Source organism: Haloplanus vescus, assembly GCF_900107665.1.
Classification (GTDB): domain Archaea; phylum Halobacteriota; class Halobacteria; order Halobacteriales; family Haloferacaceae; genus Haloplanus; species Haloplanus vescus.
On sequence record NZ_FNQT01000002.1, the window covers coordinates 2,286 to 112,927 of the forward strand.

The 110,642-nt window shown below is 67.0% G+C and carries 119 protein-coding genes and 1 tRNA gene (1 of these 120 only partly in view); 39 read left to right on the plus strand and 81 right to left on the minus strand.

The annotated features are described in order from the left end of the window. Positions 1-236: 236 nt before the first annotated feature. Positions 237-527: a DUF8124 family protein gene (locus tag BLU18_RS07670; RefSeq protein ID WP_092633675.1), complete on the minus strand. Its 291-nt coding sequence runs from the start codon at positions 525-527 to the stop codon at positions 237-239. Between the two features lie 109 nt (positions 528-636). Here BLU18_RS07670 and BLU18_RS07675 point away from each other — a divergent pair, with 109 nt between their 5' ends. Next, the gene (locus BLU18_RS07675; RefSeq protein WP_092633677.1) at positions 637-1,827 is read left to right on the plus strand and encodes a redox-regulated ATPase YchF; all 1,191 of its coding nucleotides are present in this window, start codon (positions 637-639) and stop codon (positions 1,825-1,827) included. Here BLU18_RS07675 and BLU18_RS07680 read toward each other — a convergent pair. Then, on the minus strand, positions 1,824-2,330 hold the full coding sequence (locus BLU18_RS07680) for a CinA family protein (RefSeq protein WP_092633679.1): 507 nt from the start codon (positions 2,328-2,330) through the stop codon (positions 1,824-1,826). The two genes, BLU18_RS07675 and BLU18_RS07680, sit on opposite strands and share 4 nt — an antisense overlap. A gap of 89 nt (positions 2,331-2,419) precedes the next feature. On the opposite strand from BLU18_RS07680, the gene BLU18_RS07685 reads away from it, so the two are divergent. After that, positions 2,420-3,319, plus strand: coding sequence for an NAD(P)-dependent oxidoreductase (locus BLU18_RS07685; protein WP_092633681.1), 900 nt, complete (start codon positions 2,420-2,422; stop codon positions 3,317-3,319). Positions 3,320-3,352: 33 nt separating this feature from the next. Here the strand turns inward: BLU18_RS07685 and BLU18_RS07690 are convergent, their stop codons facing one another. Continuing rightward, entirely contained in the window at positions 3,353-3,784 is a 432-nt protein-coding gene (locus BLU18_RS07690; protein WP_092633683.1) for a VOC family protein, read from the minus strand. 83 nt (positions 3,785-3,867) lie between these two features. Between BLU18_RS07690 and BLU18_RS07695 the strand changes: the two genes are divergently transcribed. After that, entirely contained in the window at positions 3,868-5,556 is a 1,689-nt protein-coding gene (locus BLU18_RS07695) for an aldehyde ferredoxin oxidoreductase family protein (protein ID WP_092633685.1), read from the plus strand. A gap of 7 nt (positions 5,557-5,563) precedes the next feature. Here BLU18_RS07695 and BLU18_RS07700 read toward each other — a convergent pair whose 3' ends face one another. Continuing rightward, a complete protein-coding gene (locus BLU18_RS07700) occupies positions 5,564-5,905 on the minus strand; it encodes a cupin domain-containing protein (protein WP_092633688.1) in 342 nt (113 codons plus the stop codon). A gap of 82 nt (positions 5,906-5,987) precedes the next feature. Here BLU18_RS07700 and BLU18_RS07705 point away from each other — a divergent pair, with 82 nt between their 5' ends. The 4 genes from BLU18_RS07705 to BLU18_RS07720 all read left to right on the plus strand — a co-directional run bounded on the left by BLU18_RS07705 (position 5,988) and on the right by BLU18_RS07720 (position 9,988). After that, complete coding sequence (locus BLU18_RS07705; protein ID WP_092633690.1) at positions 5,988-6,890, plus strand: ABC transporter substrate-binding protein; 903 nt, start codon at positions 5,988-5,990, stop codon at positions 6,888-6,890. A 3-nt stretch (positions 6,891-6,893) separates the two neighbouring features. After that, positions 6,894-7,895, plus strand: a complete 1,002-nt coding sequence (locus BLU18_RS07710; RefSeq protein WP_218124077.1) for an ABC transporter substrate-binding protein — start codon at positions 6,894-6,896, stop codon at positions 7,893-7,895. A gap of 135 nt (positions 7,896-8,030) precedes the next feature. Further along, complete coding sequence (locus BLU18_RS07715; RefSeq protein WP_092634539.1) at positions 8,031-9,023, plus strand: ABC transporter substrate-binding protein; 993 nt, start codon at positions 8,031-8,033, stop codon at positions 9,021-9,023. Further along, on the plus strand, positions 9,020-9,988 hold the full coding sequence (locus BLU18_RS07720) for an ABC transporter substrate-binding protein (protein ID WP_092633692.1): 969 nt from the start codon (positions 9,020-9,022) through the stop codon (positions 9,986-9,988). The genes BLU18_RS07715 and BLU18_RS07720 overlap by 4 nt, the downstream gene beginning before the upstream one ends. Here BLU18_RS07720 and BLU18_RS07725 read toward each other — a convergent pair. Next, on the minus strand, positions 9,985-10,578 hold the full coding sequence (locus BLU18_RS07725; protein ID WP_218124078.1) for a hypothetical protein: 594 nt from the start codon (positions 10,576-10,578) through the stop codon (positions 9,985-9,987). The two genes, BLU18_RS07720 and BLU18_RS07725, sit on opposite strands and share 4 nt — an antisense overlap. A gap of 142 nt (positions 10,579-10,720) precedes the next feature. Here BLU18_RS07725 and fdhF point away from each other — a divergent pair, with 142 nt between their 5' ends. After that, a complete protein-coding gene (gene fdhF / locus BLU18_RS07730) occupies positions 10,721-12,850 on the plus strand; it encodes a formate dehydrogenase subunit alpha (RefSeq protein WP_092633694.1) in 2,130 nt (709 codons plus the stop codon). On the opposite strand, the gene BLU18_RS07735 is transcribed toward fdhF, so the two are convergent. From BLU18_RS07735 to BLU18_RS07755, 5 genes are all read right to left on the minus strand, one after another. Further along, positions 12,847-13,605, minus strand: coding sequence for a DUF8054 domain-containing protein (locus BLU18_RS07735; protein WP_092633696.1), 759 nt, complete (start codon positions 13,603-13,605; stop codon positions 12,847-12,849). The genes fdhF and BLU18_RS07735 overlap by 4 nt on opposite strands. 54 nt (positions 13,606-13,659) lie before the next feature. Then, the gene (locus BLU18_RS07740) at positions 13,660-14,280 is read right to left on the minus strand and encodes a PGF-CTERM sorting domain-containing protein (protein WP_092633698.1); all 621 of its coding nucleotides are present in this window, start codon (positions 14,278-14,280) and stop codon (positions 13,660-13,662) included. 118 nt (positions 14,281-14,398) lie between these two features. Then, complete coding sequence (locus BLU18_RS07745) at positions 14,399-16,126, minus strand: pyrroloquinoline quinone-dependent dehydrogenase (protein WP_092633700.1); 1,728 nt, start codon at positions 16,124-16,126, stop codon at positions 14,399-14,401. A gap of 3 nt (positions 16,127-16,129) precedes the next feature. Beyond that, a complete protein-coding gene (locus tag BLU18_RS07750; RefSeq protein ID WP_092633702.1) occupies positions 16,130-17,062 on the minus strand; it encodes a hypothetical protein in 933 nt (310 codons plus the stop codon). Positions 17,063-17,202: 140 nt separating this feature from the next. Further along, the gene (locus tag BLU18_RS07755) at positions 17,203-17,724 is read right to left on the minus strand and encodes a plastocyanin/azurin family copper-binding protein (protein ID WP_218124079.1); all 522 of its coding nucleotides are present in this window, start codon (positions 17,722-17,724) and stop codon (positions 17,203-17,205) included. Positions 17,725-17,867: 143 nt separating this feature from the next. Here BLU18_RS07755 and BLU18_RS07760 point away from each other — a divergent pair, with 143 nt between their 5' ends. Genes BLU18_RS07760 through BLU18_RS07770 form a run of 3 tightly spaced genes read left to right on the plus strand, consistent with a single transcriptional unit; the run spans position 17,868 to position 20,625 of the window. Continuing rightward, on the plus strand, positions 17,868-19,130 hold the full coding sequence (locus BLU18_RS07760; protein WP_092633705.1) for an ABC transporter substrate-binding protein: 1,263 nt from the start codon (positions 17,868-17,870) through the stop codon (positions 19,128-19,130). Further along, positions 19,127-19,879, plus strand: a complete 753-nt coding sequence (locus BLU18_RS07765; RefSeq protein WP_092633707.1) for an ABC transporter ATP-binding protein — start codon at positions 19,127-19,129, stop codon at positions 19,877-19,879. Before BLU18_RS07760 ends, BLU18_RS07765 begins: the two co-directional genes overlap by 4 nt. After that, a complete protein-coding gene (locus BLU18_RS07770) occupies positions 19,876-20,625 on the plus strand; it encodes an ABC transporter permease (RefSeq protein ID WP_092633709.1) in 750 nt (249 codons plus the stop codon). Before BLU18_RS07765 ends, BLU18_RS07770 begins: the two co-directional genes overlap by 4 nt. Here the strand turns inward: BLU18_RS07770 and BLU18_RS07775 are convergent, their stop codons facing one another. From BLU18_RS07775 to BLU18_RS07785, 3 genes are read right to left on the minus strand one after another with little or no spacing between them, the layout of a single operon-like run. Further along, entirely contained in the window at positions 20,626-21,426 is an 801-nt protein-coding gene (locus tag BLU18_RS07775; protein WP_092633711.1) for an ABC transporter permease, read from the minus strand. Beyond that, complete coding sequence (locus BLU18_RS07780) at positions 21,426-22,496, minus strand: ABC transporter substrate-binding protein (RefSeq protein ID WP_092633713.1); 1,071 nt, start codon at positions 22,494-22,496, stop codon at positions 21,426-21,428. The genes BLU18_RS07775 and BLU18_RS07780 overlap by 1 nt, the downstream gene beginning before the upstream one ends. 57 nt (positions 22,497-22,553) lie before the next feature. After that, positions 22,554-22,844 (minus strand): amphi-Trp domain-containing protein, encoded by a 291-nt coding sequence (locus tag BLU18_RS07785; RefSeq protein ID WP_092633715.1) that lies wholly within the window; start codon positions 22,842-22,844, stop codon positions 22,554-22,556. Positions 22,845-22,900: 56 nt separating this feature from the next. Here BLU18_RS07785 and BLU18_RS07790 point away from each other — a divergent pair, with 56 nt between their 5' ends. Continuing rightward, positions 22,901-23,182: an ArsR/SmtB family transcription factor gene (locus tag BLU18_RS07790; RefSeq protein WP_092633717.1), complete on the plus strand. Its 282-nt coding sequence runs from the start codon at positions 22,901-22,903 to the stop codon at positions 23,180-23,182. On the opposite strand, the gene BLU18_RS07795 is transcribed toward BLU18_RS07790, so the two are convergent. Next, on the minus strand, positions 23,179-24,330 hold the full coding sequence (locus BLU18_RS07795) for a sodium:calcium antiporter (RefSeq protein WP_092633719.1): 1,152 nt from the start codon (positions 24,328-24,330) through the stop codon (positions 23,179-23,181). The two genes, BLU18_RS07790 and BLU18_RS07795, sit on opposite strands and share 4 nt — an antisense overlap. A gap of 240 nt (positions 24,331-24,570) precedes the next feature. Between BLU18_RS07795 and BLU18_RS07800 the strand changes: the two genes are divergently transcribed. Continuing rightward, positions 24,571-25,827: a sodium:calcium antiporter gene (locus tag BLU18_RS07800; RefSeq protein WP_092633721.1), complete on the plus strand. Its 1,257-nt coding sequence runs from the start codon at positions 24,571-24,573 to the stop codon at positions 25,825-25,827. A gap of 1 nt (position 25,828) precedes the next feature. Here the strand turns inward: BLU18_RS07800 and BLU18_RS07805 are convergent, their stop codons facing one another. Beyond that, entirely contained in the window at positions 25,829-26,890 is a 1,062-nt protein-coding gene (locus BLU18_RS07805) for a sodium:calcium antiporter (RefSeq protein WP_092633723.1), read from the minus strand. Between the two features lie 53 nt (positions 26,891-26,943). Continuing rightward, positions 26,944-27,732: an SDR family oxidoreductase gene (locus BLU18_RS07810; protein WP_092633725.1), complete on the minus strand. Its 789-nt coding sequence runs from the start codon at positions 27,730-27,732 to the stop codon at positions 26,944-26,946. 137 nt (positions 27,733-27,869) lie between these two features. On the opposite strand from BLU18_RS07810, the gene BLU18_RS07815 reads away from it, so the two are divergent. Beyond that, a complete protein-coding gene (locus tag BLU18_RS07815) occupies positions 27,870-28,514 on the plus strand; it encodes a helix-turn-helix domain-containing protein (RefSeq protein WP_092633727.1) in 645 nt (214 codons plus the stop codon). 1 nt (position 28,515) lies between these two features. Here BLU18_RS07815 and BLU18_RS07820 read toward each other — a convergent pair whose 3' ends face one another. The 4 genes from BLU18_RS07820 to BLU18_RS07835 form a co-directional block, all read right to left on the minus strand. Beyond that, positions 28,516-28,854: a hypothetical protein gene (locus tag BLU18_RS07820; protein ID WP_092633729.1), complete on the minus strand. Its 339-nt coding sequence runs from the start codon at positions 28,852-28,854 to the stop codon at positions 28,516-28,518. After that, positions 28,851-29,993, minus strand: a complete 1,143-nt coding sequence (locus tag BLU18_RS07825; protein ID WP_092633731.1) for an aromatic ring-hydroxylating oxygenase subunit alpha — start codon at positions 29,991-29,993, stop codon at positions 28,851-28,853. The genes BLU18_RS07820 and BLU18_RS07825 overlap by 4 nt, the downstream gene beginning before the upstream one ends. 116 nt (positions 29,994-30,109) lie before the next feature. Next, positions 30,110-30,955, minus strand: coding sequence for a methylenetetrahydrofolate reductase (locus BLU18_RS07830; RefSeq protein ID WP_092633733.1), 846 nt, complete (start codon positions 30,953-30,955; stop codon positions 30,110-30,112). 24 nt (positions 30,956-30,979) lie between these two features. Continuing rightward, positions 30,980-32,335, minus strand: coding sequence for an aminomethyltransferase family protein (locus BLU18_RS07835; protein WP_092633735.1), 1,356 nt, complete (start codon positions 32,333-32,335; stop codon positions 30,980-30,982). 163 nt (positions 32,336-32,498) lie between these two features. On the opposite strand from BLU18_RS07835, the gene solA reads away from it, so the two are divergent. From solA to BLU18_RS07855, 4 genes are all read left to right on the plus strand, one after another. Further along, positions 32,499-33,641, plus strand: coding sequence for an N-methyl-L-tryptophan oxidase (solA, locus tag BLU18_RS07840; RefSeq protein ID WP_092633737.1), 1,143 nt, complete (start codon positions 32,499-32,501; stop codon positions 33,639-33,641). Between the two features lie 78 nt (positions 33,642-33,719). Then, entirely contained in the window at positions 33,720-36,275 is a 2,556-nt protein-coding gene (locus BLU18_RS07845; RefSeq protein WP_092633739.1) for a GcvT family protein, read from the plus strand. A 192-nt stretch (positions 36,276-36,467) separates the two neighbouring features. Next, a complete protein-coding gene (locus BLU18_RS07850) occupies positions 36,468-38,219 on the plus strand; it encodes a BCCT family transporter (RefSeq protein WP_092633741.1) in 1,752 nt (583 codons plus the stop codon). Between the two features lie 30 nt (positions 38,220-38,249). Then, positions 38,250-38,696: a hypothetical protein gene (locus BLU18_RS07855; protein WP_218124080.1), complete on the plus strand. Its 447-nt coding sequence runs from the start codon at positions 38,250-38,252 to the stop codon at positions 38,694-38,696. On the opposite strand, the gene BLU18_RS07860 is transcribed toward BLU18_RS07855, so the two are convergent. From BLU18_RS07860 to BLU18_RS07870, 3 genes are all read right to left on the minus strand, one after another. Continuing rightward, the gene (locus tag BLU18_RS07860) at positions 38,693-39,133 is read right to left on the minus strand and encodes a universal stress protein (protein WP_092633743.1); all 441 of its coding nucleotides are present in this window, start codon (positions 39,131-39,133) and stop codon (positions 38,693-38,695) included. The genes BLU18_RS07855 and BLU18_RS07860 overlap by 4 nt on opposite strands. A gap of 72 nt (positions 39,134-39,205) precedes the next feature. Continuing rightward, positions 39,206-40,237: a hypothetical protein gene (locus BLU18_RS07865; protein ID WP_092633745.1), complete on the minus strand. Its 1,032-nt coding sequence runs from the start codon at positions 40,235-40,237 to the stop codon at positions 39,206-39,208. A gap of 198 nt (positions 40,238-40,435) precedes the next feature. Further along, a complete protein-coding gene (locus BLU18_RS07870) occupies positions 40,436-40,630 on the minus strand; it encodes a cold-shock protein (RefSeq protein WP_049937282.1) in 195 nt (64 codons plus the stop codon). Positions 40,631-40,867: 237 nt separating this feature from the next. On the opposite strand from BLU18_RS07870, the gene BLU18_RS07875 reads away from it, so the two are divergent. Then, positions 40,868-41,593, plus strand: a complete 726-nt coding sequence (locus tag BLU18_RS07875) for a GIY-YIG domain-containing protein (protein WP_092633747.1) — start codon at positions 40,868-40,870, stop codon at positions 41,591-41,593. 9 nt (positions 41,594-41,602) lie between these two features. Here the strand turns inward: BLU18_RS07875 and BLU18_RS07880 are convergent, their stop codons facing one another. From BLU18_RS07880 to BLU18_RS07930, 11 genes are all read right to left on the minus strand, one after another. Further along, positions 41,603-43,393 (minus strand): putative sodium/potassium/calcium exchanger, encoded by a 1,791-nt coding sequence (locus tag BLU18_RS07880; protein ID WP_092633749.1) that lies wholly within the window; start codon positions 43,391-43,393, stop codon positions 41,603-41,605. Positions 43,394-43,464: 71 nt separating this feature from the next. Further along, a complete protein-coding gene (locus BLU18_RS07885) occupies positions 43,465-44,253 on the minus strand; it encodes a DNA methyltransferase (protein ID WP_092633751.1) in 789 nt (262 codons plus the stop codon). 72 nt (positions 44,254-44,325) lie between these two features. After that, positions 44,326-44,928: a hypothetical protein gene (locus BLU18_RS07890; protein WP_092633753.1), complete on the minus strand. Its 603-nt coding sequence runs from the start codon at positions 44,926-44,928 to the stop codon at positions 44,326-44,328. Between the two features lie 152 nt (positions 44,929-45,080). Further along, complete coding sequence (locus tag BLU18_RS07895) at positions 45,081-45,551, minus strand: PIN domain-containing protein (RefSeq protein ID WP_092633755.1); 471 nt, start codon at positions 45,549-45,551, stop codon at positions 45,081-45,083. Beyond that, positions 45,548-45,799, minus strand: coding sequence for a hypothetical protein (locus BLU18_RS07900; RefSeq protein WP_092633757.1), 252 nt, complete (start codon positions 45,797-45,799; stop codon positions 45,548-45,550). The genes BLU18_RS07895 and BLU18_RS07900 overlap by 4 nt, the downstream gene beginning before the upstream one ends. Before the next feature lie 241 nt (positions 45,800-46,040). Beyond that, the gene (locus BLU18_RS07905; protein ID WP_092633759.1) at positions 46,041-47,054 is read right to left on the minus strand and encodes a deoxyhypusine synthase; all 1,014 of its coding nucleotides are present in this window, start codon (positions 47,052-47,054) and stop codon (positions 46,041-46,043) included. Positions 47,055-47,104: 50 nt separating this feature from the next. After that, positions 47,105-47,863 carry a Nif3-like dinuclear metal center hexameric protein gene (locus BLU18_RS07910; protein ID WP_092633761.1) on the minus strand — a complete coding sequence of 253 codons (759 nt, stop codon included), beginning with the start codon at positions 47,861-47,863 and terminating at the stop codon, positions 47,105-47,107. Between the two features lie 31 nt (positions 47,864-47,894). Then, a complete protein-coding gene (gene speB, locus BLU18_RS07915) occupies positions 47,895-48,734 on the minus strand; it encodes an agmatinase (RefSeq protein ID WP_092633763.1) in 840 nt (279 codons plus the stop codon). Between the two features lie 6 nt (positions 48,735-48,740). Next, complete coding sequence (locus BLU18_RS07920; RefSeq protein WP_092633765.1) at positions 48,741-49,115, minus strand: translation initiation factor IF-5A; 375 nt, start codon at positions 49,113-49,115, stop codon at positions 48,741-48,743. A 54-nt stretch (positions 49,116-49,169) separates the two neighbouring features. Further along, positions 49,170-50,843, minus strand: a complete 1,674-nt coding sequence (locus BLU18_RS07925; RefSeq protein ID WP_092633767.1) for an ABC1 kinase family protein — start codon at positions 50,841-50,843, stop codon at positions 49,170-49,172. A 6-nt stretch (positions 50,844-50,849) separates the two neighbouring features. Continuing rightward, the gene (locus BLU18_RS07930; protein ID WP_092633769.1) at positions 50,850-51,206 is read right to left on the minus strand and encodes an Hsp20/alpha crystallin family protein; all 357 of its coding nucleotides are present in this window, start codon (positions 51,204-51,206) and stop codon (positions 50,850-50,852) included. A gap of 96 nt (positions 51,207-51,302) precedes the next feature. Between BLU18_RS07930 and BLU18_RS07935 the strand changes: the two genes are divergently transcribed. Further along, complete coding sequence (locus BLU18_RS07935; RefSeq protein WP_092633771.1) at positions 51,303-52,523, plus strand: molybdopterin molybdotransferase MoeA; 1,221 nt, start codon at positions 51,303-51,305, stop codon at positions 52,521-52,523. A gap of 25 nt (positions 52,524-52,548) precedes the next feature. Next, positions 52,549-54,435, plus strand: a complete 1,887-nt coding sequence (locus BLU18_RS07940) for a molybdopterin biosynthesis protein (protein WP_092633773.1) — start codon at positions 52,549-52,551, stop codon at positions 54,433-54,435. Between the two features lie 13 nt (positions 54,436-54,448). Here the strand turns inward: BLU18_RS07940 and BLU18_RS07945 are convergent, their stop codons facing one another. From BLU18_RS07945 to hemA, 4 genes are all read right to left on the minus strand, one after another. Beyond that, complete coding sequence (locus BLU18_RS07945) at positions 54,449-55,102, minus strand: HAD family hydrolase (RefSeq protein ID WP_092633775.1); 654 nt, start codon at positions 55,100-55,102, stop codon at positions 54,449-54,451. A 371-nt stretch (positions 55,103-55,473) separates the two neighbouring features. Next, positions 55,474-55,833, minus strand: a complete 360-nt coding sequence (gene lwrS, locus BLU18_RS07950) for an LWR-salt protein (RefSeq protein ID WP_092633777.1) — start codon at positions 55,831-55,833, stop codon at positions 55,474-55,476. Continuing rightward, the gene (locus tag BLU18_RS07955; protein ID WP_092633779.1) at positions 55,830-56,108 is read right to left on the minus strand and encodes a 4a-hydroxytetrahydrobiopterin dehydratase; all 279 of its coding nucleotides are present in this window, start codon (positions 56,106-56,108) and stop codon (positions 55,830-55,832) included. Before BLU18_RS07955 ends, lwrS begins: the two co-directional genes overlap by 4 nt. Positions 56,109-56,145: 37 nt before the next feature. Continuing rightward, the gene (hemA, locus tag BLU18_RS07960; RefSeq protein ID WP_092633781.1) at positions 56,146-57,477 is read right to left on the minus strand and encodes a glutamyl-tRNA reductase; all 1,332 of its coding nucleotides are present in this window, start codon (positions 57,475-57,477) and stop codon (positions 56,146-56,148) included. A 283-nt stretch (positions 57,478-57,760) separates the two neighbouring features. On the opposite strand from hemA, the gene BLU18_RS07965 reads away from it, so the two are divergent. Continuing rightward, on the plus strand, positions 57,761-58,480 hold the full coding sequence (locus BLU18_RS07965; protein WP_092633783.1) for a rhodanese-like domain-containing protein: 720 nt from the start codon (positions 57,761-57,763) through the stop codon (positions 58,478-58,480). Here BLU18_RS07965 and BLU18_RS07970 read toward each other — a convergent pair. Further along, positions 58,477-58,914: a DUF5778 family protein gene (locus BLU18_RS07970; RefSeq protein WP_092633785.1), complete on the minus strand. Its 438-nt coding sequence runs from the start codon at positions 58,912-58,914 to the stop codon at positions 58,477-58,479. The two genes, BLU18_RS07965 and BLU18_RS07970, sit on opposite strands and share 4 nt — an antisense overlap. A gap of 40 nt (positions 58,915-58,954) precedes the next feature. Beyond that, a complete protein-coding gene (locus BLU18_RS07975) occupies positions 58,955-59,368 on the minus strand; it encodes an Lrp/AsnC family transcriptional regulator (RefSeq protein ID WP_092633787.1) in 414 nt (137 codons plus the stop codon). Between the two features lie 97 nt (positions 59,369-59,465). On the opposite strand from BLU18_RS07975, the gene carA reads away from it, so the two are divergent. Then, the gene (gene carA, locus BLU18_RS07980) at positions 59,466-60,530 is read left to right on the plus strand and encodes a glutamine-hydrolyzing carbamoyl-phosphate synthase small subunit (protein WP_092633790.1); all 1,065 of its coding nucleotides are present in this window, start codon (positions 59,466-59,468) and stop codon (positions 60,528-60,530) included. Here the strand turns inward: carA and BLU18_RS07985 are convergent, their stop codons facing one another. Then, the gene (locus BLU18_RS07985; RefSeq protein WP_092633792.1) at positions 60,531-61,844 is read right to left on the minus strand and encodes an MFS transporter; all 1,314 of its coding nucleotides are present in this window, start codon (positions 61,842-61,844) and stop codon (positions 60,531-60,533) included. It lies immediately after the preceding gene. 95 nt (positions 61,845-61,939) lie between these two features. Between BLU18_RS07985 and BLU18_RS07990 the strand changes: the two genes are divergently transcribed. Next, entirely contained in the window at positions 61,940-62,824 is an 885-nt protein-coding gene (locus BLU18_RS07990) for a homoserine kinase (RefSeq protein ID WP_092633794.1), read from the plus strand. Positions 62,825-62,866: 42 nt separating this feature from the next. Beyond that, entirely contained in the window at positions 62,867-63,247 is a 381-nt protein-coding gene (locus BLU18_RS07995) for a hypothetical protein (RefSeq protein ID WP_092633796.1), read from the plus strand. A gap of 9 nt (positions 63,248-63,256) precedes the next feature. On the opposite strand, the gene pdxS is transcribed toward BLU18_RS07995, so the two are convergent. Further along, a complete protein-coding gene (gene pdxS, locus BLU18_RS08000) occupies positions 63,257-64,156 on the minus strand; it encodes a pyridoxal 5'-phosphate synthase lyase subunit PdxS (RefSeq protein ID WP_092633798.1) in 900 nt (299 codons plus the stop codon). A gap of 116 nt (positions 64,157-64,272) precedes the next feature. Here pdxS and BLU18_RS14850 point away from each other — a divergent pair, with 116 nt between their 5' ends. Both BLU18_RS14850 and BLU18_RS08010 read left to right on the plus strand, forming a co-directional pair. Beyond that, positions 64,273-64,437, plus strand: coding sequence for a hypothetical protein (locus tag BLU18_RS14850; RefSeq protein WP_176791209.1), 165 nt, complete (start codon positions 64,273-64,275; stop codon positions 64,435-64,437). A gap of 66 nt (positions 64,438-64,503) precedes the next feature. Then, positions 64,504-65,241: a DUF1405 domain-containing protein gene (locus tag BLU18_RS08010; RefSeq protein WP_092633802.1), complete on the plus strand. Its 738-nt coding sequence runs from the start codon at positions 64,504-64,506 to the stop codon at positions 65,239-65,241. Here BLU18_RS08010 and BLU18_RS08015 read toward each other — a convergent pair. Continuing rightward, positions 65,238-65,774, minus strand: a complete 537-nt coding sequence (locus BLU18_RS08015; RefSeq protein WP_092633804.1) for a hypothetical protein — start codon at positions 65,772-65,774, stop codon at positions 65,238-65,240. The two genes, BLU18_RS08010 and BLU18_RS08015, sit on opposite strands and share 4 nt — an antisense overlap. Before the next feature lie 261 nt (positions 65,775-66,035). On the opposite strand from BLU18_RS08015, the gene BLU18_RS08020 reads away from it, so the two are divergent. Then, positions 66,036-67,082 (plus strand): enolase-like domain-containing protein, encoded by a 1,047-nt coding sequence (locus BLU18_RS08020; RefSeq protein WP_092633806.1) that lies wholly within the window; start codon positions 66,036-66,038, stop codon positions 67,080-67,082. Here BLU18_RS08020 and BLU18_RS08025 read toward each other — a convergent pair. The 3 genes from BLU18_RS08025 to BLU18_RS15100 are packed head-to-tail and all read right to left on the minus strand — an operon-like array spanning position 67,079 to position 70,297. Further along, positions 67,079-67,990 carry an HFX_2341 family transcriptional regulator gene (locus tag BLU18_RS08025; protein ID WP_092633808.1) on the minus strand — a complete coding sequence of 304 codons (912 nt, stop codon included), beginning with the start codon at positions 67,988-67,990 and terminating at the stop codon, positions 67,079-67,081. The genes BLU18_RS08020 and BLU18_RS08025 overlap by 4 nt on opposite strands. 49 nt (positions 67,991-68,039) lie before the next feature. Next, entirely contained in the window at positions 68,040-68,852 is an 813-nt protein-coding gene (locus tag BLU18_RS08030; RefSeq protein WP_092633810.1) for an MOSC domain-containing protein, read from the minus strand. 41 nt (positions 68,853-68,893) lie between these two features. Continuing rightward, on the minus strand, positions 68,894-70,297 hold the full coding sequence (locus BLU18_RS15100; RefSeq protein WP_092633812.1) for a DUF6498-containing protein: 1,404 nt from the start codon (positions 70,295-70,297) through the stop codon (positions 68,894-68,896). Between the two features lie 167 nt (positions 70,298-70,464). Here BLU18_RS15100 and dnaG point away from each other — a divergent pair, with 167 nt between their 5' ends. After that, positions 70,465-71,799, plus strand: coding sequence for a DNA primase DnaG (dnaG, locus tag BLU18_RS08040; RefSeq protein ID WP_092633814.1), 1,335 nt, complete (start codon positions 70,465-70,467; stop codon positions 71,797-71,799). Here dnaG and BLU18_RS08045 read toward each other — a convergent pair. Then, a complete protein-coding gene (locus tag BLU18_RS08045; protein ID WP_092633816.1) occupies positions 71,796-72,209 on the minus strand; it encodes a GNAT family N-acetyltransferase in 414 nt (137 codons plus the stop codon). The genes dnaG and BLU18_RS08045 overlap by 4 nt on opposite strands. After that, positions 72,206-73,519, minus strand: coding sequence for a DUF92 domain-containing protein (locus BLU18_RS08050; RefSeq protein ID WP_092633818.1), 1,314 nt, complete (start codon positions 73,517-73,519; stop codon positions 72,206-72,208). The genes BLU18_RS08045 and BLU18_RS08050 overlap by 4 nt, the downstream gene beginning before the upstream one ends. Positions 73,520-73,626: 107 nt before the next feature. Between BLU18_RS08050 and BLU18_RS08055 the strand changes: the two genes are divergently transcribed. Beyond that, positions 73,627-74,235, plus strand: coding sequence for an undecaprenyl diphosphate synthase family protein (locus BLU18_RS08055; protein ID WP_092633820.1), 609 nt, complete (start codon positions 73,627-73,629; stop codon positions 74,233-74,235). Between the two features lie 4 nt (positions 74,236-74,239). Here BLU18_RS08055 and BLU18_RS08060 read toward each other — a convergent pair whose 3' ends face one another. From BLU18_RS08060 to uppS, 3 genes are all read right to left on the minus strand, one after another. Continuing rightward, positions 74,240-74,926 (minus strand): DUF4382 domain-containing protein, encoded by a 687-nt coding sequence (locus BLU18_RS08060; RefSeq protein WP_245697929.1) that lies wholly within the window; start codon positions 74,924-74,926, stop codon positions 74,240-74,242. A gap of 226 nt (positions 74,927-75,152) precedes the next feature. Further along, a complete protein-coding gene (locus BLU18_RS08065; protein ID WP_092633822.1) occupies positions 75,153-76,037 on the minus strand; it encodes a mechanosensitive ion channel family protein in 885 nt (294 codons plus the stop codon). A 44-nt stretch (positions 76,038-76,081) separates the two neighbouring features. Then, complete coding sequence (gene uppS, locus BLU18_RS08070) at positions 76,082-77,017, minus strand: polyprenyl diphosphate synthase (protein WP_092633824.1); 936 nt, start codon at positions 77,015-77,017, stop codon at positions 76,082-76,084. Positions 77,018-77,103: 86 nt separating this feature from the next. On the opposite strand from uppS, the gene cofH reads away from it, so the two are divergent. Both cofH and BLU18_RS08080 read left to right on the plus strand, forming a co-directional pair. Then, on the plus strand, positions 77,104-78,465 hold the full coding sequence (gene cofH, locus BLU18_RS08075; RefSeq protein ID WP_092633826.1) for a 7,8-didemethyl-8-hydroxy-5-deazariboflavin synthase subunit CofH: 1,362 nt from the start codon (positions 77,104-77,106) through the stop codon (positions 78,463-78,465). 6 nt (positions 78,466-78,471) lie between these two features. Further along, positions 78,472-79,026, plus strand: coding sequence for a hypothetical protein (locus tag BLU18_RS08080; RefSeq protein ID WP_092633828.1), 555 nt, complete (start codon positions 78,472-78,474; stop codon positions 79,024-79,026). On the opposite strand, the gene cofG is transcribed toward BLU18_RS08080, so the two are convergent. The 5 genes from cofG to BLU18_RS08105 form a co-directional block, all read right to left on the minus strand. Continuing rightward, on the minus strand, positions 79,021-80,145 hold the full coding sequence (cofG, locus tag BLU18_RS08085; protein ID WP_092633830.1) for a 7,8-didemethyl-8-hydroxy-5-deazariboflavin synthase subunit CofG: 1,125 nt from the start codon (positions 80,143-80,145) through the stop codon (positions 79,021-79,023). The two genes, BLU18_RS08080 and cofG, sit on opposite strands and share 6 nt — an antisense overlap. A gap of 42 nt (positions 80,146-80,187) precedes the next feature. Further along, entirely contained in the window at positions 80,188-80,799 is a 612-nt protein-coding gene (gene cofC, locus BLU18_RS08090) for a 2-phospho-L-lactate guanylyltransferase (RefSeq protein ID WP_092633832.1), read from the minus strand. Positions 80,800-80,802: 3 nt separating this feature from the next. Beyond that, the gene (locus BLU18_RS08095; protein WP_092633834.1) at positions 80,803-81,603 is read right to left on the minus strand and encodes a hypothetical protein; all 801 of its coding nucleotides are present in this window, start codon (positions 81,601-81,603) and stop codon (positions 80,803-80,805) included. Next, the gene (locus BLU18_RS08100) at positions 81,572-82,759 is read right to left on the minus strand and encodes a tubulin/FtsZ family protein (RefSeq protein WP_176791210.1); all 1,188 of its coding nucleotides are present in this window, start codon (positions 82,757-82,759) and stop codon (positions 81,572-81,574) included. The genes BLU18_RS08095 and BLU18_RS08100 overlap by 32 nt, the downstream gene beginning before the upstream one ends. A gap of 158 nt (positions 82,760-82,917) precedes the next feature. Then, entirely contained in the window at positions 82,918-83,805 is an 888-nt protein-coding gene (locus BLU18_RS08105) for a complex I NDUFA9 subunit family protein (protein ID WP_092633836.1), read from the minus strand. Between the two features lie 159 nt (positions 83,806-83,964). Between BLU18_RS08105 and tmk the strand changes: the two genes are divergently transcribed. Beyond that, a complete protein-coding gene (tmk, locus tag BLU18_RS08110; protein ID WP_092633838.1) occupies positions 83,965-84,546 on the plus strand; it encodes a dTMP kinase in 582 nt (193 codons plus the stop codon). Here the strand turns inward: tmk and BLU18_RS08115 are convergent. From BLU18_RS08115 to BLU18_RS08185, 16 genes are all read right to left on the minus strand, one after another. Beyond that, positions 84,543-84,860: a DUF7991 family protein gene (locus BLU18_RS08115; RefSeq protein WP_092633840.1), complete on the minus strand. Its 318-nt coding sequence runs from the start codon at positions 84,858-84,860 to the stop codon at positions 84,543-84,545. The two genes, tmk and BLU18_RS08115, sit on opposite strands and share 4 nt — an antisense overlap. 42 nt (positions 84,861-84,902) lie before the next feature. Continuing rightward, entirely contained in the window at positions 84,903-85,385 is a 483-nt protein-coding gene (locus BLU18_RS08120; protein ID WP_092633842.1) for a DUF5813 family protein, read from the minus strand. Between the two features lie 371 nt (positions 85,386-85,756). Further along, positions 85,757-85,841: transfer RNA gene (locus tag BLU18_RS08125), tRNA-Leu, on the minus strand. 120 nt (positions 85,842-85,961) lie between these two features. Then, positions 85,962-86,372, minus strand: a complete 411-nt coding sequence (locus BLU18_RS08130; RefSeq protein ID WP_092633844.1) for a hypothetical protein — start codon at positions 86,370-86,372, stop codon at positions 85,962-85,964. A gap of 59 nt (positions 86,373-86,431) precedes the next feature. Continuing rightward, a complete protein-coding gene (locus tag BLU18_RS08135; RefSeq protein WP_092633846.1) occupies positions 86,432-87,292 on the minus strand; it encodes an aminotransferase class IV in 861 nt (286 codons plus the stop codon). Then, positions 87,277-87,858 (minus strand): anthranilate synthase component II, encoded by a 582-nt coding sequence (locus BLU18_RS08140; protein WP_092633848.1) that lies wholly within the window; start codon positions 87,856-87,858, stop codon positions 87,277-87,279. The genes BLU18_RS08135 and BLU18_RS08140 overlap by 16 nt, the downstream gene beginning before the upstream one ends. Then, positions 87,855-89,315 (minus strand): aminodeoxychorismate synthase, component I, encoded by a 1,461-nt coding sequence (gene pabB / locus BLU18_RS08145; RefSeq protein ID WP_092633850.1) that lies wholly within the window; start codon positions 89,313-89,315, stop codon positions 87,855-87,857. The genes BLU18_RS08140 and pabB overlap by 4 nt, the downstream gene beginning before the upstream one ends. Before the next feature lie 33 nt (positions 89,316-89,348). Then, a complete protein-coding gene (locus BLU18_RS08150; RefSeq protein ID WP_092633852.1) occupies positions 89,349-89,894 on the minus strand; it encodes a peptidylprolyl isomerase in 546 nt (181 codons plus the stop codon). 47 nt (positions 89,895-89,941) lie between these two features. After that, the gene (locus tag BLU18_RS08155; RefSeq protein ID WP_092633854.1) at positions 89,942-90,913 is read right to left on the minus strand and encodes a DUF4350 domain-containing protein; all 972 of its coding nucleotides are present in this window, start codon (positions 90,911-90,913) and stop codon (positions 89,942-89,944) included. Next, positions 90,903-91,886, minus strand: a complete 984-nt coding sequence (locus tag BLU18_RS08160; RefSeq protein WP_092633856.1) for a S49 family peptidase — start codon at positions 91,884-91,886, stop codon at positions 90,903-90,905. Before BLU18_RS08160 ends, BLU18_RS08155 begins: the two co-directional genes overlap by 11 nt. A 40-nt stretch (positions 91,887-91,926) precedes the next feature. Next, entirely contained in the window at positions 91,927-92,694 is a 768-nt protein-coding gene (locus tag BLU18_RS08165; protein WP_092633858.1) for a CehA/McbA family metallohydrolase, read from the minus strand. Between the two features lie 55 nt (positions 92,695-92,749). Then, positions 92,750-92,872 carry a hypothetical protein gene (locus BLU18_RS15175; RefSeq protein ID WP_281241034.1) on the minus strand — a complete coding sequence of 41 codons (123 nt, stop codon included), beginning with the start codon at positions 92,870-92,872 and terminating at the stop codon, positions 92,750-92,752. A 41-nt stretch (positions 92,873-92,913) separates the two neighbouring features. Beyond that, positions 92,914-95,211 carry an efflux RND transporter permease subunit gene (locus tag BLU18_RS08170; RefSeq protein ID WP_092633860.1) on the minus strand — a complete coding sequence of 766 codons (2,298 nt, stop codon included), beginning with the start codon at positions 95,209-95,211 and terminating at the stop codon, positions 92,914-92,916. A 60-nt stretch (positions 95,212-95,271) separates the two neighbouring features. Continuing rightward, entirely contained in the window at positions 95,272-96,900 is a 1,629-nt protein-coding gene (locus BLU18_RS08175; protein WP_092633862.1) for a COG1361 S-layer family protein, read from the minus strand. Positions 96,901-97,027: 127 nt separating this feature from the next. Next, entirely contained in the window at positions 97,028-98,059 is a 1,032-nt protein-coding gene (locus tag BLU18_RS08180) for a lamin tail domain-containing protein (RefSeq protein WP_092633864.1), read from the minus strand. 55 nt (positions 98,060-98,114) lie between these two features. Further along, positions 98,115-98,696 carry a hypothetical protein gene (locus tag BLU18_RS08185; protein ID WP_092633866.1) on the minus strand — a complete coding sequence of 194 codons (582 nt, stop codon included), beginning with the start codon at positions 98,694-98,696 and terminating at the stop codon, positions 98,115-98,117. Between the two features lie 116 nt (positions 98,697-98,812). Here BLU18_RS08185 and BLU18_RS08190 point away from each other — a divergent pair, with 116 nt between their 5' ends. Together BLU18_RS08190 and msrB are read left to right on the plus strand one after the other, a co-directional pair. Next, positions 98,813-99,487 carry an HAD family hydrolase gene (locus tag BLU18_RS08190; RefSeq protein WP_092633868.1) on the plus strand — a complete coding sequence of 225 codons (675 nt, stop codon included), beginning with the start codon at positions 98,813-98,815 and terminating at the stop codon, positions 99,485-99,487. Between the two features lie 37 nt (positions 99,488-99,524). After that, positions 99,525-99,929 (plus strand): peptide-methionine (R)-S-oxide reductase MsrB, encoded by a 405-nt coding sequence (gene msrB / locus BLU18_RS08195; protein WP_092633870.1) that lies wholly within the window; start codon positions 99,525-99,527, stop codon positions 99,927-99,929. On the opposite strand, the gene BLU18_RS08200 is transcribed toward msrB, so the two are convergent. The 6 genes from BLU18_RS08200 to BLU18_RS08225 form a co-directional block, all read right to left on the minus strand. Continuing rightward, positions 99,926-100,351, minus strand: a complete 426-nt coding sequence (locus BLU18_RS08200; protein WP_092633872.1) for a universal stress protein — start codon at positions 100,349-100,351, stop codon at positions 99,926-99,928. The genes msrB and BLU18_RS08200 overlap by 4 nt on opposite strands. A 53-nt stretch (positions 100,352-100,404) precedes the next feature. Continuing rightward, positions 100,405-100,659 (minus strand): DUF7385 family protein, encoded by a 255-nt coding sequence (locus tag BLU18_RS08205; protein ID WP_092633874.1) that lies wholly within the window; start codon positions 100,657-100,659, stop codon positions 100,405-100,407. Positions 100,660-100,690: 31 nt separating this feature from the next. Beyond that, on the minus strand, positions 100,691-101,422 hold the full coding sequence (locus BLU18_RS08210) for a fumarylacetoacetate hydrolase family protein (protein WP_092633876.1): 732 nt from the start codon (positions 101,420-101,422) through the stop codon (positions 100,691-100,693). A 45-nt stretch (positions 101,423-101,467) separates the two neighbouring features. Next, on the minus strand, positions 101,468-102,082 hold the full coding sequence (locus BLU18_RS08215; RefSeq protein WP_092633878.1) for a translation initiation factor IF-2 subunit beta: 615 nt from the start codon (positions 102,080-102,082) through the stop codon (positions 101,468-101,470). Between the two features lie 129 nt (positions 102,083-102,211). Next, complete coding sequence (locus tag BLU18_RS08220) at positions 102,212-103,321, minus strand: LeuA family protein (RefSeq protein ID WP_092633880.1); 1,110 nt, start codon at positions 103,319-103,321, stop codon at positions 102,212-102,214. After that, positions 103,321-104,538, minus strand: a complete 1,218-nt coding sequence (locus BLU18_RS08225; RefSeq protein ID WP_092633882.1) for a CaiB/BaiF CoA transferase family protein — start codon at positions 104,536-104,538, stop codon at positions 103,321-103,323. The genes BLU18_RS08220 and BLU18_RS08225 overlap by 1 nt, the downstream gene beginning before the upstream one ends. 101 nt (positions 104,539-104,639) lie before the next feature. On the opposite strand from BLU18_RS08225, the gene BLU18_RS08230 reads away from it, so the two are divergent. After that, the gene (locus BLU18_RS08230; protein WP_092633884.1) at positions 104,640-105,812 is read left to right on the plus strand and encodes a UbiA family prenyltransferase; all 1,173 of its coding nucleotides are present in this window, start codon (positions 104,640-104,642) and stop codon (positions 105,810-105,812) included. Between the two features lie 16 nt (positions 105,813-105,828). Here the strand turns inward: BLU18_RS08230 and ilvD are convergent, their stop codons facing one another. Together ilvD and BLU18_RS08240 are read right to left on the minus strand one after the other, a co-directional pair. Next, positions 105,829-107,583 carry a dihydroxy-acid dehydratase gene (gene ilvD, locus BLU18_RS08235; protein ID WP_092633886.1) on the minus strand — a complete coding sequence of 585 codons (1,755 nt, stop codon included), beginning with the start codon at positions 107,581-107,583 and terminating at the stop codon, positions 105,829-105,831. A 66-nt stretch (positions 107,584-107,649) separates the two neighbouring features. Further along, on the minus strand, positions 107,650-108,204 hold the full coding sequence (locus BLU18_RS08240) for a MogA/MoaB family molybdenum cofactor biosynthesis protein (RefSeq protein WP_092633888.1): 555 nt from the start codon (positions 108,202-108,204) through the stop codon (positions 107,650-107,652). Between the two features lie 94 nt (positions 108,205-108,298). Here BLU18_RS08240 and BLU18_RS08245 point away from each other — a divergent pair, with 94 nt between their 5' ends. The 3 genes from BLU18_RS08245 (at position 108,299) to BLU18_RS08255 (ending at position 109,908) form a co-directional block, all read left to right on the plus strand. Further along, entirely contained in the window at positions 108,299-108,520 is a 222-nt protein-coding gene (locus tag BLU18_RS08245; protein WP_092633890.1) for a DUF7977 family protein, read from the plus strand. A gap of 109 nt (positions 108,521-108,629) precedes the next feature. Further along, positions 108,630-108,983: a DUF5802 family protein gene (locus BLU18_RS08250; RefSeq protein WP_092633892.1), complete on the plus strand. Its 354-nt coding sequence runs from the start codon at positions 108,630-108,632 to the stop codon at positions 108,981-108,983. A 40-nt stretch (positions 108,984-109,023) separates the two neighbouring features. Further along, entirely contained in the window at positions 109,024-109,908 is an 885-nt protein-coding gene (locus tag BLU18_RS08255; RefSeq protein ID WP_092633894.1) for a Vms1/Ankzf1 family peptidyl-tRNA hydrolase, read from the plus strand. Here BLU18_RS08255 and BLU18_RS08260 read toward each other — a convergent pair. After that, positions 109,900-110,642: the 3' end of an ArnT family glycosyltransferase gene (locus BLU18_RS08260; protein ID WP_092633896.1), read on the minus strand. Its footprint extends 1,333 nt past the window's final position; only the last 743 of its 2,076 coding nucleotides appear in the window; the start codon falls outside the window, past its right edge; it ends in the stop codon at positions 109,900-109,902. The two genes, BLU18_RS08255 and BLU18_RS08260, sit on opposite strands and share 9 nt — an antisense overlap.

Below are 110,642 nucleotides of genomic sequence, written 5' to 3' on the forward strand. Positions count from 1 at the left end.
TCGGACGACTCTGACGACTCGGACGACTCTGATGACTCCGACAGTTCGAGCGACGACAGCGACGACTCGGACAGTTCGGACGATGACGACGGCGGCAACAGCGCCGGCGGCAACGGCAACGCTGGCGGGAACGGTGGCGGCAACGGCAACGGTAACGGCCGCTAACTGAACCGGATTCTCTTTTCGCGGTGCTGGCGGTTTTGACGTGTATTTCGGCCCGCCGAGTGGCAACGCCGTTACGATTCCGGTGCGCTGAGCGTGTGGTCGACGACGGTGCCGTCGGGGCGGAGCGTCACCGTCCCGAGGTCGACGCGTTCGCCGGGGTCGGCAACCTCGGTGGCGGTGCGGAGCGTCGGGTCGCGGTCGAGGTGGCTCCAGACGGCCTCTTCGACCAGTCGCTGGAAGGCGTCGCGGTCACGCCAGTCCGCGTCGAGCGCTGAGGGTACGTGGACGAGGAATCGAGCGGCGTCGTCGTCGACGCCGATGCTCACGCCGAAGGTGTCGGCTGGCGCGTCGTCGTCGGTCATGGGCGGAGTCGGCACGCGAGGCGCATAAGCGAGGCGATTGCGAGTGGGTAACACAGACATACCGCGGCGGGATAGCGTCGTTTTTGCCCGCCGACAGCGGACGGGTAGTATGAGCTACTCCATCGGTCTGGTCGGCAAGCCCTCCGTGGGCAAGTCGACGTTCTTCAACGCGGCGACGATGAACGACGTTCCCGAGGGGGCGTATCCGTTCACGACCATCGACCCGAGCGTCGGCGAGGCGTACGTTCGCGTCGAGTGTGCGGCCCCGGAGTTCGACGAGACGTGTACGCCGAGCGTCGGCTACTGCGACGACGGGACCCGCTTCGTCCCCGCGAAACTCGTCGACGTGGCCGGGTTGATTCCGGGCGCTCACGAGGGGAAGGGCCTCGGCAACCAGTTCTTGAGCGACCTCAACGAGGCGGACGTGTTGGTCCACGTCGTCGACTTCTCGGGCAAGACCGACAGCAAGGGCGAACAGACCGAGGGTCACGACCCGCGCGACGACATCGACTTCCTCGAAGACGAACTCGACCAGTGGTATCTCGGCGTGCTGGAGAAGGGTATCGAGCGCTTCGAGACGAAGTACCACGGTGCGGACGCGAGCATTGAGTCCGACCTCGCCGAGCAGATGAGCGCCTTCCGGACGAACGAAGACGAGATCAAGCAGATCATCCTCGCGGAGGGACTCGACCTCGACCCCGAGACGTGGGACGAGGCCGACCGCGAGTCGCTCGCCCGCGAGATTCGCAAGCGAACGAAGCCGATGGTCATCGCCGCGAACAAGATAGACGACCCGGCGGCCAAGGAGAACTTCGAGGCCGTGACCGACGACCCCGACTACGACCACCTGACGTTCGTGCCGACGAGCGCGCACGCGGAGAAGGCCCTGAAGACGGCCGAAGAGGCGGGCCAAATCGAGTACACGCCCGGAGCCGACGACTTCGACATTGTCGCCGACGTGAGCGCCGAACAGGAGGCGGGTCTCGACCAGATTCGGTCGCTCCTCGACGACTTCGGCGGGACGGGCGTGCAGGCGTCGCTGGAGGCGGCGCTGTTCGACGCCCTCGACCTCATCGCGGTGTTCCCGGGGAGCGACGACGGGTCGACCTCGGAGAAGGGCTCGTTCCGCGATTGTTTCCTCTTGCCCGCGGGGTCGACGACGCAGGACTTTGCGAACCACATCCACACGGACCTTGGCGACGGGTTGCTCCACGGCATCGACTGCCGGTCCTCGCGCCAGATTGGCGGCGGCCACGAACTCGAGGACCGCGACGTCATTGAACTCGTGACGACGACTTAGTCCATCACGTCGTCGAGGGTGCGAAGCGCCCACCGGGCGCTCTCGGATTTGACCGTCGAGCGGTCGCCGTCGAAGACGCGGCGCTCCGCGCGGGCGAAGGAGTCGCCGCTCCCCCACGGGGCGGCGTAGGCGACGCCGACGAAGACGAGGCCGACTGGTTTCTCCTCGGTGCCGCCGCTTGGCCCGGCGATGCCCGTAGTGGCGACGCCCCACGTCGTCTCGGCGTCGTCGCGGACGCCGCGCGCCATCTCGCGGGCGACGGGCGCGGAGACGGCGCCGTGGTCGTCGAGCGATTCGCGACTGACACGGAGCGCGTCGAGTTTGGCGTCGTTCGAGTAGGTCACGATGCTCCGGTCGAAGTAGTCGCTGGACCCGGGCACGTCGGTGAGGAGGGAGCCGACGAGGCCGCCGGTGAGCGATTCGGCGACGGCGACTGTCTCGTCGCGTTCGCGGAGTCGGTCGCCGATTCGGCGCTCGATTCCGTCCTCGGTATCGGTGGACATGGAGCGGCGTTGTGGCGCCGCCCCCATCAAGGGTCCCCACGGTCTCTCCTTCCGTCCCATTTATGTCGGGTCGGTGGCGTGAAATGGGTATGGCAGACGAAACAATCGCTTTCGTCGGACTCGGAATTATGGGTGGACCGATGGCGAAGAACCTGCTGGATGCGGGCTACACCGTCGTCGGCCACAACCGCTCGCAGGGACCGGTCGACGAACACGTCGAAGCGGGTGGCGAGGCGGCCGAGACGCCGAAAGAGGCCGCCGAGCGGGCCGACGTGACCATCATGTGTCTGCCCGACCACGACGTGGTCGCCGAGGTAATGCGCAAGGACGACGGCGTCCTCGCCGGCCTGAGCGAGGGCGACGTGGTCATCGACAACTCCACCATCTCGCCCATGGTCACCGAGGAACTGGCCGAGGAGGTCCGAGAGCGCGGCGCCCACATGCTCGACGCCCCCATCAGCGGCGGCGAAGAGGGTGCCATTGAGGCGGAGCTCTCGATTATGGTCGGTGGCGACGAGGACGTGCTGGAACGCTGTCGCCCGATTCTCGACGTGATGGGCGAGACCGTCACCCACTGTGGCGACAACGGGGCCGGGCAGGTCACGAAGGCCTGTAACCAAATCGTCGTCGCGGGGACGATGCAGGCCGTTAGCGAGGCCCTCGTCTTCGCGTATCAGGCCGACGCCGACCTTGAGGCTGTCGTCGACGCCATCAGCGGCGGTGCCGCGGGCTGTTGGGCGCTCGACAACCGCGCGCCGAGCATGATTCAAGGCGACTTCGACCCCGGCTTCTTCGCCGACTACCAATACAAGGACCTGCGCATCGCGACCGACGCGGGCGAGGCCTACCAGTCGCCGATGCCCCAGACCGAACTCGTCCACGAGATGTACAAGTCGATGGTCGCCACCGGCCGTGGCAAGGACGACAACTCCGGCGTGATGCAGGTCATCGAGGACATGGCGGGTGTCGAAGCGCGCGTTGAGGACTGAGACTCGTCGACTGCAGACGAATCGGTCGACGCCTCACTCCACGTCGTCGTGGTCCATGAGGCGTCGCTCGCGGTCCGCCGGTGCGGGGTCGTAGGTCACGATTTCGAGGAGATTGCCGGAGGGATCGAGGAAGTAGAAGCCCTCGAACTCGCCCCAGTCGTAGGGGCCCTGTTTCGGGAACTGGCCCTCTAACTCGTCCATCAGCGACTGGTAGGTGTCGCGGTCGGTCTCGAACGCGATGTGGGCCTTGTCGAGTGGGTGAGCGGGGTCCTTCTCGTTCCACTTCTCGGCGCGGCCCGTCTCCATGAGGGTGACGACGGTGCCGGCGCCCGTCTCGAACATGACGTGTGCGCCCTTGAAGTCCTCCGGCGGGCGGAGGAGGTCCAGGTCGAGGACGTCTTCGTAGAACTCGTGTGCTTCGTGGAGGTCGTCCACGTCGATGTTGATGTGGTCGACGGCGTCCATGCCACTACTGGCGAGTGCCGACCGATATAGGTTTTCCCTACCCTGCGACGAATCTATGTGTCTTCCCCTCGTTCCTCGGAGCGATGCGACACGCACAGGGTCCCCTGCTCTCCATCGACGTCGGCGCGCGCGAATCGCGGGTCGAATCTATCGACGCGGCGCGCAAGGCGTTCGTCGGCGGACGTGGCCTCGGGACGCGACTGGCCTACGAGCGGATTCCGTTCGACGCCGACCCGTTCGGCGCCGAGAACCGCCTCGTGTTCACAGCGGGACCGCTCCAGACGGCGACGACGAGTTTCGCTGGCCGCCTCTCGTGTACGGGTCTTTCCCCACTGACCGACGGGTTGCTGTCCTCGAACGCCGGGGGCTTCCTCTCCGATAACTTCGTCGCGACGGGCTATTCGGCGGTCGAAATCGCGGGCGCGAGCGACGACCCCCTCGCTGTCCACGTCCGTGACGACGGCGTCACGTTCGAGTCCGTCCCCGAACTGGCCGGGGAGCCGGTTTCCGCGGTGTCGTCGTGGGTCCGCGAGCGACACGGCCTCGACGAGAGCCACGTCGCCTGCGTCGGCCCGGCGGGCGAGAATCGCGTTCGCTTCGCGGCCATCATGACCAGCGACCACCGGGCGTTCGCGCGCGGCGGCCTCGGCGCGGTACTCGGTTCGAAGGGGGTGAAGGTGCTGACCTTCGACGGCGACGCGACGCCCGGCCCGGACCTGGACGCCGCGGCGAGCGAGGTTGCGCGCGCGGTCCACCGCGACGCCGCCGAGAGCGACCACGTCATGAAATCGCAGGGGACCCCAAGTCTCACGGCGTTCGCGAACGAGGCGGACGCCCTCCCCACGCGCTATTTCTCCGAGCAGTCGTTCGAGGGGGCCGACGCCCTGAGCGGCGACGCTGTCGCCGAGAAAAAGCAGGGTCGGGGGACGTGCTCGCGGTGTGCCTTCGCCTGCAAACTCCCGACTGCCGACGAGGCGACGGGTATCGAGACGGAGGGTCCGGAGTTCGAGACGCTGATGGCCTTCGGCAGCAACGCGGGTGTCGACGACCTGCCCGCGGTGATGGAGGCAAACGACCGGTGTGACGAACTCGGTCTCGACACCATCTCGTGTGGCGACGTGGTGTCGGCGTATCTCGCCGCGGAGGACGCCTTCGGCGACGCCGACCTGGTCCACGACCTCATCGAGCGCATCGCCCACCGCGAGGGGGTCGGTGACCTGTTGGCGGAGGGTATCGCTCGCTGTCACGACGACCTCGGCGTCCCGGACTGGACGATGAAGGGGATGGAGTTCGCCGCCCACGACGGGCGCGCACTCGCGGGGCAGGCACTCGCCTTCGCCACCTCGAACCGCGGCGCCGACCACCTCTACGGCGGGATGTACGTCTACGAGTATCCGCTCGTCGACCGCGAGGACGCCCTCCCGGCCGATACGCTCGACGGCAAGGCGGCGGCGCTGGTCGACTCGGAGAACCACAACGCGGCGCTGGATTCGGCCATCGCCTGCCGGTTCTCGCGCGGGACGCTGACCGACGAGCGACTGCAGACGCTCTTGGACGCCAGTCCGGACGAGTTGGACGCACTCGGCGCTCGCATCGTCGACTTGGAGCGTGGCTTCAACAACCGCCGCGGGCGGGACCGCCGCGACGACGAAGCGCTCCCCTACGGCGTCGACGGGTTGGACGCGGCGCTGGACGCGTACTACGAACGGCGTGGGTGGCGAGCCGACGGGACGGTCTCAGAAGAGCGGTGTGGTCGACTCGTCGGTGGCTGAATCGGAATTAGGACTGTTTCCAGTCCGGGTCGGAGCGGGGCGGTGAGAGGACGCCGATACCGACTGCGGGTACGTCGCCGCGGTTCTCGGCACCGTGTAGTTCGCCGGCGGTAAACAGATACGAATCGCCCGGTTCGAGCGTTATCTCTTCGTCGTCTGTGATTGCCGTGAGCGTCCCCTGAATCATGTAGCCGATTTGCTCGTTATCGTGCCGATGGACGGGAAGGGTCGACCCGGGTTCGACTCGCCAGTGTTTCATCGAAGCGCGCTCGCCGGCCGCGAGGTCGGCGAGATACACGCCCGACGCGACTTCCTCGCTCTCTGCCCGCTCGTCGTTGATCCGCCTCATACAATCTGTCCCCACGTCCCCGATACCGAGGGTAATTAATAAAGGTTCCTGAGGAACTTTTATAATCAACCAGTCGTACCCAATGTGTATGTCTGGCACAGAGACGATCAGGGTGTTCCACCTGCCCTTCTCGTTCATGCTGCCCCAGCGTGTCGCTGCCGAACGTGGCTACTTCGCCGACGAAGGTCTGGACGTCGAGTTGATAGAGCGCGACCGGACCTGCGTGACGAACAAGTACATCCCCGCAGAGGAGACGCTTACCGATGACAACGACGTTGACCTCTACCCAATCTGCAAGTGGGAGAGTCTCAAGCGGACGTGGGAGTTCGACGACGGCCGCATCGTCGCCAAGGGGACCTTCGCCGACCAGCCCTACGCGGTGTTCGTTCGCCCCGACTCGGACATCGAAGAGCCGGCTGACCTCGCGAACGAACCCGTCGGCGTCAACCTGCGGACGGGACAGGAGTACACCGCGATTCGCGCTCTCGAAGAGCACATGGACCCCGACGAGGTGTCCATCGAGGGTCACGGGATGCCGACCGACCGACTGCAGGCGCTCCGCGACGGCGACGTCGAGGCCGTGACCCTGCTCGACCCGCACATCACCCTCGCCGAGCATCTCGGCTTCGAGAAGGTACTGGAGTTCGAGAACCACATGGGCGTCGTCGGCGCGGAAGCGCTCGAAGGCGAGACGCTCGACGCGTTCATGCGCGCGTATCGCCGCGCCGTCGAGACGATCAACGCCGACCCCGACGCCTACCGCGACCAGTATCTCGACATGCTCTGGAAAGACGAGACGGTCGCGCCCGACCTCTTCGAGGACATCGACACCGACGCCGTCCGCGAGGACATCGACGTGCCGGAGTACGAGGTGCCGGAACTCGCGGATCGCGAGGACCTCGACTACCACCTCGACTGGATGAAACAGCGCCAGTTGATCGACGACGACGCCGACATCGACGCCATCGTCTCGCCACTCCGCTGACCCGTGGACCGGGACCACATCGAGGTTCAGCAGGCCGCCTTCGACGAGTATCACGACGACCCGGGCGACCGGCCGGTGATGCGCGCCCGCTTCGAGCACAACGGCAGCCCTCGCTACCTGCTCTACACGATCAAGCGGTTCGGCCTCGACCACGACCACGGTTTCCACCTCGACGTCGAACTCGTCTCCGACGAGCTCGAGAGTGGGATGGAGACCATCAGGGACCGCCTCCACGAGGGCGACACCGACCTCGTCGACACCGACTACCTCTCGGTCGCGCGGGAACGCGCCGACGGGGCAGCAATCGTCGCCGTCCACCCCTACGGACGGACCGTCGGCGGTCTGGTCGCTCACGAGGACGGTGACATCGACGGCTTGGCGGACCTCTCGGGGAAGCGCATCGGGGTGACGCGCCGCCTCGACAAGAACTGGATACTGACGCGGGCGGCCTGCCGGGAGTTTCACGACTTCGACCCCGACGAGACGGCGACGCTCGTCGAGGCCGACTCTCGGGCGGACCTCACTCGACTGATTCGCGAGGGGGAGGTCGACGCCGGCTTCCAGTTCTGGCCGCTCGTGCCGGAGCTGACCCGCACCGGTCCCTTCGAGGAAGTGCTCTCGGTGTCGACGCTGGTCCAGCGACTCTCGGGGGCCGAGGAGAAGGTGCCAATCGCCACCTTCCTCACCGGGGAGTCGTATCTCGACGCGCATCCCGACGCAGTCAGCGGGTTCGCGGCGGCGGCGCGGGAGGCGACCGACCGCCTCCGGGCCGACGACGACCTCTGGACGGATATCGGCGACCACCTGATGCAGACCGACGACCCCGTCGTCGTCCGCGCGGTGCGTGACGGGTGGCGAGACATGGCCGTCCGCGACTGGGACTCGGAGCGCATCGACGCGATGCGTCGCCTGTTCGACCATCTGAAAACCGTCGCCGGCGCGGACGCCCTCGGCATCGAGGAGATTCCGGACGGGACGCTCCGTCCCGCCGCCACCGAATTATAAACCTTTCCGAGGAACTTTTATCAGGATTCGGTCGTACCCTGCGGGTATGTCGACCGTAACACGTTGTTGGGCGAGATTCGTCGCCCGCGCCGAATCGGAGTCGCCACGACGACCGTCCTACGCAGTCTCGCACCGATGAGTCAGGACCACGTCGACGTTCAGCAGGCGGCACTCGACGAGCACCACGAGGACCCGGGCGACTTGCCGGAGATGCGCGCCCGCTTCGAGCACAACGGCAGTCCGCGCTACCTGCTCTACACCATCAAGCGATTCGGCTTCGACCGTGACCACGGCTTCCACCTCGACGTCGAACTCGTCTCCGACGCGCTCGAAGACGGTATCGAGACGGTGGAGGAGCTGCTTCAGGAGGGCCACGCCGACCTCATCGACATCGACTACATCTCCATCGCCCGCGAGCGTGCGGGCGGGGCCGATATCGTCGCCTTCCACCCCTACGGGCGGACGGTCGGCGGCCTCGTCGCGCCCGAAGATAGCGACATCGACGGGCTAGAGGACCTCTCGGGCAAGCGCATCGGCGTCGTCCGCCGTCTCGACAAGAACTGGATTCTGACGCGGGCGGCCTGCCGGGAGTTTCACGACTTCGACCCCGACGAGACGGCGACGCCCGTCGAAGCCGGCTCGAAAGTCGAACTCACGCGGATGATTCGCGAGGGCGACGTCGACGCCGGCTTCCAGTTCTGGCAAATCATCCCCGAGATAACCGAGACGGGGCCCTACGAGAATGTCCTCCCCGTCTCGGAGTTGGTCCAGCGACTCTCGAAGACGGACAACAAACTCCCCATCGCCCCGTTCCTCACGAGCGGCGAGTATCTCGACGAGCAGACCGAGACGGTCCGGGCCTTCACCGACGCCTACCGCGACGCCGTCGACAAACTCGTCGAAGACGACGAAATCTGGGAGGAGATAAGCGAGGAGTTGATGTCCTATGACGACCCCGAGGTGATGCGCGCGGTGCGTGACGGGTGGCGCGACATGGTCGTCCGCGACTGGGACGAGGACAGCATCGACGGGATGTATCGCCTGTTCGACCATCTGAAAGCCGTCGCCGGTGCCGACGCACTCGGCGTCGAGGAGATTCCTGAAGGAACCTTCGAGGTGGACCCATGACCGACACCGTCACCTTCCAACTGAACTGGGAACCGAACGGCTTCCAAGCACCCTACTTCCTCGCGCGCCGCGAGGGCTTCTACGACGACGAGGGCCTCGACGTGGAGTTCGTCGAGGGTCACGGCTCTCCCTTCGCCGCCGAACAGACCGCCAAGGGGCGGAGCGACCTCGGCCTCTCTGGGGGGAGCGCCGTCCTCTCGGTCCGCAGTCAGGGCCTCGAACCGCTTGCCGTCGCCGCGATGAGTCAGAAGACGCCGGCGACTATCTACAGCCTTCGCGACGTCTTCGGTGAGGCCTTCACCGACCCCGAACAGCTTCGGGGCCGCACCGTCGCGCCGTCGGCGACCAAGACCCGCATCCTCACGCTCCAGTTGCTCGAAGAGCGGGGGATTCGCGACGAGGTCGAGGTGAAAGACGTACAGAAACACACCCACCACCGCGTCGAACACCAGTTGCTCGACGGCGACGTGGACGCCGCGGTGGGCGTCGTCACCAACGGGAAGGAACTCGAACGGGAACACGACCGGACGGCGGACGAACTCCTCATCGGGGACTACCTCGACGTCTACGGGATGACCGTCGTCACCAACCCCGACTTCGCGGCGTCGAATCCCGAGACGATTCGGTCGTTCCTGCGTGCGACCGCCCGCGGGTGGGAACTGGCGACGAACGACCCGGACCGCGCCGTCGACGCACTCATCGACCGCAACGCCCAGCTCGAACACAACCGCGAGGTCGAGCGAATGAAGTTCCTCGCGTCCGCCGAGGACCTCCAGTTCACGGAGTTCGTCCGCGAGGCGGGGTGGGGTCACTTCGATTCCCGTCGCTGGGAGAACCTCGGCGAGATGCTGGCGGAGACAGACCTCTTAGAGTCGCCGGTTGACCCCAACGAGGCGTGGACGAACGAGTACGTCGACGACTCCGACCCGGTCATCGCGAACTACGCCGAGCGAATCGGTCGCTAGGCGCCCAGTCGCCACAGCGCCCGGTACACCGTCCACACGTCGTGGTCGGTCCGGGTCGCAACGGCCTGTACTGCGTCGAGATAATTCTCGTAGTCGTCGCTCGTCACGTCGTCGGGGTACGCGCTGTCGAGTTCGCCCGCCTCGTTCAGCGCGGTCCACTCGCGTTCGCCGATAGCGACACACTCCTCGGGATGGGTGTACGCGAGAAACGCGGAGGCGATGGGCACGTCGACGCCGGTCAGGGCGGTCAGAGCGTCGATTCGTTCGTCGAGCGCCGTCGCGTCGGCGGCGTCCTGAATCGCGGCGACCATCGTCTCGTAGTCGTTGTCGAGGAATCGCTCCTCGGCGGCGCGTCGTTCGGCGTCGTCGACGCTGCCCCGGCGGTAGTACCACTGGACGACCCACTCGGCGTCGCGTCGGCCGATATCGCCGGTGGCGAACGCCGGCGGGAGCGTCTGGACGTGTTCTCGTTCGACGAGGTCGAACGGTTCGTTGTCTTCGTACGCGTCGGCCAGTTCGGCAACTCGGTCGGCGGTGAGGTCGGTCGCGGGCGAACCCCCACCGTCCGTTCGCGGCCTGTAACCCGTCATACGTACGCATTCGGGCGCCGATGCGTGAACGTTTCCTTGTGGGGTCAGTCACCGCAATCTCCGATGTAAGCCCTCGACGATGGGGTTTCGCACGGTACTCGATGACAACATTGATGGTTTACCATGTCGATTCTCACGTACGATGTCATCCGAATCCAGCGACGAATCGGACGGGCCAGTCAAGACTATCTGTCCGTACTGTGGGGTGGGGTGCGGTATCCAGATAACGAAGGACGACGAGGGCGAAGTCTCCTTCCGACCGTGGGGTGACGCCCCAGTCAACGAAGGGAGTATCTGTATCAAGGGCGGCGCGGCGACCCAGTCGGTCAATCACGAGGACCGGCTGACTGAGCCGCTCATCCGCGACGACGACGGCGAACTGCAGGAAGTCTCCTGGGACGAGGCGTACGAGTACGTCGTCGACAACATGGAACGCATCCGCGAGGAGCACAGCGCCCAGGGGATGGGCTTCTATGGCTGTTCGAAGGCCATGAACGAGGACAACTACCTCATCCAGAAGCTCGCCCGGCGCTACGGCACCAACAGCATCGACACCTGTACCCGGATGTGTCACTCCTCGACGGTGTACGCGCTCAAAAACAGCCTCGGCGAGGGCGCGATGACCAACAGCATGGAGGACCTCGAAGAGTCCGCGGACGTCTTCTGGATTCAGGGCGCTAACCCCGGCGAACAGCACCCCATCGCCAACAGCCAGTACTTCCGACAGGCCGTCCTCGAGGGTGCGACGGTCATTCAGGTCGACCCCCACGCCAACAAGACGACGCGGTCGTTCGAAATCGACGAGACCGACCGTCACATGCATCTCCAGCTCGAGCCGGGCACGGACATCCCGCTGCTCAACATCGTCCTCAAGACGATTCTGGAGAACGACTGGATCGACGAGGAGTTCATCGCCGAGCGCACCGAGGGCTTCGAGCACCTGAAAGAGACGCTCGAAGACTTCGACAAGGAGGAGGCCGCCGAGGAGTGTGGCGTCCCGCTCGAAGACATCGAACTCGCCGCCGAGAAGTACGCGATGGCGAACAACGCCGCTATCTTCACTGGCATGGGGATGAGCCAGCACACCTGCGGCGTCGACAACGTCCAGAACGAAATCAACCTCGCGCTCATCACGGGCAACCTTGGCCGTCCCGGCACGGGCGTCAACCCGCTCCGCGGGCAGAACAACGTGCAGGGCGCGTCCGACGTGGGCGCGATGCCGAACGTCCTCCCCGGCTACCGCGACGTGTCCGACCCCGAGGTTCGCGCAGACGTCGAGGAGGTCTGGGACTTCGAGATTCCGGAGACGCCCGGCCTGACGAACGTCGAAGTCTCTCACGAAATCGGCGACACCATCCACGGGCTCTACATCATGGGCGAGAACCCGGTGATGAGCGAACCCGACACCAACCAGGTCGAGAAGCGACTCGAAGAACTCGACTTCATGGTGGTGCAGGACATCTACGAGACGGAGACGGCCGAGTACGCCGACGTGATTCTGCCCGCAACGTCGTGGGCAGAGCGCGACGGCACCGTCGTCAACACCGACCGCCGCACCCAGCGGATGCGCGGCGTCGGCAAGGTCCACCCGAACACGAAACACGACCAGGAAATCCTGTGTGACATCGGCAACCGTCTGTTCGGCGACGGCACCTTCGACTTCGACGGTCCCGAAGAAGTGTTCGAGGAACTCCGACAGGTCGCGCCCATCTTCCACGGCATGACCTACGACCGCCTCGGCGAGGAGGGTGTCCACTGGCCCTGCTACGAGCCCGGCGACGAGGGTGACGACTACCTCTACGGCGACGGCTTCACGACCGAGAGCGGTCTCGGGCAGATAGAGGGCGTCAAACACCAGCCGCCCAAGGAGACGCCCGACGAGGATTACCCGCTCATCCTCACCACGGGTCGTATCATCGAACACTACAACACGGGCACGATGAGTCGGCGCTCCGCGACGCTCAACCGCGTCGAACCGGAGAACTTCGTCGACATCCATCCCAACGACGCCGAGACGTACGGCGTTGAGGACGGCGAGTACATCACGCTCAAATCTCGACGCGGCGAAATCGAGGTCGAGGCCCGCGTCACCGAGGATATCAAGGAAGGCACGGTGTGGACGACGCCGCACTTCCCCGAATCCGGTGGCAACCGCCTCACGAACGACGTGCTCGACGAGCGCGCGAAGATTCCGGAGTTCAAGGCCGCTGCGGCAGAAATCGAGGTCACGGTAGACACCGACGCCAACGCCGACGCGCCGGCTGACGACTAACCCAAGTCCTCGATCAACCGCACGTCACACTCGCTGCACGTCGCCATCAACACCCGCTCGGATTCGGTACAACACGTTTCGACGGTCTCTGTTTTGTCGCGAACGAGGTCACCATCACACAGCGGACAGTACCCCAGTAGCTTCCGCAGGTCCCGAAGCGTCGCCACCCGTTCGTCCGGGCCGAGCGACGCCCATGTCTCACCGCCACGCTCGTCGAGGATGGCCGCCGCCGCGGCATCGGCGAGCAGCGCCGACTCCGAGAGCCACTGTCTGAGGCCCCCGTCGACGACGTAGGCCACGTCGCCGGGGACGCTCGACGCCTCGTCGACGCCGAGCAGCGTCGCCACGTCGGCGTCCTCGACGCCTCGCTCTCGCATCGTCTCGATGCGGTCGTCCCACGCCGCCGCGAACGACCCGACGAGGCGCCCGCCCTCCGGCGTCGCGCGCACGGCCACACCCTCGACGGGCGTGAGCGTCTCGCGGAGTTCGAGCTCTTTGCCGAACAGTTCCAGGAGCCACGGCGGGAAATACCGCATCGTGAGTTCCGGCGTGCCCGGAACCAGGTAGCCACGGAAGTAGATGGCGCTGAGCGCGCCTGTGAAGACGAGGAGCCCACCGACAGGTCCGAGGCCAACTGTCACCACGCCGGCGGCAATGAGCGCGAGACAGACGTTCACGACCGTACACGGTAGACACCGGTTCTCGCCCGTATACTCCGGGCGACGCAGTCGGTCACCGACTGATTGGAGACGCATCGCTCCGCAGTTAGGAGTACACCTCGAAAAAAGCTGTGAGCGTTAGTCGACGACTTACTCGTCGCTGTCGCGCTTCAGGGCGCCGTAGGTCGCCGCACCGAGCGCGGTCACTGCTGCGCCGACGCCGAAGCCGGGGCCGCCCCCCGAGGTTTCGCCGCCTTCGCCGCCTTCGCCGCCTTCGCCGCCTTCGCCACCGCTCTCGGTGGGCGTCGCGGTGCCCATGTCGCCACCTTCGGTGGCCGTCGCGGTGCTCATGTCGCCGCCGGAGACGTTGAAGTCGCCGCCTTCGCCCATGTGCTCTTCACAGTGATACTGGGAGAGGTTCGCGGCGGCGTTGAACGTCGCCGTGCGACTGACGCCCGTCTGGAAGACGTACTCGCCACGGCGCAGGACGCCGTCCTCAGTCGCGATGACGAGGTTGTGGCGGGCCGTGCCGGCCTGCGTACTCTCGGGAATGAAACTCGTCGTCCATTCGATGGTATACCGGCTACCAGCTTCGACTTCCAGCGTCGGGTTGGTCGTCCCCTCGATGCTGGAGGGTGCTCGACCAACGAACCCGTCTTCCGTAAGTTCGAGTTCGAAGGTCTGTGCTTGTGCGGATGCCGATCCCGCGGCGCCGGCCAGTCCGGTCGTCGCTGCCGCAGCACCGATCAGGAATTGTCTTCGCGTCGCCATACTCGTTCCGTGTATCCCACATTAAATAAAATTAGGGGTACTCGGTTAGACAACACACCTCATATTAGGTGTACACACCGCTATTCGTCGATGCGAAAAAACGGAGAAATCGCGTGTGTTACTCGCTGAGACCGAAGACGGCGACGGTGGAGCCACGGCGACCGCCGTGGAGCCAACCGGACCCGCCGACCTGGACTGCGACGTACTGCTTGCCCTCGCCGGGGTCGTACCAGCTGGAGAGCGACGAGCAGATCGGTGCACCGAGCTGGAACTGCCAGAGGCGGTCACCCGTCTCGCCGTCGTAGGCGATCAGGTTCCCGTTCTGGGTGCCAGCGAAGGTGAGACCGCTCGCGGTCGTGATGGACCCGCCCCAGAGGTAGTCGCTGGTCTCGTCGGCCGAGATCCAGTCACGCCACTCGACGTCGCCCGAGACCGGGTCGACGGCGATGATGGCACTGAGGTTGCCGTTCCAGTTGGACGGCTCGCTGACGTCGGGCCAGTCGTTGAGGCCGCCGCCCCAGTAGGTCTGGCCGGCCTCGTACTGCGCCTCTTCCCAGAAGATTTCGTGCGGCGCGTTGTTCTGGTTGACGTAGACCAGGCCCGTCTCGGGGTTGTACGACGGGGGCTGCCAGTCGTTGCCACCGTGCGCACCGGGGACGAAGGAGACCCGACGGTCCTCGTCGACGTGCGGGACCATCTTCCACATGTTGATGTGTTGGGTCGTCTCGCCCGAGCGCTCGAGCAGCTGACCGTTGCTGGCGTCCATCGTGTAGACCCAGGCCGTCTTGCCGGGGCTGATGACGACGTCGCTCGTCTCGCCGTCACCCATGTCCATGTCGTTGACACGGATCTTGGGCGCCGAGGAGTCGTAGTCCCACACGTCGTGGGGGGACTCGCCGTAGTGCCACTGGATGGAGCCGTCTTCGGCGTCCAGGGTCAGCGTCCCGATGGTGTAGCGGTTCGGACCCGGACGGACGGTGCCGTCGAAGTCCGGACCGGGGTTCCCGACCGGCGCGTGGATCATGCCGCTCTCGGGGTCGAGCGTCGGCGTCATCCACACGGTACCGGCACCGTGTTCGTGAGAGTCGCCGGCCCACTCTTCGGACGGCGTGGTGTTCGTTCGCCAGATCTCTTCCCCGTTCGAGGGGTCGAGGGCTGCGACGAACCCGCTGACACCGTACTCGCCACCGGCGGAGCCGGTGATGACCTTGCCCTCGTGGACGATCGGTGCCCACGTAGCGGAGTAGCCGACTTCGTGGTCACCGGTCGAGGTGTACCACTCTTCTTCCCCGGTGTAGCGGTTGAGCGCCACGATACCGGAGTCGAGGGTGGTCATGTAGACCTTGTCGCCGTGAACAGCGAAGCCACGGTTGTTCGCGTCACAGCAGAGAAGCAGCCCCTGCGGGTTCGCGTACGTGTAACTCCAGAGGGTCTCACCAGTTCGGGCGTTGATAGCCTTCGCGTGGTTCGGCCCGTTCGTCTGGTACATGACCGGCGGATCGCCGGGCACGACGACCGGAACACCCTCCATACTGGAGGCGACGCCACTCTGGACCAGATATTCGAGTTCGAGGTCTTCGACGTTGTCCGGCGTGATGACGTCTGCGCTGGTGTGGCGCTGCTGCTGATAGTTACCGCCGTACATCAGCCAGCTGGTTTCGTCCTCGACTGCCGAGGCCTCACGCATCTCCTGCGTGACGTCTTTCTGCGGGATCTGGTCGATGTCGAACTGCTGCGTGATCGACTCCTCGGGGAGGTTGGTCAGCGTATAGCCGTCCTCGACCTCCACCATCTCGATGTTCTGTGCCGCTTCTACCGCTGCGTCGTGTTGGTGAATGCTAGCCATGCGTTACGCACCTCCCGTGCGTGGGGCGCGCATTTCGTCCGTGATGCGCATCACGTCATTCGTCAGGTCTTCCTGTCCGACGATCATCATCGCTGCGCCGGCAGACAGCGCAGCCGTCAGCTGCGCGTCGTTGAGTTCCTGAGAACCCGCGAGATCTTCGGCCGCGTTCGCGAGCAGGTGCAGGCCGGCGTACATCTGCTTGAGGTCGCCGTAGTTGTTGTCGAGGATCGTGTCCGTCATGAGTACCTCGTTCTGCCAGAGGTACGTGTCGAGGTAGTCCGTCCACAGCAGGACACCGGCCGACGCTCGCTGGTGGAGCGGGGCGATGTTTGCTGGGTCGAACCCTTCGACGCCGGCCGGGATGTTCTTCGTCGGCACCCACATGGCCAGGCGCTCCTTGTTGTTGACGACGTTGACGACCGTCGACGTCAGCTCTTCCTCGCTGTACCCGAGTTCGTTCAGCGCGGACGCGAGTGCGCCCGTGTTGATGAACTCGCGTGCCGTCGCACCGATGTGCTCGGGCGTGAACTCCGGCAGGTGCTCTTCCACGCTCTCGAAGAAGCCGACTTCCGTGAGATGCTCGTGGATAGCCCAGCCGGGCTCGGCGAGCTGTTGATACTCTGTGCTCTCCTCGGCCGGAACGCCCATCGCCCGCAGCTCGGGCAGACGCTCGATCTGGCCTTCGAGGGAGGCGAGCTCGCTACCGAGCAGACCTGCGTCGAGCGTGCCGACGAGGTCGCTGCGAATGGATTCGCCCATAGCGGCGAGTTCCCCCGCCGTTTCCCCTTCTATTTCGCCCCTGAGGTCGCTCAGGGTGAACTCGCTGCCTGCTGCCACTGCGCCGGTGAGCCCGACGACCTTGAGGAACTGTCGACGATCCTCTTGGCCGATCTGGGGCATTCCGTTTACATATTGCGACATGCCATACCACTCCATACGAACCGTAGTAATTGTCTATATTTAACTTTGTGATATATTTCACAATTGAGGCGCTTAATTAAACTTAGTTGTATAAGGATGTATCCAGACAACTAGCGTACAGGGGAGAACGGAGGCGTCTGAACGCCGTTTGCGAGTTATCGGACCGTGATACTAGCGACCATGCCCGACGACGCGTGCGGGACACAGACGTAGGTGTACTCGCCCGTTGTCTCGAAGGTGTGGCGATACGTCGAGCCAGCCTGATTGAGTGAGAGGTGGTTGATTTTGCTCCCAGAGATGTCGTAGCTCGCCCAGGGGTCGGCACCCTCGGGCAGTTCGACGTCCGAGTGTGCGTCGGGATGACCCGAGACGTTGTGACCGCCGGAGTCGAAGACGAATTCGACCGTGTCGCCCTGCGAGACTCGGAGGCTCGACGGCTCGAACTGGAGGCTGCCACCCGGACCGACCGTAACCGTCGCGTCCGCCTCTTCGGCCGGCGTCGACGTCGCCGTCGCCGTCGGCTCCGACGTTTCCGTGGCCGTTGCCGTCGCCGTCGCTTCGCCGCCGTTGTCACCGTTGCCGCCGCTACAACCCGCGAGACCAGCCAGAACAGCGCTACTCAGCGTGGCTGCAAACTTTCGCCGCGACAGGAACTTCTTCGACTGTTTTGAGACCATCGAGTCGAACCTTTGGTTTCGATATAATAAATGTGGTGAATTTGCGTCAGGCACTCCCACACACGCCCACTCGTGTACGTTTCAGAACAACATCTCCCCGAGGCGCACGCAGTTTATATATCCCCTGGCGTCAACGTACGGACGTGCGAGTTCGAGAGTTCCCCATCCTCGGTGACGAGGACGAGCCGATGATCGAGGCGTTCGCTACCGGCCTCGACCGCGAAGCGGCGCGCGTCCTCGCCTACCTGGTGGGCCGCGAGGAGTCCGAGCGATTCTCCGGCGAAGCGGCCTCTCGGTTGGCCGTCCGCGTCGGCGTAGACCTCGGCCGCGGTCGCGTCTCGGACGTGCTGGGAACCCTCACGGACCTGGAGCTGGTCACGGAGACGACCGTCGACAGCGAAGCCCCTGGCCGCCCCCCGAAGGGGTGGCGCGCCGACGCCGGCCGCGCCGACACCATCGCCCGCGTCCGCGCCGCCCACGCCGACGCTCTCCTCGAACAGGCGGCCACCGTCGCCTCGACGCTCGGCGACGACGTCGACACGACCCGCGAGACGACTGGAGCCGACGACGCGTCCGTCTCGGTCGGCCTGAACTGGGACCCGAACGGCCTCCACGCCCCCCTGTTCGCGGGGACGTACGACGCCGACGTGACGTTCACGGGCTGTCGGGGGTCACGGGCCGCGCTCTCTGCCGTCGCCGACGGCGACGTGGACGTCGGGCTGACGGGCGCTGCCACACTTCTACGCGCGCACGCGGATGGACACGATATCGTACCGCTCGCGCTATACTACCAGCGTGCGATGGTCGTCCTCTACACGACCCGGTCGGCCTTCGACGGCCCACTCCGAAGCGTCGAGGACGTCCGCGGCCGCCGTGTCGCCATGCCCGCGGGGTCTGAAACCGGCGCCCTCGGCCGTCTCTTCCTCGCTCAGGCCGGCGTCGTCGACGACGTGACCACCGTCCGGGCCGACGGCGAGGAACGCGCCGCGTTGCTCGACGGCGACGCCGACGTGGCGACCGGCGTCTTCACCGACCCCCTCGAACTGGAGGGGATGGGTCACGACGTGGACTCGGTGTTGCTGGCCGACCACTTTCCCGTCCCCGGGCCGGCCTTCGTCGTCCGCCGCGAGACGCTTCGGGACCGTCCCGACGCACTCCGGGGCTTCCTCGAAGGCGCGATGGACGGCTGGGCGACGGCACGGACCGACCCCGCCGCCGCCACACAGGCCGTCGCCGAAGCATGTGGGTCGCCGCTCGACGACGAGCGCCGCAAACTCGAACAGGCGCTCGACAGGTTCGCCGGCGGCGACGCCGTCGAGAAGAACGGTTGGGGGTGGCACTCCGCCGACACCTGGGAGCGTCTCCGCGTCGCCCTCGAACAGGCCGAAGCAATCGGTCGAACATGATTCACGTCGAGAACCTCTCGGTCACGTACGGTGACCTCCGCGCGCTCGACGACGTCTCGGTCGATATCGACGATGGCGAGTTCGTCACCGTCGTCGGTCCCTCCGGCTGTGGGAAGACCACCCTCCTCCGGACCATCGGGGGGCTGGAGACGCCGACGACCGGGTCGGTCAGCGTCGACGGCGACCCGCCGGCCGTCGCCCAGTCCGACGCCCGCCTCGGCTTCGTCTTCCAAGACCACACCCTCCTGCCCTGGAAGACGGCCGTCGAGAACGTGACTTTCCTCCGCCGGATGGCTGGCAAGGACCCGGACCCCGACGGCGCGCGCGACCTGTTGGCGACGACGGGTCTCGACGGCTTCGAGGACACTCGGCCCGCCGAACTCTCCGGCGGCATGAAACAGCGTGTCGCCATCGCCCGCGCCATCCACCTCGGTGCCGACGTGTTGCTCATGGACGAACCGTTCGGCGAACTCGACGAAATCACGCGCGACGAGATGGGCGTCGAAATCCTTCGCCTGTGGCGCGAGAACCGCAAGACCGTCGTGTTCGTCACCCACAGCGTCCCCGAGGCCGTCTTCCTCGGCGACCGCTGTCTCGTCGTCTCCGGCGCCTCGGCTGGCGGTGCGGGGCGAATCGTCGGCGAGTTCGACATCGACCTGCCGCGCCCCCGCGACGAGTCCGTCTTCGGAAGCGAGGCGTTCGGCACGCAGGTCACCCGCGTCCGGAGCGCGCTCCACGACGACGCATGACCGTCGCTCGACGCGCACCCAGCGTCGTCCTCCCACTCGCTGCCCTCGTCGTCGCCGTCGGCGTCTGGTGGGCGCTCACCGTCGCCCTCGCCATCCCCCCATTCCTCCTCCCCTCGCCGGCCGCCGTCGTCGCCCGCCTCGCCGGCAATCCCGACCTGTACCTGACGAACGCCGTCGCGACGCTCCGGAAGGTGCTCGTCGGCGGCGCGGCCGGTATCACCGCCGGCTTCACGCTCGCGCTCGTCGTCTGGGCGGTTCCGGTCCTCGAACGGGCCGTCTACCCCTACCTCGTCGCCCTGCGCGTCCTGCCGAAAATCGCCGTCGCGCCCATTTTCCTCATCTACTTCGGCGTCGGCTTCGACACCGCCGTCGTCTTCGTCGCGCTCATCGTCTTCTTCCCCATCGTCGTCGGCACCGCGGCGGGACTGGACCGGACGCCCGACTCACACCTTGACCTGCTTCAGTCGGTCGATGCCGGTGCGGTGCAGACGTTCCTCGCCGTGCGGCTACCCCACGCGCTCCCCGACGTCTTCGCAGGCGTGAAACAGTCCGTCACGCTCGCCGTCGTCGGCGCCGTCGTCGCCGAGTGGATTCTCGCGAACGACGGCCTCGGCTCGCTGATTCTCGCCGCGTCCGAGAACGTGCAGGTGGACGTGATGCTCGCCGCGCTGACCGTCCTCCTCGCCATCGGTCTCTGTCTCTACGGCGGCGTCGCGCTGTGTTACCGGCGCGTCGCGTGGCAGTAGTTACCAGTCAAGTCGGCGCTCCACCGCCGCCGGAAGCAGGTAGAACGCGAGGCCGAGGAGCGTGAGTACGCCGAGTGCGGCGAAGGTCTGACTCGTCTGGAGATACTCCGCGGTGTGAAACAAGTGATAGCCGATGCCCGCCTGCAGGGTGAGAAACTCCGCGACGACGGTGCCGACGACGGCCAGCGCCGCCGCGAGTTTCACGCCCGCGAACACGCTCGGTGCGGCGGCGGGGACGTGAATCCACAGGAAGGTCTGCACCGCACTGGCGTCGACCGATTCCGCGAGGTCCGTGTACTCCTCGGGAACCGCTCGGAGGCCGTCGACCGACGCGATGGCGACGGGGAAGACGGTCATCGTCGCGACGAGCGACGCCCGTGCGAGGATGCCGTCGCCAATCCAGAGGAAGACGAGCGGCGCGATGGCGATGAGCGGCGCGATGCGAAGTGCGATGAGATACGGGTGGACGACCGCTGCCACGGTCCGTGAGCCGACCATGGCGAACGCGAGCGAGAGGCCGACGACGATACCCGCCGCTAGCCCGAGCGCCGCCGTCGTCGCCGTCGTCGCCGCTGCGGCCAGCAGCGTCGCGTACGTGTCCATCCCCGCCGCGAGCACGTCGCCCGGTCCGGGGAGGACGACCGGCGGCACGCCCGTCGCGCGCACGAACCACGCCCACGCGACGACGACGGCGACGGCGACGACAGTCGGCGGCCAGAGTCGGCGAAGCGCCGCGCTCACGGCCCGACCGCTGGTCCCGGGCAGCGTCACCGCCGAGAGTCGCCGGTCGCTCGTGGCCATCAGACGGCGTCGCTGTACGAACCGATATACTGGTAGTCGGTATCGAGATACTCGTTCGTCCAGACGGTCGACGGGTCCACCTCGCCGCCGAGGGCGTCGGCGCTCGCGAGGGCGTCGTGGGTGACCTGCCACGGTTCGCTCCGACTCCACCCCCAGCCGTGTTCGGCGACGGCGTCGCCGGTCATGAACTCCGTAGCCATCCGCTCCCACTTCGCTCGCTGCTGATCCCGTGACTCCTCGAGGACGCCGTTGGCCTCGACGAGGAGGTCGGTCGCCTCGCCGGGGCGTTGCTGTGCCCACGCCGCCCCGCGGGCGGTGCCGCGGAGGAAGGCCCGCACCGCCGCTTCGTTCTCACTCGCCCACGACTGCTCGACGGCAAGGACGTGCCCGTAGGAGGGGACGCTGTCGCCGACGCGGATGCTGTCGACGGTGTAGCCCTGCGCCTCTGCGCTGATGGCGTCGCCGAAGACGCCGCCCGCGGCATCGATTTCACCCGAGAGGAGCTGTTGGACGGTGTCGTACCCCGTATCCACCAGTTCCACGTCCTCGCGGACGCCCGCCTCTTCGAGGAGTAGCGTCGTCAGCGTCCGGACCATCCCCGGCCCGGTGCCCACCGTCTTCCCCGCCAGCTGGTCGGCGCTCGTCAACTCCCCGCCGAAGGTGTCCCGCGTCGAGAACACCACCATCGGGCTCTTCTGCATCACGACGCCCACCGACTGCGGCGAGAGGTTGCGGCTGTTGACGTTCAGCACTTGGTCACCGCTCGTCACCGCGAAGTCGACGTTCCCGAGGCCGGCCTGCTTGGCCGAGAAGGTCGACCCCTCGCCCGTCTGGATGGACGAGAGCGTCAGCCCCTCTTCCTCGTAGAACCCGTTCGCCTTTGCCGCGAAGTAGGGCACGTGAAGCCCGCTCGGCTTCCAGTTGAGAAGGAGTGAAGAGTCGCCCGGAACCGCGGTGCCCGTCGTCGTCCCGGTGTCCGCCCCGCCCGTGCCGCCGAGACAGCCGGCCAGCCCGCTCGCGCCCACGCCGGCAGCGGCGAGAAACGCGCGTCGCGTCGCTGTTCGTCTCATACGCGGCTATCAGGACAGGATTAGTATAATAATTCCGGTGAAACGTTTATACGTCTCTCAGTTCACGCCGAGTTCGTCCTCCGAGGGCGACCACTCGAACTCCAGTTCGAGTTCGAGTTGGCGGTGGGTTTCGCCGACGAACTCCACCTCGACTTCGATGGGTTCGTCGAACTCGAAGGGAATCTCCCACTCGTCGGTCGAGATGGTCAGGCGGGGTTCGGACTCGATTTGGTCGGCGAGGTCACGGAGAAACGCCGCGGTCCCCTCTCGCGAGAGTCGCACCTCTCGCTCGAAGTAGCCGTCGGTGACGGTTCGTGGCCCGTCGTTCGCGTCGGGTAGGTCAGCCATACTTCGTCTATAGAGGAGAGAGGTAAAATAGTGTGCGCCCCTAGAGCCGGCAACCGATGTCTCTCTTCGACGTTCTCGGGAGCAAGGCGCGGCTCAAGATTATCCGCGAACTATCGAGCGAGCCGCGGTACGTCTCCGAGCTCGCGGACCGAGTCGGGATGGACGGCAAGACGGCAGTCCATCACCTCTCGACGCTGGAGGAGGCGGGCATCGTCGAGAGCTACCGGACCAGTCGGCGGAAGTACTACCGCCTGACAAAGCGCATCGAACTTCGAGCCTCGCCCGGCCCGGACCCCATGTTTCTACTCCACGCCGACGAGGTAGAGGAGACGGATTAACCCTCGACGGGAAGCGTCGCGAAGTAGCGAATGTTGATCGCGAGATAGAGGACGTACATCCCGAGCAACAGCGCCCCGTGTCGCCGGGTCACTTCGCCCCTGTGGAAGAGATAGCCCGCGATGCCGGCGAACACGAAGAGCGTCGGCAGGTGGAAGAAGACCGTCTCCCACCGGAAGTTGATGGTCCCCACGAGGCCGATGATGCCGACGTTCGCGGTGACGAAAAACAGGAGGCTCCCGATGACGCCCCCGACGGCGACGTCGTAGTAGCCCAGTCGGAGCGGTTCGACTATCAGGAGCAGGTCGTCGAGGGTGAGCAACACCGTCACCAGCGTGACGCCGATGAACGTGCCGGTGAGGTTCCACGTCGCCTGAATCCCCTCGACGCCTGTCGATGCGCCCTCGGCGCCGACGACGATGCCGCCGATACCGACCAACAGCATCGCCGGCCAGAACCACTTGAACTCGGTCAGCGTCTGGATTGGGCCGGGCACGTACGACGGCACGCTCGCTTCGCCCTGCCCGTCCGTCGTCGTGGCGATGTCTTTCACCTCGTCGGCCTCCATGAACGTCCGGTCCATCTGCCCCTCGCGACGGAGGATGTACGCGAAGATGAGGACGTAGGCGGCGATGAACAGAATCGACAGCGTCGGCGTCAGCGACCCCGACAGCAAGGGTGGAATCAGGAGTAAGGGCGACCCGACCATCAACACCAGATAGTCTCTGGGTACGTCGACGGTGAACGGAATCGCGATGGCGCCGAGTGCGAGTGTCATCCCGAAAATCGAGACGGAGTTCCCGATGGCGAGGCCAAAGGCGACGTTCTGCATCTCCGCGAACCCAGTAAAGAGGCCGAAGGCCACGTTGTCGAACTCCCACCCCGAGAAGATGACCGCGAGGACGAACGCCGAGACGCCGAACCGGAGCGCCGTCCGTATCAGCGCGTGAATCAGGAGTTCGATGCTCGCGAGGAGGATGAGCGACCCGAGGAGCAGCGTCGCCACCGCGGCCCACCCCGATACTTCGAGGAGTTCACCGCTCTCGCCGCCCTCTTCTTCCGCTTGCGCGGCGACGACCCCCGTCCCCACCGCCGACAACAGTAGTACAACTATCAACACGACGCCCAGACGACGGTTCGCAAATCGCATCGCCGGTCGTTACCGGTGGGGTCTGTTATATCTCCTCATCCGTGTAGGTTCGTACGTTGAATTATTATACATGGTGTAGTTCGGTACCGGAGAGTCCCATTCGGCGGCTTCTCTCTCCGGATTTCGGGTCCCGTTTGCATGTATCGTCGTTCACCGTACCCAGTTCGTGTGCGCTGGTTCGGCGTACGTCCGTACCCCAGAACGGAGGTATAAGCCCCCTGTTGCCAGACCTTTGGGCGAATGCCAGCACACGGTCGCACTCTCGTTACGGTCGCACTATTGCTGTCGCTGCTCGTTGCCTCGCCCGCGGCATCTGCCGTCGCAACCGACCTCGGCGCCGACGCCCCCGTCGGCACCGTCGCCGCCCAGTCGCCCGACGACGGTGGGAACGGAGCGGGCGCCGACGAGGGCGGCGAGGAAGAGGAAGGCGGCATCGAAGGCGCCATCTCCGGGTTCGTCGAGGCACAGGGGACCATCGGGGCTGTCATCGTCCTTCTCGGTGGGATTCTCCTTCTCACCGCCTGTACGGAGAAACTCATCAGTTACCTCGCGCGCGCATCGCTCAACACGCGGATGTCGCTGTTCGCGCTTGCCATCGTCTTCACCGGCTTCGAGTTCGACGATACGATTCTCGCGCTCGTCCTCTCCGGCGGCGGCCTCGAACAGGCCGCGCTCGGGTCGGCGCTCGGGACGGGCCTCGCTATCATTGGTGTGACGCTCGCCATCGCCGCCATCGTCAAGCCGTTCCCCGTGGACCTGCCGACCGACTACATCGTCATCTTCGGCCTCGCGCCGCTGATTCTGGTCCCCTTTGCCCTCATCGGGACACTCACCTTCGTCCACGGCGTCGTCCTGACCGCCTTCTTCCTTTTCGCCTTCGGCTACTTCATCGTCCGCGAACGCCAGCGCGACATCCCCGTCTTCCGGGATACGGAGCTCGGCAAAGAGCTGCAACCGGACGGCGGCGTCGCTCGACCCCACTCGCTCGACGAAATCCCCGAGGACCGGATTCTCGGTGACCTCGCCGACTCCGGGTTCGTCTGGATTGGCCTCTCCATCGTCGCCCTCGCGGGTATCGTCTTCGCCGCCATGCTGCTGGAGGGCGGGTCGGAAGTCGTCATCGAGGGGTTCGGAATCGGTGAAACCGTCTTCGGCGCCACCTTCCTCACCCTCATCCTGACCTTCGAGGACATCATGCTCACGCTCGAACCGGTCCGCCGCGGGTTCCCGGAAATCGGCGTCGGCAACGTCATCGGGAGCGTGCTGTTCTCCGTGACTGGCAACGTCGGCGTCGTCATGTTCCTCAGCGACGTGACCATCTCCTCGTCGGTGCTCACCTTCCACCTCCCCTTCATGATTCTCGTGACGGCGCTGGCCGCCTACTTCTTCTACACGAAGAACGTGCGGCGGTGGCACGGCGTCGTCCTCGGGGGCCTGTACGTCGCCTACTGGGTCATCTCGCTCGTCGTCCTCAGCGGGGTGCCAGTCGGGGAGTAGGTCACACCGCGTAGTTCGCCACCCAGTACGCCGCGTAGATGCCGAGGAGGAGGACGCCCGTGGGGCGCCCGACCTTCCCGCGGAAGAACGCGCCGGCGACGACGAGAAGCGAGACGAAGAAGAACGGCCAGTGGACGGTCATGACCGCGCCCGCCGTGTTCAACGGGTGGACGAGCGCGATGAGTCCCGCGTTGGCGCTGACGAAAAAGAGCATGCTCCCGACGACGTTGCCGACGCCGATGTGGGGGCGCCCCTGCCGGACGGGTTCGACCGTCAGGAACAGTTCCTCCAGCGACGCGATGAAGCTCATGACCGTCGCGCCGAAGGCCAGTCCCGTCACGCCGAGGAGCGCGAGCAAGTCTTCGGCCCCTGAGACAGCGAGTTCCGACCCGACCGTCATGCCCACCGTGGCGACGAGGGCGATGGCGAGAAACGCCGGCCCCTCGTAGCGTTCGGGGACGTGCTCTTCGACGAAGTCGTCGACGTCGATATCCAAATCGAGGTCGAGCAACCCTTCGTCCTCCTCCGCTTCCTCCGCTTTCTCACGCTCGCGCACCTCTTCTTCCATGATTTCGACCTCCTCGGCCGACAGGTAGCGCGTGTCCGTGTAGCGTTCGAGCGTGTAGATGATGGCGAGGTAGGGGATGAACGTCGCGGTGAGAATCGCCCCGTCGAACCGGGAGAGCGTGCCGTCGAGTGCGAGGCCGAAGAAGAGAAACGGAGCGAGAAGCGTGATGCCGAGGTAGTTCCGTGGCACCTCCGTCTCGAAGGGGACGAGGACGCCGGCGATGCCCACGGCGGCCCCGAGGATGAACAGGGCCTCACCGAAGACGGTGCCGAGCGCGAGGTCCGGTAACTCCCCGTACGCCGCCGCGATGCCGAGGATGACGTTCTCCAAGTCGGTGCCGGCGAGGACGACGGTGAGGAAGAATCCCGAGACGCCGAGGGCCAGTGCGCCCTCCGCCACCGCTTCGATGAACGTCTCCACGCTCACGATGACGATGGTGACGCCGACCAGGAACAACACGACCGAGACCAGCTCTCCGGACAGTCCGAGCACCATGCGAGTTGCAGGGAGGTACGAAGGACGTCACATAAAACCCCGCGGCACCCGGGCTACAGGTTCGAGGCGTGGTCGCCGCCGTCGACGGGGATGGCCGCGCCGTTGACGTAGCTCGCCCGTTCCGAGCAGAGGAACGCGACTACGTCGCCGAACTCCTCGGGTTGACCGATGCGCTCCTGTGGGTTGCCCGCGCTCCACTCCTCGACGCCCGTCTCGTAGTCGGGGTAGTCGCCGCGTTCGACGCCCTGTTCGACCAGTTCCTCGATGCGCGGCGTCTCGTGGGTGCCGGGCAGCACCGCGTTCGCGCGCACGTCGGGCGCGAGTTCCTCCGAGAGCGTCTTCTCCAAGCCGACGACGCTCATCCGAACCGAGTTCGAGAGGACGAGGCCGTCGATGGCCTCCTTGACGCTCCCCGAGGCGACGTTGACGATAGTGCCGCCGCCGTCTTGGAGGAGCGGCGCGGCCTCGCGAACCAGTCGCACCACGCTCATCACGAGGAGGTCGTACGCCTCGTACCAGTCCTCGTCGGTTGTGTCGAGGAAGGGACCGCTCGGCGGGCCACCGGCGCTCGTCACGAGGTGGTCGAGGCCGCCGAACTCCTCGACCGTTCGCTCGACCAGCGCCGTCACGTCGTCCGGGTCGGTGATGTCGCCCTGGACGCCGACCACGTCGCCCGTCGCCGTCTCGCGGATGTCGTCCACGGCGTCGGCGAGGCGGTCCGGGTCGCGGCCGTTGACGACGACGTTCGCCCCCTCTGCCGCGAGGGCGGCCGCCGACGCCTTCCCGAGGCCGCTACTGGAAGCCGACACGAGCGCTGCGTTGCCGTCGAGTCCGAGGTCCATACGCCGACGTGGCCGGTCGGTCCCCATAGTGTTTACTGGTCCCACCGGGCCGTCGCTCGAAACGATAAAGTCGGGGCATCTCGTGTGGTGCGTGTGCACACGCGAACGAACACTCTCCCACGTCTCGGAGGGTCGGCGTGAGCCTCGTCGCCGTCGCGGAACTCGCGCATCCCGACCTCGCGTTGACGCCGACGATTCGCGCCACCGACGCATCGATTCAGGTGGTCTCGCACACCGCCACTGACGCCGAGACGGGCATGTTCTTCTTTCTCGTCGAGTCGGACTCGTTCCCCGAGTTCGAGGCCGCGCTTGAGGCCGACCACACCGTCTCGGAGTCGTTGATCGTCGCCGAGGCGGAGACGACGCGTATCTATCGGCTCGGTCACTCCGACGGGACGAAACTCCTCTCGCCGACGGTGACGGAGATGGGCGGCCTGATGCTCGAAGCCGACAGCACGGCCGACGGCTGGTCCGTTCGGATGCAACTTCCCGACCGAAAGACGCTCAGTTCGCTCTGGGAGTACTGCGACGAGGAAGATATCGGGTTCGAGTTGGGTCACATCTACACGCTCGACGACTTCTCCATCGACGGCGTGGGACTCACCGACGCACAACGAGACGCGCTCGTTACGGCCTACGAGGCGGGATACTTCGAGGAGCCCCGCGACACATCGCTGGAAGAACTCGCCGGCGAACTGGATATCTCCCCGACGGCTGTCGGTGGCCGGATTCGCCGGGGGACCGCTCGACTCATCGAGCAGACGTTGCTCGACGACTCGTGAATCAGACCGCGGAGACGTAGTCGTCCTGTGGTTCCCAGAGCGCGCCGCGCATCCGGTGGTCGTGGACGGCGTCGAGCGTTTCGCCGACCGTCCAGCCCAACTCGCTCATCGCCGCGCTCAGTTCGCCGAGCGGGACGCCCTCCTCGGGGTCCGTGACGAGGCTCTCCACCACCGCGGGCACGTCGTCGCTCGCGACGCCGAGGGAGGGGGTCTGTTCCCATTCCACGTCGTGGCCCGTCACCGACTGGTGGCGCCGGTAGAAGCGGACGATTTCGTTCGGGTCCGTCGCTTCCCGACGCTCCTCACAGTCGACACAGGCCGCGACGAACGGTCCCGTCACGTCTCGTACGCCTCCTGCACGAGTCGGTGGAACCGGTGAAGGGTGTGCTCGTTGGGGCCGAGCTGTGCCTGTGCGAGCGCCCCGGAGCGAAGTCCGTCGTACTGTCGCTCGACGAGTTCGAAGTCCTCCTCTTGCAGCTGCCGGCTGGTGCGGACGAACTCCTCTTCGGCATCGCTCAGGTCGGGGTCCGCGAAGTAGTAGTCCGCGATGAGCTGGAAGCGCTCCTCGTCGATGGGGTCGATGATGTACGTCCCGTAACCGTCCGCGGTGCCGTACATGTTGACCGTGAAGTTGGGCCAGAAGTAGTGGAACTGCGCCTCGTGTTCGTCGTGGATGCGGAGTTCGTCCTCGATGTCCTCCTCGTGGGTGTAGTGGAGGACCCAGTGGTAGTCGTTGACTTCGAGTTCCGACTCGTTGAGCTGGATGCCCTTGATCCAGTCCTGGTGGTTCGCCTGACAGTGGTCACACTCGGAGTAGTTGCCCGCGAAGGTCTTCCAGTTGCACTCGACCTCCGAGACGTACCGGCGGGCGTGTTCGTACTCCTCGAGCGGAAGGGATTCGAGGCGCGTCTTCATCTTCCCCGCCTGTTCGTCGAGCGACAGCGACGGGTCGTCGTCGAAGTTGAGGAAGATGAGCGGGCCGATGTTGTCGGTCTGGACTTCGAGCAGGCCGTTCTCGTCCGGGTCGAGGCCGGACACTTCCTCGTCGTCGAGGTCGGGGTTGAGACTCGCCTCCTCGAAGCTCTTGGGCGTGCTTCGGAGACTGCCGTCCAGGTCGTACGTCCAGAGGTGGTACGGACACTGGATGCGCCCCATGTTTCCGGGGTCGGTCATCGGTGTGTCCTCGACCATCTTCGAGCCACGGTGGGCACAGACGTTGTAGAACACGCGGACCTCGCCCTCCTGGTCGCGGGCGACGATGACTTGCCGGTCGCCGATGGTTCGCGTGAAGTAGTCGCCCGCCTCGGGGATGCAGTTCTCGTGGCCGGCGTAGAGCCAGTAGTTCGCGAAGATTGTCTCTTTCTCCAACTCCCACACGTCGGGGTCGGTGAAGCAGTCTGCGGGCAGTGCGTTCGTCTCGTCCGTGATATCGGGGCTCACGGCCTGAGTCTCGTCGGCGCTGTTGGTCCACCGCGTCATGGGAACTCGTACCGCATGAGGGGGAATAAGCGTCGGTCCGTCTCATCTGCGGTGTTTAAATGGGTCCCTGCTAACGGCCGCCGCGAGGGCCGGGAGACGCCGCTTTGGACGACTCGCTACCGCTCACCGAGTCGGTCGCGCCGCCACGCTTCGGTGTCGCCGACCTGATTGAAGGTGTAGATGTGGAGGCCGCGAATCCCGTACTCGGGGTCGGTCGCGTAGGGGGCCAGTCCGTCGACGAGGCCGTCGGGCGTGTACTTCCCGCGCGACCCAACGAGTTGGCGCACGAATCCGAGCACGCCGCTCGTCTTCCGGAGGAAGCGCACCGAGTCGCCGACACCCACCTTCTGTGAGATATTCAGGAGGCGCTGGTACTTCATCACGCCCGGAATCCCGACTTCCACGGGGAGGTCGATGCCCCGGTCGCGCACCGTCTCTATCCACTCGGCTATCGCGTCTGGGTCGTAACAGAGCTGGGTCGTGAGATACGTCGCGTGGGGTGCCTTCCGCTCCATCGCCGCGGCCAGCGTGTCGTCCTCGAGGAACTCGTGGCCCTCGGGGTAGCCGGTGATGCCCACCTCCGCGAACTCGTGGCCGAGGTCGTCGAGCGCGGTGAGGAGGTCGTACGCCGACTCGAACTCGCCGAGCGGTTCCTCTCGGTCGCCGCCGGGCACGAAGATGTCGGCGATTCCCGCGTCCGCGAGGCGAGTCGCGACCTCGTCGAGGTGGTCTCGGTCGCGGACGTACCGCGCGGCCACGTGCGGAATCGGCTCGTAGCCGCGGGCCGCCGCCCGCTCGCTCCACTCGACCGTCGCGTCGAGGCCGAGCTGTGGCGAGGCCGTGACGGCGATTTCCGCGCCGTCGGGCAACTGTTCCATCTGCCCCTCGAAGCTGTCGAACGGCATCAGCTCGAAGCGTGGCTCGCGGAGCAGGCTCGTCGCATCGGCGTGGGTGAGGGTCATGTCGGACAATACCGCTCGCCCGAATTACTCCTTCCGGGCGTTCAGCTTCGCCTGTTCGCGCGCGCTCGGGTTTACCGACTCCTTGAACGGCACCTCCGCGACCGTCGCGTACGCGGGTTCGCCCGCTTCCTCGGCGTACTCGTCGGGAAGGTGGACCCGGAACTCCAGGTCGAGGTCCTGCTCGTAGATTTCGTCGTTGAGTAGAGCGTCGGACTCGGCCTGTAGTTTCTCCGCCGGCACGAACCCGAGGCCGATGTTCGTCTCGAGGTCCGGATTCCACCACGGCGAGGTCATGTAACCACACTCCTTCCCGGTGTCGGGGTCGGAGATTATCCAGAAGTCGGGGGCGTAGTCTCGAATCGGTTCGCCCGCAATCTTCAGGCCGACGAGTTTCAGGTTGAACGGGTACTCACCGTCCTCGACGAGCGCTTTCTGCCGTTCGAGTTCTTCCTTCCCGATGTAGTCACCGGGCTTGTCGTCCGGCACCTGATACCCGAGGTTCACCTGGAACGGCGAGGTTTCGTGGTCCATGTCTTGGCCCCACGAGAGGATGCCGGCGGCGATGCGGCGGTGGTGGCCCGGCGCAATCTGTCGCCCGCCGTGGTCCTTGACCGACGCCATGACGGGGTCCCAGACGCGTTCGGCGTTCTCGCTCGCGTCTTGCACGTAGATTTCGAAGCCCTTCTCGCCGGAGAAGCCGGTCTGACTCACCAGCACGTCACAGCCGTTGATCTCCGCGTCCAGCAGTCCGTAGTAGGGGATGTCGCTGACCTCCTCGCCGACGACGTCGACCAGCACGTCCTCGGAGCGCGGCCCCTGTATCTGCATCGGCGCCACGTCGATTTCGTCGATTTCCACGTCGAAGTCCATCCCGACGTTGACGCCCTGAAGCCACTGCATGAGCGTCGAGTCCGAGATGGAGAACCAGAACTCGTCCTCGGCGATTCGCAGGAGGATGGGGTCGTTCAGGATGCCGCCGTCCTCGTTGCAGAGGATGACGTACTTCCCGTGCATGGGTTCGATGCCAGTCGCGTCGCGGGTGATGACGTAGTCGGTGAGTGCCTCGGCATCCGGCCCCTTCACCCGAATCTGTCGCTCGACCGCGACATCCCACAGCGTGACGCTCTCGGTCAGCGCCTCGTACTCCTTCATCGCGCCGCCGTCTTCGGGTTCGACGAGTCCCCGCGGGTGGTAGATTCGGTTGTAGACGGTACAGCGCCACGCCCCCTCCTCGTTGAACGACTTGTGGAAGAACGGCGACTTCCGCACGCGCGTCGAGACGAGCATCTCGATGCCGGGGTCGCCGGTCTGTCGCAGATTCCGCGGGAGCGTTCGGTCCGACTGGTCGATTTCCGGGTGGTTGGGATGGTCGTTAACCATTGTCTATCAAATAGATGCCATGTCCCTATAAGGGTGGACCTCAGTTATCTCAGGCGTATAAGTGCGGGCGGACACTCGAACTCGAAAATCCGCGCGTGCGCGCCCGTACCGCCGGTTTGTGGCGGTCCCAAGCATCAATACCCTCCCCGTCAAACGGGGGGCTATGAGTCATCGTGACGAGCGACGCGATGTCATCGTCGTCGGCGTCGGTGGCATGGGCAGCGCAACCGCATATCACCTCGCCTCTCGCGGGGTAGACGTTCTGGGACTGGAGCGATTCGACATCCCGCACACGCAGGGGTCCTCACACGGCATCACGCGCATCATCCGACGCGCGTACTACGAACACCCCTCGTACATCCCCCTCATCGAACGGGCGTACGAGCTCTGGGACGACTTGGCCGAGGAGACGGGCCGTGAGGTCATCCACCGCACCGGCTCCATCGACGCCGGTCCGCAGGGCAACGTCGTCTTCGAGGGGTCGCGGCGCTCCTGCGAGGAACACGACATCCCCCACGAGGTGCTGACGGGCGCGGAACTCAACGAGCGATTCCCCGGCTACAACCTCCCCGACGACTACCGCGCGCTCTATCAGGAGGACGGCGGCTTCGTCGTCCCCGAACAGTCCATCGTCGGTCACACCGAGGCGGCACAGGCGGCGGGTGCCGAGATTCGCGCCCGCGAGGGCGTCCACGACTGGGCGCCGACGCCCGACGGCGGCGTTCGCGTCTGGACCGACACGGACACCTACGAGGCCGACCGCCTCGTCCTCGCCGCCGGGGCGTGGAACTACAAGCTCGCGGACGCCCTCGACGGCCTCGCCGTTCCCGAACGGCAGGTGCTCGCGTGGTTCCAACCCGAGACGCCCGAACTGTTCGAACCCGACTCCCTGCCGGTGTGGAACATCGCCGTCCCCGAGGGGCGGTTCTACGGCCTGCCCATCTACGACGTGCCGGGGTTCAAACTGGGCAAGTACCATCACCTCGGCGAGGCGGTCAACCCGGACAGCTACGACACCGACCCGCAACCGGCCGACGAAGTGCTCCTCCGTGATTTCACCGAGAAGTACTTCCCGAAGGCCGCCGGGCCGACGATGCGACTCGCCACCTGTATGTTCACCAACTCCCCGGACGAACACTTCATCCTCGACCAGCTGCCCGACCACCCACAGGTGGTCGTCGGCGCTGGGTTCTCGGGCCACGGCTTCAAGTTCGCGACGGTCATCGGCGAAGTGCTCGCCGACCTCGCCGCCGACGGCGAGACGGCCCATCCCATCGACATGTTCAGTCTCGACCGCTTCGAGTGAGCGTCTCGGCAGGGGGCGTTTAAACACCACAGGTGAGCAACCCCGGGGCTTTTGGATTGGTCAATGGGATACTACCCCATGAGTAGCGATAGCACGGTACCGTCGTCTGCGGCCACCGTCGTCGTCGGCGCCGGGGCCGTCGGATGTAGCGTCGCGTACCACCTCTCGGAGTTGGGCGCTGAGAATATCGTCGTCGTCGACCAGGGACCGCTCCCGGTCACGGGTGGGTCCTCGACGCACGCGCCGGGCATCATGTTCCAGACGTCGCCGTCGAAGCTGATGACGAAGACGGCCCACTACACGAGTCGGCTTCTCTCCGACGCCGGCGTCTACGACGAGGTGGGTGGCATCGAAGTCGCCCGCTCCGAGGAGCGGATGGACTTCCTCCAGCGACGGGTCGAACATGCGACGGCGTACGGCCTCCCCGACCCGCAACTCCTCTCGCCCGGCGAGGTGAGCGACCACTTGCCCTTGGTCGACGAAGACGAAATCCTCGGCGGCTACTACTCCCCGACCGACGGACGGGTCGACGGCGTCGCCGCGCTCCAGTGGTACATGGAGCAGTCCGACGCAGACTTCTACGGCCACACCACGGTGACGGACCTCGACGTCTCGGGCGGCGAGGTCACCGCCGTCGAGACAGACCGGGGCCGAATCGAGTGCGGGCGCTGCGTGCTCGCCACCAACAACTGGGGGTATCAGACCGGCCAGTTGGCGGGGCTCGACCTCCCAATCGCGCCCGTCCAGCACCAGTACGCGGTCACCGAACCCCTCGACGAGCTCGCCGACGAGGCGGTCGCCCCCCGCGTCGACACCGCCGACATGGAGATACCGGGCGACCGCAGCATCGCCGACGCCATGAGTCAGGCGCCGACTCGCCCGGTCGGCCGCGACCAAGACCACTCGCTCTACTTCCGCACTCACGGCGACGCCCTCGGACTCGGCTCGTACAACCACGAGGCGCTCCCTGTCGACCCCCGAAAGATGGGGGGCAACACCGACGAACGGCAGGCGTCGGTCCGGGAGTTCACGGCCGAACACTGGGAGCGGGCCACCCACCCCGACCGCGACACGTCACCGAAGCAGGCCTTCGAGGAACTCCTCCCCGTCACCAAGGACATCGACTTCGCGACCACCGAGAACGGCATCTTCGTGTTCACGCCCGACGGGATGCCGGTCCTCGGCGAACCCGAAGCCATCGACGACCTCTGGACCGGCCTCGCCATCTGGTGGACACACTCCGGCGGCTACGGGAAGATTCTCGCCGAGTGGATGGAGACGGGTGTCCCGAAACTCCCCTCGGGCCCTGTCGAAGTCGGCGGCATCCACGTCGACCGCTTCGAACCCCACGCCGGCAGCCCGGACTACTTCGTCGACCGCGGGTCGACGCGCTATCGGCAGGTGTACAGCATCGTCGAACCCGGATGGCAACCCGACGACCACCGCGCCCTCCGGCGGAGTCCGTTCTACCACCACCAGCAGGAGCTCGACGCCGAGTTCACCCAGTCCGGCGGCTGGGAGGTGCCGAAGTGGTACGATTCGAACGCCGACTTGGTCGACCGCTACGCCGACCAGATTCCCGAGCGAGAGGGGTGGCGGGGAATCAACCGCTCGCCCATCCAGGGGGCCGAACACCTCCACACCCGCGAGCACGTCTCGATGTACGACATGACCTCGTTCAGTTCCATCGTCGTCGAGGGAGCCGACGCCGCGGCCTTCCTCCAGCGGATGTGTACGAACGACGTCGACATTGACCCCGGCCGGGTGCGGTACTCCCTGCTCTGTAACGAGGGCGGAACCGCCCTCGGCGACGTGACTGTCGTCCGCCTCGACACCGACGAGTTCCTCGTGACGACCGGCGGCGGCAACTCGCCCGGCATCCACGGTGGCTGGCTGAAAGACCACGCCCCGGAGACGGTGTCGGTCACTATCGAGGAAGGGTCGCGAGCGACGGTCGGCCTCTGGGGGCCGAAATCTCGGCTCCTCCTCCAGCGCGTGACCGACGCCGACGTGTCCGCCGAGTCGTTCCCCTACTTCAGCGCGAAGCAAATCTACGTCGGCGACGTGCCCGTCCTTGCGCTCCGGGTGTCCTATGTCGGCGAACTTGGCTGGGAGCTGTGGGCGCCGTCGGAGTACGGCGGCCGCCTCTGGGAGACGCTCTGGGAGGCCGGCCAGGACCTCGACGTACGGCCAATGGGGAGTGGCGCCCTCGAATCCATGCGTCTCGAGAAGGGCTACCGGCTCTGGGGGACGGACCTCGACACCGACAGCGACCCCTTCGCCGCGGGACTGTCCTTCGCCGTCGACATGGACACCGACTTCGTCGGCAAGGACGCGCTGGCCGACATCCAGCGCGACGGCCCCGACAGCCGACTCGTCCCGATGACACTCGACGACGCCACGGACGCCGTCCTCGGCGGCCGGCCCGTTCTCGACGACGGGTCAGCGCTTGGCTACGTCGTCGCCGGTGACTACGGCTACAGCCTCGGCGAGTCCATCGCCTACGCTTACCTCCCCACCGACTACGCGGAGTCGGGGACCAGCGTCCAGATTCGTTGCGAGGGGACCACCTACGACGCCACGGTGCGCGACGAACCGCTCTTCGACCCGGGCCGCTCGAAGATCCTGCGATAAGCGACACAACCTTTATTTGACACAATGAAAAGTCACTATGTGACTCTATCCCATGGGGATAGGAACCGATACTCGTGGAGAGGAGTAATTCGCGCGGCCGCCGGCACGCGACTGCGAACCAACCGACGGACAGACACACGCACATGAGAGACCGACATCGACCTATCGGCGACTGTCGAACGGAGGTATGGGATGGCTGATTCAGACGAGCGACCGGGCGAGATGTCCGAGGGGCTGCAGGTGGAGTTGTTCCACCCCGAATCGGACCGCGAACCCGGGGATACGAACATCCAGGCGCTGGGGTTCGACATCCACCCCGTCGTCTTCCCGGTGGCGCTGGTGCTTATCGGGCTGTTCGTCCTCGTGACGCTCGCCCTCGGCGAGCAGGCGTCGTCGATGTACACCGCCCTGTTCAACTTCATCGGCGACAACTTCGGCTGGTTCTACCTCCTCGCGGTGAACCTGTTCATCGTCGTCCTCCTGTACTTCGCGTTCAGCAAGTACGGCAAAATCCGAATCGGCGGCGTCGAGGCCGAAAAGGAGTTCAGCGACTTCTCGTGGATGGCCATGCTGTTCAGCGCGGGCATGGGCATCGGCCTCATGTTCTTCAGCGTCTCCGAACCGCTGTACTACTTCCAGAACGTTCCGGGCTTCTGGGGCGCCCAGCCCGAAACCGGCGCCGCGGGGTCCGCGGCGATGGCTCAGACGTTCTTCCACTGGGGATTCCACCCGTGGGCCGTCTACGGCCTCGTCGGCCTCGGCCTCGCCTTCTTCTCGTTCAACCGCGGCCTGCCGCTGACCTTCCGGTCCATCTTCTGGCCGCTACTCGGTGACCGCATCTACGGCTGGCCCGGCCACATCATCGACCTCGTGACGGTCTTCGCGACGCTGTTCGGCCTCGCTACCTCGCTCGGCCTCGGCGTCAAACAGGTCAACACTGGCCTCTCGTACGTGGGTGGTGACATGCTCGGTGTCGCTTCCGTCCCCACTAACCCCTTCGTGCAGATACTGCTCATCGGGGGTATCACCCTCATCGCGACACTCTCCGTCGCCGCCGGCCTCGACGGCGGCGTCAAGCGCCTGAGCACCATCAACCTCTACTTGATGTTCGCGTTGCTCGGCTTCCTCCTGATCGCCGGCCCCACCGTGTTCATCCTCGGGACGTGGGTGGAGGGTCTCGGCGCGTATTTCAACAACATCCTCGCCCTCGGCTTCTTCCGTGGCACCCTCGCGCCCGGCGGCGGCACCGTCACCGCGTGGACCGTCTTCTACTGGGGCTGGTGGATAGCGTGGTCGCCCTTCGTCGGGATGTTCATCGCCCGTATCTCGAAGGGACGGACCGTCCGCGAGTTCGTCATGGGCGTGCTGGTGCTGCCGGCGCTGTTCTCCACCATCTGGCTCTCGACGTTCGGCGGGAGCGCCCTGTTCAACTCGCTGCAGGGTAACGGCGCCGCGCTCGCGACGTACAACGATGTCGGTCAGACCGTCGCCATGTTCGCCATGCTCGAACAGTTCCCGCTCGGGGCGCTCTCGGGTATCTTGGCGACGCTGCTCGTCGTCACCTTCTTCGTCACGTCCTCGGACTCGGGGTCGCTCGTCATCGACCACCTGACCTCCGGCGGGAAACACGACGTGCCGCGCGTCCAGCGAATCTTCTGGGCGCTCGTCGAGGGCCTCGTCGCGGCAATCCTGCTCTGGGGTGGCGGCCTGACCGCCCTCCAGACGGCCGCCATCACCACGGGACTACCCTTCGCCGCCATCCTCTGTCTGATGTGTTACACCGTCTACCTCGGCCTCAGCAACGAGTACGAAATCCTCGAATCTGAGGAGTTCGCCGAGTCCATTGAGGAGCTCTCCGACAACGAGAACGTCGACGTCGTCACCGCGGGCGACGAGATGGTGACCGACGTCAAGGAGAACGACGACCCGGCGAGCAGCGACTGACTTATGCTGATTCCAGCCTGAGTTTCGCGCGTGGGCGACGACTCACACGGCCTCGCGCGAGCGCTCGGGGTCGCGGGCGGCCGTCTGCTCGCGTCGCTCCGGTGGCTCGGCGAGCGTCTACTCGCACCGTTACGCACCAACGACGGCCCCAACGAGTTCCGCCTGTCGAGCGTGGAGACACACACGACGACCATCGACGGTGACACCGGGTGGGCCTACCGCCCGCCCGCGACGCTTCGGTGCCCCGAGTGCGGCGACGACGTGTTGCAGGCCGACGCCCGCGACGCCATCGACTGCCCCAGCTGTCGGGTCGACCTGCCGCCCGAGCGTTTCACCGAGCTCGAGGTACTCGCGCTCACCTGCCCAGTCTGTCGGTCAGGGATGCAGTACGGGCGGCGCCACCCGCAGTTCGGCGTCCCCGAGTGGGCCACCTGCCCGAACTGCCAGTACCACTGGGAGTTCAAACACGCCTACTAGTCGTTCATCTGCTGGCGGACGGTGATGACCGGCGACTCCGCGGTCCGGACCACCTTCTCAGCCGTGCTCCCGAGAATCGCGCGGAACTTCCCGCGGTACGCGCTCCCGAGGACGATGGCGCCCATATCGTGTTCCTTGGCGTAGTCGACGATTTCCTCGCCCGGTGACCCGGTTCGGACTGCCGTGGTACACTCGACGCCGGCGTCGTTCGCCATCTCACAGAGTTCGGTCGTGACCTCCTCACCGTACTCGTGGTAGCGTTCCCGCATCTCGTCCTCGTCGTCGCGGAGATACAGCGTCCGCGGCGCGCCCGGCAAGTCGATGACGTACAGCGCGTGGACCGTCGCGCCACACGTCGCCGCGAGGTCGATGCCGTGGTTCGCACCCTTCCTCGCCTCGTCGCTTCCGTCGAACGGAATCAGAATGGTATCGTACATCAGGTCGTCCCATCCTCGTCGTTCACCTGAGAACTGCAAATAAGTTGGGGCGAACGCGCCGTTTCGGGCGACTCACTCCGCCGACTCCGGGAACGACCAGTCGGCGAAGGGCGCGTTCACGACGGTGTCCTCTTCGAACGTGAGGTGGATGAACGGCTGGGTGTGACCGTTCGGCAGCTGATACGCCGTGTTCACCGCCTCGTGGACCGGGCCGTCCGCGCCGACCGTTATCGGCGGGACGATGACCTGCGTGTGGTGGGCCTGCCCGCTGAACGTCTCGTCCGGCGCGAGGGGCATCTCGGATTCGAGGGCTATCGTCTCGTCCGATTTCCGCATGTTGGCCACCGTCATCGCGTGAACGACCTTGTTCTCGTCGACGACGTCGCCCTCCACGACCACGTCACAGATACCCCAGAACGCCGCGTACGTGTACGTCCGCGGCAAGAGGGGTGACTCCGTCCCCGTCGTGCCGTGAATCCACGTGTCCGTGACGACGCCCCCGCCCGTCTCCCACGTCGGAATCGGCGGCTGAATCGTGTGCTTGACGTCGAGGCTGTAGCGGGCGCCGTTGGGGTCGGTGAACCGGATGTCGAAATCGACGCTGTCTGGTGACTCGCCGTACGACGCGGGCAGATCGTACGGGCGACGGTCACGGTAGCGGGCGTCGACCTCCCCCGAGACGCGAACCACGTTGTCGCTGAACGGCGTCGGGACCGCGGTCTGTGTGTACGCCTCTCCGTCGCCGGTCGTCTCTCTGGCCTCCGGCGGCAGGCCGACCAGAATCGGCAACTCCTCGAGTAACGTCGCCACCGGCCCGTCGTCCAGTAGGTCGAGGACCGGTGCGAGCGTCGCTTGGGGGTGTTCCGGGGTGCCGAAGACCATCTGCCCCAATCGTCGTTTCCCCGGGAGCGACCAGTGGACGACGCCCTCTCGTTGCCGAGCGATTACGTCTACCCCCGCGTCGCTCTCCGAGCGTCCCCCACCGTTTTGGGCGGCGACGCGACCACCGAGGCCGGCCGCGATGCCACTGGCACCGATGGCCTGCAGGACGCGCCGTCGGTCACACGCTGCGTCGATCGACTCCCGAACGTCGTTCGGAACCATGCTGATAGATTATGTTGTTTTTCCATTGAGCGTTGGCGCGAACATGTTCTCTGTTTGGACTATCGACGCAGGAGTCATCGACTCACGGCGCGAGCGCACCGCTATGGGAGTAAAACGCAGTATCCCTCGCGCCGGTCGCGAGGAGACACGAAAAACGTTGGTGGAGTCCATCGCCTGAAGGCGACGGGCAACGCCTAATTATACGCGAACGACGTTCGTCGCGCGCGGGCCCTTGGGGGCCTGTTCGATATCGAATTCGATTTCAGTGCCTTCCGTCAGATCCTCACCGCCAACGTCCTCCATGTGGAAGAAAACGTCGTCGTCAGCATCCTCAGTCTCGATGAAACCGTAGCCGCCAGTGTCGTTGAAGAAATCAACCTTACCGTTTGCCATTGCAATTACAGAGACACCGACCACACGGTTAAGGGTTGTGTATCCGTTTTCGCATCGGGAACTATAGAAAACGAACGTCTCGAATCGGTCGTATATAGAGTACATTCGTCAACTACAGCAGTTCTCTGCCTATTCACCGACTGTTCCGTCACTGAATCTCGGAACTTCCGACGATACTCGAATTCCACGTCTCTTTTCGAGCAGACGTTCTTTAGGCGTCGGCTGCGAGTCGCGGGCATGGCGCGTGCTGCGGACCTTGACCGCCTGTACGAACTGCTCGCCGACCTCGAACGACGCGTCGGGGGCACACGAAAGCTCAAGAACTGCACCGGATACATGGACTGGCCCGACCGCGGCGTCTACGTCTTCCTCGAACCCGGCGAGACGCGTGCCTCCGGCCAGCGTCGCGTCACGCGCGTCGGTACACACGCCGTCTCGGCGGGCAGTTCCACCTCGCTCTGGGACCGACTCAAACAGCACTACGGCACCGGAAATCGAAGCGCCGACCACCCACACGGCGGGAATCATCGCGGCTCGGTCTATCGCAAGCGCGTCGGCGAGGCGATAATCGAAAAGTACGGGCTCCACGACGACTACCCCGACTGGGGCGAGCGCTGGTCGACCATCGACCGCGACCGAACCGAGGTTCGCGACGAGGAGTACCCGCTCGAACGTCGCGTGAGCACCTACATCCGCGAGCAGCCGTTCCTCTGGGTCGCACTCGACGACGAACCGAGCCCGGACAGCGACCGCGCGTTCGTCGAGCGCAACGCCATCGCCCTGCTCAGCAACGTCGACTCCGCCACGCTCGACCCGCGTCCCGACGACTGGCTCGGCCACCACAGTCGAAGCCGACAGATTCGGGCGTCCGGCCTGTGGAACGTGGCCCATACCGAGGACGCGTACGACCCGCGCTTCTTGGACCGACTGGAGCGCGCTGTCGCCGAGACGGGGACGCGCTGACTCGGCGTCTTACTCCTCCTGCGAGGCGAGGCCCTGCTTGATTCCGCGAACGAGCGCCTCCAAATCGTCGGCGTCGGCGTCGATGTCGAGCGAGAGGGTGTGTGGCTGCGTCGCTGGCGGTGATTCGCCGCTGTTCCCCGATTCCTGTTGGACCACGCTCCGGGCTTCGGCCGCCGCCTCTCGTGCCTCCTCGGCCGCTTGTTTGGCCTCGGTCGCCGCGTCCGCGAGCGTTTCGACGAGTTCCCCCGTCGATTCTACGTCGTCGAGGCTCTCAGCGTCCAATTCCGCCGGCGTCGCCGACGCCGCGCCGGCCTCGTCGTCCGCCGTCTCATCCGTACCCGCTTCGTCCGCTGTGTCCGCGCTCGTCTCGTCTCCAGTCTCCTCGTCTTCCGCCTCGTCCGCAGTCTCGGCCTCTGCTTCGCCTGCTGTGTCCTTGCCGGCCTTGTCGGCTTCTTCAGTCTCCGATTCCTCCTCAGTCTCGGTCCCCTCGGTACGCTCGGTGTCGTCACCCTCGTCACCGACGGCAATCGTGATTCCGGGACCGGCATCGACGTCGATGTGGACGGTATCGCCCTCGCGACGCAGTTCGATGCCGTCGCCGTCGTCGCTCGTCTCCTCGACGCCGCCATCCGGTTCGAGATTGTCAGAGGCCTCGCCCGCCTGTCCGCCGGTTTCGAGGTCGACACCCTCCGGGAAGTCCACCCCTTGCAGGTCGACGTCGGGGTCGACTCGAATCTCGACGCCGGACTCCTCGTCGAATCCGATTTCGACCCCGGAGTCGTCGCCGAGGGAGATTTCCACCGCGTCCACGTCCTCCAACAGGTCCTGTGTCACGTCGGCCGCCGTCTGCTCGACTGCCTCACTGGTCTCGTCGGTCGCCTCGGATAGCGTCTCTTCCGCCCGGGCCGTGGAGTCGTCCGTCTCCTCGGCGCTCTCTCCGTCGCCTACCGCTCCCGTTTCGGCTATCGGTTCGGTCTCCGCTCGGTCGACGTATTCGGCGACGTCGTCGGCTGCCTCTGCGGCGTCGCTCGCGGTTTCCGCGGCCCGTTCGGCGGTCTCTGCGGCATCCGCGAGTTCGTCCGCGGCCTCCGTGACGACGGTTTCGGCCGTCCGTTCGGCGACCGCTTCGGCCGTCTCCGACGCGGCGGCCGTCGCGGCGTCGGCTGCCACCTCCTCGGCGACGTCTTCCGCGACCGTTCGAGCCGCGTCCTCGGCCGCTTCGCGTGCTACTTCCTCGACGGTCTGTTCGGGCGTCTCGCCGACTTCGGCCAATTCACTCTCACCGGCCGATTCGGTGTCACCCGACTCCGGCAGCCGGTATCGGTCCTCCTCGTCTCGGTCCAAGATTCCGGCCCACTCGTAGCAGTCGAGTAGCGTCGTGATGCCCGTCGTCACACGGCTGGCTTCGGGATTCTGCTCGGCCAATCCGGAGACGATTGCGGCGAGTTCCGATTCCGCCATCGGATTCCCGTCGAGCACGCCCCGAATTTCGTCGGTCAGGTCCCAGTCGTCGAGCATCTCGGCGGCCTCCGCCCGGGCGTCTGCCTCGTCGCCCTCTGCGAGCGCCGTCGCCAGTCGCTCGCCGGCCTCGGTCAGTCGGTGTTGCTGGCGATGGGGTTCGAGGACGCCTATCTCCTCGAGGAAGCGACTCTGTCGCCCCACGGCGTCGGAGACGCTCGTGACCTCCTCGACGGCCGAGGTGTATTCTGGCGACTCGTCGGCCCCCACTTCGGCCCACCCGGCGACGATTTCCTGGAGGGTATCCAGACTCACACCCTTCGGAACGTGGTGCCCAGTCATCGACCCCACGTTCGGCGACCGCTTCCAAAAAACGCCGACCTAGCGGCGACGCCGACCAATCCCGAGGTGACTCAGAATTCGCTCAGCGAGGTGTGGTTGGTGTTGTGCTCTGGGAACACGTCGTCTTCCAGGGCGTCCACCGTAGATTCGAACACCTCTTTCGCGTTCTCGTTCAGGTCTCCGAGGACCGCCTCGCGACCGAGGCCAGCCGCTCCGATGCCGACACTGCCCGACCCGGCCAGCGGGTCGAACACTTTGTCGCCCGGTTCGGAGAAGTGTTCGAGTAACACGCCGACCACTTCGAGCGGCAATCGCGTCGGATATTTCGGCATCTCCTTCAGATAGTTGCGTTTGATGTCCAGCAACGAGAGGTTCGCCTCTCCCTCTTGGCAGTGGTCGAACGAGCATTCGTTCGAGTAGGACCACTCGTCTCCTTTCACCATCCAGAACAGCTCGTAGATGTTGTGTGCGGGGCGTTTCTTGCAGTACGGCGCGAAGTTGTAGGCCCAGTACAGTTTCCCCTCCAGACGCCACGTGTCGTGGTCGAGGACTGTCTGGTGGAGGAGGTGACTGTTGTCCATCCCCGAGAAGACGATGGCCTGTCCCGTCTCGGTCGTGTTCCGCGCGAGGGTATCGAGCAGCTTGGTCGCTTTGTCGCAGTACTCGTCGGTGTCCCACTCGACGTAGCCGTCCACGACCCGCGACCGGTCGCGGTTGTAATTGCTGGCTTTGCCGTCGAATTCGAGGCCGAACGGCGGGTCCGAAATCGCGATGTCAGCGTCTACGTCCTCCCACTCTCCCATGTCCTGTAATTCGTAGACGAGGTCGCCGCGAGACTTCGCGGCGGGCACATCACTCATACTCTATCGAGACGAAATCAGGGGATAAATCTATTGTTGACCGCGACGAGCGACGCCGATTTTCTAACAGGTTCAGTCGTTCACCTCGGCGCCGATGGATTCGATGAGTCGCATCTGCATCTCCATCTTCCGCTCCTTGTAGTTGATCTCCCGTGTCTGTATCGCGCCGATATCGTCCGGACTGAACGCAATCTCGATTTCGTCGAAGTAGAAGTCGCCCTTCACTACGTCGGCGTCGAACTCGAGTTCCGATTTCGTCTCGTCGCTGAATATCGTCGGTTTCGAGATGACGCCCATCGCGTCCTGTTGCCCCAGGACGAAGAAGTCGGCCAACTCGTCGGGGTCGATTTCGTTTTTCTCGCCGAGGTTGTTGATCAGTCGCGGGTTGGGGTCGCGCGGGTCCCCGCGGACCTTCGTGTACAGCATATCCGTCTCGTATTTGAACTCGACGTCAACGCCCCGCTCCGTGTCGACGAAATCCCGTTTGACGTCGTCGACCCACTTCAGGCGGCCGTCGCTGTAGACCTCCAAGCACCGCTCGATGATGTCTGATTTGTCGAACCGGTCTTTCCGCCCGTTCAGTTGGTCGCCGACCGACGCGACCAGCGTCGCGTATCGCTGTCTATCGATTGCGTCTCGCAGCTCTGTCGCGTACTGTTCGGCGGTAATGGTCATGGAACCTATCCTCTGTGGTAACTTACCAATCTTACTGTCGGCCGTTCAGAAAGAGTGAGGCACGGGTGCGTGGAGAGCGATGTGTGGGCTGTTCGGTCTGGCCGAATTCTTCAGGCATGTGATTAGCGTGTCGATAGAATTCGCTCGTTCCGTTACTGCTCGTCCAACATCTGGATTCCGCGTTCCACCACTGCCTCGGTCACGAAGAGACTCGTCTCACGTTGGAGTGCTCGCATACGCGATGCCGCTTCGTCTCTGTCGAGCAATCCATGGCTGTAACTGAGTGCAATGACGCCGATAGAGCCGTGTACTTCGACATCTGTCTCCGATGCTGCCTTTCGGGCGGCGAGGTCGTCGCTTAGGAGGACGATTCCCCGCTCGTCTGCAATCGCAAGCGCAGCGCGTTCTCCAGCATCCAGTTCTTCCGCTTCGATTCGACTTTCGTCGGCTTCGACGAGTTCGTACGAGAGGTCGGCCAACCCGTCCGGGACACCACCGGCGTCGATTTCCTCGTAAACCGTCTCTGGAACGAGGAGCGTGTCAACTGCCGAGAGAAGTTCGAGTGAATCGATTTCGGCGAGGTGGATGAGCGGCCCCGCGTCCGAGACAGTCGCGAGCGTCACGCGTTCAGGCCCCAGTCCACGTCCTCCTCAACGACTGCCTGCTCTCGTTCTGCCCGCTCGACTTTCGTCCGACCGACACGTTCGATGGCCTCCTCGCGGCCGAGTTCGCCGTCGAGGTACCGTGCGAGAACGAGGTCTTCCCACAGGTCTTTGAGGCCGCGTTCGAGTGCACGCTCGAACACCTCGGACTCCGGAAGGCCGCGAGCCTCGGCGAGCTCTCGAATCCGGTCGGAAATTTCAGCGGCCATATGATGTGATTGCTCGCCAACGTTCATAAATCCGTGTCTGCTCCTCGGTGGACATCTGACCGGGGCCTATGTCTACTGTGGCCATAATCAGGCACCTCAGAGACGCCGTCTACCGTCAAAAGTGGCGGCCTCGGCACTCATAGGGCTCGTCACTGTCGGGAGCCACCCCGGCTCGGAGTGGTGCGCTCGTCATCGGCCACCCGACATTCCGGCCGCCGGCCTCAAACACGTTTCTGTCCGCTCATTCGAGTCGGTCGCGCGCCGCCGCCACGAGGAGGGGGAGCGTAATCGTCGCGTCACCGAGGACGGTGACGTTCTTCGCGGACTTCTCGAGTTTGCCCCACGACCGCGCTTCGTCGAGTGTCGCACCGGAGAGCCCGCCCGTCGATGCGGGGTCGGTCGTGAGTTGGACGCCGTAGTCGTACGCGTCGGGGACGGTGAGCATCGTCTGGAGGACGAAGTTCTTCGGGACGCCGCCGCCGACGACGGTGGCACCCGCCTTCTCGGCGTCGAACGCCACGTCCGTGATGTTCGTCAGGTCCCCGAGGGCGTCGAGCGTAAAGGCCGATACCTGCGAGTGCATCCACGCCTGAATCCCGAGGACGGAATCCTGAATCGCGGGCACGAACACGGGCACGTCGTGTTCGTAGGCCGCGGCGGCGATGCCCGCGTCCTCGTCAACGCCGTTCTCGTCGTTCGCGGCGAGGTTCGCCCGCCCCAGTTCGCGCGTGAACTCGCTGGTGGCGACGACGCCATCGAACTCGTCGAAGACGCGGTCGCGGAGGTGGTTCTCGAACAGGGTGAAGTGTTCCTGCGGGAGGTAGACGTTGTAGATGCGGTCGACGCCCTCGTCGCGCAGTTGCTCGTCGTGGTCGCGTTCGTGGCCGGAGTCGGCGGTCCGGCCGTGGTGGTGTTTCCCGCCGATGGCCTCGATGGAGTCGTGGGTGAGGTTCGCGCCCGTCGTCACCAGCGCGTCGATGTGGCCGTCCCGAATCAGGTCGGTCACGACTTTCCGCATCCCGCCGGGAACCATCGCGCCCGCGAGGCCGAAGAAGTTGGTCACGTCGTCTCGCTCCAGCATCTCGGTGTACACGTCGACAGCGCGGCTCATCTCCGCGGCGCCGATGCCGGCCTTGCCGTACTCGGTGGCGAGGTCACCGACGCTCATGCCCGCCCACACGTCGGCGTGGCCGAGCGGGTCCTCGTGAAACTCCTCGCGCGGGTGCGTGTCGGCCGCGTCCTCGTCGTCGGTCATTGGCCCGTGATGGGCGCTCCAGCGGTTTCAACGACGCGGTCCGGCGTCAATCAGAGTCCAGTCGGGTGGTCGATGTACGTCGTCTCCAGACCCCACTCCTCGGCGAGGTCGCCGAGCGCTCGAACGCCGAACGTCTCCGTCGCGTAGTGGCCGGCGAGGAAGACGTTCAGCCCCCGGTCCCGCGCCTCGTGATACGCCTGCTGTTTCCCCTCGCCCGTCACGAGGGCGTCCAGTCCCGCCTCGGCCGCTGCTTCTATCCAGTCGACGCCGCTTCCGGTGACGACGCCTACCTCTCGAATCTCCTCGGGACCGAACGGGAGCACCTGCGTCTCGGTGTCGAGCTCCCGGTCCAGTCGACTCGCCAGTCCGTCGGCGTCGTACGGTTCCGCCGCCACGCCCTGCGTTCCGATGACCTCTGGGCCGTACTCGCCGAACGGCGCCCGGTCGGTCAGGTCCAGTACGTCCGCGACGCCGGCGCCGTTGCCGAGTTCTTGGTGGCCGTCCAGTGGCAGGTGCGAGACGTACAGCGACACGTCGTTCGCGACCAGTGGTTCGATGCGGTCGTAATGCAGGCCGGTGAGGCGGTCGAACCCGCCCCACGCGAGGCCGTGGTGGACGACCAGCACGTCGGCGTCGCGGTCGACCGCTTCCTCGATGGTGGTCTCCGCGGCGTCGACGGCGAGGGCGACGCTGTCGACTTCCCCCGACCTGCGCCCCACCTGCAGGCCGTTCGCGCTCGCGTCCACGTCCGCGTAGTCGTCGGTGCGGAGTCGCTCGTCCAGTCGGTCGACGAACTCGCTGCGGTCCATACCTCCGCCTCGGCCGGCACGGGTTTGTAACCTAGGACTCGGCGGCGTGGGCGAAGACGGCGTCGCGGAGGAGTTTCGCCCCGAGTGTCGCCGCCTGTCCGTCGTCTCGGTCGTTGACTTCGACGATATCGGCGCCGTCGACGCGCGGCGCGACTGACCGCACTACGTCGCGCATCTCTCGGGCCGACAGGCCACCGGGTTCCATCGTCCCCGTTCCCGGTGCGACGCCGGGGTCTGCGGCGTCGATGTCGACGCTCAGATACGTCGTCGCGCTGGCGGGGTCGTTGACGGCAGCGGCGATGGCGTCGCGAACCGCCTCGGCTCCGTCTTCGGCGACAGCCTCGGGCGTGACGAGGGTCACGTCCTCTGCCGCCGCCCGCTCCCATTCGGCTTCGCTTCCAGCGCGCGCGCCGACCACGACGGCGTGGTCTGCTGTCTGTAGCGCTCGTCGGGTCACGCAGGCGTGACTCCACGGGTCGCCGTCGAACTCGGTCCGCAGGTCGAGGTGGGCGTCCAGACAGACGAACAGGTCGGGGTCGACGGCCCGCACGCCCGCGACGGTGACGGTGTGTTCTCCGCCGAGGAGGAGTGGGGTGGCGTCGTCGGCCCGAACGTCACGGAGGGTGCCGGCGAGGTAGTCGATATACTCGGCGGCGTCGCTCCAGGCGTGAACGTCGCCCGCATCGTGGACCGAGAGTGCGGAGAAGTGCTGGTCGGTTCGGTGGTCGTAATCCTCGAACGACCCGGCGAACTGCCGGATTCGGTCGGGACCGAACCGGGTCCCGGGTTGAAACGTCGTCGAGACATCGAGCGGTGCGCCGACGATGACGTAGTCCGCGGCGTCGCGGTCGACGGTCGCACCGGGAAACATGGCCGCTCAGACGATTTTCCGCTGGCCTTCGTACTCCAGATACTCGATTTCGTCGTCGGGCGAGAGGTCCGCGTCCTCCGGGACGCGCATCGTGAACGTCTCGAAGTTGTCGAGGTCCATAATCTGGGCGTCGTCACCAGAGACGGAGACGACCTGCCCGCCCTTCCGTTCGACGATAGGGACCCACACCTTCGCGTCGACCGGCTGGCTGAGCGAGCGCTTCCTGTCGTCGAAGACACCCTTGCCCTCGATTCGTGCCTTGGCGCTGCCGTGTTTCCCCGGCTTGGCCGTACTGTACGAATTGATTTTGCAGGGGACGTCTTCCATCATGACGTAGCTCCCCTCCTGCAGTTCCCGCACTTGCTTTTGCTCTCGCGCCATACCGTTCGATAACGGAAGGCGGTGTATAAACGGTTTGGAACGCCGTTGTGGCGACTATTCCTCGCGTCGCCGCCGCATCTCCTGCCGCGTGAACTGCGGTCGGGCTTTGACCCCTTTCTTCCGGCGGAGCGACCGATAGAGCAGGATTCCGACGGGAATCGTTACCGCGCCGGCGACGGCGGCCGCCTCCGGCGTCTCGTTGAACGAGTAGAGGATGGCCGTCGAGAGGATGCCCACCGCCACGAGGATGCTGTAGGCGATGCGCTTTGCCAACTGGTCGAGCACGTCGTGTTCGTCGTCGAGACGCACCTCGACGGTCAGGTCGTCGCGGTTGACTCGGTCCAGCGTCTCGTCGAGTTTCGGCGGGACGGTCACCAGCGACCGCGCCGTCTCCTCCAGTTGGTCACCTGCGGATTCGACCGCCTGCCGGACGCCCTCCTCCCGATACCCCTGCTCGGTGAGGTAGTCGGTGGCGACACTGATGAAGTCGAAGTCGGGGTCGAGCGTGATGCAGACGCCCTCGACCACCGTCGCCACTCGCAGGATGAGCGCGAAGTTCCGCGGCAGGCGCAGGGGGAACTCGTAGATGGTGTCCTCGACCTGTTGGATGACCTGCTGGACGCGGTACTGCTCTATGTCCTCGCCGCGAACGTCGGCGATGGCGAGCTCCATCACGTTGCCCATCACCTGCCGGTCGGCGTTCGGGCTGAGCGTCCCCATCTCGACCATCGCGTCGAGGATGCCGTCGATGTCCTGATTCGCCACCGCGACGTAGAACTCGACGATTTTGTCTTGGAAGAACGCGTCGACGCGCCCGCTCATCCCGAAGTCGTAGAAGATGATGGCGCCGTCCTCGTCCACCGAGAGGTTGCCCGGATGAGGGTCGGCGTGGAAGACGCCGTCCTCGATTATCATCTGGAGGTAAATTCGCTGGAGGCTCTCGGCGAGTTCGCTCCGGTCCAGTCCCTGTTCGTCCAGCGCGGTCACGTCGTTGATTTTCGTGCCCGCGAGATACTCCATCGCCAACACCCGCTCGCCGGACAGTTCGGGAATCGGGTCGGGGATGCGGATGCGGTCGTTGCCCTCGAAGTTCTCGCGAATCTCGCTGAGCATCCGCCGCTCGCGGTTGTAATCCATCTCTTCACGGATGGTGGTGTCGAACTCCTCGGCGAGATTCGACAGCGAGAAGCGCCGCGCCTCGTCGGTGAACCGGAGCAGGAGGGGGAGAAGCCACTTGAGCGCGCGCAGGTCGGATTCGACGAGGGCCTCCACGCCCGGTCGACGCACCTTGATGGCGATTTCCTCGCCTTCGTAGGTGGCGCGATACACTTGGCCGAGGCTCGCACCGCTGATGGCCTCTCGCTCGAAGTCGTCGAACACCTCGTCCACCGGGCCTACCTCGGCTTCGAGGACGGGCCTCGTCTCGTCCCACGGCGCCGGCGGCACGTCGTCTTGCAGACTGCTCAGCACGTCGATGTAGGACGGTGGGAGCACGTCCGGCCGCGTCGACAGCAGTTGCCCGAGTTTGATGAACGTCGGCCCGAGGGTGAGTAGCGAGGTGAGCAGGCGGTCCGCCCGCTCTCGCTGTGTCTCTGGCCCGACGGAGCGCGGCCCGCCGAACAGGAGGTACTTCCGTCGGTCGCGGGCGTACGTGACGATGAGCGGTAGGAACTGGTGGAGGACGCGAACGAACCGCCAGTACGCACGGAGGTTGACCAGCGTGACCACCCGGGCTTACGCGTCCTCGATGGGAACCGATTGCTCCGGTGCGGCCTCGTGTTTCGGCAGTCGGAGTTCGAGGACGCCCCGCTCCATCGACCCCTCCGCGCCTGCGCCCGTCGCGTCCGGCGGCAGGGGGAGTTCGGCGTCGAGGAACAGCGAGCGGTCCTCGCGGACGTAGTCGAACGACGCCGGGAGCGTCTTCTCGCGGCGCGCCTCGACGAAGAGCCGCCCCATCTCGACCCGCGCGTCGACCGTTGCTGCCGTCGCGCCGGGGAGGTCGATGACGAGCAAGTAGGCGTCGTCGCTCTCGAGCAAGTCCGCGAACACCGCCTCGGGCAAGTCTCGGAGCGCATCCCGCAGTGCTGACATGGGACGGGGTAAGGCGCGGGCATCGAAAAAGGCCGCGGTGTGTTCGACCCCCGTCGCCAGCTACGGGTTTTTGTATCCCCGAGCGCAAAGGCGGGTATGAGCCACGACGACCTCGAACACGCGGGCTTCAAGGACCGAACCCGGGTCGCCGAGGCCCTCGAGACGGTCCGCGAAGCCGTCTCGGGACACGACCGAACCGAGCGGGTCGCCCTCGGCCGTGCCGACGGCCGCACCCTCGCCGAACGCGTGGTCGCCCCTGCGCCCGTTCCGGGCTACGACCGCGCCGCGATGGACGGTTACGCCGTCCGCGCCGAGGATACCTTCGGCGCGACGGGCCGGTCCCCGACCGTCCTCCGCGAGAGCGAGGGCGGCGTCGCCCCCGGCGAAGCCGTCCGCGTCCACACCGGGAGCGACCTACCCGACGGCGCCGACGCCGTCGTCATGATAGAGGAAACGGAGCGCGTCGGCGACGACGTCGAGGTGTTCGACGCCGTCGCGGAGGGCGAGAACGTCGGCGAAGTCGGCGAAGACGTCGCCGAGGGCGCCGAACTCTACGAACCCGGCCACCGGATTCGCCCCTCCGACCTCGGCCTCCTGAAGTCCGTCGGCGTCGACCAGGTCACCGTCTACGAACCGCCGACCGTCGGCGTCGTCCCGACGGGCGAGGAACTCGTCCAGCGCGACCCCGGCCCCGGCGAGGTCATCGAGACGAACGGCCTCACCGTCTCCCGGATGGTCGACCGCTGGGGCGGCGTCGCCAGTTACCGCAACGTCGTCGACGACGACCCCAACGCCATCCGCGCGGCCATCGAGCGCGATTTGGCGAAAGACGTCGTCGTCACCACCGGCGGCTCCTCCGTCGGCGAACGCGACTACACCCCCGAAGTCGTCGACGAGTTGGGCGAGGTGCTCGTCCACGGCGTCGCCCTCAAGCCCGGGCACCCCGTCGCCCTCGGCGTCGTCGAGGACACGCCGGTCATCATGCTCCCCGGCTACCCCGTCGCCTGCATCATCAACGCCGTCCAGTTCCTCCGGCCGGTGCTGAAGCTCGCGGGCAACATGCCCGTCCCCTCGCATCCGACCGTCGAGGCGCGACTCGACCGCAAGATATCGAGCGAACCGGGAACGCGGACGTTCGCCCGCGTCCGCCTGCGCGAGGCGGACGGCGAACGCGTCGCCGAACCCACCCGCGCCAGCGGGTCGGGGGTCCTCTCCAGCGTCGCCCTCGCCGACGGCTGGGTCGTCGTCCCCGAGGGCCGCGAGGGGTACGACGCCGGCGAGACCGTCGCCGTCGAAAATTGGGAGTGGTCCGCGTGAGCGCGGCGTTCGGAGGTGGTCGCCGATGAGCGACCGCCGCGAGTTCCGTGACCTCGCCTCGCCCGCCGAGGCCCGCGAGGCCATCGACAGCCTCGACCTCTCGCCCGCCGACGAGACGGTCTCCCTCGACGAGGCGCGGGGGCGCGTCCTCGCCGGGCGAATCGACGCCGCCCTCGACGTGCCGGGGTTCGACCGCGCGAGCATGGACGGCTACGCCGTCCGCGCCCGCGACACCTTCGGCGCCGACGAGGCGGACCCCGCCGTCCTCGACCAGATTGGTGCCGTCCACGCCGGCGCCGAACCCGACGTGGAGGTCACCGAGGGGACCTGTGCCGAAATCTCGACCGGCGCGGTGATGCCCCCGGGCGCCGACGCCGTCGTGAAAGTCGAGCGCACCGACGAAGTCGACGCGGGCGTCGCCATCCGCACCTCCGTCGCCCCCGGCGACGCCGTGATGGTCGCGGGCGCGGACGTGGCCGCCGGGTCGCGTGCGCTCGGTCCCGGCACACTCCTCACGCCCCGCGAAATCGGCCTGCTGTCGGCGCTGGGCGTCGACGAGGTGCCCGTCCGCGGGCGCCCGACGGTCGGCATCGTCTCGACCGGCGACGAACTCGTCCGCCCGGGCGGCGACCTGAACAGTGACGCCGGCCAGATTTACGACGTGAACTCCTACACCATCGCCGCGGGCGTCGAGGAGGCGGGCGGCGAAGCCGTCCTCTACCCCCACGCCGGCGACGACTACGACGAGATGGAACGCCTCCTCGTCGAGGCCGCCGAGGAGTGTGACCTCGTCCTCTCCTCCGGGTCCACCTCCGCCAGCGCCGTCGACGTCATCTATCGCGTCATCGAGACCGAGGGCGACCTCCTCCTGCACGGCGTCTCCGTCAAACCCGGCAAGCCGATGCTCGTCGGCCGCCTCGACGACTCGGCGTACATCGGCCTGCCCGGCTACCCCGTCTCCGCGCTCACCATCTTCCAGACGTTCGTCGCACCCGCCATCCGCGAGGCTGCGGCGCTCCCGGAGCCACGGACCGCGACCGTCGAGGGCGAGATGGCCGTACAGGAACGCTACGGCGAGGGCCGCACCCGACTCATGCCCGTCGGCCTCGTTGACGACGCCGACGGCACCCGTCTCGTCTACCCCGTCGACAAGGGGAGCGGCGCGACGACGAGTCTGGTCGAAGCCGACGGCGTGGTCGAAGTCGACGCCGACACGGCCTACCTCGCCGCCGGAGAGCAGGTGACGGTCCAACTCTTCTCGCCCGACGTGCGCCCGCCTGCCCTCTTCGGCGTCGGCGAGGACGACCCCGCGCTCTCGCGCTTGCTCGATCACGTCTCCCAGCCCCGTTACCTCGACGTGGGGAGTCGTCAGGGTCGGCGGCGCCTCCGCGACGGCGTGCCCGACGTGGCCGTCGTCTCCGGCCCCTCGGACCGCGACCTCGATGCCGTCGAACTCGGCGGGTGGACCCGCGAGTGGGGCCTCGTCGTCCCGCCCGGCAACCCCGACGACGTGGACGGCCTCGCCGACCTCGTGGACCGCGACCTCCGGTTCGTCAATCGCGCCGTCGACGCCGGCCTGCGCGCCAGCCTCGACGCCGAACTCGAACGACTGGCCGACGAACGCGACACGGACCGCCGCGACCTGACCGACGCCATCGACGGCTACGACCTGACAGTCAAGGGCTTCGAGAGCCCCGCGCGCAAGGTGCTCGCCGGCGACGCCGCGGTCGGCCTCGGCCTCCGGGAGACGGCGGAGACGCTCGACTGTGGCTTCGTCCCTCTCGGCACCGAGTCCGTCACCGTCTTGGCCGACCCCGACCGGGCGGCCAAGCCCGGCGTCGAATCACTCCAGCAGGCGCTCGACACCCGTCTTGACGACGTGGTGGATTCGCTGTCGGGCTACGACGCCTGAGGGCCGCGGAGAATCAGTCGCTCGCGACGCGGGCCGCGCGTCGCAGTTCGTCGAACGATTGGACGCGATAGTCACCGAGCACGCAGCGACCGCGTCGCTGCGGGTCGTGGCGTTCGACGTGGATGCCGTCGAGGCCGGCGTTCCACGCCGCGCCGATGTCGTTCGGGCCGTCCCCCGCGAGGACGCCCGTGGCGTCGTCGCCGACGTTCAGGTCGGACATGGCCAGATACACCGGCGCGGGATCGGGCTTCCACCCGATGTCGTGGGTGCAGGAGACGACCGTGTCGAACCAGTCGCGGATGTCGAGTTGGTCGAGCACCGGGTCGACCAGATACTCCTGACAGTGCGTGACGAGGCCGACCGGTCGGTCGAGGTCGGCGACGAAGTCGGCGTCGTCGTGGAGGAAGGTTGCCTCGGCGCGTTCCGTCGGGTCTTCGGCCTCGTGGAGCGCCGCCCAGAACGCCTCGGGGTCGATGCCCCACTCGCGCAGCTGCGGCGTTCGCTCCCCCGACAGGCCGTGCCAGAGCACTTCGACCTCGCGCTCGGAGAAGGAGCGCCCCAACTGGTCTCCCACGCGGTCGAACACCGCATCGGCGTAGTCGGGGTCGACGTCCACCAGCGTCCCGTCGAGGTCGAACAGCCAGAAGTCGTAGGCGTGTGCGACCATTCACGCTCGAATACGCGCGGCCCAAACAAGTGTGTTCCGCCGCTACTACTGATACTGTTCAGAATCGCGCGATTTCGTCGGTGACACCTCGAAAGCCCCGCCGCGCTGGAGTCGGGGGGCTCGCTGCGCGCGCTCCCTGCGGTCGCGTGCTTACGTCGCCCGCCTTCCTCCAGCGCGGCGCCCCTTTCAGTCCCACCCACAGCGGCTGGCCAATCAAGCGGCGCGGGTGGGACTGAAAGGGGCCGGCGGTTCGGCGAACCCGGATGACGCAAGCACCGCAACGGAGTGAGGAGCGCAGCGAGGCCCGGGAGCCGAACCGTCGGGGGCTTTCGAGGTGGTCTCGGTTTCAATCTGCATATCTGAGCGTTATCCTACGATTCGACGCGAATCGAACTCCCGAGGTGGGCGTGCAACACCTGCTGGGGGGTGTCGTCGAAGGCGTCGCTCTCCGCGATGGCGTCCCGAAGCGCGTCGAGATACGCCTCGTCGGCGCGCAACTCGCTGAACGTCACGTCCCGAACGGGGACGCCGAGCCAGTCTTCGGCCAGCGACCGGAGATGTGCCTCGTCGCTCGCCTCGCCGCGCCAACACGCCGCCTCGAAGAAACGCCAGTCGTCGGTGTCCGGTTCGGCGGCGGGCTTTCGCACCACCGTCTCGAAGGTGTCGGGGTCGGCGGCGACGCCCGACGCGTCGAGTTCGAAGGTGACCCGGAAGACGTACGCGGCGTTCATGCGCGTTCGTCGTCGAACAGGTTGGCGAGGCGGATGTCCGTCTCGGTGATACCGCCCGCTTCGTGGCTCGTGAGTCGGACCTCCACCTCGTCGTAGCGGATGCGAATCTCGGGGTGGTGGAACTCCTCGTCGGCCACCTCGCCGACGTGGGTGGCGAAGGTGACGCCGTCAAGGTAGTCGTCGAAGGGGTAGACGCGGACGATTTCGTCGCCGTCGCGCTCCCACCCATCGGGGAGTTGGCGGTCGATTTCGTCGTCGTCAAGCGTGTCGGCCATGCCGGCACGTCGGCCGGCCGAAAAATAACGGTTGGGCCTACTCGTCGCCGACGCGGTCGACGGCGTGTGGGGGACGCTCGCCGTCCATCCCCTCTCGGGGGCGGTCGGCCGCCGGCGGCTGTGAGTCGTCGCCGAACTCGGGGTCGAACAGGTCGAGTGCGGTCTGAATCGTCGTCCAGTCGTCCTCGGCGGCGGCGTCGCGGAGGCTCTTCGTCGGCGCCGCGAGCAACTGTCCGACGAGGGCGTCGGCGAGGTCCTCGACCGTCTCGCGTTGCGCCTCGGTCACCTCGCCCTGTGCTTCGAGACGGGAGAGCGCGGTCCGCAGCTCGCGTTCCTTGACGAGCTCGGCGCTCTCGTACATCGTGCTGATGGCTTCGTCGGCCTGCTGGCGCTTGAACGAGTCGAGCAGGCGGTCGAGTTCGTCGTCGATCATCTCCTCGACGGCGGCCGCGGCCTCCCGGCGCTGTTCCCGCGTCTCGTCGGTGATGGCCTCCAGCGAGTCGATGTCGTAGGCGTCCACGTCGTCCAGACTGCTCACCGACGGCGCCACGTCTCGGGGCTGTGCGAGGTCGATGACCAGCGTCGACCCGGCGTCGTCGAGGTCGTCGCCATCGAGCACCGGGTCGGGGCTGTTCGTCGCGGTGACGAGGACGTCAGCCGTGGTGGCGGCGTCGGCCGTCGCGTCGAGCGGAACCGCGCTCGCGTCCGCGTCCACCTCGTCGGCGAGGCTGGTGGCCTTCGACACCGTCCGGTTGGCGATGACGAGCGTCGACACGCCCGCATCGTCGAACGCGCGGGCGGCAATGCGACCCATCTCGCCCGCGCCGACGACGAGCGCCGTCGCGCCCCGAAGCCGGCGCTGTCGGGCGGCGAGTTCGACCGCCGCGCTCCCGAGCGAGACGACGCCTTCGTTTATCTGTGTCTCCGTCCGCGCTCGCTCGCCCACGTGTAGCGCCTTCGTGATGGCGGGGTCGAGGACGGGGCCGATGCCGCCGGCGCCCCGCGCCGTCTCGAAGGCCGAGCGCAGTTGACCGATGATCTGGTCTTCGCCGAGGACGAGCGATTCCAGCCCTGCGGCGACGCGCATCAGGTGCCGGAGACTCGTCTCGTGGTCCATCTCGTGGACCGCGCCGTCGCGAAGGTCCGGCGCGAAGTCGTCGAGCGCCGCCCGGCCAGCGGCGGCCGATTCGGCGACGACGTACACTTCCGCACGGTTACAGGTTTGGAGGGCGAACGCCTCGTCGACGCCGTCTCGGGTCAGCAAATCGCGGACAGCCGTCTCCTCGTCGGCCGTCGTCGCCGACTCGATCTCGTCGACCGTCGCGCGCTGGTGAGCGACGGTCACGCCACGAATGACTCCCGTCGTCACAGTGAATCACTCCGAGACACGCCTATCATGTCGTCCGTTTCGGGTCCGGCTTTGCGCCCGTCCTACCTAAACTCTTCCAATGACGCCGCCACGGCGGCGTGTCGACGCTCTCGGGGCGTCTCGACGCCGCCCGCCCGTCCGACTGGCGAGCCTCACGGAACCGTTGCATGGACCCACCTCCACGGTGCGGACGCTTAAACGTCCCGTCGTCTCCCAGCGGGTGACAACCGGCCGACGACTGGCTGGCAGAAGTCTCATGCCGATTCGATACCTACCGCCGCTAATGACCCGCTCTCGACGTGCCGTCCTCGCGAGTACCGGCGTCGCGCTCGGTTCGCTCGCCGGTTGCCTCGGCGGCAGTAGTGGTAGCGCCTCCAATCTCGACGGCTACCAGACAATCAGCGTCGACGGACAGTCGGTACCGCTCGCGCCCCTCTCGGACGTTCACGCGTGGTACGAATCCGACCGGGCCCGCTTCGCCGACGCCCGCTCGCAGACGGCGTACGCCGAGTCACACATCGACGGGGCCGTCTGGAGTCCGGCCCGCAACGGCCAGTCGTCCGACGACCCCGTGGAGTCGTGGGACACCGACACGCTCATCGTCACCTACTGTGGCTGTCCGCATCACCTCTCGTCGATGCGGGCCGCGTCGCTCATCGACGCTGGCTACGAGAACGTCGTCGCCCTCGACGACGGCTTCTGGGCGTGGCAGGACGCCGGCTACCCCGTCGTCGGCGGCAACCCCGACTACGAACCGCCGCTTCGCGTCGTCGAGGGCCAGACCGACCCGGCCTTCGCGGGCGAGATGGCGTGGGCGCGTCACGACCCCTCCGGGCAGCGCGAAGTCACGCCCATCGCCGACGACGGGTCGTACGCCCTCAACGTCCGCTTCGCAGGCGTCGCCGACGAGGACCCGATTCGACTCACGACGCCCGCGTACGAACTGTCCGCACCGCTCGGCGAACTCGCTGCCGGCGTCGTCAGCGCGGCGGGCCGACTCTAAACTTCGCTCGCGGACATCTCGTCGTCCTCGTCGAGGACGACACTCGTCACGTCGTACCCTCGGTCGTTGATGTCCTCCACGAGGGCCTCTTGGTCGGCGTCGGCCTCGTAGTAGAACACGATGTCGAAGGTACCCTCGCGGAGGAGTTGCTGGCACTCCCAGACGAACTCGTCGCCGTCGAGGGTGCGACCCTGGAACTGGTTCGAGGAGAAGTTGGGGTCGTCGTTGCCGGCGTGGATGTACGTCTCGCCTTTCCCGGCGTGGGCGGCGATGACCTCGTTGAGTTCGACTGTCAGTTCCTGCATCTCAAGGTCCTCCTGCCCGGAGAGGTCGGTGTGGACGATGGCGCCCGCGAGGTCGATGTCGCCCGGTTCGAGGAGGGATTTCGTGCGTCGGTAGAGGTCGTCGTCGATAACGTCGGACTGACTGCTCATACTTCACATCCGGACGGCGGTGATTTACCGATGACGATTTTCAGCCCGTCTGCTCGTTGAGAATCAGTCGGGTCTTCGTGTTTTGCACCTCGTCTAAGTCCCGCGCTTTCGTGATGAGGTCGTTCACCGCGCCCGTGTCCGCGGCGTCGACGACCATGACGATGTCCGCCTCGCCCGAGACTTGCCACACGAAGTCGACTTCGTTCCACTCGGCCATCCGCCCCGACACGTCGGCGGTATCCACGTCGACGGCGACCGACACCTCGATCATCGCCTTCACGTTGCCGGTACGGGTGGCGACGGTGAATCGCTCGATGATGCCCTCGTCGACGAGGCGTTCGACCCGGTTGCGGACCGTCCCCTCGGAGGTCCCGACTTGGTCCGCAATCTCCGTGTAGGGCGTCCGCGAGTCTCGCCGGAGGATTCCCAGAATCCGCCGGTCCAGATCGTCCATACGGCCGGTACTGCTGGCAGTGACTTACCGATTACGAAATTCGTAACTCAACTACGAAAGGAAGGCTTAATGGCCGCGGCTCACTGTGTTTCTCGTAATGTCGGACGCCTACCTTGCCTTGGAGGACGGCCGCGTCGTCGAGGCGCGTGGCCGTGCTCCGGGTCGGACCCGCGGCGAACTGGTCTTTACGACCGCATACACTGGCTACGAGGAGAGTCTGACCGACCCCTCATACGAGGAGCAGGTCCTCACCTTCTCGTACCCCCTCATCGGCAACTACGGCGTCCGATCCGAGCGATTCGAATCCGACCGCGTCCACCCTCGCGCGGCCATCGCCCGCGAGTTCACCGAAGACGTCGTCGAGTGGCTGGACGAGGAGGGCATCCCCGCCATCGACCACCTCGACACGCGAGAACTCGTCACCTCCATCCGCGAGGAAGGGGCGATGAAGTGTGGCATCGCCGTCGGCCCGGACGCCACCCCCGAGGACGCCAAGGAAGAACTCGCCGCCTGCAAGGGCATGAGCGAACACGTCGACATCGGCGCGCAGGTGAGCGTCGACGAAGCCGAAGTCTACGAGGGTGGCTCGGCCGCGACGGTCGCACTCGTCGACTGCGGCGCCAAGGGCTCCATCATCGAGTCCCTGTGTGACCGCGACGCGACGGTGCACGTCCTGCCCTACGACGCGACGCCCGAGGACGTCGAAGCCGTCGACCCCGACGTGCTCTTCATCTCGAACGGCCCCGGCGACCCGAAGAACTTCGAGGCCGCCGAGTCGCTGGTCGACGCCTACCTCGGCGACCTGCCCATCGCCGGCATCTGTCTCGGCCAGCAGGTGGTCGCCAACGCCCTCGGTGGCTCCACCGAGAAGATGGCCTTCGGTCACCGCGGCGTCAACCAACCGGTCCGTGACTTAGACTCCGGGCGCGTCGTCATGACGACCCAGAACCACGGCTACACCGTAGGCGAACCCGGTGACCGCCTCGACGTGACGCAGGTGAACGTCAACGACGGCACCGCGGAGGGCCTCGCCAACGACGAACTCGACGTCATCACGCGCCAGTACCACCCCGAGGCCAACCCCGGTCCCCACGACTCGCTCGACTTCTTCGACGAGGTGCTCGACATGGCGCCGGACACCACCGTCGCCACGTCGGACTGATTACGCGCGGCCTTTCATCCGTTCGAGCAACAACCCGACGACTGGCAGGACGACCACGGCGCCGGCGACGAAGGGCGACCAGTACGCGAGCGCGTACAGCCCCGCCGCCACCGGCGGCCCGACGGTCCGGCCCAGACTCCCCGCGCCCTGCGTGACGCCGAAGGCGGTCCCCTGTTTGCTCGCGTCGGCACTCGACGACACCAGCGCCGCCAGCGACGGGTTCAGGAGGCCGTTCCCGACCGAGAGCACGGCGAGAATCCCGAGGAGCGTGACCAGCTCGGGAGTGAGCCACGCCGGGCCACTGACCGAGGGCAAGAAGCCACCCAGTGCCGGGGCGAAGGGGAGCGCCGCGAGGGCGACGGCGAGCAGTCCGGCGCCGACGACGGCGAGGCGCCCCGACCCGAACCGGTCGGCCAGTCGTCCCACGAGCAGTCCTTGATTGACCGCGCCGAGGACGCCCACGTACGTGAGCAAGAGCGCCGCGGCGGCGGCGTCGAAGCGATAGGCTGCGGCGTCGGCGACAAAGGGGATGAACATGACCTGAATCCCCGCGAACGCGACGGAGACGAGGAAAAAGGAGAGGACGAGGCCCCGGAGGTCGGGGTCGCGAAGCGCCGTGACGAAGTCGGAGACGAGCGACGACCGCTCGCCGCTCGTCCGCCGTCGTTCGGGTTCCTCCAGCGCGAACAGCGCGACGGCGAGGGCGACGAGACTCATCGCCGCCGCGCCGAACGCGGGGAGCGAAAAGGGCGTGGCGGGAATCGGGAGCGGCGCCGCCAGCCGAACCGCCGTGTCGCTCGCCAGCGCGCCGCCGATGGCCGGGCCGAAGATGAACCCGAGGCTGAACGAGGCGCCGACGAGGCCGAGCGCCGCGGCGCGTCGCTCTCGCGGCGTCACGTCCGCGACGTACGCCTGCGCCGCCGCGATGTTCCCGCCCATCGCGCCGGCAAGCGCTCGTGAGCAAAAGAGGACGGCGACGCCGGCGAGCGGTCCCGCCGCGTCGCCGACGGGGTCGCCGAGGCCGAAGACGGTCCACGCGACGGCGCTCCCGGCCAGCGAGAGCGTGATGACCGGGCGCCGCCCCCAGCGGTCCGAGGCGCGGCCGAGCGCGGGCGCCGCGAGGAACTGCGTGAGCGAGTACGTCGCGGCCAGCAGGCCGATGAACACGTCGCCGACGCCGAAGCTCCGGACGTAGTACGGGAGGATGGGGACGACGATGCCGAAGCCCACCAGATCGAGGAAGACGACGAACACGACGGTCCCGACGGCCCGGCGGGGGCGGTCGAGCTGTGCCGTCGCCCCGGCGATTGCCATACCCACACCGGCGCCGCCAGCGGGGTATAAGTTGGCCCGGTTCACCCGCCGAACCCTTCGGCAGGTTTTTGACCCGACTCGCGCAACTCCGGGGCATGGTTACGGTCAGGGCTCCGGCCACGAGTGCGAACCTCGGTAGCGGGTTCGACGTGTTCGGCGCGGCCCTCGGCCGACCGGCGGACGTCGTCCGCGTTGAGAAAGCCGACCGGACGACTATCGACGTGACGGGTTACGGGAGCGAGTTCATCCCCGAAGACCCGGACGCGAACACCGTCGGCGCGGTCGCCGAGGCGCTCGACGCCCCGGCACACATCCGGATCGACAAGGGGATTCGTCCCTCGTCCGGACTCGGGTCGTCCGGTGCCAGCGCCGCCGCTGCGGCGCTCGCACTCAACGAACTCTACGACCGAGGCCTCTCGCGACGCGACCTCGTCCCCATCGCCGGCAAGGGCGAGGCCACCGTCTCCGGCGAGGTCCACCTCGACAACGTCGCGCCCGCACTCCTCGGCGGCTTCACCGTCGCCACGGGGCGGGACGTGACCGTCGTCGACGCGGACATCCCCCTCGTGGCCTGTCTTCCCGAGATAGCAATCTCGACGCGCGACGCCCGCGACGTGGTGCCCGCGGGCGCTACGATGGACCAGTTGGTATACACCGTCGGCCGGGCCGCCACGCTGACGACCGGTATGTGTCGCGACGACCCGCGATTAGTGGGGAAGGGCATGCACGACCGCCTCGTCACGCCCGCCCGGGCCGACCTCATCTCCGGATACAACGAGGTTCGGGAGGCCGCCCTCGCCGCGGGCGCGACGGGCGTCACCGTCTCCGGTGCCGGGCCGGGCGTCCTCGCCGCCTGCTACCCCGACGACCGACACGACATCGCGTCGGCGATGGTCGGCGCCTTCTCCGAGGCGGGCGTCGACGCCAGAGCCTATCAGACGAAAATCGGACGCGGGGCGACGCTGTATCCCGACGACTAACTCGTCCCAAGACGTTTCTTTTCGCGCGGTGTGTCCCCGCCCGTGGATTCGAACAGCCTCCCGATGGTCCCCGACCTCCGGGTCGTCTCCAAGCCGGTTCGGTACCTCGTCTTGGGCGTCCTCGGTGCCGGCGTCCTCCTGTTCGCCGTGCTGGTGGTGCTCGGAACGCTGAGTACGCCGACGGTCACCGTGGAGGCCACCGTCGTCGATTCGGTCCCGGCCGACGCGACGGACGAGGACGTATCTTCGCTGTCCGACTTCCCCGCCGACAGCCCGATTCGGGCGGTCGTCGAGGATGCGCTCGAAAACGGTACCGCGTCGGCGACGGCGACGACGGCGGAGATTCGGGCCGCCGACGCTCCGGGAACGGAATGGTACGTCAGACACGACGGACGAGTCGTTCGGGTCGAAGTGAACGCCTGATTGCCGGCCTCAGACGCCGCGACCCTGCAGCTTCTCCTCGTCGGCCATGTCGGCGTTCGACTGGCCTTTCATCCCCTTGCCGACGTTCGTCGCGATATCGGCGAGGCGGTCGGGGTCGTCCCAGTTGTTGACCGCCTCGACGATGGCGGTGCCCATCGCTTCGGGGTTCTCGGCGCCGAAGATGCCCGACCCGACGAAGATGCCGTCACAGCCGTGGTGCATCATGAGCGCCGCGTCCGCGGGCGTCGCGATGCCGCCGGCGGCGAAGTTGACGACCGGCAGGCGACCCATCTCCGCCGTCTCGTGGACCAAGTCGCGGGGTGCGCCGTGCTCGCGGGCCCAGCGCTCGCGCTCCTCGTAGGCCATGCCCTCCAGCTGTCGGATAGCGCCTTTGATGGCGCGCTGGTGGGTGACGGCCTGGTTCACGTCGCCGGTGCCCGCTTCGCCTTTGGTGCGAATCATCGCCGCGCCCTCGTCGATGCGGCGGAGCGCCTCGCCGAGGTTGCGCGCGCCACAGACGAACGGCGCGGTGAAGTCGCGCTTGTCGATGTGGTAGTCGTCGTCGGCGGGCGTGAGTACCTCGCTCTCGTCTATCATGTCGGCGCCCGTCGCCTGCAGAATCTCGGCTTCCTTCTGGTGGCCGATGCGGGCCTTCCCCATGACGGGGATGGACACTTCCTCCAGAATCTCGGTGAGGGCCGCGGGGTCGGCCATCCGGGCGACGCCGCCTCGCTTGCGGATGTCCGCCGGGACGGCCTCCAGACTCATCACCGCGACGGCGCCGCAGTCCTCCGCGATGCGGGCCTGTTCCGCGTTGACGACGTCCATGATGACGCCGCCTTTCTGCATCCGCGCGAACCCTCGCTTCACCAGTTCCGTGCCGCGCCGCAACTCTTCGAGGTCGGTCATATGCCTCGTTACGAGGGGATACACTTAACGCCAGGCTTTCGGTGGATATTGCCGGTCATCGCACCCACAATAGGTCGGCCGGGACACTGATGGCCGTCGCGTCCCACCTTCGACCGATGAGCGACCGCGACCCGAGTTCGAAGAACCCGCTCTCGCCCTACTACCCGTCGGAGACGCCCAGTCTCCCCGGCGACGGACGGACGTGGTTCGCCCTCCTCGTCGCCGGGATGCTCCTCTTGGGTGTGGTCTATACGTTCCTCACGCTGTTCGTCACGCTGTGACCGGCGCTCGCCGACGCCACCCGGTGGACCGCCACCGATTTACCGGCCCGCTCCCTGCCCCCGACAATGAGCTCCGGGACGGAGTCACTCGCGGGTCGCGTCGCTTCCCTCTTCGACGGTGCCTCGCTCCCCGACCCCGACCCGCTTCCGCGGTGGCTGGCGCCGCTGCCCCGCGCCCTCGAGAACTTCGGGCTCTCGATTGCGTGGGTCATCGTCCTCGTCAACCTCGTCGGCACCGCCTTCGGCTTCTGGTACTACCGCTTCCAGTTCGTCGCCGAGCCCAGCGTCATCTTGCCGCTCGTCCCTGACAGTCCCGTCGCGACGCTGTTTATCGCGCTGTCGCTCGCGACGTGGAAACTGGGCCGCGAGAGCGAGACGCTGAACGCGCTGGCTTTCTTCGGCTGTTGGAAACTCGGGCTGTGGACGCCCTTCGTCCTCGTCGCGTTCGCGGACGGCTTCCTCGCCGCCAACTCCCTGCCCATGTACGCCTTCCTCCTCGGCAGCCACCTCATGATGGCCGTCGAGGCGTTTCTCATCCATCGCTACAGCGACTTCCCCGTCCACGCCGTCGCCGTCGCCGTCGCGTGGTACGGCCTGAACGACGTGGTAGACTACTTCGTCCCGCTGGTCGGGTCGCCTCACCACACGCTCTTGCCCGGCCAGCGCATCGTCGACGGGACGATAACCCACCTCTCGCCGACGCACGAAATCGCCGCCGCGGGCGCCGTCGTCCTGACGCTCACGGCTACCTTCCTGACGCTCGCGACGCGCGTGAAGAAGTTGGAAGCGACCGACCGGCGTTAGCCCGCCTGTCGGCGCTCGGTGAACGTAATCGTCTTTTCCTCGGACTGGACCGTCGTCTGGACGGTCACCCAGCCACCGGCGCTTTCGACGGCCACGGCGTCCGAGAGCGACAGTTCGACCCGCTTGGTCGTCGTGTGCGACTCACTCGCGTTGAGCGAGCCGACCCGTTCCTGTCCCTCCCAGACCACGTCGCCGTCGGTTCCGTTGCCGGCGAAGATGCGCGTGTAGACCGTTACGTCCGACGCGTCCGCGTCCCCGTCGTTCGTCAGCGTACTCGTCACGTCACGGCAGGTTCGCCCACACTCTTCCATCTGGTCGACGGTGAACGCGAAGGCCGGACTGGGCGCTGGCTGGGTCGTCGTCACGTTGTCGCCTCCCGTCCCGGCGGCCGTCTCCGTCGTCGTCTCAGTCGGGAAGGATTCGATGTCGTCTCCCGAACCGCTATCCGACGCGCCGCCGCCGAGGCCACCGAGACCCACCGCGGCGGCTGCGACGACGGCGACGACACCGAGCGCGATGACCCACTTCCGCATCGACGCTCACCTCCTCTCCTCGACTGCCGGGCCCCCGTCGATCCCTGTGCCTGTCGCCCGCGCTCCCGTCGCAACGAGTCTCGCCGCCCCTGTCCTGGCGACGAGCGTCGTTCCGTTCTCATTCATCTCGTCAAGGTCGTAGCTGTCCGGCCCCGTATAACTGTACGTCGCTGAACCGCACTTCCCGCGGACTAGTCCAGATTAAATCGGATTAACGGCAGCGCTCCCACAGCCTTTCACGCTGGAGCGCCTGATTCCGCCGTGACCCTCTACGACCACCTCGCGGACCTGCCACTCCGCGTCGAGAGCGAGACCCGAACTCGCCACGAGCGAGACACCTCCAGTGGGTTCACCCGTGCGACCACCGTCTTCGAGCTCCGCGGCGACGGGCACGTCGGGCGCGGCGAGGACGTCACCTACGACACGGAAGACCACGACGCACTCGCCGAGACGGGGTCGCTCGTCCCCACCGGCGAGTACACGTTCGACGAGTTCTCGACGGCGCTCGACGACGTGGACCTCTTTCCCACGGAAGACCCGGAACAGCCGTCTGCGCGCCATTACCGCCGCTGGGGGGTCGAGAGCGCGGCCCTTGATTTGGCGCTCCGACAGGCCGACACCGACTTCGCCACCGCGCTTGAGCGGGAGCGTGACCCCGTCCGGTTCGTCGTCAGCACCCGCCTCGGCGACCCGCCGACGACCGACCGCGTCGACGCGATTCTTGACGCCCAGCCCGACATCGGCCTCAAACTCGACCCCACGAGCGACTGGGACGACGACCTGGTGACTGCGCTCGCCGACACCGGCGCCGTTCGCCTCCTCGACCTGAAGGGCCACTACACCGGGACGACGGTCGACCAAGCACCCGACCCGGACCTCTACGAGCGCGTGATTCGGGGCTTCCCCGACGCCGTTATCGAAGACCCGGCGCTCACCGACGAGACGCGAACGGTGGTGGCGTCGGCGCGGGACCGCCTCTCGTGGGACGCGCCGATAACGAGCGTCGAGAGCGTCCGTGACCTGCCGTTCGAGCCACGGTGGCTCAACGTCAAACCCTCGCGCTTTGGCACCGTCGAGTCACTCCTCGACACTATCGAGTACGCGCAGGCGAACGACATCGCGTGTTACGGCGGCGGGCAGTTCGAACTTGACGTGGGCCGGGAACACATTCAGACGCTCGCGGCGACGTTCTACCCCGACGCGCCCAACGACGTGGCGCCCGGCGGCTACAATCTCCCCGACCTTCCCGCGGACCTGCCGGGGAGTCCGCTGGTTCCCGAGGCGTCGCCCCGCGGCCTCGACTTCTAGTCGTCGTCCTCGCGGTCGGCGTGGGCGCGCACCCACAGTTCGCCGATTCGCGACAGCTGCGTTCGGTAGGACTTGCCGTGCTCTTCCTGTTCGATGTAGCCTTTCCCGCCGGGACCGAGGCGGTCGACGTTGTAGATGACCTTCGACCGGAAGCTGTCGGTGTACTCCTCGCCGAGTTCGGCGGCGAGTGCCTCCGCGAGTTCGGAGACGGATTCGAACTCGCCGTGGTCGCCGAGTTCGAACAGAATCACTTCCTCGAAAGGTTTGACGTTCGAGAAGGAGGCGACCGGCAGTTCGACGATGTGGTCCTCGCCGATGCGCTTGGCGCCGATGGTGGTACCGCGCTCGTCGAACTCGTCGAGGAGTTCCGTCGTGCCCGTCAGTCGCTCCCGAATCGCGTCCTCGTCGACCGACTCGTCGTCGAGCAGGTCGGTCAGCAGGTCGCGGTTCGCCCGCAGTTCCTCGGCGAGCTCCGTCTCCAGGTATTTCTCGGGGGCGGTGTAGTAGGTGTGGATGCGGTCGCGGTCGGCCTGCCGTTCGAGCGTGATGGAGTGGGCGGCGGTGGCGAAGGCGAAACTCACGGGCCGGGGCATCGAACTCACGTTGACCCACACCTCGCCGTCCGGCGCGCCCGCGTCCAGTTCGTCGTTGATGAGGTCGTACGCGCGCTTGAACGCCGCGTCGTAGTCGTAGACGTCCTCGATGACGACCCGAGTCGTCTCGGCGCCGAGCAGGTTCTGAAAGTCCTGTTCCAGTTTGGCGGAGAGGTTCCGCGAGTACTCCACGTTGGCCTCGCTCCCGACCGCTCCCTCCAACAGGATGACGCGGTCCACGTCGAACTGGTCGCGAATCAGCGGCGCGATCAGCCGGTCGTAATCGAACCCGACCGGGACGATGTGGGTCTGCATACGTGGTAGTGAGCTGGCGCCGTTATATATCTCGCCAAGCAGGTCGGCGTCAGTCGCCGACCCGCACCTCGTCACCGACCGCAATCGACTGTTCTCGCGACGCCTCGGGCACCTGCGAGATGAGCATCAGGGTGTAGAAATGCGGGAAGGCGTCTTCGTCGGCCCACTCGGGGAAGGTCGCCTCCCGCCGCTCCACGAATCGCTCGCGGAACTCCGGCAGTGGGTCGCCCGTCTCCGGGTCGCGACTGGGGACCACACACCGCGCGCAGGGTTCGGCGCCCTCGAACCGAACGCCGTCGCCCACGACGAACGCAGGGGCGTCTTCGCCGACGAAGCGGTCCTCCCAGAACGCGGGGACGCCGCTCACCTCGACGTTGGCGCGGAGGCGACGCCGGGCGCTCTCGACGGTCATCTCGTCGAACCACGAGGCGACTGCCTCCAGCGTCGCGGTGCTGATGATGGAGGGACCGGCGTCGGGTCGGTCGACGAACGCCGGCGGTTCGCGGCGACGCAGGTCGACCGGGTCGCCGATGAACTCGCCGAACCACTCGCCCGCCGTCGCGCGGCCGTCATCGGTCGAGAGGTCGAAGGTCCGTTCATCGCCGTCGTCCGGGTCGACGGTCAGGACGTGCGTCGAGGGGTCGAAGTCGGTCCGCACGTCGTGCACGCGGTCGGTCTGCTTGCCGTTGTACGCGAGCGTCTGCATGTCCGATCCCGTCTCGATGCGACTGGCTTCGGGGTCACACAGGGCGTACGCTCGGTCGCCCGCGAGCGTGCCCGCGGCGCTCACCTGCGCGGAGTCGACATCGATTCCGTCGAACCCCTTGATGGGGTAACACCGCAGTCGGTCGATTTGCGCCATCGGCCTCACCTACAGCCGAGAGGCCCATAACGGTACGCGTCTCAGATTCGTGCCAACACGACCCACAGCAGGGCGACCACGGGGATGGCACCGAAAGGGCCGAGCACGACGACGATGCCGACCGCCGTCGACCGCTCGACCTGTGGCGCGAGGAACAGACCGGCGGGGACGGCGAGGAAGGCGAGCACCAAGAGTGAGGCGGCGGCGATGACCGTGGGGTCTCGCGCCGGTCGCGCCGTCTCCTCAACGGGGAGGTCGAGCGTCTCGGCGGCCGCCTCGGCGTCGCGAACGGGTCCGAGTTGTACGTCTCGCCCGTCGGCCGACGCCACGTCGGCGACGGTGAGCGTGTCGGTCCCGCGGAGTCGGTCGACGATGGCGTTTTTCACCGAGAACTCCGTCGTCGAATCGACCGGCACCACCCACTGCGGGGCGTCGAGGAGCGTGTCGTACGCCACCAGATTCTCGCCGCGTCGCTGGTACTCGATGGTTCCGTACCGGAGGTAAAACGAGCAGACGCGGCCGGCGACGACGGCGAGGAGTGGAACCAGTCCGAGGGCAATCCAGAGCGGGCGGCGCGTGAGGGCGGCGAATCCGGCGACGACGAGCGAACCCATGCCGAAGCGCGTCGCGAACCCGAACGCGACGGCCCAGACGCTCCCCAGCAGTACCGACCGCGCGTCGACGCCCACTCGCCCGCGGACGGGCGCGTCGGGCAGGTCGAGCTCCGGCGGTGGCTCGCTCGCGTCGGCCGTGAACCGCTCCCCGAGCTGGACGAGCGGTTCGCCGACGTGGTCGGCGTAGAAGCGATAGGCCGAGACGGCGGCTTTCACGAGGACGACGCCGACGAGGAGCGCGAGACTGCCCGCTCGACTGTCGGCGGCGAGGAGGCCGACCGAGAGGACGACGACGCCGAGTTGTATCGGCGTCTGGAGGAGCTCTTGGGCCGACACCGTCGCGTACTCCTCGTCCCCGACGTACTCGGTGACGAAGTCACGCACCTGCGAGACCAGTAACGCGCCGATGCCCGCGAGCAAGTCGAGCGAGAGCGCGATGTCCGGGCCGTCCGCACCCCAGTGGAGGAGCGTCAGCGGAAGCGCCGTCACGCTCCAGGCGCCGACAACGGAGAGCGCGAAGGGGACGTTCCGGGGGTAGAGCGGTGGCCAGTTTGGGTGGGGCCGCCAGCCACCGCGTTTCTCGCGGAGTTCGTGCAGGGGTTCGATCGACCCGGAAATCCCCGGCGAGCCACGCTCGGCGAACAGCGCCTTCACGGCCGCCATCACCATCGTCACGCACGCTTCGACCCAGTAGAGCACCAGCAGCGACGTGAGGTCCCACCCCCAGGCGACGACGCCGACGAGTGGGAGGAGGTTCGCGACGACGACCAGCGCCAGTCCGAGCGCGGCCGTCACCGGGAGCGACTCGGGACCAGTCGAAGGGCGACGCATAATCGCACGTTGGCGGCGGAACGGGCATGTATCTCCTGACTCGGCGCCGTCGCTGGCCAGTCGGAAGTACGACAGGTATTTCCCGGGTCACCAAAAATTATATAGGCGTACATGGGGCGACCCATGAACTCACCATCACCATCATCACCCCCACGAGGGGATTATCAATGGACGACACAGCCAAATACCTCATTCACGCATCGATTGCGGCCGACGGCGTCGTGGAGCGAAGCGACGTGGTCGGCGCCGTCTTCGGGCAGACAGAGGGCCTGCTCGGCGACGAACTCGACTTGCGCGACCTACAACAGTCCTCGAAAGTCGGTCGTATCGACGTTCAGATAGACAGCGAAAACGGCCAGTCCTTCGGCCGCATCACCATCGCGAGCAGCCTCGACAAGGTGGAGACGGCCATCCTCGCCGCCTCCCTGGAGACTATCGACCGCGTCGGCCCCTGTCAGGCCTCGGTCGAAGTGACGAACATCGAGGACGTGCGCGAGGCCAAGCGCCGGAAGGTCATCGACCGCGCGAAGGAACTGCTCGCGGGGTCGTTCGACGAGAGCGTCATGGACTCCTCGAAGATTCTGGAGGAGGTCCGCGAGAGCGTCCGCATCGAGGACATCACGGAGTACGAGGGCCTCCCCGCAGGCCCGCGCGTCGCCGACGCCGACGCCATCATCGTCGTCGAGGGCCGTGCCGACGTGCTCACCCTGCTTCAGTACGGCATCAAGAACGCCATCGCGGTGGAGGGGACGAACGTCCCCGACCCGATAGCCCACCTGAGCGAGGAGCGGACGGTCACGGCCTTCCTCGACGGCGACAGGGGCGGCGAACTCATCCTCCGCGAACTCTCACAGGTCGGCGACGTGGACTACGTCGTCTTCGCGCCCGAGAACCGGTCCGTCGAGGACTTGGAGCGCCACGAAGTCATGTCCGCCCTGCGGAACAAGACACCCTACGGCGACATCGTCGGCGAGGGTGACGACTCCGTCGCACCGCCCGAAGTCGGCACGTCCGACGACTCGCCCGCGTCTCACTCGCCCGTCCCCGTCGCCGAGACGGCGGCCGGGAGCACCACCGTCGAGACGGGCGTCGCGGAAGAGAACGGCGAACGCGCCGAAGGGCACGGCGAGCGTGCCGAGGAGAACGGCGAACGCGCCGAAGAGGCGTCGGCCACCGAGAGTGACGCCGCCGAGGCGTCGCCGTCGACCCTCCGCGAACACGTCCGCGCCGTCATCGACGCCGAGACGGGGACGGCCCGCCTCCTCGACGCCGACTACGAGGTGCTCGAGACGGTGCCCGCGGCCGACGCCTTCGACGCTATCGCGAACGCCGAGACGCCCCCCTACGCCCTCGTCGTCGACGGCGAGGTGAGCCAACGGATTCTCGACGTGGCAGCCCAGCGCGGCGTCGAGCAACTCGTCGCTCGTTCGACGGGTGAAGCGGTGAAAACGCCCGTCGACGTCCGCGTTCGGACGGCCGAGCAGTTCGTCGCCGCCGACTAGTCCCGCCGATACTGAATCGCCGCCCCGTTTTCGAAGAACTCCGGCAGGCGTTCGACTCGTTCGAACCCACACGCTCGGTACAGCGACTGCGCTGCCTCGTTGTCGGCCGCGACGGTGACGGTCAGGGAGTCGCCACCCTCTGCACACGCCTCCAAGAGTGCTCGCGCCCGCCCCTCGCGGCGATGGGCCGGCGCGACGACCAGTTCGGCGACGTACACCGTCTCGTCGCCGGGGACGGCGAGGGCGTAGCCGACGACGGCGCCGTCCGCAACCGAGACGAGCGCCGTTGCCGGCGTCGGCGCCCCCGTCTCGCCGAGCGCGCTCTCCAAGAGCGCCGGACTGGGTTCGGGGAGCAACGACTGTAGGTGAGTGAGTCGGTCAGCGTCTGCCGGCGTCGCCGGGCGAATCACAGGACGAGAACGGCGAGGACGGCGCTCGTGACGGCGCCCCCGAGCGTGCCGAGGAAGTTGACCGTCTGGTTACCGACGCGCCCGCCTTCGAGCGTCGCCCCGAGGACGCTGTCGACGGTCATGCCTGCGACGCCGCCGGCGACGACGGTAAGGGCCGCGAGCGCCGGCGCGTCGAACGTGAAGCCGATAACGGCGACGGCGGCGACGATGGCGGCGCCGACGACGCCGACGGCGTAGCCCTGCCACGTGACCCCGCCGTCGGTGCCGGGTTCGACGCGTTCGAGCGTCGTGATGAGTCGGGGCTCACCGAACAGGACGCCGATTTCGCTGGAGAGGGTGTCGCTCATGGCGGCGGCGAGCGATCCGGTGAACGCGAACTGGAAGAGTGCGGGGTCGAGTTGCATGTTACTGCTCGCGGCGAAGCCGATGACGGCCACGAGCGCCACCGCCGCGTTGCCGAGGACGTTCCCGCTCCCCCGGGCGCCCTCGTTGTCCTCGGCGACGCCGCGTTCGCTCTTCTCCTCGTAGCGGTACTTCGCGGAGAGGCCGCCGATGCCGAAGAAGGCGATGAGGATGGCGAACCAGCCGATACCACCGAAGACGATGGTGAGGAGGCCGAGCAAGACGCCGGTCACCATCCCCGGGACGGAGGCGGTGCCGGTCCGATAGGAGACGTAGCCGAGGGCGACGGTCACGGCGAGTGCGACGCCGACGTTGACGATGCCGGCGTCGACGCCGATGACGTCGAACAGCCAGAGCAAGAGCCCCGTCGAGAGCATCACGATGGGGTCGTCGCGTTCGTAGAGCATCGACCGCAAGAGTGCGGCGACGAGGGCGCCCGCGGCGGCGAGAAAGACCACCGACGCTGGCGTCGGCGTTCGACCCAGCGCCATCGCGACGAGCACTTGGCCGGCGGCTGCCGCGAGGAAGGCGACGGTACTGAAGCCGGCGACCGACCGTCCCGGGTCGCTCCACAGTCGCTCCACGGCGCGAGCGCCGACGTTCCCGTACGCGACGACGAGGACGGCGGCGACGAACACGCCCGTCGGCATCGACTCCCGGGGCGCCGTGGCGAGGATAGCGAGGCCGGTGGCGGCCAGAGAGAAGCCGGCGAGGCCGTTGAGCCGGCCGTCGCGGCGGTCCTGTGGCCGGGCGAAGAGGTCGAAGACCGGCCCCTCGTCGATGACGAACGCAGCGAGGAGCGCGACGATAGCGAAGGGGGCGGCGGCCGCCCGCCCGAGTTCGGGCGCAGCGAGCGCGAGCGTTCCGACCGCCGCGAACCCTCCTGCCCGTCGAAGGGTGGACGTCACACCGTGCGGTACCTCGGACGGCCACTTAACCCTCCCGACACGGGGCGCTGTCGCCCCGAAGTCGCCGAACCCGGTGTGCTTTTGCGCTGTGCCCTCCTGTTGCCCCCGTGGGCCTGTACGACCGCTATCTCGCGCTCAGGCAGCGCTTTCACCCCGGCGACCCGCCAGCACACGTCGCGCTCGTCCTCACGGAGCGGGACCTGTTGGAACAGGGGGCGTACGACCGCCTCGAACGCCTCCTCGGGTGGGTCTTCGACTACGGCGCCGAACGCGCCACCGTCTCCGTGAGCGTCCTCGACGAGTCCGTGGTGCCGACGCTGGAGCGCGAACTCCGCTCGCTCTCCGTACCTCGCCGCGTCGCCGTCCGCGCTCCGGACGACACCGACCCCGTCGACGCGCCCGTGCAGGTGAACGTCGGCCTCGGCGGCAAAGGCGAGTTCGCCGCCGCCGTCCGCTCGCTCGCTTCCGAAGTCGACGCCGGCGAACTCGACCCGAGCGACGTGGACGAGGCGGACGTGGAACGTCGGCTGGTCTTCCCCGACGAACCCGACCTGCTCATCAAGACCGGCGCCGAACGCCTCTCGGATTTCATGATTTGGCAGTCCGTCTACTCCGAACTCTACTTCATCGACGTGAACTGGCGGGACGTCCGCGAGCGCGACTACCTCCGGGCAGTGCTGGACTACCAGAACCGCCAGCGTCGCTTCGGGCGGTAGGCCGCTATTCGCTCGTCGCCGTCTCGTTCGCCGTCCCGGTGCTCGTCGCCTCTATCGACTCGTAACTCACCGTCGTCTCCTGTGCGACCGGTTTGAGGAGGTACGACCCGCTCTGCCCTCGCTTGACGGGCGTGAAGTCGGCGGTGAACTGCGTCCGCGTGTTCTCCCGAATGTCGAAGGACTGCTTGAACTGCAGGGGGGCGTTGCCCGGCGTGTCCACCGTCGCGTCGCCGCCGTCGGCGAGGGTTGCCTCGACGCCCGTCACGTCGAGCTGGAGGAAGGCGTACGTCCCCGTCTCAAGTTCCTGCTCGCCGATGAGCGCCGAGCGGTCGCCCTGCAGCTCCACGAGGTCGGCCTCCTGCGGGCTCTCCAACTCGTGGTACTGGCGCGCGTCGCTCTCGTCGGGAGTCTCGGTGCTCTCGGAGTCCGACTCCGTTTCCGTCGCCGTCGCGTCCGATTCCTCGTCGCTCTCCGGTTTCACCCAGTAGCCTGCGATAGTGACGACACAGGACTCGAAGTCGCCGATGTCGCCCGGTTGGTCGCTCACGCGCGTCGCGAGCGTGCCGGTCGCGGCTTCGGCGCCGCCCATACAGCCGGCCAGTCCCGCGACGCTCGCGGCGGCCGCCGCGCCAGTCGCTCGCAGGTAGTCACGTCGCGATGCCGTCGCCGATTCGTGGTCGTGTTCGTTCACGGCCTACCCGACAGGCCGGACAGACATAAACGGGCCACGCCGTTCCGGGCGAATTAACCCGAGTTCAGCCGGGTTTGCCCGTCGCTCGCGGTTCGTGCCGTTCACGCCGCATCCGGAGGGTGTTTAACGCCGAACGACTGCGTCTCCGGAGCGTACGCACCGTGCCCGCGCACCGCCGTCACATCGAGCTGCGGTCGGCAGGCTGGGCGGGTGGCGAGCGGTACCGTCAGTTCTCTCGGTCCACTTCGAGTCGGCCTTCGAGCTCCCGTTTCGACGCCGGGCTGATGGTGATGCCCGCGTCGTCAAGGCGGCGCTTGACCGCGCGGGCGTACGCCGACCGAATCCCGAAGACGTCCTGCCGTCGGGGGTCGCTGATCCAGAAGTGGACGCGGACGACGATGGCGTCGTCGCCGAAGTCGTCGACGTACGCCTTCGGCGTCGGCTCCCGTTCGATGGCCTCGACGGCCTCTGTCGCCGCCGTGAGGTGATCGAGCGCGTCGCTCACGTCGTCCTCGTAGGCGACGCCGACGTGTTCGACGACGCGCCGACGCCCCCGTCCGTAGGGTCGCGTGATGGACTGGCTCGTCAACACCGTGTTCGGTACCGTGACGAGTTCACCGTTCGGCGTCAGGACGCGCGTCACGCGGAGCGTGATGGACTGGACGGTCCCCTCGCCGTCCTCCCACTCGATGTAGTTGCCGACGTTGAACTCGGGGTCGACGACCAGCACCAGTCCGCTGACGATGGAGCCGATGACCGTCTGGCCAGCGACGCCGACGGCGAGCGTCCCCGCGGCGACGACGAGCGCGGAGTCACCGACGAACCCGCCGTAGCCAGCCGTCCCCGCCGCGACGAAGAAGGCGACGACGAGGACGAACAGGCGGACGTACCGCTCGACGGCCTCCTGAATCGTCGGGTTGTTTCGGTTGCGACGCTTGACGTACTCGCCGACGACCGGTTCGACCACGAACCAGCCGACGAACGTGACGGCGACGAAGCCGACGACGAACCACACGCCGCGCCGGACGACCGGCCAGTAGTCGGCGAGGCCCGCCGGGCCGGGGGTCGACGGCGGGACTTCCGTGGCCGTCTGGAGCAGAACGTCGAGCATACGCTCGCCGACGGGCGGGCTACACAAAGGTCCTCGGCGGGCGGTCAGTCCGCCGCGCCGTCGCGTTCCGTCTCCACGGGCACGCCGTCGACGAGTTCGTCCGCGCCGACGTGGGGGAGTTGCTCGCGCAGGCGCCCGACCACCTCACGGGTTTCGACGAGCGACGACCCCGCGACGGCCCGAATCAAGGCGACAGCACGCTCGCGGCGCGTGTGGCGCCACGACGCCTCACGCGCTTCGTAGGTGCGGATGGCGCGCAGGAAATCTATCTTCGAGAACTCGGGCCAGTAGGGCGCACAGAAGAAGACGGCGGCCTCGTTGCCGTTCGCGTGCCACGGCAGGAAGTTGCTCGTCCGCTCGTCGCCGCCAGTCCGAACGATGAGGTCCACGTCGCGGACGGGCCGGGCGTAGAGGCGACGCTCGATGGCCTCGACGGTCACGTCCTCTGGGTCGAGGTTCCCCTCGTCGACGGCGCGGAGCGTGTCGCGGGCGGCGCTCAGCAGCTCGGCCCGTCCCCCGTAGGCCAGCGCGACGTTCAGTCGGAACCGGTCGTATCCCTCGGTCCGTGACTCCGCGTGCGCGACAGCGTCGCGGACGCGTTCGGGTAGGCGCTCGATATCGCCCAGCGCGCGGATGCACACCTCGTTCTCGTGAATCTGGTCGTGGTCGGCGAACTCCCGGAGCTTCGACTCGATGAGGTCGAAGAGGTGTTCGCGCTCCGCTCGCGGGCGCTCGAAGTTCTCCGTCGAGAAGGCATAGAGCGTGAGTTCCTCGACGCCGAGGTCCTGACACCACCGAAGCACCTGCTCGGTGGTCTGGGCGCCCTCGCGGTAGCCGTCGGTGGTGCCGTCGCCGCGCTCGCGGGCGTAGCGCCGGTTGCCGTCTTGGATGACGGCGACGTGGCTCGGGCCGTCGTCGATGTTACGACGGAGCAGACGCTCGTAGGCGCGTCGCCCCAGTCGCCGGACCCGACTTCGCATACCTGTCCCGTCGGTATCGACCGATATGGGTCTTTTGACACGGGTGACGACAACCCCTATTAGTCTCGGGCGTCTGGGCTCTTTCGATGAGCGACCCGCCCGACGCGGGCTTCGAATTCGAGCACGTTCCGGAGACCGACCAATCCTTCGAGAACGCGCTCGCGAAAGCCCGGAACGGCCACCGCCTCACCGTCGACGACGGGGTCGAACTCCTGACGACCGGAACCGACCGGGACGGCATCGACCCCGTCCGCAAGGAGCGAGTGCTGGAGGCGGCGGACTACCGACGCGCCGACGTCGTCGGCGACGACGTGACCTTCGTCGCCAACCTCAACAACAACGTCACGACGGCGTGTGACACGGGCTGTAAGTTCTGTAACTTCAAGGACCGCGCGTCGGCGTTCGAAGTCGACGCGCCGGACGACCACGGCGGGTTCACCAAGACGCCCGCGGAGTCGCGCCGGCGCGTCGCCGCGGCCGTCGACCGCGGCATCTCCGAGGTGTGTTCGGTCAGCGGCCTCCACCCCGCTTTCGCCCTCGACGCGGAGCACCGGGAACTGCTGGAGGCCGTCGACGACCCCAGCCGCGTGAACTACCGCCCGCCGTCGGCCTACACCACCTCGCCGGGCACCTACGCCGAGCAGATTCGGGCCATGTCCGTCGACGGCGTCCACGTCCACTCGATGACGCCCGAGGAGGCCTACCACGCCCGCCGCGGCACCGACTGGTCCTACGAGACGGTGTATCGCCGCCTGCGCGACGCCGGCCTCGACAGCGCACCCGGCACCGCCGCCGAGATTCTCGTCGACGAGGTGCGCGAGGTCATCTGTCCGGCCAAGATGGATACCGGCGAATGGCTCGACGCGATGGAGGGGGCGATGGCCGCCGGCCTCCCCGTCACCGCGACCATCATGTACGGCCACGTCGAGAACGAGATGCACCGCGCGATGCACCTGAAGCGAGTCCGTGACCTTCAGGACCGGACCGGCGGCATCACGGAGTTCGTCCCCCTCTCCTTCGTCCACCAGCAGACGCCACTCTACGAGCAGGGACTGGTGTCCGGCGGCGCGAGCGACGCCGAAGACGAACTCATGATCGCCGTCTCGCGACTCTTCCTCGACAACATCGAGAACGTCCAGACCTCGTGGGTGAAGTTCGGCGACGAGAAGTCGCTGAAGACGCTTTCCTGTGGCGCCAACGACTTCATGGGGACGCTCTTCTCCGAGGAGATAACCAAACGCGCCGGCGGCGACTACGGCGAGTTCCGGTCGGTCGCCGACTACGTCGACATGGTGACCGCCATCGGCCGCCGGCCGGTCGAGCGCTCGACGGACTACGAGCGGCGTCGACCTCTCTCGGCCGACGACGCGCCGTACGGCCCCGCTCTCGGCCCGCGCGCCGACGGGACGCCGATGCTCGCGGACGCGACGCCCACGGCGGACGACTGATTGACCATGATGGCGACGACGCACGCGGCGGTCGGCCTCCTCCTCGCCGTACCGCTGACCGTCGTCGCCCCCGAGTTGGCCCCCGTCGCCGCCCTCGCCGGCATCGCGGGCGGCGTCTTTCCCGACCTGGACGTACTGGCTGGCGTCCACCGCAAGACGCTCCACTTCCCCGACTACTACTGGGTGGCCGCGCTCCCCGCACTCGGCCTCGCCGCGGCCGTCCCCGGCCCCGCGACTGTCGCCGCCGCGTGGTTCTTCCTCGCGGCCGCCGTCCACTCCGTGAGCGACGTTCTCGGCGCGGGCCTCGAACCTCGGCCGTGGGAGCGCACCTCTGTCGAAGCCGTCTACCTCCACTCCCGACGCCGGTGGCTCCGGCCCCGGTACTGGGTGCGCTACGACGGCGCACCCGAGGACTTCCTGCTTACGCTGGTCTGTTTCGCACCGGGACTGACCCACTTCGGGCCCACGGTTCGCCGCGTCGCCGTGGCGTTCGTCGTCACTGCCGGCGGATACACCCTCGTCCGGAAGCGCCTGCCCGACATCGAGGAGCGGTGGCTATAGCCGGGGCGGCCCGCCCACGAACCGGTCCAGCTCCGCCATCGCGTCGACGATTGGCTGACTGAGCCACGACCCACTCGCTGGGTCCACGCCGTCGCGGCGGAATCTGGGTGGTAGGTAGCGTTCGTGCGTCGGCAGGCGTTCGCGCAACGGCACGCCCGCCTCGGCGGCCACGTCCCGCAGTTCGTCGAGCGCGGGCCACGCGTACTCGGGATTGATGTAGTCGTCCGTCACCGGCGACACGCCGCCCAAGTCGTCGACGCCGCAGTCAAGTAACTCCCGCGTCGGCGAGAGGTTCGGCGGCACTTGGACCGACACCTCGGCGGGGAGCGCGGCCCGTGCCATCGCCACCGTCTCGCGCATCGTCTCGACGCTCGGTCGCTCGAAGTCCGAGCGCTCGTTCGGGACGACGTTCTGGACGATGACCTCTTGAACGTGGTCGTAGCGCTCGTGGAGTTCGCGGATGGCGAGCAGACTCTCGGCGCGGTCACGCCGCGTCTCGCCGATGCCGACGAGAATCCCCGTCGTGAACGGGACGCCCGCCTCGCCGGCGGCGCGAAGCGTCCCCAGTCGGCGCTCCGGCGTCTTCTGCCGGTTCCCCGCGTGGGCGTCCACGTTCGCCGTCGTCTCTATCATCACGCCCATGCTGGCGTTGACCTCGGCGAGTCGCGCTATCTCCGATTGGCGCAGGTCGCCGGGGTTGCTGTGGGGGAGCAACCCCTCCTCCAGCGCCATCTCGCAGGCGTCGACGAGGTAGTCGAGGACGGTGTCGTATCCCCACTCGTCGAGTTGGTCGTGGACCTGCGTGTAGCGTTCGTCGGGCGCGTCGCCGAAGGTAAAGAGTGCCTCCGTACAGCCCGCGTCGGCGCCGTGGCGGAGCTGTTCGCGCACCGATTCGGGCGGCATCAGCGTCGCCTCGCCGGGCACGTCGTAAAAGGAGCAGTACGTGCAGGTGTAGCGGCAGGCGGTCGTCAGCGGGAGGAAGACGTTCCGCGCGAAGGTGAGTTCGGGCGCCGAATCCACGTCGGAAGGCGTCGTCCCGAGGAGAGCGTCGACGGCGTCGTCGTCGACGAGCGTCGACGGCGCGACGCGTTCGTCGTCCGTCTCCGGGGCCCGAGACATGGGCTCTGCTCGGCGCCCGACGGGCAAAAAACCGCCGTGTCGTCACTCGCGTCGCACGCCGACGCGGCCGCCGTCGGCGTCGAGTTCGAACCCCGCCTCGCGGAGCCACGACGCCGCTTCCCCCTCGCCGTGGAGAAGTACCTCGACCAAGTCCGCAGGCACGTCCACGTCGGTCGCCAGTCGCATCGAGTCGACGACCGACACCGACGCCCCGATGTCGCGGGCGTGCGCCCGGTGGTCGCGGTAGGAGACGCCGTGGAAGTCGACGCGAAACTCGGGGTGGTCGACGACGAGGGCGTTCGTCCCGCCGCCCCGTCCCGGAGCGATGGCGATGTCTGCCTCGCTCGCGGCGTCGGTGAGGCGGTCGATGGCCGTCGGCGTCACGAGTGCGAGGTCCGCGACGACGATTCCCACTCGCTCGTCGCCGAGGCGGGCGTTCACGGCCTGCGAGAGCGGCCGCTCGTCGACGGTCACGGGCGCGTCGACCGACACCGGCGCCGTCGCGAGCACTTCGGCGTCGTGGCCGGCGTCGCGGAGGGCGGTACACACGTCACGGAGCATCGCTCGCGAAAAGGTGCGGCGTTCGTCGGCATCGAGCACCCCGTCGAGTCGGGTCTTCGGGGTCGTCGACTCGAAGGGGACGAGCGTCCGCATCCGCTAGCTGAGCGGGTCGTCCGGGCCCTGTTGGGAGCGCCAGTAGAGGACGCCTCCCACGACGAGCGCAAGGACGACGAGCGCGACGACGCCGTAGATGAGCAGTTGCTGGGTCTGCTGGGACTGCTGGGCCTGCTCGGCCTGACTCGCCGCTCGGGTGGCAAGGTTGGTCGCCACGTCGAAGCTGCCGTCGTTGTACGCCGTGATGGCGTCCTCGTAGTTGGCCTGCGCGTCGCTCGGGTTCGCGCCGCTCTGTCGGGCTTCATCGAGTTCCGTGCCCGCTCGGTCGATAGCCTGTCGCGCCGACGCGCTCTGCTCGGTGTAGTGGGTGGCGTCCCATGTGTCGATGGTGTCGCTCGCGCCGCCCGACTGCCCGCGAGTGAGCTCCAGCAGTTGGAACTCCTGGGCCGGGTCGTAGCTGTACGAGTCGACTTCGGGGACCGTCCCGGTGACGCGAACCTCGACTTCCGAGGTGCCGCTACTGGCCTGGATGTCGACGTTCGAGAACGATTGGCCCGTCGGCTCGATGAGGTCGACCTGCGACCCGGTCTGGTCGTAGAACACGATGGTCCACGACACGTCGGTCAACTCCGTCGAGCCGGCGAGTTGCCACTGTTCGCTCTGGGGGTTGCGGTACAGTTCGTCGAGTGTGACTGATGCCGATACTTGCGTGCCGACCTGGGCTTCCTCGGGCACGTCCTCGCCAGTGACGTTGATGGCCGCCGCGGGGACCGTTGCGGCGAGCAACACGACGACTAGGGCGAGGACGACCTTAGAAGAGTGATTCGAGTTCGTCCTCGTCATCTTCGACTAAGTTCTGGAGATTGGATTCGCTCTCTTCGCGGATTTCGTTGATGTTGTCCTGTGCTTCGATGGCGACCTGTTGGAGCTCCTTGATGCGCGGCACGTTCGTGACGCCCGAGAGGAGGATGGCCGAGGCGACGAAGTCACTGCTGTTGAGGGGGTAGTCGCCCCCGCGGACCTCCATGCTCCCGGTCTGCTCTTCGAGCCACTTCCGCCCGCGCTCGATGCCTTTCCGATTCAGGTAGGCCGAGGGGCCGGCCATCACGAGGAGGGCGCGCTCCGTGCCGTCGATTTCACAGGGGAGGGTGAGTCGCCCCAGCGCCGCCTTGCGGACGAGGCTGGTGATGCGGTTCGTCGTGTTCGCAGAGTCGAGCTGGTCTTCGATGGATTCGTCGCTGCCCGTGAACCGCGAGAGCAGGCCGCCCGACTCCTGCTTGCGTTCGACCGACTCGCGGGCGTAGCCGACCGTCGAGACGCCGCCGCCGGAGAGGGTGTTGATGATTTCCGAACTGTCGACGACGGATTCGGCCACCTCTTGGCCCTCTCGGACCTCGCCCGCACCGAAGAGGATGCCGAATCGCTTGACGATTTCCTCGTTGATCTCGTCGTAACCACTCTGGACGGACTCGCCCGTCTGTCGCCACGCGTCGTTGTCGAACACGAGGAGGTTGTCGACTTCGTTGACGAGCGTCTGGAAGGAGCGGGCGGCGTTGAGCGTGTAGATGCCACCTTCGTCGCTCCCGGGCAGGATGCCGAGTCCGTAGACTGGCTCCGTGTAGATGCGCTTGAGGTGTTTCGCGAGGACGGGCGCGCCGCCACTCCCGGTACCGCCGCCGAGGCCGGCGACGATGAGGAAGGCGTCGACTTCGTGGACGGGGATGCCGTCGATGGCGCCTTGCACCTCGCCGATGTCCTCCTCGGCGACTTCCGCGCCGAGTTCGTTGTCCGCCCCGACGCCGTGTCCTTTCACGCGAGACTGGCCGATGAGCACTCGCTGGTCCTGCGGGATGTGTTCGAGGCCCATCAGGTCGGCTTTGGCCGTGTTGACGGCGACTGCCGCGCGGACGATTTCACTTCCCGTCCGCTGATCGTATTCCAGGAACTTGTCGACGATTTTGCCCCCGGCCTGCCCGAACCCGATCATGGCCAGTTTCATAGTTTCAGACCCCGCTTCATTGGGAAGAACCCAGGCGCAAAACGACCATAAACCTTGTGGGCGCGTGAGAGTTCAGTCCCCGATTTCGGCGCCAAAATCGCCCGACAGCGACGTGATTAAAATAGTGACAACTGTGTCTGACGGGCGTCTGCCGTCCGTCAGCGTTCGCCGAGGTACGCACCGAGCGTCTGGAGGGACGACTCCTCGACGCCGAACGCGTCGACGTCGTTGTGGGTGGTGGTGTTGTCGAACTGGAGCGACCGGTACTGGTCGGCACCCATCGGCGCGCCGGGAAGCGATCCGAGCACCGAGAGCCCCACCTTCGCCAGCGGCATCGGGACCGGAAGCACCGTCATCGGCCGTCCTTCGCTCCCGTGGACGATGCGCGCCACCTCCGCGAGCGTCAGTTTCTCCGGCCCGCCGAGTTCGTAGACGCCGCCGTCGTAGGCGTCGTCCTCCGTCGCCGTCGCGAGTATCGGCGCCAAGTCACCGATCCAGATTGGCTGGAAGCGCGTCTTCCCGCCGCCCGGAAGCGGCGTCAGATACGGCGGGGCGAGCTTCTTCGTGAACGAGACGAACTCGCCGCCCTCGCCGAAGATGACTGACGGGCGGAAGATGACGTGGCGCAGCGAGGACGATTGGACGATTTCCTCGGCCTCGCCCTTCGCGCGGATGTACGCCGTATTGCCGTCGGGGTCCGCGCCGAGCGCGCTCATCTGGACGATTTTCTCGACGCCCGTCTCCTCGGCGGCCTGCACCACGTTCTCGGTCCCCTGTCGGTGGATTCGGTCGTGCATCTCGTCGCCGCCCGACGGCTTGAACAGCGGTGACAGCGCGACTAGATTGACGACCACGTCCTGCCCGCGCATCGGTTCGACGAGCGAGTCGTAGGCCGTCACGTCGCCCATGGCCTTCTCAACGCCACCCGGAAGGTCGCCCTCACTCGGCCGTCGCGAGAGCGCCGTCACCGAGTGGCCTCGCGATTTCAGTTCACGGCACAGGTGTCCGCCGACGAATCCGCTCCCGCCGGTCACCAGAATCTTCATAGGCTATACATTTCCGCGAATCGACCTAAAGGTAACGCGCTGTGAAGGGTTCACACGACTGCCAGAATCCGTTCGCGCCCGTTCGCCGGGCGTGTCACTACGCTGAGACCACCGACGGTGGACCCCGACAGTTAACCCCTCGCCTCGGCAACCCCCGATATGCTCCTTACGCTGGAGGGACTCGACGGGAGCGGGAAGACGACGGCTTGGCGGGCGCTCCGCGACCGCTACCCGTCGGCCGTGTTCACCCGCGAACCGACCGACTCGTGGTACGGCGACGCCGTCTATCGCTCCATCGACGACGACAACGCCGACCCGCTGGCCGAACTGTTCCTCTACACTGCCGACCACGCAGACCACCTCTCGCGTGTCGTCCGCCCCGCGCTCGACGAAGGGTCGCTCGTCGTCTCGGACCGCTACTCGGACTCCCGAATCGCGTATCAGGCGGCCACGCTCGCGGACTCCCCCCTCGCGGACCCCTTCGAGTACGTTCGTGACCTCCACGCACCGTTCTCTCGGTCGCCGGATGCGACGCTGTTTTTCGACGTCGACCCCGAGACGGCCGCCGAGCGGAGTGGCGAGACCAACAAGTTCGAACGCGCCGACTACCTCCGGGACGTGCGCGCACAGTACGAACGTCTCATCGACGCCGACCCGGAACGGTTCGTGCGAATCGACGCCACCCAGACCCGAGAGACCGTCCTCGACGACGTGTTCGCGGCCGTCGACCGCCTGCGCTAGTCCGTCGTCTCCGGCAGTTCGTACTCCTCTGGCGGGGTGACGTACAACACGTCGATGCTCACCCCGAGCGCCATCGGGAGTCCGATCATCAGGCCGAGGACGGCGGCCGTGCTCCCGAGGTCGATGCCCACGCCGAGGCTGAACGTCGTGATGGTCGTCACGACGAGGACGACCGGCACGATGAACGCGGTGTACAGCGCGCTCCCCCACTGCGTGTGGAGTTTGAGGCGGAAAAACCGCGTCAGCACCGCTGCGAGAACCGTGTTCGCCCCGAACACGACGGCCATCAGGCCGACGTCCAGAATCGTCGCCATAATTGGGGAAGGCACTCCACCGGCTTTTCGGTGTCGGCTCGACTACTGTCCGGCCCGTTTCGCCTGGTCGAGCAGGCCCGCCACCGGGTCGACGTACTCGTATCCGGGAACAATGCCTTGGACGTACGTCCCCTCGACGTAGTTGATTATCGCCGCCGCGTCCTCGACGCCGCGTTGCTCGTTGATGTCCGTGTACGCGTATTCGACGACCAGCTCGCCGTCTCGTTGCTCTACCGCGGGGTCGAAGTCGTGGTCACCGCGCACGACGCCACCCACGTCGGCGACGCGCAGCTCGAACGTCTCGGCCCACCCCTCCGCGACGGCGTCACCCACGTCGCCGTCGACGGCCGCCGACAGCGTCGGTACCCGGACCGTCACGGCGAAGTCGATGCGGCCGTCGGCGTCGGACGCCTCGGCCGTCGCCTCGAAAGTGGTCGTGGTCGACGCGAATCGAGCTTCGTCTATCTCTTCGAACGAGTCGTGCCTGCGGAACGTGCGGGCGGCTCTGCCGACTGTTTCGCTCATACCAGTACGAGGTGGCGCGCGGCCAAAAGTCCCTCGCGTCGGTCGACCATGCTTGTGGCTCCCTATCGTTCTGCCGGCTGCGGCAGCCTTAAGTCCCTCCCACCGATTGTTTCAGGTGACGCTTCGTCTGGAGGGCCGAAGCGTCAGCGGGGACCAATTCAGGGCGGCAAGCGAACGTACGGGCCTTTTTTGTCCGTACGCTCGCTTTTCGCTTTGTCAGTACGACTCCGAGTGATTTCTGTATAGAACTGATTCGGTTCGATACCGGGGGATTCGAACCACAGTCGGACGTGCTCGCTGACGCTGCGCGCGCCCTCCCTGGTTCAAATCCTCACCGCGTTCGTTCGGCGCGCTCTGGCGCCTCACTCACATGCGAGGGAGGGGATTCGAACCCCCGAACTCCTTCGAGAGCGGGTCTTAAGCCCGCCGCCTTTGGCCTGGCTCGGCCACCCTCGCTCGACTGCCCGTTTCCCACACCGCCGCAAGTGGCTTTCGGTCCGCAGAACTCGTGGTGGCCGTCCAAGCAATTCCCCACTCGGCGTGCCAACTCTCCTTATCGACTTCCAGTCGACAGTCTCACGCCTCGTCGGCCGTCTCGAACTCCACCGATGCACCCAGAATCTCCGCGAGCGATGTCACCGTCGCCTGCAATTCCTCGATTTCTCGTGCCTGTCGGTCCAGTCGCTCTTCCACGTCGTCGACGGCCCCCTCCAGCTGTGCCAACTCCGCGTCGAGCTCGTCGGGCACCGACGCCGATACCTCCTCGACGGCCTCGCGCAGGTCCGTCGCCGCCGACGCCGACGCCAATCCGTGCTCGTCGGGGTTCGCCAGCATCTGCCGGTGCGAGAGAATCGCCTCCGAGACGCTTTCGCTGCCGTCCGGGAGCGCAATCGTCAGCGGTCCGGCGTCGTCGATGGCGCTCGTCTCGTCGGCCGATTCGGTCGGTCCGTCTGCGTCGGGGCGGCGTTCAGCGGGGTTGATCTTCATACGCGTGTCATGATACTACGCAATGATAAAGTGTCGTCAGACGCGCGTCAGCGCCCGACTCACGCCTCGTAATGGCTCTCGACCCGTTGGTCGAACGCCGTCGTGAGTCGGTCCGTAATCGGCCCGCCGCCGACGGGAACGTCGTCGAGTGTTGCCACCGGTCGCACCTCCCACGTCGTGTTCGTCAGGAACGCCTCGTCGGCGGTCCGAAGCGCCTCGATGTCGTACGTCCCCGTTTCGACTGGAATCCCGCACTCGGCCGCGAGTTCAAGGACGACGGCCCGCGTCACGCCCGGGAGAATCGGCCCGGCGAGCGACGGTGTCTGGAGGATGCCGTCGTCGACGAGGAAGACGTTGCTCGTCGCCCCCTCCGCGACGGCGCCGTCGACGTCCCGGACGAGTGCTTCGTCGGCGTCGGTCCCGCGCAGGTCGAGTCGAGCCAGAATCCCGTCGAGGTAGTTGTGTGTCTTGGCGTCCGCTGGCATCGATGCCTCCGGAATTCGCCGGCGCTCGACGGTTTGGACGGTGGCGGGGGCGTCCCACACCGATTCGCCTCCGACACCGCTTCGCGGCAGCGATTTGACGATGACGACGATAGATGGGTCTACCTCCTCGGTCGGCGTCAGTTTCCCCGGCTGGACGCCTCGCGTCACCGACGCGCGGATATACGCGTCTGCGAGGCCGTTCGCGTCCAGCGTCGCCGCGATTCGCTCGCGCAAATCCGCGGGGACGGCTCCGGCCATCCCCAGCGTCTCGCAGGTGGCTTCGAGTCGGTCACGGTGGGCCGCCCACTCGAAGATGTCGCCGCCGTAGGCCCGACACGTCTCGAAGGCGGCGTCGCCGTACAGGAAGCCGCGGTCCTCGACGCTGACCGTGGCCTCGCTCGCGTCGACCAGACTGTCGTTCACGTGGTACTGCATTGCTTCAGGAAGTTACGGATGAGTTGTTTTCCGCCGTCGGTCAGGATGCTCTCGGGATGGAACTGGACGCCGATGTGCGGTCGCTCTCGGTGGCGGACGCCCATCACAATTTTGCGGTCGTCGTCCGTCCACGCCGTCTCCACCAAACTGTCGGGCACGTCACCGCGCTCGACCGCCAGCGAGTGATAGCGCCCCACCTCGAATCGCTCGGGCAGTCCGGCGAACACGCCTTGGCCGTCGTGCCGAATCGTGGACCGCTTGCCGTGGACAACCTCGGGCGCGTGACCGACCGTCGCGCCGTGGACCGCACACAGCGCCTGATGGCCGAGACAGACGCCCAGCGTCGGATACTCGCGCTCGGCGAAGACTGGCATCGACACGCCCGCGTTCTCGGGCGTGCCCGGCCCCGGCGAGACGACGACCCCGTCCGGGTCGAGTGCGTCGATGCCCGTGAGGTCGATGTCGTCGTTCCGACGGACGAGCACCTCCTCCGCCGCCTCGCCGACGTACTGGACGAGGTTGTACGCGAAGGAGTCGTAGTTGTCGACGACGAGCACTCGGGTCACTCCCCGGACACCTCCATCTCTTGGTCGCCGTCGAGCGCGGTGTCGACGGCGGTGACGAGCGCTCGCGCCTTGGCCAGCGTTTCGTCGTACTCCCGGTCGGGGTCCGAGTCGTGGACGACGCCGCCGCCCGCTCGGAGGTGGTATTCGTCGCCGTGGCGCACGAGCGTCCGGATGATGATGTTCAGCGTCGCTCGCCCGTCGAAGCCGATGATGGCCATGCTCCCTGTGTAGGGGCCGCGGCGGCGGGTTTCGACTTCGTCGATTATCTCCATCGTCCGGGGTTTGGGTGCGCCGGTAATCGTCCCGCCGGGGAACACCGCGCCGATGGCGTCGGCGAGGTCGTACCCCTCGGCCAGCTCTCCGGTCACGTCCGACACGAGATGGAACACCTCGGAGTAGCGGTCGATACGGCGGTACTCGTCGACCGTGACCGACCCGTACTCGCTCACCTTCCCGAGGTCGTTGCGTTCGAGGTCGACCAGCATGGCGTGTTCCGCGCGCTCTTTCTCGTCGTTCTGCAAGTCGGCTTCGAGGCGTTGGTCCTCGGCGTCGTCCGCGCCTCTGGGGCGCGTCCCAGCAATCGGCTCCGTCCGCAGGAAGTCGCCGTCGCGTTCGAGGAGGAGTTCCGGACTCGCGCTCACCAAATCGATGCCGGGGAACTCAAGCAGGCCGGAGTAGGGCGCCGGATTCACCGTCCGGAGTGCGGCGAAAACCTCGACCGGATGGACCGCCGCCGGCGCAGTCAGGCGATGCGAGATGTTCGCCTGAAACGTGTCGCCGTCGCGGATGTACTCCTGTACCTGACGCACCCGGTCACTGTACGCCGCCCGGTCGCACGAACTCTCGAAACTCACCGGGCCGGTGACGGGCGGGTCGCCGACCGACGGGTCACCGGTCGTCGCGGCGTCGACGAGGGCACGCGCCCGTTCGACGCCTCGCTCGTACGCCGTCTCCGGGTCGTCGCCGACCCGCGGCGTCGCGACGGCGCGGAGCGTCGACTCGCCCGCCCGCCACGCCACGAGACACGTGTAACGGGCGAGTTGGAGTCGTGGAAGTCCCCGGTCGTCGACGGTCGTTGCGGGCAGAGACTCGATTTCTCTCACCGTGTCGTACGACAGCCAGCCGAAGAAGCCGCCGGGGTACGGTATCTCGCAGTCGCCGCGCGCCAGCGACTCGCTCGCCAGCAGGTCTCGTATCGTGTCGAGGACGCCGGGTGACTGACTGCTCGCGCCAACCTCGTGAACCGCGTCGGGGTCGACGCCGAAGTACCCCCAGCCGGGCTGGCCGCCGCCAGTTTCGAGAAAGACCGACGGCGAACCGTTTCGGGCGCGTCGATAGGCGTCGAACGGCTCTGCCTCGAAGGACACGACGACCGGGACGCGCGTCTCCGGCGACGCGTCGGCGGCCGCTGCCCGAAACGCATCGAGCGACGTCTCGACCGTCGACCTGCGGCTCACGCCTGCCCTCCGACGTTGAACTCCGCTCCCGTCTCAGCGGTCCACATCGACGGATTCGAGCCGCGCGTCGTCGAGCGGCTGGTCGTCTGTATCCGTCTTCACCGTCCCGAGTTCCTCGACGACGTCCATGCCGTCGATGACTTCGCCGAAGACGGCGTGACTGTCGTCGAGATGGGGCTGTGCGTCCAGCGTAATGAAAAACTGCGACCCGTTGGTGTCGGGGCCGCGGTTGGCCATCGAGAGCATGCCTGCCTTGTCGTGGCGAAGGTCGGGGTGGAACTCGTCGTCGAAGGTGTAGCCGGGACCACCGCGCCCGGTGCCCGTCGGGTCGCCGCCCTGAATCATGAAGTCGTGGATGATGCGGTGGAAGGGGATGTCGGCGTAGAGCGCGTCGCCGCGCGTCTCGCCCGAGTCGGGGTCCTCCCACGTCGTCGTCTCGGGCGCGGGGTCGTCGTTCGCTGCCGGGTCGTGCTCGGCGAGGTTGATGAAGTTCTCGACCGTCGTCGGCGCGCGGTCCGCGAACAGTTCGACCGTGATGTCGCCGTGTGTCGTATGCAGCGTCGCAGTCGGATTGCTCATACCACTATCTGGCGGTCCGATGGGATAACGTTGCTGTCCCGTGTCGGTCAGGCGGTCGTCGTCTCGTTTGCCGCGTCGTCGGTCGCCTCGTCCGGACCAGTCGTCGCTCCGCTCGGCCCTTGGTAGTCGCCCTCGATCATGAACTCGGCCACGTAGGCGACCAGCTCCTCGTTGTCGGCGACACGGTAGCGACTGCTACTCATGAACGTCTTGTCGCCGAGCAACAGGGCGTTGCCGCGTCGCACCGCCACGCCGTACTCGTCGGTCACCTCGTCGCTTCCCGACTTGTGCGTGTTGGGCGCACTCCGCACGAGGACCGTCCCGCCGCGGGCGCTGACTGCCGCCGCGGTGTACATCGCGGCTTGATCGACGCCCTCCACGTCGCCCGCGCTGGTCTGGTGGACGAGGACGTGCTTGAACGTCCCGTCGGCGTGCTCTTGGTTGTAGAGATACTGCGAGTCGACGCTCATCCGATAGCTGGACGCCAGCGTCGTGAGTCGGCTCTCTTGGGCTTGGACGCTGGTGCCGCCGAGCGTCGCGGCGACTGTCGTCCGCGTGGGTTCGCCGACCATCACCAGTCGACCACCGTTGCCGGTGAACTGCCGCACGTCTTGTACGTCACCCGGCAGGAACTCGGTCCCGGGGTCGATGACGAGGAAGGCGTCCGCGCCGTCGAGGTGGGTCGCCAGGTCGCCTTGCGTGTAGAACTCGACTTCGTATCCGGACCGAACCAGCGCGTCCACGAGCGGTTCGATGTCCGCTCGCGAGAACCGGTTCGAGTGGGCCCTGTCGATGACGACGGTTCCCGTGCCGTCGGCCGCGGGGTCGGGGTTCGGCTCGATTGTCCCAGTCGCGTCGATGGGGTCCGGCGCCACGTCGTCCGGGTTGTACTCCGGATTCTGTAGCGACTCACCGTCGTCGTCGTTCTGTAACAGCATCGGTGCGCCGGTCACCACCGCGACGACGACGGCGGCCGTCACGGCGAGGACGACGACCCGCTTCCCGAGTTCACGCCACATGGGTCCCTCCAGTGACCGCGACCCTCGCAGGCGACGTGCTCGCTCCTGTCGAGTCGTTCGCCGCCACGCTCGAGTCGTTGGTGGCCGGTTCGACGTACGTCGCGGGCACCATCAGGAACACCGGCCCGGACGGTGACTCGCCGTAGAGGTACGAGGCGGATACCATCGTCTTGTTCGGCGCCGTCGAGGCGACGTAGTTCGACCGCGAGAGGAAGCGGGCGGTGCCGTCCGGGCGCATGACGCGCACGTCGTAGCTGTCGAGGCCCGCCTCGCTCGCCGCGTGTTCGACGGCGGCCTGTCGCCCCCCGATGGAGTCGGCCATGCCGTTCTGGACGGCCTGCGTACCGCTGTAGATGCGCGCCTGTTCGAGCTCCGACCGCGAGAGCGACAGTTCGTCGCCGCGCTGTTCGAACACGGCGCCGACGAAGGCGTTGCCAAGCGATTCGAGGATGTAGTTGAACTCGCGGTCGTCACCCCCGGTCAGTTTGTTCGGTCCGGTCGTGGCGACGAGGTCCGTCGGCTCCAGCTCTTGGGGCGTCGTCGCGAGGACGCCGACGCTGCCGATGGTCGACGCCGGCTTGGCGTAGATGTGGTCGCTCGGTGCGATGGTGTAGTACGCCCCCGACGCCGCCGAGGCGTCGACGCTGGTGACGAGTGGCATCTCGTTCGTGGTCCGCTTGGTCTGGAGATACAACTCCTCGCTGGCGGCGGCGCCACCACCCCCGCTGTTTACGAGCAACACGACTGCTTTCACGTCCGGGTCGGCGCGGGCCTGTTGGAGCATCGACGACACGCCCGCGGCGGTCGAGCCGTCGATAGTCCCCGACACGGGGACGACTGCGACTGTCCCCTCGGTGGAGGTGGCGTCCCACGCAACGGGGGCGACTGCGAGGCCGACCACGAGACCGATGACGACGAACAGCACGTACGACCGTGCGATTCGCGCCAGGAGGGCTCGGATTCTGCTCGCCATGCTCCTCTGTTAGCATACCACTACAAAAAACGTCGGCCGCCTATCGAGACGCGAGCTGGGTCAGCAATCGCGCCCCCCGGAGCACGCCGGCCCGCGCTGCCGACCGCCCCTTGAACGCCCCGACCTTCGCGTAGTACCCACTCTTGCGCGCCGTCCCGATGGCGTAGTGGTGCGCCGACGTGGCGATGGGTTGACTGCGCCCGCGCATCCGCGTCGCGCCCGACCGCATCGCGTCGAGGACGCTCTCCCCGTCGATGTCTTCGCGCGCGCCGTCGACGACGAGCTCCGTGAACGCGCGCCCGACGTGTGGCACCGAGTGGGCGTCGCTGGCGGCGACCCCCGGGTAGCCGTGCTCCTCGGCGAAGCGCCGCGCGCGTCGATTCCGAAACCCCGTGAACAGCCACGAGTTGAACACCTCGACCGCGTCACAGTCGGTGAGGTGACGCCGCGGGACGCCGTGGCGACTCCGCTGGAACGGATGGGGGACCACCGCGACGCCGCCGTGGTCGCGCACCCACGCCACCGTCTCCTCCAGCGGTGCACGCCGCGGTGGCATCTCCCGGACGCCGATGGCGAGCAAGTGGCCGACAGCCGTCGACACCTCGACGCCCGGAATCCCGACGAGGCCGTACTCCGGCGCGAGGTCCGCCGCCCGGAGCGACTCGTGAATCACGTCGTGGTCAGTGACGACGATGCCGTCGAGCCCAATCTCTGCCGCCTGCTCCAACAGGAGTTCGACGGGGTCGTGGCCGTCGTAGGAGGCGTCGGAGTGGACGTGCGGGTCGATACGGAGCGTCGTCTGGCTCACGGGCGTAATTTGTGCGGTACGCGCATAAGCCTCGTGGCGCGGTGTGAGTGCGTTGTCACGTGGTCGTCTGCGTTCGCGTGCGCTGCTCCTCCGCGTCGCTGGTCGCTTCGTCGACGACGGCCCGCACCGTCGGCACCAGCGTCGTGCCATCCGCCGAGTCGACAGGTGCGGTTGGCATGGCGAGTGCCGCCTCGGCCGGCAAAACGGTGGCCGTTTCCGCTAGGCGGCCTCGCCCTGTACCGGCTCGTCGAAGAACGCCGTCACCCGGTCGGACGCCTCGTCGAGGACGATGAGCGTCGGCGGGAGCGTCGCGAGCGACGCCACCAGCGTCAGGAAGATGACGCCGACGGTCAGGTAGCCGAAGTCCGCGAGGATGGGGAACGGCGAGAGTGTCAGCGCCGAGAACCCGAACACGGTGGTCATCCCCGAGACGGAGATGGCCTTGCCGACGCGGGTCGCCGCCGTCTCGACGGCGTCGAGCTTGCTCACACCGGCCTGCTTTTTCTCCTCGTAGTAGCGCTCCATCACGATGATGGTGTACTCGGCGCCGATACCGACGGTCATCGCACCGAGTGACGCCCCCAGCGGCGAGACGGGGATATTGAGCGCCGCCATGTAGAGGTTCTGCCACCCGATGACGAACAGCATCGGCACCAGCGGCGCCGTCGCCTTCACCAGGTTCCGGTAGTACGCCAGTAGCAGGGCGAAGACGAACAGGACGCCGAGCCCCGTCGTCACGTTCCGGCTCTCGATCTGGTCGACGACGGAGGGCGTTGAGATGACGGCCGACCCGGTCAGCGTGGCGTCGACACCCGAGGGCGGCTTACTGAACTCGATGGCGTTCCGGACGTTCGAGATGAACGACAGCGTCTGTCCGGTCGACATGTCTTGCGCCCCGATAACCGTGATGTGGGCGTAGCCATCGTTGTAATACTGCTGTCGCTCCTGTTCCGGCACGTCATCGAGGACCCGCTGGACGCCGCCCTTGGTCTCGGGAATCTCACCGCCGTTGTGCTCCGCGACGAGCGTCGCTGGCGAGTCGACACCCTGAATCAGGGGGGCGTCACTCGCAACCCGTTCGAACCGCTGCATCCAGTCCAACACCGCTGGCTGTTTGAGTCCGCTTCCGGTGACCAACACGTCGTACTGGACGGCCGACCCGCCTCCGGTCACGGACCGGAACTGCTGGAGGTCGACGTACGCCGGGAGGTCCTGCGGCACGAACTCTTCGGTGTCGGCCATCGTATCGAGGCTCTGGCCGGCTTGGAACCCTGCCCCCGTCAGAATGAGGGCGACGAGCAGCACGATTCCCGGGTTGGAGGCGAGCGTCCGCGACCCCTGTCCGAGCGCGCGGCCGACCGCCCCGATTCGCTCGTCGTCGCTGTCGTCCTCGACGTGGGCATCGACATCAGCATCGTCCGACGGGTCGGGATTCTCCTGGTCGACTTCGTGGCGCCCGAGCTCGCCGAATCCCCGCCGCCGGAACCGCGCGTATATCGTCAGGATGGGAAGCAGGACGATGACGCCGGCGAGGAAGGTCAACATTACGCCGAAGATGGACGTCTGGGCGAACCAGACGAACGCGGGCGACCCGATGGTCGAAATCCACGTCGCGCCGAAGCCGAGCGCGGCGGCGAGCATCGCGATGAACACCGGCGGGCCGATGCCGGACAGCGCCCGTGGCAGTGCGGTCCGCGGTGGTGCCCGCTCCAGTTCCTCCTCGTAGCGCTCGTGGAACTGCACCGAGTAGTCGATGCCCAAGCCGATGAGGATGGGGAAGACCGAACTCGTCAGCGTCGAGTTCGGCACCCCCGCGTAGCCGATGGCGCCGAACGTGTAGATGACGCCGGTGAACACCGCCACGATGGGGAGGAGCCGCAGCCGCACCCCTCGGAAGAGGAAGAAGAGCGCGACGATCATCAGCCCCACCGCGAGCCCGAGCAACTGGTTCGTGCTCTGGCCGATGAGCTCCGACAGTTGCGCGGAGAAGGCGGCCGACCCGGTGATGATGACGTTGACGCCCGCGGGGAAGCGCGCCCACTCCTTGGCGTCCAGCGCCTGCGTGTAGATGGGTCGCTCCTCGGGTTGGGTGAGTCCGGGTTCGAACACCACCTGAATGAACGTCACGTCGGGCGAGCCGACGACGCGTTCGATTTTCGACTGCGAGTTGGGGATGCGCCCGTACTCGGCCCGTACCGGGTCGGCCGGGCTGTTGACGTAGGCGACGTCGTCGACAGTCGACATCCGGTCGTCGAATCTGGCGACCGCTCTGAGCGTCGACGGGTCGGTCGTCTCCCCGCGGAGTAACACGGAGATAGAACCGCGGTCGAACGCGTCGTTGAACGTGTTGAGCGTCGGATTCTCCGCCGTGAATGCCTGGTCGCCCGTGACGCTCGTAATCTGGGCGGCGCCACCCAGCGCGGCGAACAGCAGGACGAGCGCTATCAGTAGCGTCGCGAACGGATGCGCCTGAATCTCGTGTCCCGCCGAGCGGAACAACCGTCTGAGGACGCCCACGTCAGTTCACCTCCCGCTCTCGGTCCTCGGTCGGCCGCTCCGTGCGCCTCGCTCGGTCGCTCATCGCCGACGGTACCAGACGCCGCCACCGATCACGAGGAGCAGGACCACCGCGATGACGATGGGCACGACCGGCGGCCCGCTCTCGGATTCGTTCACCGGGACGCCGATGGACATGCCGTCCGTGAACTTGGTGTCACCGTCGGCTTCGTCGTACCGGACCTCGATGGACGAGGAGTATTCCTTCGGGAGGGCGTCACTCGTCGCGCTGATGCGGAAGGTGGCTGTCTGCGTCTCTCCCGGCTCCATCTCGCCGAGGAAGGCCCCGTCGTCGGAGGACGACACCGGGTCGCTCGTGAACAGCTGGGCGTTGACCGCGGAGACGGGGTCGTCGCCCGTGTATTCAATCTGTGCGCTGAGCTGTGCCGTCCCGCCCGGCGTCACTGTCGTCGAGACGTTCCTGACCTCGAACCGGTCGCGTTCGGGTTCGATCACCGCCGTCTTTCGAATCGGGTTCGACGCCGTCAGCACGTCGCCGTCGGCGTTCTCGTATTCCACGACGAAGTTGAAGGAGTTCGCACCGGGTTCGGCCTCACTCGGGATGGATGCCGTGAACGACACGTCGGCGGACTCGCCGCCCTCGAGCGTCCCCACCGCGGTTTCACCGTTCGTCGGCGTCACTGTCCCGTGGTCTTGCATGCGGACGACGACGTTCCGTGCGGGAGCCTCTCCCGTGTTCACGACCTGCCCTGTGATGGTCGCCTCCGACTCGTCGACGCGGAAGTTCGACGTGCTGAGGCCCTCCATGGCGAACGTTCGCTCGGGCTGGACCCGCACGCCTGTCGTCAGCGTCTCGGACTGCTGTGCGATGTCGTTCTCGTCGCGGTAGGAGACGACGGCGTTGACGGGGTAGGTCCCCGGCGAGACGTCGTTGCTCGACCCGACCTGCACCGAGACGCGGTGCGTCTCACCCGGCTCGAGCGACTCCACGAACACGCCCGTATCGCCCGACGGATTCGACGGCGTCCCGAAGAACACGCCCGGCGACCCAGAGGACAGTTGCACCGACGCGTTCCGGGCGGTCTGTGACCCGCTGTTCTCGATAGTGAACGCGAGCGACCCCGTGTCACCGGCGTACAGTCGGTTCGTGCCCTCGGAGACGATGTCGAACTGCGCCTGCCGGTCGATGCGAATCGTCAGGTCGGTCGTCTTGGTTCGCTCGGTCCAGACGTACTCGATTTCGGCCGGTCCGGACGGCGTCTCGTCGTAGAGAATCGCGCGAGCGTGTCGGTACGTTACCTCGACCGGGATGGTGTACGTCCCCGGTTCGGCGTCACCGATTTCGAGATTGAAGTCGAAGCGAGCGCTTCCACCGGGACCGATGCTCCCCGTCGTGACGGTCCCCGTCTTCACGTCGATGGGGGCGTTAATCTGCCCCTCCTTGACGTCCATTCGGACGCTTCGGGCGGTCTGCACCTGGTCCTCGAAGCGCCCGATTCCCCCGTCGTCGATGTCGCCGTCGTTGGTCGCGACGACGCTCAGCGTCGCCCGTTGATTCGGCTGGAACGTGTTGTCGGCGACGCTGTACTGAATCTCTGGATTTCCTGTCACGACACTCGATGCCATCGCGGGGACCACTGGTGCGAGTAGCAGTAGTCCGACGACTGCTAAAATCGTTAGCCGCTTCATGGTCGTTCCTGCGTTCCGTCAGCCATAACGATGACGATTAGACGAAATACACAGAAACAGAGTTAAACTGGAAGAACGTTGTAAATCGAGAGGCAGACCCTGAGCGGAGACTAACGAGCGCTTTGGGTCAGTACGACACCCGGACCGTTCGGTCGGTATCACCGTCGACGAGTTTCAACGTCTCGTGGTCGTTATCGAGGACCGGTGACGAGGCCCCCCAGTACACCGTGCCCTCGGTGTTTCGTCCCGACCCCATTCGCAGGACGATTTCCTCGCCCGGTCGGAGCGTCTGTCCGTCGAAGAAGAAGTGCATCTCGTCGTCGCCGACGATGAGATACCAGTCCGAGAGGTCGACGGTTCGACTGCCGGCGTTCTCGATGACCACGTACTCGTCGTTGAGTGACGCCGCGTCGTCGCCCGGCGGATTCGGATGGATTGCGTCGATACGGACGTTCGAGGCGTTCGCCTCGCGAAGCGGCCGCGAGGGTTCGACGACCGAACAGGACCAGACTCCGATGTGGGCGCTCCGGGCGCTCCGCTCTGCGTCAGCGTAGGTCCGGGTCGTCGCTCGGGCGTTCCCGCGTTCGACCAGTCGCCGGTTGACCGACCGCCCGTCGGCGACGAGGACGGCGCCGTCCTCGCCCGTCCGGACCGACACCGACTCGTCGACCAGCTGTGCTCGGGTGTCGAGTAGCGCCCGTCGGCCCTCACGGGCGAGACACGCCCGGCCTCGACTCCCGGTCACCACGCCGTCGAAGAGGGCCGGGTCGGCCCCGCCAGCGCTCGGCACGTCGACTCCGGCGAGTCGGACCGTCCGCGTCTCGCCGTCCATCCGGTACGTGACCCGTCCGCCGTCGCCGACGCCGACGACTGTCGCGTTCGTCCCGTTCGACACCTCGTGACTCGCCGTCGGCGCTTCGGCCTGTTCCGCCGCCAGTCGCTCGGGCGTCGCCTCGTCGCTCGCCGCTGACACCGTTCGTTCGACATCTGCCGGCGAGTCGCTGGGCGCCACCTGCGCCGCCACCCCGCCCGTGACCAGCGCCGCCGCAACGACGACGAGCGCGACTCGACGGTCCAGGGCGTCGAATCGGACGACAGCGTAGGCGCTGGCGGCGAGTACGAGTGCGACGACGAGCGCGAGTGAAGCGAGCGAGAGCATCGTGTGCCGCGTTGCTCACGCTGGGTGTGCGAGCGACTTAGTTATTCGCCTGCCGTCACAGGAATCGGATTCGGCGGACCGTGAGTTCGAGGCTGAAACGCTCGGGGTCGGTCGACTCCTGTGCCTGGCCGTCGCGCTCGAATCGGACCGTACCGCGGACGCGTTCCGTCTCGTCGGCGGGCAGTCCGTCGCGCCCGTCATCGTCGTCATCGTCGTCGCTGTCGAACCAGAACCGGGGGTAGCTCGTCGCGACGATTCGCGAGTAATCCTCGTGTTCGTACCGGACGCGAAGCCGGAATTCGACGTCGCTGATGGTCCGACCGCTCGTGTTCTCGACGTCGAATCGGTAGACGATAGTCGCGAACTTCTCCAGCTGACTCAGTTCGAACACGAACGCCCGATTTTCGACCTCGATGTTCTCGCTCGGTACCCGAAGCGGCCGTTCGGTGGGCGTGGCTCGCGGCGTTTCGGTGCGCCGAGTCGTCGGCCTCGCCGTCGCCGTCGCGGTGGGTGTCCCGGTCCCACGGGTCGGCGTCGCCGTCTCCTCGATGAACAGTCCGCTACAGCCAGCAAGCGACGCCAGCGCTCCAACTCCGACGCCGAGGAGTGCTCGGCGCGCGACACGGTCCTCGCCCATCGACCCGGACATGGACTGGCGACGGGATTAAACCTCGCCCTTCGTGTGTCATCCGCTGTCAAATCCGGCTGTCGCTCGCGCGAACGCTTTTGCACTCTCGACACGAACCGTCGCCCATGACCTACGAGGCGGTCCTGTTCGACAACGACGGCGTCCTCGTCGAACCGGTCGGCCGGTCGGTGCTCCGGCGCGCGACGTGGGAGGCCTTCGACGCACTCGGCGTCTCTGACCCGGACCCGGACGACGTCGACCGCCTCTCCATCGGCGTGACGCCCGACGTACTCGCCGACGTGTGTGACGACTACGGCCTCGCCCCCGAACGCTTCTGGCGCGCCCGCGACTACCACTCCTCGCACGCTCAGCGGGCCGAACTCCGCGCCGGCCGGGCCGCCCTCTACGACGACTTCGACGCCGTCCGCGACATCGACGCCCCGCGCGGCATCGTCAGTTCGAACCAGCAAGACACCGTCGAGTTCATGCACGACTTCTTCGCGACGCGCGACCTCTTCCAGACCGCCTACGGGCGGACGCCGACGCTCCAGAGTCTCGCCCGGAAGAAGCCCGACCCCCACTATCTCCACCGCGCCCTCGCCGACCTCGACGTCGAATCTGCGCTCTTCGTCGGCGACAGCGAATCTGACCTGCTGGCCGCCCGGAACGCCGGTCTCGACGCCGCGTTCATCCGACGCCCCCACCGCGAGTCCTACGACCCCTCGGTCACGCCGACGTACGAACTCGACGGCCTGGCCGACCTCCTCGCCCTCGACCGCGTGCCCGTCCGCGGGCGGTAGCCCCCGAGGCTAAATCGCTCCAGTTCCTACCCCGGGTATGAGCGACGACCAGCGAACGCTCGCGGACCTGTCCGAGGACGAGTGGCGCGACCGACTCTCCGAGGACGAGTACAACATCCTTCGCGAGCGCGGCACCGAACCGAAGTTCAGCGGTGACCTCCTCGACGAATCGCGAGACGGCACCTTCGTCTGTGCCGGCTGTGGCGCCGAACTCTTCGACGCCGACACGAAGTTCGGCTCCGGGACGGGGTGGCCGAGCTTCTACGACGCCCGCGAGGACGCCGTCGAGTTCGAGACGGACACGCGCCACGGGATGACGAGAACGGAGGTTAACTGCGCCGCCTGCGGCGGCCATCTCGGGCACGTCTTCGAGGACGGCCCCGACCCGACCGGCGAGCGCTACTGCATCAACTCCGTCGCGCTCGATTTCGACCCAGACTAGGTGATGTTGACCGTCAGCACCGGCACGTCAGACATGGTCACGACCTTCTGCGAGACGCTCCCGAGCATGTTTCGCTCGTACTCGGCGCCGTGAGTTCCCATGACGACGAGGTCGATGCCCGCTTCGCCGATGTAGTCGAGCACTTCGTCGGCGGGGTTGCCTTTCCGGATGGCGGTGCGGACGGTGACGCCCTCGCGTTCGAGGCGGCTGGCCACCTCGGTCGTCGCCGCTTCTCCTTCCTCGCGGAGGCCGGCGACCACGTCGGATTTCATGCCCTCCTGTAGCGTCAGGAACGAGCGGTCGTCGACGACGTACAGGGCGTGGACCGTGGCGTCGCGGCGCGCGGCGATGTCTGCTGCGTGGTCGATCACCGCGTCCATCGATTCGCTCCCGTCCGTCGGGAGCAGAATGTCGTCGTACATCGTGTAGCCGCCGCTTCGGCGCGTACCCCCACACCCTTTTCGGTTCCGCGCGCTCAGTGAGTCAGCAACAGGATTCGCTCCGCCGTCCGCGCGAGACAGAACGGCGCGTCCGGCGGGTTTGTGAAACTCACTTGCTCGTCCGTCGAGACGAACAGGCGGTCGAACGGCTGGTCACAGACCGGACAGACGTAGTCCGAGCGGTTCGATAGGTACATCGACGAGCCGTCCTGTCGCTGGAGTTTCAGCCCCGCGCGGTAGTCGTGGACGTCGAACCCGTCCGAGAGGTCGAGCCGTTCCCCGTCGGCCATAGCGGGTGGCCGCAGGCGACGACGAAAGCCGTTACGGCTCGTCGCCCGCCGCGACGATGTCGTTGCGGAGGGTGCCGACGCCCTCGTAGGTTATCTCGATGGTGTCGCCCGGTTCGAGGAGGCCGGGGTTGGCCGGACTGCCGAACGAAATCACGTCGCCCGGGCGGAACGTGTATCGCTCCGAGAGGAAGGCGACGATTTCCTCCGGCGAGAAGATCATCTCGTCGGTCGTCGCCGACTGCCGTTGCTCGCCCGAGATGACCGTCTCCATCGCCATCCCGTCGAGGTCCGGGTCCGTCTCTATCCATGGACCGAGCGGCGCCGCGCAGTCGAACGTCTTCCGGGCCGTCCGGCGGTCCTGGTCGTACGCGTCGAGGTCGTTCAGAATCGTATATCCGCGGAGCGCGTCGTCCACCTCGTCGACCGAGAGGTCGTGACATCGCTCGCCGATGACGGCCGCGAGTTCGCCCGCGTACGTGAACGAACTCACCCAGTCGGGGTATTCGATGGGCTCCTCGGGCGGGTGGAGCGCGTGCGGCGGCTTGATGAACCAGTCCGGGCGGTCGGGCAGGTCACCCTCGCCCATCTGCTCGATTTTCGCGCCGAAGTTCCGGCCGGTACAGAAGATGGCGTCGGGGTCACAAGGCGCCATCAACTGCGCGTCGTCGCCGACGGTGTAGGTGTCGCCCTCGACGGTCACGTCGCCGTCGTCGTACTCGCCCGTGAGAATCCCCTTCGATGTCGCGATGCGTGCCAGTTTCATGGCGGCGACGACGGCCGCCCCCTGTCTATTGGTTTCGCTTTCGCTCTAGGCCAACTGCGCGAACGCGAGCGTCCCGCTGATGTTGTCGATGTACGCCTCGACGACCTGCCCCTCCTGTGCGCCGGGGACGAAGATGGTGTACTTTCCCTTCTCCGCGACGCCGTCGCCCTTGCGGCCGGTGCCCGTAATCTGCACCTGGTAGGTCTTCCCCTCTTCGAGCGTCGCCTGCCCCGACGAGGAGCCGGTCTGCGTGGGTCGCTTCTGGACGGGTCGGAACGCCCCACACGCCGTACAGCGGAGCATGTCGACGCCGTCCTCGCGGACGAGGTTGGTGTCGGGGAGGCCACACTCGGAACAGGTGACGAACTCGGTGACGTAGGCGTCGAGGGCGGCGTCGAAGTCGTCGACCGTGAACGAGCCGTTGTAGCGGGCGCGGTCACCGTCGAACTGCCCGTTCGTCCCGAGTTCGCGCTGGATGGAGCGGTGCAGGTGTTTCGGGTCGCGCCCGAGGGCGTCTGCGATGTCGCCCAGGTTCGTCAGGCGCGTGAAGGCGCCGTCGGTTTCGCCGGCGGGGTCGGGAACCTGCAGGCGGTCGCCCGCTTCGCGGGTTCGCTCCGGGAGCGTGTCGTACGCTCGGTCGAGTGCTGAATCGTAGTTCATACGATGATGACGGCCTGCCGTCGTAAATCCGTTCCGTGACGCGCGCTCACACGCCCGTGATACGGTTTATTGTAAGTCAGTACCGGCCCGTCTCGGCGAACCACCGGCAAACAGTTACAATAATCCGTATCAGTCCGGCGTCTCGAACGTCGACTCCGCCAACGCCGTCGCCGCCGCGGCGTCGAGCGGTCCTCGCTCCGCCAGTCGGTCGAGGAGCGTGGCCACGCGCGCTTCGGTCGGGTCGACACCCACCGCCGACAGCAGGGCGCGTGCGCTCCCCCGCCCGCTCCCGGCGCCGAACACTAGGCGGCGCTCGCCCCCGAACGTCGCGGGGTCGAACGGTTCGAACGTCCCCGGGTCGTCGAGCATCGCCGCGGTGTGGATGCCCGACTCGTGGGTCGTCACCGCGTCGCCGAGGACGGGCGTTCGGGGGTCGACCGACTCCCCGAGGGCGTCGAGCGCGGCCCGACAGGCGGGGACGAGTTCGGCCCGGTCGACCGCCGCCGCGCAGTCGCCCGCGCCGTCCACCGCGTCGGCGACGACGACGCGTTCCAGCGCCGCGTTGCCCGCGCGTTCGCCGAGGGCCGCGACGCTCACGTCCGCCGTCGTCGCGCCCGCGCCCACCGCGGCCAGCGTGTTCGCCACCGCGACGCCCAGGTCGTCGTGGAAGTGGACGCCGAGTCGGTCGCCGTCCATCCGTTCACACAGGTCGCTCACGATGCTCCGGACGCGGTCCGGCGTCCGGGCGCCGACCGTGTCCGCGACGGTTATCGTCGGCACCGACGGGAACGCCGCGACGGCGTCGACCAGTCTGTCCGTGGGCGTTCGGAACCCGTCGACGAAGGTGAGGTGCGCGGCCGCGCCGCCGTCGCGTGCGCGGTCCAGCGCTTCGCCCGCCATCGACAGCGCCGCCTCCCGCGACTCCCCGAGGACGTGTTCCAGCTGTCGCTCCGAGGTGGGGACGATGACCTCGATGACGTCCGCGTCGGCGTCGAGGGCCGCCTCCACGTCGCCCATCCTCGCGCGGGCGAGGCCGACCACGTCGGCGTCGACACTCTCCGACAGCTGCCGAATCGCCTCGCGGTCCGTCTCGCCAACGACCGGGAAGCCGGCCTGAATCGCGTCGACGCCGAGGCGGTCGAGGGCCTCCCCGGCCTCGACGCGGGCGTCGACGCCGTACTCGCGGCCGGGCATCTGCGCCCCCTCTCTAATCGTCACGTCGCGCAGCGAGACGCCCATCAGATGACGCCCTCCTCGCGCAGTCGCTCGTACGCCGCGGCGTCGAGGCCGAGCTCCTCGCGGAACACCTCGTCGTTGTGCTGGCCGTGGCGGGGGCCGGCGTGGTCGACGGCGCCCGGCGTGCGCGTGAACCGCGGCACCGGCGCCGCCGTCTTGAGGCTCCCGAGGTCCTCGTCCTCGACTTCGACGATGTTGTCCCGCGCCGCGTACTGCTCGTCCTCGAAGATGTCGGCCATGTCGTAGACGGGGCCGACGATGGCGTCCGCGTCCTCCATCGCCGCGATGGCTTCCTCAGTCGTTCGCTCCCGCGTCCACGCTTCGATTATCTCGTCGAGTTCGTCGGCGTGTTCGACCCGACGCTCGTTGTCGGCGAAGCGCGGGTCGTCGACGATGTCGGGGCGTCCGACGGCGTCGGCGACGTTCTCGAAGATGGACTGGGCGGACGCCGAGAGCGTCATGTAGCCGTCCTCGGTTTCGTAGACGTTCCGCGGCGCCGCGTTCTCGTGGTGGTTGCCGATGCGCTCCCGCACCTCGCCGAGGCGGTCGTACGCCTCCACCTCCGAGAGGAAGAGTCGGAAGAGTGGTTCGTAGAGGCTCATGTCGATGACCTGTCCCTCGCCGCTGCCGCCCCCTCGCCCGATATCGCGCTCGAAGATTGCGAACATGACCCCCTGCACGGCGAAGTTCGCGGCCGTCAGGTCCGCGAGGCTGATTGGCGGGAGCAGGGGCTTGCTGTCCGGGAAGCCGTTGACGTGCGCCCAGTTCGTGATGCCCTCCGCGACGGTGCCAAAGCCCGGCTTGTCCGACTTCGGTCCCGTCTGCCCGTAGCCCGACTGCCGGACGACGATAAGTCCCGGATTCTCCTCGTGCAGGTCCTCGGGGCCGAGGCCCCACTGCTCCATCGTCCCCGGTCGGAAGTTCTCGAAGAGTACGTCGGCGTCGGCAATCAGGTCGAGGAGGAGCGCGCTCCCCTCCGCCGTGCTCAAATCGAGCGTCACACAGCGCTTGTTGCGTCCGATGGACTTCCACCAGAGCGAGGTTCCCTCGTCGTAGGGCGGCCACTCTCGGAGCGGGTCGCCCCCCTCGGGGTGTTCGACCTTGATGACGTCGGCGCCGAAGTCGGCGAGTTGCGTCGTCGCGAACCCGCCGGCTATCATGCCGGAGCAGTCGACGACGCGCAGGCCGTCGAGCGGTCCCTGTCGTTCGCGTGCGGTCATGTCTCACGGGTACGATTGGGGGTCCGATAAGCTGTCTGGATGGCGGATGTGTGCCTCGTCCGACCGGCAGTATATGGTCGTGTAGTGTGTACACATCCAGCATGGCTATCGCCCGTCACGGCACCGGGCCGCGTGCGGCCCTCGGCGCCGTCGCCTCGCAGGTCCACCCGGTGTTCATGGCGCCGCCGCTGGCCGCGTCGGGATTCGGCGCCGTCCTCGGCGGGTTCGGGCGCCCGCGACTCGCGTTCCTCCACCTCGCCGTCGCCTTCTGTGCCCTCTACACCGCTCACGTCAAGGACGGCCTCGTCGACTTCTATCGGCGCGACGAGGACGACGACCACCCGCTGACGCGGCAGGGCTGTCGCGTCGCCATCGCCGCCTCGACGACGTGCTTTTTCCTCGGCCTCGCCGCCCTCGCCGTCCTCGTCGACCCGATTGCCGCCCTCCTCGCGCTCCCGGGGTGGGTGGTGGCCGTCTGTCACGCCCCGCAGCTCGACACCAATCCGCTGGGGGCGACGCTCGGCTACCCCGTCGGCATCGGCGTCGCCCTCCTCGGCGGCTACTACGTGCAGATGCGGGCGCTCTCGACGGCTGCCGTCGCCTTCGCCGCCGTCTTCGTCGTCGTCCTCGCGGGCATCAAAGTCGTCGACGACGCCACCGACCACGACTACGACCGCTCCATCGGGAAACGGACCGTGGCCGTCGTCCTCGGGCGCCGCGACGCGCGCCGCCTCGCCGGTGGCCTGATGGGTGCGGGGATGGCCGCCGTCGCCGCCCTCGCCGTCACCGGCGTCGTCCCGCGCGGGTCGGCGCTCGCCGTGGTCCCGTTCCTCGCCGTCGCCGTCGTCGCCCGCCGGGCCGACGCCGGCCTCGCGACCAAGCTCCTCGTCCGCGCCTCGTATCTCTTCTTCGCGTTACTCGTCCTCGCCGTCTGGCTCCGACCGCTCGCGGGCCACGCTCTGCCGGACGTGACCCTTCTCGGCCCGTACACCTACCTCGCGACAGAGGTGCTGTGGGGCGCGGCGGCGCTGTTCCTCGTCGTCCGCGCCGACGCCCTGCGGGCCGCCGCGCGAACGACGGCGGTGCTCTACCCCTTCGCGTACGTCTGGGACTGGTACACCCTCTCCGTGGGCGTCTTCGCCATTCCGATGCGGACGGGCGTCGAACTGCTGGGGGTTCCGCTCGAAGAACACCTGTTCATGCTCGTGGTGCCGACGATGGTCGTCGGCGTTCACGAGACGCTTCGAAAATCCGGGCCGTGGATAGGAGAGTAATCGAGCTCTTCGGCCGCTAGTTCTGCTTTGACCCGGGGTCCGTCACCGCGCCGTTGGCCGCCGAGTCGAACATCGCGCCGTACTTCGCCAGCACGCCGGAGGTGTAGGTCGGTTCGACCTCGTAGTCCTCCAGTCGCGCTTCGAGTTCCTCGTCGCTCAGGTCCACGGAGAGTTCGAGGTTGTCGATGTCGATGGTGACCACGTCGCCGTCTTCGAGTGCGGCGATGGGACCGCCGACGAACGCCTCCGGGGCGACGTGGCCGATGGAGAAGCCACGCGTCGCGCCCGAGAAGCGACCGTCGGTAAAGAGCGCCACGTCCTCGGCGTGGCCCTGTCCCGCGACGGCGGAGGTGACGCCGAGCATCTCGCGCATGCCGGGACCGCCGCGCGGCCCCTCGTTGCGGATGCAGATGACGTCCCCGGACTCGACGTGGCCCTCTTGGACGTACTCCATCGCGTTTTTCTCCTCCTCGAACACCTGCACCGGCCCCTCGTGGTGGAGGTGGTCCTCGCCGGTAATCTTGATGACCGCGCCCTCGGGGGCGAGGTTGCCGGTGAGGATGCGGATGGCGCCGCGTTCGTGAATCGGGTCGTCGACGGTGTGGAGGAAGTCGGCGTCAAGGTCCGCGATGGCGGGCGGGTCGTAGCGTTCGACCGCTTCGGCCATCGTCTCGCCCGTCACGGTGAGGGCGTCGCCGTGGAGCAGGTCGGCTTCGAGCAGTTCGCGCAGGATGACCGGCACGCCGCCCACCTCGTGCAGGTCGTTCATCACTCGTTCGCCGCCGGGCTGGAGGTTGGCGATTTTGGGCGTGCGGGCGCTGATGCGGTTGAAGTCCTCGATATCGAGGTCGACGTCCGCCTCGGCGGCCATCGCGAGCAAGTGGAGGACGGCGTTGGTCGAGCCACCGACTGCGACCTGCAGGGCGATGGCGTTCTCGAAGGATTTGGCAGAGAGGAAATCAGAGGGGGTGCGCTGCTCTTCGACCACGTCGAGGACGAGTTTACCCGTCTCGCGAGCCACGTCGTAGCGCGCCTCGTCCTCCGCGGGCGGGGAGGCGGAGCCGAGCGGTGCGAAGCCGATGGCCTCGCTGATGGAGGCCATCGTGTTGGCGGTGAACATCCCGCCACACGATCCCGCGCCGGGGCAGGCGTTTCGCTCCAGCGTGTCGAGTTCGTCGTCGGACATGTCGCCGTCGGCGACGGCGCCGACGCCCTCGAAGACGTTCTGGATGGTGACCTCGCGCCCGTCGTGTTCGCCGGGCATAATCGAGCCACCGTAGAGGAAGACGGAGGGCAGGTCGGTGCGGATGGCGGCCATCATCATCCCGGGCATGTTCTTGTCACAGCCACCGATGGTGACGAGGGCGTCCATGCGCTCGCCGAAGGAGACGAGTTCAACCGAATCTGCGATGACCTCTCGGGAGATGAGCGAGGATTTCATCCCCTCGGTCCCCATCGAGATGGCGTCGGAGATGGTGATGGTGCCGAACTCGATGGGCATCCCGCCCGCGTCGTCGATACCCTCGATGGCCGCGCTGGCCACGTCGTCGAGGTGGACGTTACACGGCGTGATGTCGGCGGCCGGGTTCGGCACGCCGACCATGGGCGATTCGAGGTCGTCGTCGTCGAAGCCCATCGCGCGGAACATCGACCGGTGTGGCGCTCGGTCGCGCCCCTCCGTCACTTCGCGGCTTCGGAGCTCCGGGTCCTTGCTCCCGGCGTAGGGGTCGTCGGACTCGGCCTCCGAGCGCTCTGGTTCCTGCTGACTCATGTGCCGACCCTACTCGCTCCGGGTGTTAAAACCCTGCCGGCGATGCCTCGACGCCGGGACTGGCCCCTAGTCGTCCCGCATCGCCAGCCCCGACAGGTGGCCCGCCTCGGGGACGATGACTTCCTCGGCGCCGAGCGTCGCCGCGTTCTCGCTCCCCGGCAGGCAGAACACCGGCGTCCCGTCGACGACGCCGCCGACGGCCCGCGTGCCGACCACCTTCGTCCCGATTTCGTCGTACGAGAGTCGGCGGAACAGCTCCCCGAACCCGGGCAGGGTCTTGTCGAAGAGGGGGTCGGCGGCCTCGACGGTCACGTCGTCCGGCGTGACGCCCGTCCCGCCGGTGCTCACGACCACGTCCACGTCCTCCCGTCGCGCGAAGTCCTGGAGCGTCGACTGCACGCGGCCGTAGTCGTCCGCCACCAGTTCGCGCGCCGCCACCTCGTGGCCCTCGGCCTCGAACGCGGCGGCGATGGCGTCGCCCGCGGGGTCGTCGTCCAGCGTCCGCGACGTGGAGACGGTGACGATGCCCGCCCCGACCGTCTCGACGTCGTGGTGGTGATGGTCATGGTCGTCGTCGTGATGATGGTGATCGTGGTTGTCGTGATGGTGGTGGTCACTCATACCGTCGCCTTCGAGAGCCGACCACTATAGTGGTTCGTGCCGGGGTCGCCCGCCATGCACAGCGTTTTGGTCGTCGCCGCCGTCGTCGCGACGTATGACGGCCTCAGACTCGGACGACGACCTCGGCCGCGCTGGCTGGGTGCTGGTCGCCGCCGTCGTCGTCGCCGTCCTCGTCGTCCCCGTGAGTATCTACCTCTGGCCCGCGGGCGGCGCCGTCCTCGGCGCCACTTACCGCTCCGCGATGCTCGTCCTCCCGATGGTTCCCGCGGTCCTCCTCGGCCTCGTCGCCGTCTGGTCGATGCGGGACCGTCGCTGAACGGGCGCCCCTCCGTTTTCGACACCGCTGAAGTCGACCGATTGCGGTTCGACATAAAGGCTCCCGACAAGACTTATACCGAGTGGTGTGGTAACGTGTGACGAACAGTATGTTCGAAGAGTTCTCTGCGGGTTACTACCTCGGTCGACTGTACGTCGAACCCCACGACGGCGACCGGGCCGTCATCCACCAGACGGACCACGAACGGATGAACCGCCGGCTCTACGCCGACGGCGAGGGCGTCGAGCGACTTGACGCACCGCTCGTGATGAAACTCGACGGGAAACACTTCCCGGTCCACGGCCGCGAGGGCGTCCCCTCCGGCACGCTGGGCCTCCCCCCGAGCGTCACCGACACGACGCTGCCCGACCGGTGTGAAGTGTTCCTCGCCAAACCGGACCGCGCCGCCGAGCTCCTTCGGTACGCGGGGTACGACGAGGGGCGCGCCCCCGAGGCCGTCTGACCGCCGCAGGGTAGAAGGCGCCGGGCCTCGTCGGGGGCGTATGCTCGATTCGTTGCTCGGACGCGCCGAACTCAAGGCGCGCATCGAGGAACTAGAAGAGGAAAAGCGCCACCTCGGACGCCGCCTCGACGCGGAGAGCGAGCGCCGTTCGACCGCCGTCACCGCCAGACAGGAGGCCGAAGAGCGGGTCAACCGCCTCGAAGACCGCATTGCCGATCTCGAAGGCCGTCTCGACGAGGAGCGCGAGGGAGCCGACCTCGCGCCCCGCGACACCGAGACGCTCCGCGGTGAACGCCTCGACGAGGTCCTCTCGCGCCTGCGAAGTGTCGAGACAGACCCCGAAGGGGCGCTGACGGCGATGGTCGACGACGACGTGCCCGAGGCGGTCGAAGACTGTCTCGGCGACCGGGCGACGCTCGTCGACCGCGCCGCTCCCTGTCTGGTCTGTATCGACGACGCGCGACTCGTGAGCGTCGCCCTCGCCCCGCCGCTCGCCCCCGACCCGTTCGTCGAGTGGGCCGACGGCTTCCGGGTCGACGACGACTGGTTTCACCCGCCGGACGGCCTCTCGGTCGCGCTGGTGCGCTCGGACCGCTTCGCCATCGGCGTTATCGAGGACGGCAGTCTGACCGATATCGAGACAGTCGAGACGGACGTCAAGGCCAGCCACTCCAAGGGCGGCTTCTCGCAGTCGCGATTCGAGCGGCGACGCGACGAACAGGTCGCGACCCACCTCGACGACTGCCGGGAGGTACTGGCGCGACGCGACCCCGACCGACTCGTCCTCCTCGGCGAGCGGACCGTCCTCGACGATTTGGACTGGTCGACCGTCGCCCGCGCGGCAGTCGACGCCAGCGGCCCACCCCGCGAGGCACTCTTGGACGCCCTCGACTCGTTTTTCACGACGCGACTGACGCTACTCTGAGGATCGGGCCGTCGCGTTCGCCGTCTCGTTGGTCGCGCGCAAGTCGTGCGTGATGCCGGTGCGATTCTGCGCGTCCGGAATGTACGCGGCTTCGCCACCGCAGCGGAGCGGGCGCTCACAGCGTTCGAGATACGGCGTCAGCGCCCGCGTCTGCCCGCTCTCCGTCGCCGTCGGGAGTTCGGCGCGGTAGCTGAAGCCGTTGCCAACGCCGTAGTCGGCGAACGCCACCAAGAGCAGTTCGTCCCGGTCGTCGACCGATACCGTGGCGTTCTCCGAGACAGGGGTCACCCCGCGCACTCTCGCGCGCCCGTCGTCGACGACGAGCGACATCGAGGCCGTCTCCGGCGTCCCGTTCGTGACGTAGTACGTCTCACCGCCCTCCGACGCGAGCCGAATCGAGACGCGTTCGACGCCGGACGGAATGTCCAGATTCAGGTCCAACACCACCCGCTCGCCGGCGACGTGGTCGACTGGCTGCATCCGGGGCGTCACCGCGTCGCCCGTCGGCGGCGCCCACACGCCGCGGTAGGTGTAGCGGTACAGGCTCCGGTTCGGATACGCGTCGACAACCTCGAACTGCCGTTCGCTGATGGCGTACACCACGTCGCCGTCGAAGTCGGGGTCGTTTCGCAACTGCTGGAACGGGTGGTTCAGCCAGTCGCCGTACGGCGTCGGCAGGAAGACGAGTGCCCCCGACTCCACCTCGTCGACTGGCTCGTACGCTTGGTCGTAGG

Bases quoted from the DNA above. Each gene is read 5' to 3' on its own strand.
- BLU18_RS08225 (WP_092633882.1), bottom strand. From the start codon at position 104,538: ATGACCGCACGCGAACGACAGGGACCGCTCGACGGCCTGCGCGTCGTC.
- dnaG (WP_092633814.1), top strand. From the start codon at position 70,465: ATGGACGACACAGCCAAATACCTCATTCACGCATCGATTGCGGCCGAC.
- BLU18_RS08025 (WP_092633808.1), bottom strand. From the start codon at position 67,990: ATGCAGACCCACATCGTCCCGGTCGGGTTCGATTACGACCGGCTGATC.
- BLU18_RS07765 (WP_092633707.1), top strand. From the start codon at position 19,127: ATGATTCACGTCGAGAACCTCTCGGTCACGTACGGTGACCTCCGCGCG.
- BLU18_RS08175 (WP_092633862.1), bottom strand. From the start codon at position 96,900: ATGAAGCGGCTAACGATTTTAGCAGTCGTCGGACTACTGCTACTCGCA.
- BLU18_RS08080 (WP_092633828.1), top strand. From the start codon at position 78,472: ATGATGGCGACGACGCACGCGGCGGTCGGCCTCCTCCTCGCCGTACCG.
- BLU18_RS08245 (WP_092633890.1), top strand. From the start codon at position 108,299: ATGACGGCCTCAGACTCGGACGACGACCTCGGCCGCGCTGGCTGGGTG.
- carA (WP_092633790.1), top strand. From the start codon at position 59,466: ATGTCGGACGCCTACCTTGCCTTGGAGGACGGCCGCGTCGTCGAGGCG.
- BLU18_RS07755 (WP_218124079.1), bottom strand. From the start codon at position 17,724: ATGGTCTCAAAACAGTCGAAGAAGTTCCTGTCGCGGCGAAAGTTTGCA.
- BLU18_RS08135 (WP_092633846.1), bottom strand. From the start codon at position 87,292: ATGCAGTACCACGTGAACGACAGTCTGGTCGACGCGAGCGAGGCCACG.
- BLU18_RS08215 (WP_092633878.1), bottom strand. From the start codon at position 102,082: ATGAACTACGATTCAGCACTCGACCGAGCGTACGACACGCTCCCGGAG.
- BLU18_RS08255 (WP_092633894.1), top strand. From the start codon at position 109,024: ATGCTCGATTCGTTGCTCGGACGCGCCGAACTCAAGGCGCGCATCGAG.
- tmk (WP_092633838.1), top strand. From the start codon at position 83,965: ATGCTCCTTACGCTGGAGGGACTCGACGGGAGCGGGAAGACGACGGCT.
- BLU18_RS07860 (WP_092633743.1), bottom strand. From the start codon at position 39,133: ATGTACGATACCATTCTGATTCCGTTCGACGGAAGCGACGAGGCGAGG.
- BLU18_RS07900 (WP_092633757.1), bottom strand. From the start codon at position 45,799: ATGGCCGCTGAAATTTCCGACCGGATTCGAGAGCTCGCCGAGGCTCGC.
- msrB (WP_092633870.1), top strand. From the start codon at position 99,525: ATGAGCGACGACCAGCGAACGCTCGCGGACCTGTCCGAGGACGAGTGG.
- speB (WP_092633763.1), bottom strand. From the start codon at position 48,734: ATGTTTCCCGGTGCGACCGTCGACCGCGACGCCGCGGACTACGTCATC.
- BLU18_RS07785 (WP_092633715.1), bottom strand. From the start codon at position 22,844: ATGGCTGACCTACCCGACGCGAACGACGGGCCACGAACCGTCACCGAC.
- BLU18_RS08115 (WP_092633840.1), bottom strand. From the start codon at position 84,860: ATGGCGACGATTCTGGACGTCGGCCTGATGGCCGTCGTGTTCGGGGCG.
- BLU18_RS07715 (WP_092634539.1), top strand. From the start codon at position 8,031: ATGAGTCAGGACCACGTCGACGTTCAGCAGGCGGCACTCGACGAGCAC.
- BLU18_RS08160 (WP_092633856.1), bottom strand. From the start codon at position 91,886: ATGGCGAGCAGAATCCGAGCCCTCCTGGCGCGAATCGCACGGTCGTAC.
- cofG (WP_092633830.1), bottom strand. From the start codon at position 80,145: ATGTCTCGGGCCCCGGAGACGGACGACGAACGCGTCGCGCCGTCGACG.
- BLU18_RS08130 (WP_092633844.1), bottom strand. From the start codon at position 86,372: ATGAAGATCAACCCCGCTGAACGCCGCCCCGACGCAGACGGACCGACC.
- BLU18_RS08065 (WP_092633822.1), bottom strand. From the start codon at position 76,037: ATGCTCGACGTTCTGCTCCAGACGGCCACGGAAGTCCCGCCGTCGACC.
- BLU18_RS08095 (WP_092633834.1), bottom strand. From the start codon at position 81,603: ATGACGAGGACGAACTCGAATCACTCTTCTAAGGTCGTCCTCGCCCTA.
- BLU18_RS08240 (WP_092633888.1), bottom strand. From the start codon at position 108,204: ATGAGTGACCACCACCATCACGACAACCACGATCACCATCATCACGAC.
- fdhF (WP_092633694.1), top strand. From the start codon at position 10,721: ATGTCATCCGAATCCAGCGACGAATCGGACGGGCCAGTCAAGACTATC.
- uppS (WP_092633824.1), bottom strand. From the start codon at position 77,017: ATGCGAAGTCGGGTCCGGCGACTGGGGCGACGCGCCTACGAGCGTCTG.
- BLU18_RS07955 (WP_092633779.1), bottom strand. From the start codon at position 56,108: ATGGCCGACACGCTTGACGACGACGAAATCGACCGCCAACTCCCCGAT.
- BLU18_RS07890 (WP_092633753.1), bottom strand. From the start codon at position 44,928: ATGACCATTACCGCCGAACAGTACGCGACAGAGCTGCGAGACGCAATC.
- BLU18_RS08150 (WP_092633852.1), bottom strand. From the start codon at position 89,894: ATGAGCAATCCGACTGCGACGCTGCATACGACACACGGCGACATCACG.
- BLU18_RS08120 (WP_092633842.1), bottom strand. From the start codon at position 85,385: ATGAGCGAAACAGTCGGCAGAGCCGCCCGCACGTTCCGCAGGCACGAC.
- BLU18_RS07930 (WP_092633769.1), bottom strand. From the start codon at position 51,206: ATGTCAGCACTGCGGGATGCGCTCCGAGACTTGCCCGAGGCGGTGTTC.
- BLU18_RS07880 (WP_092633749.1), bottom strand. From the start codon at position 43,393: ATGACTGGGCACCACGTTCCGAAGGGTGTGAGTCTGGATACCCTCCAG.
- BLU18_RS08010 (WP_092633802.1), top strand. From the start codon at position 64,504: ATGAGCTCCGGGACGGAGTCACTCGCGGGTCGCGTCGCTTCCCTCTTC.
- BLU18_RS07910 (WP_092633761.1), bottom strand. From the start codon at position 47,863: ATGGACCGCAGCGAGTTCGTCGACCGACTGGACGAGCGACTCCGCACC.
- BLU18_RS07920 (WP_092633765.1), bottom strand. From the start codon at position 49,115: ATGGCGCGAGAGCAAAAGCAAGTGCGGGAACTGCAGGAGGGGAGCTAC.
- BLU18_RS07805 (WP_092633723.1), bottom strand. From the start codon at position 26,890: ATGGTGCTCGGACTGTCCGGAGAGCTGGTCTCGGTCGTGTTGTTCCTG.
- BLU18_RS07850 (WP_092633741.1), top strand. From the start codon at position 36,468: ATGGCTGATTCAGACGAGCGACCGGGCGAGATGTCCGAGGGGCTGCAG.
- BLU18_RS07720 (WP_092633692.1), top strand. From the start codon at position 9,020: ATGACCGACACCGTCACCTTCCAACTGAACTGGGAACCGAACGGCTTC.
- BLU18_RS07685 (WP_092633681.1), top strand. From the start codon at position 2,420: ATGGCAGACGAAACAATCGCTTTCGTCGGACTCGGAATTATGGGTGGA.
- BLU18_RS07700 (WP_092633688.1), bottom strand. From the start codon at position 5,905: ATGAGGCGGATCAACGACGAGCGGGCAGAGAGCGAGGAAGTCGCGTCG.
- BLU18_RS08250 (WP_092633892.1), top strand. From the start codon at position 108,630: ATGTTCGAAGAGTTCTCTGCGGGTTACTACCTCGGTCGACTGTACGTC.
- BLU18_RS07970 (WP_092633785.1), bottom strand. From the start codon at position 58,914: ATGAGCAGTCAGTCCGACGTTATCGACGACGACCTCTACCGACGCACG.
- BLU18_RS07935 (WP_092633771.1), top strand. From the start codon at position 51,303: ATGAGCCACGACGACCTCGAACACGCGGGCTTCAAGGACCGAACCCGG.
- BLU18_RS08205 (WP_092633874.1), bottom strand. From the start codon at position 100,659: ATGGCCGACGGGGAACGGCTCGACCTCTCGGACGGGTTCGACGTCCAC.
- BLU18_RS07735 (WP_092633696.1), bottom strand. From the start codon at position 13,605: ATGCGTCTCCAATCAGTCGGTGACCGACTGCGTCGCCCGGAGTATACG.
- BLU18_RS07945 (WP_092633775.1), bottom strand. From the start codon at position 55,102: ATGGTCGCACACGCCTACGACTTCTGGCTGTTCGACCTCGACGGGACG.
- BLU18_RS07870 (WP_049937282.1), bottom strand. From the start codon at position 40,630: ATGGCAAACGGTAAGGTTGATTTCTTCAACGACACTGGCGGCTACGGT.
- BLU18_RS07770 (WP_092633709.1), top strand. From the start codon at position 19,876: ATGACCGTCGCTCGACGCGCACCCAGCGTCGTCCTCCCACTCGCTGCC.
- BLU18_RS15100 (WP_092633812.1), bottom strand. From the start codon at position 70,297: ATGCGTCGCCCTTCGACTGGTCCCGAGTCGCTCCCGGTGACGGCCGCG.
- BLU18_RS08200 (WP_092633872.1), bottom strand. From the start codon at position 100,351: ATGTACGACGACATTCTGCTCCCGACGGACGGGAGCGAATCGATGGAC.
- BLU18_RS07795 (WP_092633719.1), bottom strand. From the start codon at position 24,330: ATGCGATTTGCGAACCGTCGTCTGGGCGTCGTGTTGATAGTTGTACTA.
- BLU18_RS07845 (WP_092633739.1), top strand. From the start codon at position 33,720: ATGAGTAGCGATAGCACGGTACCGTCGTCTGCGGCCACCGTCGTCGTC.
- BLU18_RS07885 (WP_092633751.1), bottom strand. From the start codon at position 44,253: ATGAGTGATGTGCCCGCCGCGAAGTCTCGCGGCGACCTCGTCTACGAA.
- BLU18_RS08190 (WP_092633868.1), top strand. From the start codon at position 98,813: ATGACCTACGAGGCGGTCCTGTTCGACAACGACGGCGTCCTCGTCGAA.
- BLU18_RS08180 (WP_092633864.1), bottom strand. From the start codon at position 98,059: ATGCTCTCGCTCGCTTCACTCGCGCTCGTCGTCGCACTCGTACTCGCC.
- BLU18_RS07775 (WP_092633711.1), bottom strand. From the start codon at position 21,426: ATGGCCACGAGCGACCGGCGACTCTCGGCGGTGACGCTGCCCGGGACC.
- pdxS (WP_092633798.1), bottom strand. From the start codon at position 64,156: ATGACCGACCTCGAAGAGTTGCGGCGCGGCACGGAACTGGTGAAGCGA.
- BLU18_RS07865 (WP_092633745.1), bottom strand. From the start codon at position 40,237: ATGGTTCCGAACGACGTTCGGGAGTCGATCGACGCAGCGTGTGACCGA.
- BLU18_RS08015 (WP_092633804.1), bottom strand. From the start codon at position 65,774: ATGCGGAAGTGGGTCATCGCGCTCGGTGTCGTCGCCGTCGTCGCAGCC.
- BLU18_RS07695 (WP_092633685.1), top strand. From the start codon at position 3,868: ATGCGACACGCACAGGGTCCCCTGCTCTCCATCGACGTCGGCGCGCGC.
- BLU18_RS15175 (WP_281241034.1), bottom strand. From the start codon at position 92,872: ATGCCAACCGCACCTGTCGACTCGGCGGATGGCACGACGCTGGTGCCG.
- BLU18_RS07680 (WP_092633679.1), bottom strand. From the start codon at position 2,330: ATGTCCACCGATACCGAGGACGGAATCGAGCGCCGAATCGGCGACCGA.
- BLU18_RS07940 (WP_092633773.1), top strand. From the start codon at position 52,549: ATGAGCGACCGCCGCGAGTTCCGTGACCTCGCCTCGCCCGCCGAGGCC.
- lwrS (WP_092633777.1), bottom strand. From the start codon at position 55,833: ATGAACGCCGCGTACGTCTTCCGGGTCACCTTCGAACTCGACGCGTCG.
- BLU18_RS07745 (WP_092633700.1), bottom strand. From the start codon at position 16,126: ATGGCTAGCATTCACCAACACGACGCAGCGGTAGAAGCGGCACAGAAC.
- BLU18_RS07670 (WP_092633675.1), bottom strand. From the start codon at position 527: ATGACCGACGACGACGCGCCAGCCGACACCTTCGGCGTGAGCATCGGC.
- BLU18_RS07800 (WP_092633721.1), top strand. From the start codon at position 24,571: ATGCCAGCACACGGTCGCACTCTCGTTACGGTCGCACTATTGCTGTCG.
- BLU18_RS08155 (WP_092633854.1), bottom strand. From the start codon at position 90,913: ATGTGGCGTGAACTCGGGAAGCGGGTCGTCGTCCTCGCCGTGACGGCC.
- BLU18_RS07790 (WP_092633717.1), top strand. From the start codon at position 22,901: ATGTCTCTCTTCGACGTTCTCGGGAGCAAGGCGCGGCTCAAGATTATC.
- BLU18_RS07725 (WP_218124078.1), bottom strand. From the start codon at position 10,578: ATGACGGGTTACAGGCCGCGAACGGACGGTGGGGGTTCGCCCGCGACC.
- BLU18_RS08185 (WP_092633866.1), bottom strand. From the start codon at position 98,696: ATGGGCGAGGACCGTGTCGCGCGCCGAGCACTCCTCGGCGTCGGAGTT.
- BLU18_RS08030 (WP_092633810.1), bottom strand. From the start codon at position 68,852: ATGGCGCAAATCGACCGACTGCGGTGTTACCCCATCAAGGGGTTCGAC.
- BLU18_RS07985 (WP_092633792.1), bottom strand. From the start codon at position 61,844: ATGGCAATCGCCGGGGCGACGGCACAGCTCGACCGCCCCCGCCGGGCC.
- BLU18_RS07780 (WP_092633713.1), bottom strand. From the start codon at position 22,496: ATGAGACGAACAGCGACGCGACGCGCGTTTCTCGCCGCTGCCGGCGTG.
- solA (WP_092633737.1), top strand. From the start codon at position 32,499: ATGAGTCATCGTGACGAGCGACGCGATGTCATCGTCGTCGGCGTCGGT.
- cofH (WP_092633826.1), top strand. From the start codon at position 77,104: ATGAGCGACCCGCCCGACGCGGGCTTCGAATTCGAGCACGTTCCGGAG.
- BLU18_RS07690 (WP_092633683.1), bottom strand. From the start codon at position 3,784: ATGGACGCCGTCGACCACATCAACATCGACGTGGACGACCTCCACGAA.
- BLU18_RS08210 (WP_092633876.1), bottom strand. From the start codon at position 101,422: ATGAAACTGGCACGCATCGCGACATCGAAGGGGATTCTCACGGGCGAG.
- ilvD (WP_092633886.1), bottom strand. From the start codon at position 107,583: ATGAGTCAGCAGGAACCAGAGCGCTCGGAGGCCGAGTCCGACGACCCC.
- BLU18_RS08230 (WP_092633884.1), top strand. From the start codon at position 104,640: ATGGCTATCGCCCGTCACGGCACCGGGCCGCGTGCGGCCCTCGGCGCC.
- BLU18_RS07975 (WP_092633787.1), bottom strand. From the start codon at position 59,368: ATGGACGATCTGGACCGGCGGATTCTGGGAATCCTCCGGCGAGACTCG.
- BLU18_RS07965 (WP_092633783.1), top strand. From the start codon at position 57,761: ATGACCCGCTCTCGACGTGCCGTCCTCGCGAGTACCGGCGTCGCGCTC.
- BLU18_RS07875 (WP_092633747.1), top strand. From the start codon at position 40,868: ATGGCGCGTGCTGCGGACCTTGACCGCCTGTACGAACTGCTCGCCGAC.
- cofC (WP_092633832.1), bottom strand. From the start codon at position 80,799: ATGCGGACGCTCGTCCCCTTCGAGTCGACGACCCCGAAGACCCGACTC.
- BLU18_RS08100 (WP_176791210.1), bottom strand. From the start codon at position 82,759: ATGAAACTGGCCATGATCGGGTTCGGGCAGGCCGGGGGCAAAATCGTC.
- BLU18_RS08105 (WP_092633836.1), bottom strand. From the start codon at position 83,805: ATGAAGATTCTGGTGACCGGCGGGAGCGGATTCGTCGGCGGACACCTG.
- BLU18_RS08220 (WP_092633880.1), bottom strand. From the start codon at position 103,321: ATGGGCGTCTCGCTGCGCGACGTGACGATTAGAGAGGGGGCGCAGATG.
- BLU18_RS07990 (WP_092633794.1), top strand. From the start codon at position 61,940: ATGGTTACGGTCAGGGCTCCGGCCACGAGTGCGAACCTCGGTAGCGGG.
- BLU18_RS07705 (WP_092633690.1), top strand. From the start codon at position 5,988: ATGTGTATGTCTGGCACAGAGACGATCAGGGTGTTCCACCTGCCCTTC.
- BLU18_RS07835 (WP_092633735.1), bottom strand. From the start codon at position 32,335: ATGGTTAACGACCATCCCAACCACCCGGAAATCGACCAGTCGGACCGA.
- BLU18_RS07905 (WP_092633759.1), bottom strand. From the start codon at position 47,054: ATGACCGACGACGAGGACGCGGCCGACACGCACCCGCGCGAGGAGTTT.
- BLU18_RS07675 (WP_092633677.1), top strand. From the start codon at position 637: ATGAGCTACTCCATCGGTCTGGTCGGCAAGCCCTCCGTGGGCAAGTCG.
- BLU18_RS07750 (WP_092633702.1), bottom strand. From the start codon at position 17,062: ATGGAGTGGTATGGCATGTCGCAATATGTAAACGGAATGCCCCAGATC.
- BLU18_RS07830 (WP_092633733.1), bottom strand. From the start codon at position 30,955: ATGACCCTCACCCACGCCGATGCGACGAGCCTGCTCCGCGAGCCACGC.
- BLU18_RS07740 (WP_092633698.1), bottom strand. From the start codon at position 14,280: ATGGCGACGCGAAGACAATTCCTGATCGGTGCTGCGGCAGCGACGACC.
- BLU18_RS14850 (WP_176791209.1), top strand. From the start codon at position 64,273: ATGAGCGACCGCGACCCGAGTTCGAAGAACCCGCTCTCGCCCTACTAC.
- BLU18_RS07810 (WP_092633725.1), bottom strand. From the start codon at position 27,732: ATGGACCTCGGACTCGACGGCAACGCAGCGCTCGTGTCGGCTTCCAGT.
- BLU18_RS07825 (WP_092633731.1), bottom strand. From the start codon at position 29,993: ATGACGCGGTGGACCAACAGCGCCGACGAGACTCAGGCCGTGAGCCCC.